The following is a 115,343-nucleotide window of genomic DNA, read 5'->3' on the forward strand; positions in this document are numbered from 1 at the left end:
GGGCCGGAGGTTCGAATCCTCTCGCCCCGACCAATTTCAACCTAAACCGCACTTTCATCCCATCGATTGCGCCTGTAGCTCAGTCGGATAGAGCAACTGCCTTCTAAGCAGTGGGCCGGGGGTTCGAATCCCTCCAGGCGCGCCATTTAAATCAAATGGTTACGAGATTTTTCGTAACCTTTTTTTTCTTTGAAATTTAATTGTTATACAAATTACCAGCCACCAGATATGTACCCGAACGAGATCTGGTTATCGATATCATATAATCAGGTCATATGAGGGGAGATTTTATCTGGCGGTCGTTATAGACCTGCTCTCCAGGATGCTGGTGTGGTGGTCGATGAAGCCACCCAAGGGAGCTGGCCCTTGACGCGCTTTTTATAGCAATTTTGCGTCAGTGTGGCAAAAACTCGGTGATCGTACACTCAGACAGGCTCTTAATACGGCAACGACGACAGGGTGAGGTCCTGCAGGAGTGCATGGCATGGTAACCAAGCATGAGCTACAGGGGCAACTGCTATGACAATGCCATGGCAGAGTCTTTCTTCAGCAGCTTGAACAAGGAACGCGTTGTGTAGGAATCTACCGACCAGGGAAGAGGTAAAAACCGACCTCTTCGACTACATAGACTTTTTTTACAATAGGACCCAGCGGCATAGCCACCTCGGGCATGTCAGCCCATATGATTCAAGATGGCTTCTTAAGGCAAAGAGTGGCTGTCTACAAAATCGGGTGAAATCCATGACCGGCTCCGCCCCGTTCCAAACCTACCTTTATTGTATCGTTATCGGTGTAGCAGCCGTGTTGTTGCCCTCGTTACTCTCGGGGTTGGTGTTAGTGGCGTCGGACACCGCACCTATGTAGTAGCTTCCGGGTGCGATTGTGGCAGGTATGGTCAGCGTAGTCGTAGCGCCGCTCGACGCGCCTCCTCCAAGGGCCCCTACCGACCTGTATCCAATATAGACGTCGGCCTTGGTTATGGTCGCGTCCGTGGAGATATAGAACCTCACGTAAGACTTGACCGAGGTTCCTGGTCCCTGGTTCGTTACTGTGCTGGACACCGACATGCCCGTCCCCCTCACGGCGCTCGACGGCCCGCTCAGGGCGCTCACCACAAAATCTATGCCGCTAGTTATTGTAATCGGCGTGGCGGCCGTGTTGTTAGCCTCGTTACTCTCGGGATTGGTGTTCGTGGCGTCGGCCACAGCGCCTATGTAGTAGCTACCGGGCGCTATGGTAGCAGGGATATTCAGGTTAGTTGTCGCGCCGTTCGTAACACCTCCTCCAAGGCCCCCTACCGACCTGTTGCCGATGTATACGTCAGAGGTCGCTATGGTAGCGTCCGTGGAGAGATAAAATCTCACGTATGACGTGTTCGATGTCCCGGAGCCCTGGTTTCTTACTGAACTGGACACCGACATGCCCCTTCCGGTCACGGCGCTCGACGGCCCGCTCAGGGCGCTAATGACCAGGTCTATGCCGCTCGTTATGGTTATGGGTGTGGCAGCCGTGTTGTTGTTCTCATCAGACTCCGGGTTCGTGTTCGTGGCGTCGGCCACAGCCCCTATGTAGTAGCTACCTGGCGCGATTGTGGCGGGTATGCTCAGCGTCGTCGTAGTCTCGCTCGAAGTACCTCCTCCAAGGCCACCTACCGACCTGTTGCCAATGTATACGTCAGAGGTCGTTATGGTCGCGTCCGTGGAGAGATAAAACCTAACATATGACGAGTTCGATGTCCCGGAGCCCTGGTTCGTCACGGTGCTGGACACAGACACGCCCGTCCCGATTGCGGCGCTCGACGGCCCGCCAAGGGCGCTCACTATGAGGTCTATGCCGCTCGTTACAGTTATCGGCGTAACGGCAATGTTATTGTTCTCATCAGACTCGGGGTTGGTGTTCGTGGCGTCGGCCACCGCACCTATGTAATAGCTGCCGGGCGTTACGGTAGCCGGGATATTCAGGGCAGTAGTCGCGCTGCCTGACGCGCCTCCTCCAAGGGCATCCACAGCCCTGTTCCCTATGTACAGGTCGGAGGTCGTTATGGTCGCGTCCGTGGAAAGATAGAACCTCACGTACGAGGAGGTCGAGGTCCCGGAGCCCTGGTTCGATACGGTCTCGGACACGGATATGCCGGTCCCGCCCGCCGCGCTCAACGGCCCGCCAAGGGCGCTCACTATAAGGTCTATGCCGCTCGTTATGGTTATGGGTGTGGCAGCCGTGTTGTTGTTCTCATCAGTTTCCGGATTGGTGTTAGTGGCGTCGGCTACAGCCCCTATGTAGTAGCTCCCTGGCACCACGGTCGCGGGTATGTTAAAGCTCGTAATCGCGCCGCTCGAAGCACCTCCTCCAAGGGCATCAACAGCCCTGTTCCCGATGTACAGGTCGGAGGTCGTTATGGTCGCGTCCGTGGAAAGATAGAACCTCACGTAGGATGTGGCAGAAACGTCGGCGCCCTGGTTCGTCACGATATCGGATACCGATATGCCAGTACCATTTGCCGCGCTAGCTGGCCCGCTAAGGGCGCTTACTATGAGATCAATGGCGGGTGAATATTGTATGCTGTCGGAAACAGTTGAGGACACATTCCCTGCCGCGTCCCTGAACTGCGCGTATACGGTCTTTGTCCCCTCTCCGGCAACAAGCGTCCATGACTTGCTCGTTGCATAGCTCTCCCACGAGGACCATGTTGTGCCGTTGTTGCTGAAACGCATCTGTGAACAGCCACTCACATCAGAGCAGGACAAAATCAGGCTGATATTGCTTGAACCGGTCGAGGCAGCACCGCCGTTGATTGTGACGGAAGCTGTAGGGGCGGTGGTGTCAGCAGATATTTCGGTAATAGCGTGTGAATGAGATGCAACACCAGCAGCAATAGACACCACGCTCGCAAGCCCGCCAACTTGCACAGGAAAAGTCCTGCCGGTGGTCGTCCCGTCACCTAGCTCACCAGAATAATTCCAACCCCATGTCCAGAGCGTACCATCCGATTTAAGGGCTATGGTATGATCGTATCCAGCGGCAATCGAGGCCCAATTGTTGTCCATACCGATTTGCACAGGCGCAGTCCTGTTCGTTGTTGTTTCATCTCCGAGCTGGCCAGTTCCATTGTTCCCCCATGCCCAGAGCGTACCGTCTGATTTAAGGGCTATTGTATGATAGTATCCCGCGGCAATCGAGGCCCAATTGTTGTCCATACCGATTTGCACAGGCGCAGTCCTGTTGGTTGTTGTTTCATCTCCGAGTTGGCCAGTTCCATTGTTTCCCCATGCCCAGAGCGTACCGTCTGATTTTAGCGCTATAGTATGATCGCCTCCTGCAGCAACATAGGCCCAATTATTATCCGTCCCGATTTGCACAGGGGCGGTCCTGTAAGTGGTCGTCCCGTCTCCGAGCTGGCCAAATCCACTGTTTCCCCATGCCCAGAGCGTGCCGTCGGATTTGAGAGCTATTGTATGAATGCCTCCAGCAGCAACAGAGATCCACTTGCTATCAGTCCCAACTTGTACAGGGGCGAGCCTGTTGGTGATTGTCCCATCTCCGAGCTGGCCCCACTCATTCCCACCCCACGCCCAGAGTGTGCCGTCTGATTTAAGAGCTATAGTATGATATACTCCCGCGGCAACCAAGGCCCACCTGTTATCCGTTCCGATCTGCACTGGAGAATACCTGTCGATTGTCGTCCCGTCCCCGAGCTGGCCCCATGCGTTCAAACCCGACGCCCAGAGTGTGCCGTCTGATTTAAGAGCTGTTGTATGGTCAGTCCCAGCGGCAACCGAGGTCCAATTGTCATCCGTTCCTATCCGCACTGGGGCGGTCTTGTTGGTGGTGGTTCCATCTCCAAGCTGGCCATATCTATTGAGTCCCCATGCCAATACGTCTCCGCCAGCGATCGTATAGTTCTGTATCTCAACCTCGCTCTCATTCCCTGCCCCGTCCACGGCAAAGTACTTGAGAGTCATGGAAGTACTGACCGGGATAGACATGCCCGCCAGTATGGATTTTGATGAGGTCGTCGGGGTCGAGCCGTCGGTCGTGTAGTATATGGTCGCGGCCTCGTCGGCAAAAATTGTTACGCTCTGGGCGGAGACATAGGTGCCGCCTGGGACAGAAGCCGTTGCAGTCGGCGGGGTGGTATCGCTGCCGGAGTTTATGGTTATTGAGAGGCTCTGGCTGGTAGTGAACGAAGCGGAGTCGGTCAAGTCAACAGTGAATCCGTAGCTCCCGGCGGCTGTCGGAGTGCCGGATATCTCACCCGTTGATGCGTTCAAGGCAAGTCCTGCCGGGAGGCCGCCGCCCGGGATGCTCCAGGCGTATGGTGCGCTCCCTCCGGTTGCAGTAAGCGTCTGGCCGTAGGACGAGCCGACCGTCCCGTCGGAAAGCGACCCGGTTGTTATGGCAAGGTCGCTTACGGCTGGGCCAGAGAGAGCGCCCGAAGAAGGCAGACTTACCGGGTTCAATCCGTCAGACGCCTCGAAGTAGTAATTGTGGGAGCCGACCGCAAGGCTCGCCGTATATACATACTGCTCGCCATTGGCGTAATTGCCGTCCTGAAGGGCTGCTTCCGCGCCTGTATCGAAGCTCATCTCATTGCATGAGCCGTCTATGCAGGCCCTTATGTATGAAGGCGCGTTATTGTCCGAATCGGAATAGACCACCTTGTAAGTGAAGGTTATCGAAGGCGAGCCAGCATTTGGGGCCAGGCCGTCCGTGCCGAAGCCTGCCTCATCTGAGTAAGACAGTGAAGGCGCGTTATTGACTCCTATCTGCACAGGTATATTTTTATCTATGCCTGTCCCATCCCCGAGCTGGCCAGATGAGTTACGCCCCCATGCCCAGAGCGTACCGTCGGATTTGAGGGCTATGCTATGTTGGGCTCCCGCGGCAACTGAGGCCCAGTTGTTGTCGGCACCTATTTGTACAGGGGCATATTTGTTGGTGGTCGTCCCGTCCCCGAGCTGACCATAGGCATTACGCCCCCATGCCCAAAGCGTGCCGTCTGATTTGAGAGCTATGGTATGAGCGCCTCCCGTGGCGACCGAGGCCCATTTATTGTCCGTCCCGATTTGCACAGGGGCATACCTGTATATCGTCGTTTCGTCTCCGTCTCCGAGCTGGCCGTAGTTATCGTCTCCCCATGCCCAGAGCGTGCCGTCTGATTTAAGCGCTATATTAGAATTGCCTCCAATAGCAACCAAAACCCAATTGTTGTCCGTCCCGATCTGCACTGGCGCGGTTTTATCAATGGTCGTCCCGTCCCCGAGCTGGCCAGCGAAATTCCGTCCCCATGCCCAGAGCGTGCCGTCTGATTTGAGGGCTATGGCATGCTCGTGCCCCGCGACAACCGAGGCCCAATCGTTGTCCGTCCCGATTTGCACAGGGGCATACTTATCGGTAGTCGTCCCGTCACCCAACTGGCCAGAATCATTACGCCCCCACGCCCAGAGCGTGCCGTCTGATTTAAGCGCAATGGCATGATAGTTTCCCACGGCAACCGAGGCCCAATCGTTGTCCGTCCCGATTTGCACAGGGGCATACTTATTTGTAGTCGTCCCGTCTCCGAGCTGGCCAAAATCATTACGCCCCCACGCCCAGAGCGTGCCGTCTGATTTGAGAGCTATGGTATGAGCGCCTCCCGCGGCGACCGAGGCCCATTTGTTGTCCGTCCCGATTTGCACAGGGGGATACTTATCGGTGGTCGTCCCATCCCCGAGCTGGCCGTAGTAATTCCTTCCCCACGCCCAGAGCGTGCCGTCTGCTTTAAGTGCGCTTGTATGGAAGTATCCCGCGGCAATTGAGGCCCACTCAGTGCCGATATTCGTAATCTCCACGGGGGCATTCCTTTGAGCAGTTGTCCCGTCTCCGAGCTGGCCGTAGTAATTGTATCCCCATGCCCAGAGCCTGCCGTCGGATTTGAGGGCTATGGTATGATTGTCTCCCGTGGCGACCGAGGCCCAGTTGTTGTCAGCGCCTATTTGCACAGGGGCATATTTGTTGGTGGTCGTCCCGTCACCGAGCTGGCCATAGAAATTACGTCCCCATGCCCAGAGCGTGCCGTCTGATTTAAGCGCGCTTGTATGGAAATGTCCTGCGGCGACCGAGGCCCAATTGTTGTCCGTCCCGATTTGCACATGCGCAGTCCTTTGGGTGTCTGTCCCGTCTCCGAGCAGGCCATATCCATTGTATCCCCACGCCCAGAGCGTGCCGTCTGATTTGAGCGCTATAGTATGGGTGTCTTCCGCCTCGACCGACGCCCAGTTGTTGTCCGTCCCGATTTGCACAGGCGAGGTTTTGTTGGTGGTCGTCCCGTCTCCGAGCTGGCCATTTCCATTGAGTCCCCATGCCCAGAGCGTGCCGTCTGATTTTAGGGCTATGGTATGACCGCTTCCCGCGGCAACCGAGGCCCAGTTGTTGCCAGCACCTATTTGTACAGGGGCATACTTATCGGTGGTCGTCCCGTCACCCAACTGACCGTAATAATTAAGCCCCCACGCCCAGAGTGTGCCGTCGGATTTGAGGGCTATGGTATGATTGTCTCCCGTGGCGACCGAGGCCCAATCGTTGTCCGTCCCGATCTGCACTGGCGAGGTTTTGTTGATGGTCGTCCCATCCCCGAGCTGGCCTTGTTCATTGTATCCCCACGCCCAGAGCGTGCCGTCGGACTTGATTGATACTGTGTGATATTGTCCTGCCGACATTACCGCCTTGGCCGCGTCGCCTCTTGCTGCGGCCAGAGAGGGGACGGCGAAGATAAGGCAGGCTAAAACAACCAGGGCCGCCTTAAGCCTCAGGATTACAGAATAGAATTTCACTTTTCCCATGTCATAACTCCTCTAGAATTTCTTTTATTCTTTGCGCGAGAGCGCGTTTATATGTAAACGAATTTCAACTGCAAATATGTCACGCCTTGGGCGGAGAGGTGTTTTTTTTGAGTTTGAGGTTTTCAATGTCTATTTTCAGGACCCCGAGCAGGCCTTCGATATCGTTGAAATTCCTCTTCTCGCCACCCTCTACCGACTCCACAAGCCCGGCTATCCCTTCCTTGTCGCGCCTGTATATGCGGACTATAAAGGTATCCATCTCCACCCCATTTTATTTTCATGAAAGGTAACACGGGGAAGACTACAGATTGTCTACGGATTGGGAATATTCCTAGTTACTTGATTTTTAAGAAGATTTTGCGAGCGATGCAGGCATGGCTTATGCTGGCGTGACTATATCCCATCCTTAAGCGCCTCGGTCCGCGCCGATGGGCTTATGCCGAGGTGCTTTTCCAGGTTCTCCCTGCACAGGTTGTAGACCTTTACGGCCTCGGCATGCCTGCCGAGGTTTTTATGGCAGGCCATTAGACGCTGATACAACTCCTCCATTAGGTTGTCTATCTTAAGCCCCTTTGCATAATACCGCGCGGCCGATTCCCAATCCCCCTGCGCTTCGCCACTTTTACCCATTCTTATTATCAGGCGTAAAAACCTGTCCCTCAGGCGCTCGCGGACGGAGATCGACCAGTCATTGCGATCCGCAGGCAGGAAATCGCCCCGGTAGAGCTCTGCCGCCTTTTCGAACAGGTGGCCCGGACAGCTCTCGTCCTTTGCAATACTCTCAAAGGCCCATATATCCGTCCAGCAATAGGCCGGGTCGAGCGTCACCAGCCCGTCCTGCAACCGAAGCGCCTTGTCAGTGCCGAGCAGGCGGCGAAGGCGAAGGAGAGTGACCCCGAAGGATTTATGCGCGGCGTCCCCGTCGGCATCGGGCCAGAGCGCGTCATTCAAAGTATCCTCGCTGACGTCCTTTCCACCTAAAGCGATTATCGCCTTGAGCATATCAAGCGGTTTTTTCTGCACCTTGCCCTGAGACTCGACAGGCTTTCCGTCGACGACAATCTCGAATCTGCCGAGCGTATAAACCCTTATGGAGTAAGGCCAGCCGTCAACGGGTCTTTCAGGCACTAGCCCGCGTTTTGCGATCAATTTCTTGACGTATTCAGTCTCTATCCCGAGTTCCAGCGCCTTTGCAGAGAGGCGGGACATCCTTTCATCTTTCCACCTCGGGATATTCCAAATGCCGCATTTGGCGGCAATGGCTAACCCCCGCTCCAGCAGGACAGCTCCTTCTTTATCTCTTCCGCGCTCGAATGCGAACCTGGCCCCGTTCAGACTTCCCCAGCATTCCAAAAGGGGCATTACGCCTCGGCAGAGGTCGAGCGACTTTGCAAGGGCGGCTTCCGCCTCTTCAAAAAGGCCGTCATCGTAATACGTCGATGCCAGGCTTAGCAAGGTGATTGACTGCACGAAAGGCCAGCCCATCTTTTCCGCGTTTACCGCCGACCACAGGGCATGGTCCGCCGATCTTTTGAGGTCGCCATCGTACCAGGCTATCGATGCGGCCTTGTAATGATAAAGCCCTTTATCCCCCCGCCGCGGGCTGTTGATGCGAGACATCCTCTCAAACCATGGATGCGCAAATGAAGGCTGTCCCAGAGAGAGGGCCCCGTAGATGCCGTTCGCTAGAATGAAGAGGTCGAAAAGGTGGACTCCGCTCTCATCAGCGTTCTTCAATCCTTCAATAACCGCGCGATGGCAAGAGGACCAGTCGGCCACAATCCACGAGTACATCGATTCCATGAGATACCAATACTGCTTGGATAACGGATCGCATTCTCTGGACTTCGCCAAAGGCCTCAATTTATCTATCAAGAACCCGCATCGCAGAGTGTTCCCGCCCCACATACAGGCATGAAAAAGCTGACTTCCGAGCGCCATCTTAAGTTGTACATTATCGGTCTCCAGCACGGCCCGTTCGACCCTCTCGGTCCAGACGGGCTTATCAGGATGTCCAGGTTGCCGGTTCATGATTGCAATCAGCATCCCTGCCGCCACGCGCACTTCGATCTCGGGCGAAGGCATCACAGGATAGGTTTTCAGCAGTTCTTCGAGAACGGCTATCCAGTGGTCGAGAGGGGCAAAATCCTCCCATTCGTAATTGAATGAATCGACAATGCTCGCCCAGGAGAGGAATATCCCGGCTGCGTCTTGGTCGTCCCTGAACTGCTCGAAAGCCTTTTCTAAAAAACCTCTGCTCTCGCCGGGAGCAAAGGCCATTTTGCAGATGCCCACCCAATATGTGAGCCAGGGGTCGCTCTCCCTTACCTCCGCGGGAAGGGCCTCTATCAAGCTGTTGACGGTCGCGCATCTTCCCTGTGACGCAAGGGCAGGCGCATGGGCCAGTATGAGTCGCACTGCGTCAGACCAGGCGCGCGCGTCAACATATAATCCGCAGGCCTCTTCCAGCTCCCCTCTTTCTTCCAGAAGACCGGCTGTCTGCGTTTGTATCGACGAGACCTCTTTGGCTGAAAATGTCTCGTTTGCGAGATTCAAAAGAAACTCCCTGAAAAGGGGATGGTACTGGTAGGCTTCGCCCTGCCTTTGCGTGAAGAAGTGCTCGCGGCTGAGTCTCTCTAATATTTTTCCGGCAGGCACATTGCTTGTCAGTCTTTCAGCCATATCCGGCGCGACCTTTTGCATGAATGACGTTCTGAGCAACAGGTCCCGGGTCGACCCTTCCGTTTTGTTGAAAACCTCACTGGCGAAATAATCGAACAGCTCGCCCTGCGTTTTCAATTCCCCGCCCGCATTGAACCCTCCGCGCCTCGCCTCTTCAATCATCAGAACGAGACCCGCCGCCCAACCGTCGGTCTTGGTTTGCAGCGACGATAATGCCTCGTCGCTCATGCCGCATGATTCTCCGGCAATCATCTCTTTTGTTTCTTCAACGGTAAACCGGATGTCGTCCCATCCGACAATACGCATCTTCCTGCCGGCCCTGATGCGCGAAAGCTGTGGCGGCGGTTCTGCCCGGCTGATGATGACTACGCTTATCCCTTCGGGGATTACCTCCAGGGCCTGCGACATCATCTCATGAAAGGCCTGGCCGGGTGCGTCCTGGTAGTTGTCGAAGACGATTACCCCCCCGGTTCCCTTCTTTGACGGGGAAGGACTTCGGGGCAGCAACCTGCCGTACAGGTTTTCAAAATAACGCCTTGTAAATGTCTGGATGCCGAGCAGGTATTCGGGGGTCAGGAGGGGAAGTGGTTTTTTATTCTTCGGGGCGGATTTTTTTCCGGCAAGCCCCATGTAGTAAAAGAAAGTGGCGAGGTCCCCGTCGCCTTCATCGACCTGATACCAGAGGCACGGGAGCTTTCTGGAATCCAACCAACTTGCCGCAAGCGAGGTCTTGCCGGAGCCGGCCGGGGCGCAAACCCATGTAACAGGCCCCGTCCGGGCCTCGTCAAGAGCGTGAAAAAGCCTTTTCCTTTGGAAAATATTCGAAATAGTCGGACGAGTGATTTTTGTCAGAGATGGGGATATGGGCATCATGAAGCTTCTTGTCAAATTTATAAAAATTCATTTTTTATACTATTTTAAGTGACAAATTGCAATCACATTTAATGCAGACTTTATTTAAATACATACAGAGAAAACGGCACTGCCTTAAAGATAAAGCCCATGAACGAAAGTCCATGGGCTTAAATACTGCTTTCTTCCAATTTTTCTTTTGTTTCCGGTTCAATACCCTTTGCCGAACCTCTTTCTCGCAAGGACCAGCCCGGCCTGAACCGAGGAGGAACAGAGTGCCGGGTTCGGAACCCGAGCCCCCTATGTTGCCAATATCAACTGCTCTCGCTTTATGGTTCTGCATAAACGGGAGGCAACACCTGATAATTTGTAGCTTACATGGGAACTATTGTGCAGAAGGTCTATGTGTACACAATCCAAACGGTCCATAAGTCCAGTCTTCTGCTCCCCAGCATAGCATTGCGGTCCCATCAGCGTAAGTTGTCACCTGACCTGAAACTGTTAAAAAACTTAAATTTCCTGAGTTTGAAAGTGTTCCGCTACCGGTTATTATTCCATGGTTTGGATTTGAAGGTGATAATGTGATATTACCTGTCCAGCTAAATAAAAAAACTACACTGTTAGTAATACTGTAGTACCCTGAATATACCCCTGATACAGAATCACCAGAAACCGTATCGCTCTCCGTGTATATCCAGCTTTCTCCTGATGGCGCAGTATTGGCTTCACCACCAGCATAGGTGCCTTCAAATGTGTTAGTTTTTTTTGACATTTCATTTGACTCGTTACTCTCAATGCCTGTTGAATCCAACGATGTCACAACGAAGTAATAAGTTGTTCCTCTACTAAGGCCCATTACAGTGTACGACGTGCCGGTTGCTTCCGCTGTACCCATGTAATTGGTTTTGCTTACGCCAGTGCTTGTAAGCCAGTAGACCTTGTATCCAGTCGCACCCTGGACCGGGTTCCAGTTTAAGGCAACCTGTTCTACTCCAGATGTAGCCTCCAACCCGGTAAGCGCACTTATCTTGGACAGGGTCGCCGACACTGTCGTTGAAACCTCCTCAATCCCATCATACAGAACGAAGGAGAACGGGACATCTTGATCGCTTGAAGGATCCTGCAGGAACTCAAACGTAAGCTCGATCTTGTCTCCAAGCGCCCTTGATGATCCCCTTATATTGCTGCTAGATATGCTTTGTATTGCATAATCCGCCGGATCGGCCACCTCGGTGAGAGTGTTTTCCGCATCCACCCCCATTATCTGGTCGACCCAGGCCTGAGGCAGCAAGGATATTACAGGAGTGATTACTGATTTCAAAGTCTCCACCGCGCTCTTTAACTGTGCATTCCGTATCGAATATGTCGACATGATCTGAAAGGTCATGGGAACGCCAGAATCAAACGACGGATTGGAGGTGGAAACACCGGCCGCAACTGTTTTCATGCTTACGAGGACAATACCTGGCCCTGTCGAAAGGTTTTTGGATTCCAATATATCATCGAAAAGTTTTCCAACACACTTGGTAAGCGCGTGCTCTTCATCTGCGAGAGTTTTCACAAGGCTGTCCAGCAATAAGCCGACAGCAATGCCCGCCGCGATTGCGCCGAGTATAGGCATTGTCTGACCTGCAATAATTGCGACTGCGGCAGCGCCTACCAATGCTTTGGTCCTCAGGACGCTCCCTACGAACTGAATGGTTCCATTGAGACAGTCCGACTCGCTGAATGCCTTTAAGGAGGCCGCGGTCATGGCATTGCCGGCCATAATATTCGCATTCAGGAAGTTCGCGAGCCATAATTTCTCTTCCTGACTCAACGAATCCATATTTGCTGATTGCGCCGCAAGATTGTCCCTGACCTCTATGAGCTTTGAAAGAATCTCTTCCGAACCGGCCACACCGGTCAGGCTGTTTATCTGTTCATCGAGAGAACCAGCAACGCTGGTTACAAGATCGTTAATATAGGCTTCAGGGTCTTCGATTGATGGAAGAGAGCCTACCGTTAACGGGAGGCTATATGCCTCGCCTTCAATATCGATATCAATGGTATGCGCGCCGGGGCTCAATTCAGGAAGGAGAAAGGCCAACGTATCCCCGGAAATTCGATAAATAGTGATTGGGTTCCCATCCAGAGTTCCCTGATAACTATCCGAAGAGAGCGTCAGGTTGGAAGATTTGACACTGGCGACCTGATACGGCACAAATGAGCTCCCTTCTTCAAAATAGAGGGGCTCGTTATTATTCGAGCTGCCTAAATTCCCTCCCCCGCCTCCTCCACAACCAGTAACAAAAATAAAAACGGCTAAGAACGCATAGATGAATACGGTTTTCAAGCGCTGCATGTTTTCTAACACCTCAATTTTAATAATTTTTCTAAAACTTATTAAGCATTTGCATTTTCGTGCTAGTCGCCTTTGGGGCGATAAAATCTCCCTTAAACCACCTGCGACAGCGTCCGGCTAAAAAGTGGCGTCTAATTCCACCCAATTTTTCTTTCAAGAAAAATAGCACGAGTTGAACTACAGATTGACTACAGATTGATTTTTTTCGAACCTGCTGAATTTTCAGGAGGATTTCGGAAAAGGCACAGACATGTTTTATACTGTGCTGGGCTATATCAGCCGCCTCGGCCCGATTCAGGTGAATTCGTCGATTAGGTTTGTTGAAGTCGGGGACTAATTTCGACCCGGGCATCGGGCATCTTCCCCCGCACGCGAGGGTCCCGGTATAGCAACATTATTCCGGATCTGCCTTAAGAGGCATTAAAGTCGGAAAGTACGGAATATACCAAATAGGTTTACGGCCTTGATAAAAAAAAGGCGCAGGTTGACAAACCGCGTTTTTGGATTATGGTCTTTTTACAAAAATAATGATGTCCGTTGACGGGCCACGCCCAGCATTATTTCGGGCCAGGCCGGGCCAAAAGCTCAATATGGAAAAGACTACCCTGCACGAGGGGTTTTGCATCTCGATCAATGCAATGAAGCCGCTCCGGCGGTATATGCACCGGACCTTCGAGAGGGCCGTCGAGCAAAACCTGGCCAATATCCTGGGCCTCATAGAGCGCGATCCAAATGCCGTTCTCCTTGACTGCGGCTGCGACGACGGGGCCCTCACCAGGAGATTTGCCGCGAAGGCTGAGACGACAAAGGTCCACGGCATAGAAATAAATCCGGCCGGAATCGCAGGCGCCGCCGGCAACGGCATTAATGCCGAGCCCGCTGACCTGAACGGCAGACTTCCTTTCGATGATGGCAGCTTCGATGTGGTCTCCGCAAACCAGATCATAGAGCACCTCCATAATACTGAGATGTTCCTTGACGAGATTTACAGGGTGCTAAAAAAAGGCGGATACGCGCTCATATCCACGGAAAACCTCGCGAGCTGGCACAACATCGCCGCCCTGTTAATGGGTTGGCAGCCTTTCTCATTGACGAACGTGAGCGCCAGATACCTCGGCATCGGGAACCCGCTCGCGCTCCACAGGGGTAAATCAATCTCGCATGAGGCGTGGCAGCACCTGAGGGTCTTTAGCTTTCGCGGGCTCAAGGAGCTTTTCGAGCTAAAGGGCTTCAGGGTGGAGAAACTACTGGGCGCGGGATACTTCCCGCTTCCGGGTTTTTTCGCCGCAGTCGATCCCAGGCATGCCGCTTTCCTTACGGCCAAGATAAGGAAGGCGTAATTGATCCCGGCCAGGTATGAAGACAGCACAGGCCAGCGCCTTACGGGCAGGCACAGGAAGAGCTTCCGTTTTATTAACGGAATCGAGGGCATCAGGGTGCTCGACGTCGGCTGCTCGTACGGCTGGTTCGAAAAATGGGCGCTCGACAACGGATGCAACCGGGTCATAGCCATAGAGCCCGATGCCGGGACATTGAGGGAGGCCAGGGCGCAGGCGCCGGGGGCAGCGTACTTGCGGGCGTCATCATTGAAGCTGCCTTTACGGAGCGCGTCGGTCGAGAAAGCTGTCCTCTGGGAGGTGCTGGAGCACCTGCCGAGGGGGAGCGAAATAGACGCACTCAGGGAGATAAACCGGGTACTTAAGAAAGGCGGATGCCTTTACCTCTCAACGCCCCATAAGACTTTCTGGGCCTGCGCGCTGGATCCGGCGTGGTGGCTGGTCTCGCACAGGCACTATTCCCTTGACGAGCTGAGGGAGGCTGCCCGCAGGGCCGGGTTCGAGGTGGCCGGGGTGGATTTCGGGGGCGGGGCCTGGGAGCTTTTTTCGATGATACTTCTATATGTATTCAAATGGTGCTTCAGGAGGGATGTCCCCTTCAAGGATATCCTTGAGTCCAGAAGAGACCGGGAGTTCGCTTCCCCCGGCGGCTGGACCAACGTCTTTTTGAAGATGAGAAAAATCGCATGTGCGGAATAGCCGGTTTTTATAGTCCCAGGGAGCAAGAGCCGGGAAAGGTGCTCGATAGGATGCTCGGCCGCGTCCTCCACCGGGGGCCGGACGAAAAAGGCGCGCTTCTGGATAACGGGGTCGCCCTGGGCATAAGAAGACTCTCGATAATCGATTTAAGCACCGGGCAGCAGCCTATCTCGAACGAGGACGGGAGCGTCACGGTCGTCTGTAACGGCGAGATATACAATTACAGGGTGTTGACTAACTGGCTCTCCAGGAAAGGGCACGCCTTCTCGACCCGCTCGGACGTGGAGAGCATAGTCCACGCCTACGAAGAGGAAGGGACGCAGTGCTTGAAGAGGCTCCGTGGCATGTTCTCCTTCTGCCTTTACGACAGAAGGCGGCGCCTTCTCTTCTGCGCGCGTGACCGGCTTGGGAAAAAGCCCTTTCATTATTACGAATCCGGGGGGCGATTCGCCTTCGCCTCGGAGATAAAGTCCCTTCTGGAGCTTCCGTTCATAACGAGGGAGCTAGACACCGGCTCTATCGCGAAATACCTCGTGTACGGCTTCGTGCCCGCGCCTCATAGCATATTCAAGGGCATAAAAAAACTCCTCCCCGGACATTACCTCCTTTACGACCTGGCGTCAGGGGCGTGCAGGACCGGGCAATACTGGGACTTCGATCATTCGAAAAAGCACGAACCCGGCCGCGGCGAGGCCGAGCTCGAAGACGCCCTCGTGGACGCCGTGAGGTCGAGGCTCGTAACGGACGCGCCCCTCGGTGCGTTCCTGAGCGGCGGCATCGACAGCAGCCTCATCGTCGGCATGATGGCCCGGCTCATGCCCGCGGGCCGAATAAAGACATTCAGCATCGGGTTTGACGAAAAGGCCTATGACGAATCGGAATACGCCGCGGCCGTTGCGGAGAGATACGGCACCGAGCATCGATTACAAATATTCCGGGGCGACGAATGCATGGCAGTCATCGGCGAGGCGCTCGGCCGCCTTGATGAGCCGCTCTCGGACCCGTCCCTCATTCCCACATATCTCCTCTCGAGGTTCGCAAGCGGCCACATAAAGGTCGCGTTGAGCGGCGACGGAGGGGACGAGGTGTTCGGCGGCTATCCCAAATACTGCATACACAGGTATGCGCGCCTTTACGACTCAATACCCGGATTCCTCAGGAAAAATATCGCACAGGGGCTTACGGCGCTCGTGCCGCTGCAAATTGAAAATACTGTCTTAAACAGCAAGGTCAGGAAGTTCCTGGAGTGCTCCGGTTACAGCCCCGAATACAAAAACCAGCTCTGGACCAGCAATTTTATGGCCCGCGAAGTCGAAAGCATATCGGGCCTGGCCGCGTCGCAGGACCTGGACTGCATGGAAGAGGTGGACTTCTGGGGGGGCTCATTCCGGGGCGACGACCTCATAGACAAGATGATGTACCTCGACGCAAAGCTCATGCTCGCCGACATGTACCTCGTCAAGGTGGACAGGGCCAGCATGATGAACTCGCTTGAGGTCCGCTCTCCCTTTCTCGACCAGGAGGTCGTGGCCCTCGCATGCAGGATGCCTTCCGGGGACAAGGTCCGCGGGCTTACAACAAAACGGGCGCTCAGGCGGCTTGCGCTCAAGTACCTGCCTGAGGAGCTAGTCTACAGGAAGAAGAAGGGGTTCGGTCTCCCAATCGCCAGATGGCTCAGGGAAGGACGGCTCAAGGAGGTCGAGGAGATGCTGGCCTCATCGGCCGCGCCGTTCATAAATAGAAAGGCCGCCCTGGGACTTCTGAACGAGCATAAAAGCGGCGGCGCGGACAATTCAGGGAAGATCTGGAACATCTACGTCCTGCTGCGCTGGTACGAGGGATATGGAAGGTAAGCTCGTCTCGATCATAATACCGACCTACAACAGGAAGAGACAGGTACTTGCCTGCATCGAGTCCCTGATGGACTCGGACTACCCTTCGTTCGAGGTCATCGTCGTGGATAACGCCTCCGAGGACGGCACTGCCGAGGCGGTCGAGACCTCATTCCCTTCGGTCAGGGTCGTAAGGCTCGGGCACAATACCGGCGCGGTTACCGGCAGGAACGAGGGCATAAGGCGCGCAAAAGGCAGTTATCTCTGTTTTGTGGACAGCGACAACCTTCTCCATAGGGACTTCCTCCGGGAGCTCGTAAGGGCTGCGGAACGCGACCCCGGAACAGGGTTCGTCGGCCCAAAGATGTATTTCCGCTCCGACCCCCGGAGGATATGGTACGCGGGAGTCGAAATAGACCACCGCACCAGCAGGACGAGTTACAGGGGGCTTAATGAGATCGACACCGGCAAATACGACAGGGAGGAGGAGGTGCACCATATCCCCAACGTATGGCTCGTGAAGCGGGAGGTCGTGGACGCGATAGGCGGCATGGACCCCGCTTATGTGATGACCTACGGCGAGGCGGAATGGGCGGCGCGGGCAAGGCTCGCGGGGTTCAAGGTGCTCTTCTGCCCGAGCGCGGTCGTATACCACGATATTCCGCTACCGGGGGAGAAAAAGGGGCTCAGGGCCAGGATAGGCTTCGACAGCCCCTACAGGATCTACTATGCGGCAAGGAACCGGGTGCTCTACATGAGGAAGTTCGCGAAAAGAGGCGACTACCTCGCGTTCCTTCTTTTCTACAATAACCTTTTCCTTCTCTGGTACTGCGGCCTGCTCGCGGCCTCAGGCCGGTTCGACCTTCTGAAGGCCTACATAAAGGGCTATTTAAGCGGGATCACAAACCGGAGCATGCTTCAGAAGCCCTCGGCCTGACGTCCGGGCCTCGGCAAGGGAGAAAATGGAAGCGCGGATACTTGTCTGCATACCGAGCTACAGGAACCCCGAAAGGCTCAAGGAATGCCTCGCGCGCGTCAGCTCTATCGACCGGCGCGGCCGGACGGTCGAGACACTCGTCGTCGACAGCGGAACCGACCCGGCTGAGCTTGAGAAGGTAGTCGGCCATTTCGAAAATGTCGAGCTTGTCACTATGGAGAACAGGGGATACGTGGGCTGCGTGAACGCGGGGCTCCGCCGCGCAATCGAGAACGGCTTCGAATACATGCTCGTCGTGACGGACGACGCCCGCGTGGAAAGCGGCATCCTGGACGGGCTTATGCCACCCCTCGCAGCGGACGAGCGGGCAGCCATAAGCGGGTGCAAGATAATTCATGTCTCAAAAGACCGTGAGGGCGGGGTGAAAAAGGTCGTCATGCCAGGCGGCTTTCTCGGGCACTGGGCCTTTCCCAGGAGCAGGAACATACCCGAGGACTCGACTGAGCTTGCCGAATGCGACTGGGTGAACGGGGCCGTCCTCGCCATGAAAGTGCGGGTCTTCCGTGAAATAGGCCTCCTCGACGAATCGTTTTTCATGTACTTCGACGAGCTCGACCTGGGGCTCAAGCTCAAGAGGGCGGGCTACCACGCGATCTACAATCCCCGGGTCAGGGTCGTCCACGAGTCGGGGAGCGGCTTTTACGGCATAACATCGGGCAAGGGCGGGGCATACGCGAGGTATTACCTTACGAGGAACGTGGCGCTCCTGTATTACAAGAAGTCCCTCGCGAGCTTCGTCTATTTCCTGCCGTATTATCTGGTCATCTCGGCCCTTCGCTCTGCCGTATTGACGCTCAGGGGCAGGCCGGACTGCGGCCTTGCAGTGCTCCGGGGCGTGAAGGACTTTTTCGCCTGGAACCTGGGTCGGGGGCCTTATTAGGCTGGCTTGAAAATGGGTGCTGTGAATTCAAAGAAAACGACCTTGCCTGTAGAGAGCTGTCCGCTTTGCGGCGAGAAGGAAACTTCCCGCGGCTTCATGAACTTCGACAGGCTCCACAGTCTGCCCGGCTCCTTTCCCGTTAGAGAGTGTTCCGGCTGCTCTTCCCTTTACCTCAAGGAAGCCCCACGCGACCCAGGAGCATACTATCCGGAGGGAGAATACTATTCCACCTACGAGAGCAACACGAGCGAGCTCAGGGCCAAAAGAAAGCTCATAGAGCTCTTCTACTCCGGCGGCAGAAACCGGGGTCTTCTTTACCTGCTCCTCTACCCGCTGAGGGGCAGGGTGCAGGGCGTACCCGATTACGTACCGGGCGGCAGGGTCCTCGATATCGGCTGCGGGTTCGGCCTTCTACTGGACCTCCTCAAGGAGGCCGGATGGGAGACCCACGGCATAGATATAAGCGCGAGGGCGATCGAGCTTGTCAAAAAAAAAGGGCACAACGGGGTCTCCGGTGAGCTCAAGGCCGGGCACTTCGATTCCGGGTACTTCGATGCGGTGATCATGAGCCATTCGATAGAGCACCTGAAATCTCCCAGGGAATATCTCTCGCTCGCGCACGAGATGCTCAGGCCCGGAGGCCAGATCATAGTCCTTGCCCCAAATGCCCGTTCGCTCGGGTTCAGGTTCTTCGGCAGGGCGTGGGCCCCCATCGAGACGCCGAGGCACCTTTTCGTACCATCACCAAAGGCCATGACGGGGCTTCTGAAGGACGCCGGTTTCAAAACCGAGTCCCTGAAATACACGGGCTCCAACTGGTCCCAGAGCCTGGACTATCTTCTTAACGGAAGATATAGGCCGGGGTCCTTTTTTTACAAGCCGTTCGTAAGCCTACCCCTTGAGGCGCTCGCGCAGGCGCTGAATCTCCTGCACCTCGGCGATTCTTTCCAGATAAAAGCGAGGAAGGGGCCTTCCGATGCTCGATAGGCGGGACTTGAAAAAAAGGCTCATCGCAGCGGCCTTCATCCTTGCGCTTCCCCTGCCCTCTTTATTCTGGCTACCGAAAGGGAGCGTGCTCGCGCACGGCCCTGTATATCCCTGGCCCGATGCCGCGGGGCTCTTTGATATTTCAACAGGACACCTTTTCGCATGGGTAGAGAGTAGCGGGTTCGGGGGTCCAAATACCGAGCCGGCGGGTTTTCTTTTTTATCTCTATGCCGGGGCGCTCTCATTTCTATTTGGAGACACGCACCTTGCCCAGTCGTTTTCCCTCTATTTAGGCTACGCGGGCTGCATGGCGGGTGCCTACTTCCTTTCGCGCACACTCGGCCTCGGAAGAACGCCGTCCCTTGCGGCCGCCGGGGTTTATATTCTGAACCCGATAATCTTTTCCGGAATGCCTACCGAGCCGCTTAATCCGCGCCTCCTTCCGTATCACGCCGGGGCGCCCGTGGTGCTTGCCATTGCGGTCCGCGTCATAAACGGAGAAGCCCTCCGGAAAAACATCGCGCTCTTCGCGATCGCGGCCCTCTTCCTCGGCTCCCCCGGATATTCAAGCCTCCAGTACTTCGTCCTGCAGCTCTTCTTGATAGCGATATATTCTGCATGCCGCCTTCTACGCGAAGAAGGCGGCGAATGGGCAGGCACGGCAATGCGTACGGCGCTCGTTCTGCTTGTCTTTTTCATGATTAATATGTACTGGCTCGGGCTTTTCCTTTTCGACCTGGGCGACGCGTACGCGAGCAGGCTCGAGCCTGGGTTCTCGGATGCCGACCTCCTGAGGGGGTTCGGCCTCGATTTCATAAACGGGCTCATGATGCTCCCGGTCCCGGAGCTTTCAAATTCCTTCCCGTGGGTCGCGGAGTATTACAGGACAGCCACGCTTGCGGCCCTCTTTTTTTTCGTATCGATAGCCGGGCTCAGCTTCCTTTCAAAGGAAGGCAGGGAGAAGGCTATTTTCCCTGGCATGGCCGCCGCGCTCTCTCTTTTTCTGGCCAAAGGCACCAAAGCCCCTTTCGACTCGCTAGGGGAGGCCATCTTTCTGTCGCACCCGTATATTACAAGGCTTTTCAGAAATCCCTCTTACTTCGAGCTGGTTACGGTCCTTGCGTTTTCGCTCCTCATGGGGATAGGGACGGGGTTAGTAATGAAGAAGGCGCGTGCGCACTCATTCAAGGCTGCAGCCGCAGCAATGGCAACGCTGGCGGCGTCGGGAATCATTTACGGAAGACCATTCTTCAGCGGAAGTGTCATTGAGAGCGGTGAAAAGGCGCTATCATCCCAGTTCAATTACGTGCCCGACTATTACCTTGAGCTGAGCAGCGCGTTGAGGAATGACGAAGAGACTTCAAGGATAATGGCCGTGCCCGCCTTTACCCGCCAGGACTGGTTTGTCGCGTACGGATGGGAAAGGAGTTTCCTGGGCGGGCAATTCCTGAACCTCTGGTCCGGAAAGCCGCTCATCCGATCCATCTATCCGGGTAGCGCCGGGGTAAACCCCCTTTTCGATTCAGCCATGAGCCCGGAGCTCGCATTCATCTCGCCCGAGGCCTGGCTGTGGCTAATGAGGGTCGGAGGCGTGAAATATGTGACCCTCCACGGCGACACGGATACGAAGCTCCTGCGTTCGTATGATAAAAGGCTCGGAGACACGGAGGGCATATACAGGTTCATAAGGAACTCGCCGCATATCGAAAAAACCGGCGACTTCGGGCCCATAGAGCTTTACGCTCTCAGGAGCGGACTAAGGCTTCCCAAGGTATATGCATCCGATGGGTTCGACCTGGTCGAGGAGATGCCTTTCGAGGAATCCCTTCCCCTGCTTTCATTTATAAGCTCCCGTGAAAGGCCTTTGATCGCGTTCTCGATGCAGCAGCCCCCGGGAGTCCTCGAAAAGATAAAGGCCTCAGGCCTGGTCAGAGGCGTGCTCGCCCCCTCGGATACCCTCTCGGTGAAATCCTATGCCTCTCCGTCGTCGCTTACGGAAAGCAAGTCGGCCGTCAGCTCTTTCGTAATCTCCGCTCCCGGCGGGTTTCAGAAGAGCCGCGTCTTTTACGACACCGATCCCGGCGAATACAAGAAAATATCCTTTCCGGGCGGCGAAGGACAGGCCAGGCTTTCAGTTGCCGTGATGCCAAAATACCGCGCATTCGCGTTCAATGAAGATTTTACGGCAGCAGCGCGAAATTTCGAAACCACCGGGAAACTGCTCTCGCTCTACGCGCCTGAAGACGATGGAACGGGCGCACAGTTTCCAGACGACCGCTTCAGGGCCGTAAGGAGCGGAGGGAAGATAAGCGTCATAAACCATTCGGCAAAAACGGCTGTTGCGGACCTAGGCCTCGCTCTAATGCCGCTTTCCGAAACTGAAGAGATAAGGGCGTACATAAACGGAAGAGAGTCCATTTCCGATAATGGCAACTCCCAAATAGGGGCGCTGGCACCGGTCGAGTTGGAAATTAAAGGGGTGCTCCTATTTCCGGGCAGTAACGAACTGAGGATATACCTGAAGGAACCGGGACCGCCGGATGAAAAGATGGCCCGCCCCATCTTCGGCCTCGGGAGGCTCCTTCGCATATCGGTCCTCGAAAAAGACCTCGAATTCCCGGAAGACGGCGTTATTGAAAGACCTCTATCGGCTTCGCCTGAGGGCATAGGTTTTCTCCCCGGCGCCCGGTGCGTGGACGGATATCTTGCGAGCTTTGCGAGGGACGTAGGCATGGCAGACCTTGAAAGGTTTCCTATCTTCTCGATGGAATATGCCCTAGAAGCGCATCCGGGGCAGGGTATCGAGGTCTCGTTCATGCTGGACACAAACGGAGACGGGAAGGCGGACGCCTCAATAAGCAAAGCGCTCCGGGCCAGGGCGTCAGGAAGGCCCGAAAGGTCCAGGACGGACGTTATGGGACTTCTTCGGACACATATGCCGGACCAGAAGAAGGCATACCTGACAACGGTAGGGTTCATGGCCCATTGCGATGATTCCGAACGGCCCGGCAATGCGGAGGCACCAGGGCCCGGCTTCAGGCTCCGTTCTATCGGTCTTTTTTCCAGACAATCGGAAAAAACAAAGGTGCCGCTCGATTGGGAACCGCCGGTAATTAAGGCGAACGGCGAGAGTGTCCCGATGGAATCACATGAAGGAGGACTGTTTTTTTCTGCAGATCTCCCATCCCCAAAAGGCATGCAAAACCTTGAGGTCTTTGAAACGGACGTGGCGGGGGTATACTCGATCTCGGTCGAGCCGGAACCCTTAATCGCTCCAGTTTCCGGCAGCGCCCAGAATGCGCCCGGCACGGAGGGCGGTGGGCCGCTACTCAGATTCGAGAGGATAAATCCCGCGAGGTACATGGTACATGTCAGAGGGGCCGACAAGGGCTTCGCGCTCGCATTCCTTGAGGCTTATCACCCGGGGTGGAGGGCCTATATCGGAGTGCCCGGCCGTGGCGACAGCGGCTCGATACTGGTAGAACGGCTTAGAAGCCGCGGAGCGCGGGAGCTCGATTCGCACTTCGTCGCCAACGGATATGCGAACGGCTGGCTTGTGCCGGATGAGACTGTCGGAGATGGCGAGTTTACGATAATCATGGAGTTCAGGCCGCAGATGTCGATGGAGGCGGGGCTTCTCTTAAGCGCGGCCGGCTTAATATCGGTGCTGGCCTTTTCGCTTGCTGGCAGAAAGGCAGGTAGATGAGCGCCCGGTTGCTTATAAAGAGACTTGCCGCCGAACTGGGCATTCTGGCCCTCTCCCTCTTCCTTGCCTATAATACCTATAAGGAAGTAATGAGGGCCTTGAGTCCCCTCTCAATGGAATTGAGAGGGGCGCTGAAGGATTCCTTTCCCGAGGCCCTGCTGATATTCGCCACCTGCTCCCTCCTTTCACGACCGCTCTTTTCAAAAAGGCGCCTCCTATTGCTTATCTACGGCGTGGCCGTGAACGCCTACTTTTATTTGAAAGGCGGCCACTACCTTTTCGTCCACAATATCGCGATCGCCTATTTTATTCTTCTTTCATGGACTTTTGCCGCTCTTCCGGGGCTTGCACCGGGCACGGATGCAGGAGAGAATCTTCCCGCATGGGCGCGCGAGGCAAGGAAACTGACCTCCGATCTGCCGGGCGTTTTTTTCTTCCTCTTTTTCATTTCTATCCCGCTCTGCGGCGCGCTGGCCGTTCTTCAGCATGATTCGGCTGCGAAGAGCCTGGCGGACGTCTCTTATTTTCTCCTCCTTTCGGGGCTCGCAAGCGAGCTCTTCAGTCCGAGACGGTGCAAAGAGAAATGAATACGCCTATGAGCCGCCTGGAGGCTATACGCATAGCGGCCTTTTTCCTCTTCTCGCTACTCCTGGCCATACTATATACATGGCCGGTGATAACGGACATATCCGGCATATTTTACGGGTTCCCCTGGGACTCGCTCGGCTCCATTCACAGCTTCTGGTGGTTCAAATTCGCGTATCAGAACGGCATCCCTTTCCGGGAGCACGCGTTCAGCTCGTATCCCGCCGGGGTCGACCTCTCGGGCGCGCCCTTTTTCTATACCTACTACCTCGCAGGCCTCGGACTAACGCTCCTTACGGACGAGGTGGCCGCGTACAACATCATCAGGATAACGAGCTTCCCTCTCCTGGCAGTTACCTCGTATCTCCTCATCACCTATTTGGTCCACGACCGGCGTGCGGGCATGTTCTCCGCCCTCGCGTTCTCCTTCTCGCCCTTCCATACCGTCCGCCTGATGTCGCACCAGCCCGATCTCTTCTGGGTGCCCCTGCTCACATACCTGTTCCTCCGCATGCTGAACGAGGGCGGCCTAAGGCTCCACGCGGCCTTCGGGTTCGTGCTCGGGCTTACACTCGTGGACAGCGCTTATTTCGCCTATTTCTTTGCGCTCCTTTCGCCGGCGCTTGCCGCGGCGAACCTGAAATGGCGCCTGCCCAAAAGGGCCTCTTTAAAACCGGCAGCCCTGAGCCTTGCGGCCTTTTCAGCGGCATTCGCTGCCGCCATCCTTCCCATGGCCTTTCCGGTTTTAATGAAACTCGGCGAAGCACAGGTGCACATAAAGACGCTCGATGTGGCGCGCCCGCTTTCAGACCTCTTCGTTTTCTCGGCAAAGCCGCTCGATTACCTGCTCCCTTCTAAACACAACTACTTCCTGGGCCGGCTCGTCCCTGACCTCGGCCTGGGCGCTCTCAAGGGGCACAGGTACATCGAGCACACGCTGTATATCGGCTGGACACTCATAGCCCTCGGCCTTTATGCCGTATACAGGGTCTCGGGCAAAAAGGACGGGCGCATTCACGGACATGGCGACCGAAAGAATGTTTACACCTTTCTCATACTGGCCGCTGCGGCCGCGCTCCTCTCAGGCCCGCCATTCATACCGCTCGGCGGATTTACCGTAGATGCAGCTACGAGAGAGGTCTCGGCGGAGAGCAAGATATATCTCCCGCAATACTACCTCTTTCACCTTTTTCCCTATTTCAGGAGTTATGCCCGGCTCGGCGCGTTCGTAGGGCTCGGGGTCTCCGTACTCGCGGCTTTCGGGATAAAGGAATTGCTGGCCCGTACCGGTTCTGCAAAAAAAAAGGCTGCCCTCGTCGGTTTTCTGGGCATAATCCTCGTTGTCGAGTTCGCGGAATTCCCAGGGTTCAGGGTGACTGAAGTCAATGTCCCGGACTACTATGCCTTTCTGGCAGGGCAGCAAGGGGACTTCGCGGTAATAGAGTACCCGATAGGCCCGCCCCATGACCCTTATACTTCATACGAGTACCTCTTTTACCAAAGAGTGCACGGGAAGAGGCTCGTAAACGGGACCCTGGCAGGCGGTCAGCTTAAAAATAGTCTTTCCGATATCTCGGACCCGCAGACGATTGACGCGCTGGCCGGTATAGGAGTAAAGTATATCCTTCTACACAGGCACAAGTACGAGAGGGGAAACGAGTATGCGGCAATGGACTGGGTAACAAGGCCCCCGAGGGACAAGCTCTTTCCGGAGGGCTACGATGACGGCAGGCCGCCCGACATCTCGAAGGTGCGGGAGCGGCTAAGTGAGGTGAAGGATTTCGGGCCCACTGTACTGTATGAGATAAGATTGAAGCCCTTGCAAGGCGGATATCTTTGACATCGGCTTACCCTTAATCTCACCAGACGACCTCAGAGTAGTCCGGCCACCAGGCGACCCTGCGCCTATTTGAAAATTATCATCGATTTATCCGGCTTTTACTGGACCAGTTTGGCGATTTGAAAAGATTAGGGGAAAACACTCGATATGTGCTATGGTATGCGGCTATCGGGAGCATGGATTTCCTCCAACCGCGCCATTGGATATCAGAAGCTGCCTCAATTTTTTCAGAATCGATACAGGCGTCATCCTGGAAGGTATTGCAAAGGGTTACCATGAAGATAACCACTATACAAGACCACATCGGGACCCGTGAAAACAATTATGATTTTCTCCGTTTCATGGCAGCCGTGCTGGTGGTCTTAAGTCACGCCTATATTCTTTCCCTGGGAAATTATTCTGGAGAGTTCTTAGTCGAAATCACAAATAAGCAAGCGTCACTGGGATTTGTCGGGGTCGGCGTCTTCTTCATCATAAGCGGATTTCTGATATCGCAGAGCTATTTCTCATCGAGGAATCCTGCGGCATTCATCAAGGCGCGGGTCTTGAGGATCTTCCCTGCCCTCGCTGTGGTAGTGCTCCTGACCACCTTCGTCTTGGGGCCGGTTTTATCTACAGTGCCGCTTGAGACGTATCTCAATGACCCCAGGACGGGCGATTACCTTAAAAACATCTTCCTTTTCCCGAAGACTTTCTATTACCTTCCGGGCACTTTCGAGGAAAACCCTTTCAAGGGAGCCGTGAACGGTTCGATATACACGCTCCGTTATGAAGCCGCATGCTATGTCATGGTCCTGGTACTGGGCCTTTTGAGGATACTAAGGATTAAAGAGGTCGTCCTTTTATCGTTCGCCGCCGGGCTGTATATTATTTTCATCTCCCCTGACCTGATACCAAAGAATATGCTCATGGGGATGGGCAAGAATTTCATTTTCTTCGTATTTTTCATGGCAGGGATGGTTTTTTATTCGTTCAGGAATTTTATCCCGCTCCATTGGAGCCTGTTTCTCGCCTCGGCGGGGTTCCTTGCTGCCGCTCTCTTCCTCGGGAATTTCCGGAACCTTTTCGTGATTTTCGGGGCTTACATGGTTTTCTACATCGCCTATAACTCGAAAATCAGGCTGCATCGTCTGTCGAAGTACGGCGACTTTTCCTACGGCATTTACATATACGCATTCCCCATCCAGCAGACCGTGACCTTATATAACGGCGGTCAAATGTCTCCCCTCCTGAATTTTCTGATCTCCTTACCGCTTTCCCTGATTTGCGCTTTCCTCTCCTGGCATCTTGTCGAGAAGCATAGCCTTAAGCTTAAAAAGCACGGCCTGATGCAGTCCGTCATCCATCCGCTCAGAAAGTATATTGCCGGACAGCATTAATCTAATGCCTGTCGGCGCTGATAGGGATTCATCGCTTCCCCGAAACGGCTTGAATCAGAGTCGTGCGGGAGTGGATGGGATGTATGGGGCGACAACGGAGGCCCGTGAAATCCTTAAACAGGAAGCAGGGCCCGAAAGGATCAGATCCGGGACCGGACGAGGTAATTCCCTTCTAGACCGTTCAGCCCTCAGTTCACGTTTCTTGAATTGAAGAACCCGGAGTATTGCTTATCAGTCTCGAGGATATGGTCAACCAGCCAGTTTTTGAGAAACGTCATGGTCTCAATTCCTACGCCAAGCCCCCCTTGCTGGTGCTTCTGGGCCAATTGGGCGACCTTTTCAGTAAACCAGTCATGCTCTTTCTTATGCTGCTGCAAACCCGGATAGCCCATAGAAACCATGAGCTTCTCCTCTTCAGCAAAGTGGTATTTGGTATAGGCGAGCAGCTCTTTCAGGATGCCGCCTATTACCTCTGCGGACTTGCGATTCGCCATGGCGTCGTGTAAGGAGCCTATTAGGTCAACGAGCCTCTTATGGTGATTATCGAAAGCACCCACTTTGACACTGAATTCCTCTTTCCATTCGAAAAGCGCCATTTTCCCTCCGGGATTTGATCTACGGAACCTCGATTTTGAGGCTTAGGCCTCTTATCGGATGCCGCACCCGGTTCTTTAATGGCTTGAATGGCAGCCCTGATGGACAGGCCCTTTACATGGAAATAAGGCATGTGTATAATGGCCTGCTGGCGAGCGTCAAGCCCGAAAGGCAGGCGGGGAAATCGCAGCGGACCGGCTAACAGGGCCAGGTGCCGGGATATTTAAATTCACCAGGGAGCTCAGCATGAATGGCGAGAAAGGTTCCGTCGAAGTCCTGATCCTCTTCGCGGTCGGCATTGCAGCAATGGCCGCGTATTCATACTATATAAATTAGGTCTGTTGGTCTACATAGGCCAGGGCTGTTTGAAATATTTCCGGGCTGCCGTCAAAGGCGATCCTCGAGCCCTCAATGCCTTCAGGGGCGCACTCGACCCACTCCACACCCCTTGCAATCGCCTTTATGGCCGTCTGTAGCGCCAGCCCGCCCGACCCCTTTTTTATAATTCCGCAGACCGGCCGGTTGAAAAGGCGCTGAAGCTCCTTTTCTCCTTCTCCGAAGACGAGGAGTATCCTTGCGCCTTCGGGAAAGCCCGCGGCGAGGATGCCAGCCAGGGTTTCCGGGTCGGCCAGAACGACATCCGGCCTGGCCTCGATGGCGGCTTCCGACGGGTTTTCGCCCTGCAAAACATGATACGCTTCTATCCCCCCGGCGATATCCAGCAGTCCCATTAAAACTTCGGAATAGGCTCTGTCTGCCAGCGACACCATGACGCGGATCATTTGCCGCTCCTTTCCTGGCGCTCTTGTCTGGCCGGCGCTCAGACTGCCGTGCTGTCCCGGTATTTTTTCCGAGGTCCTTTCTCCAAAAAAGGCCTGTTCCGGCTGCCGGCCCGGCCCTAAAGCAGGTCAGACGGGCAGCCCGCGTGCTCCTTCGCTATCGCCCTCAGCTTTATGAGCGCCTTCTCTTCTATCTGCCTTACGCGTTCCCTGGTGACCCCGAACCTCCGGCCTATGACCTCGAGCGTCTTGGGGGCGTAGTCGCCTATGCCGAATCTCAAGCTGATTATCTTCTTCTCGTTCTCGTCCAGCAGGCTCAGCCAGCCCGCTACCCTTTCGGCCCTCCTCGACTCCTCTATGAGCTCGACCGGGGCCGGTGCGCCCTCGTCCTCAAGGCTATCGAGCAGGTTGCAGTCCGATTCGTCCGGGCACTGGGACTCAAGCGATACCGTGCGTTTCTTTATCACCTCGAGCCTCTTCACATATCGCCCGGAAAGGCCGGTCTTGTCCGAGAGCTCGGACGCGCTCGGGTCCCTGTTCGAGCGGACCCTGAACTCCCTCGCCGCCCTCTCCATCTTCGAGATGTCGGTCACGATGTGTATGGGGAGCCTTATCATGCTGCCTTTGTTTGCGAGCGCCCTCTCGATAGTCTGCTTTATCCAGTAGGTCGCGTACGTCGAGAACCTGCAGCCTATGGATGCCTTGAAGCGCTCTGCCGCTTTTATAAGGCCTATGTTACCCTCGTCGATGAGGTCCTGGAGCTGAAGCCCCCTGTTTACGTATTTCTTTGCTATGTTGACCACGAGCCGGAGGTTCGCCTCTATCATCTTCCTCCTGGCCTCCGCGTCCCCCCTGGAAATCCTCCTCGCAAGCTCCCTCTCCTCCTCGGCCGATAGGAGCTTGAACCTCTTTATCTCCCTGAAGTAGATGTTTATGGAGTCGGCCGGGGCGTATCCGGCCCCGTTCCCCTCGCCTCCGGCCCCGGCCGCGCCTGCCCCTTTTTTGGACGGCTCTTCAGTAAAAGGCATGGGCCATGACTGGCCCGTTTCGCTATAAAAGGGCCTGGCCGCCCCGCCTGACCTCCTGGTCCTTACCGTCTGTCTCATCTCAACCCTCCTTCGTAACTGTACTGCCCCTCCAATACAAGTTCCACTATCGCAGAATCAGGCAGCGGCATCGTGAACAGGAGCCCGGATGAAAACCCGCCATTACCTTTCTTTCGGGACCAGACCACCTCTGCCTGCTTTACGAGATTCAGGCAGAAGCCCGTTAGGGCCAGTTCCATGGTCGAGCCGGGTTCGAGCATCTTCCCCGAATACCTTATCCGCATTCCCCGCCTGGATATGTCCTCCGAGAAGGCATTCATATTGAAGCCCTGTGCCGAGACCGAGAGGGCGCGTCCGTGCATCGTCTGCCTCGCATCCGTCCTGCCGCTTACGCGGGTGTTCGTAATGACGCGCTCCACGGAGGCGAGGAAGTCTTTCACCCTGAAAGGCTTCACTATGAAATTGGCGTTTGCGGCGCTTGCCGCCTCCAGCCCCTTCCTGTCGCCCCCGGTCATGAAAAGGAACCTCTGCCTTAAGCCGCCGTTCAGGCTGACTGCCCTGCGGAAAAAATCCATGCCGTGCAGGCCTGGCATGTCCATGTCAGTGAGGACGAGGTCGCAGTCCTCTCCCCTGCCCTCTCCAATGAGCCCTAGAGCCGCTTCTCCGCTCGGGGCCCGTTTGACTTCGAATCCCGCGGACTCGAGGATCTCCGAGCAGACCTCCAGCATCGTCTCCTCATCATCGACTACGAGCGCCTTCAAGAGAGCCTCCGCGTAAAGCCAGTCTGGCAGTTTTGCAGATTCAAGTGCATTGCGCACCGGTATAAAAAGCAACAAGCGTGCCAGAGGAAAAAAGTTAAGGAATCTAATGATATCCGGGCAGGTCTTCTTTTTGGATAAGGAAATGGAAGGAAATTTACCAGCAGAGCCGATAAATTATTTACCAGATGGTAAGTTTGTTACCATGTAGGTCTCAGCAGTTACTCCTTGCTAAACCCATACTTTTTGGCCTTTTCCCGAAGTGTGAACCTCGAGACCCCGAGCGTCCTTGATGCATGGGTGATGTTCCAACCGGTCCTTTCAAGGACGGTCCTGATGTGGGCCTTTTCGAGCTCTTCGAGGGTCATCTCGCTTGAATAGCCTTCCACAAGCGGCGGGTTTTCAGCATAGTGCGGGGCCGGGGCGCTTATATTAAGGTGCTCCGGGCCTATGTCATCCTGGCCTGCCAATATAAGGGCCCTTTCGATCACGTTCTTAAGCTCCCTTATGTTTCCGGGCCAGTCATACCCGAGGAGCAGGTCTGTCGCGCCGTCTTTAAGCCTCTTCTGCCTGTTGCCAGGACCGGCGCCGTTCTCTTTGAGGAAGTGCCTTACAATGGGAACAATGTCCTCTTTTCGCTCCCTCAGGGGAGGAAGGCTCACGGCCATCACGTTCAGCCTGTAAAAGAGGTCTTCCCTGAACCGCTTCTCCTTTACCATGTTGCCCAGGTTCAGGTTTGTGGCGGCTATGACTCGGACGTCAACCCTCTGGTCCTGCACGCCGCCGAGCTTCCTGAAAGTCCTGTTCTCAAGTACCTGGAGGAGCTTGGGCTGGAGCCTCAAGTCCATGTCTCCTATCTCGTCCAGGAAGATGGTGCCTCCGTCCGCCAGCTCGAAAAGCCCCTTCTTTGACTGGCGCGCGTCCGTGAAGGCCCCCTTCTCGTAGCCGAACATCTCGGCCTCCATGAGGGTGTCGGGTATGGCGCTGCAGTTGAGCTTTATGAAGGGCCCTTCGCGTCTGCTGCTCGAGTAATGTATGGCGTTCGCCACCAGCTCCTTCCCGGTGCCTGTCTCTCCGGTAATGAGGACCGAGGTGCTCGATGTCTTGGATATTATTGCTATAAGGGATTTGACTTCAGCGATGGCGGCGCTTTCGCTTACCATCTCGGGGCAGAGGCTTTGCGGAGGCGTATCTCCCTTTTTTCCGCTCCGTACGGCCCTTTCCGAAAGGCTCCTCTCGACAGCGTATATTATGGAGCGGGCCATGTTCCCTGGCTCGACCTGGCCTTTTATGAGATAGTCCTGCGCACCCTCCCTCACGGCCCTTGCCGCCAGGTTCTCATCCGATAAGCCGGTAAGGAGAACTACCGGGAGGGCCGGATATGCGCTCTGGAGCGCAAGGAAAGTAGAGAGCCCCGAGGAGTCCGGCAAGTTCAAATCCATCAGCGCCACGTCCGGCTGCCGTTCGGAGAGCCTTTCCATGGCCTCCGCGAGGCTTAAGGCCCTGGTGAGGATGAACCTCTCCCCTGAGCCCGAGTCCGCGAGCATCTCTTTAAGGAGACGCGCGTCCGGGTCGCTATCCTCTATAAGGAGTATCTCTATCTTCTGCATCTCTCACCCTTGCGGCAGTTTCACGATTGAAAACCAGAAGTCCTCGACGGCTTTTGCTATCGTTATGAACCGGTCCACATCCGCCGTCTTGGTTATGTATGCGTTCGTATGGAGCCCGTACGCGGCCGAGACGTCGTTATCGTCGGCCGAAGACGTGAGCACCACCACGGGTATGCGCCTTGTATCCGGGTCGGCTTTAATTTCGGAGAGCACCTCCATGCCGTTCATCTTCGGAAGGTTCAGGTCCAGCAGGATGAGATCCGGCCTCGGCGCGTTCCGGTGCTTTCCCTTCCTCCTCAGGAATTCGATAGCCTCCTCACCGTCCGCGGCCAGGTGCATTTTATTGGACACCTTCGCTTCCCTGAAGGCCTCTATCGTAAGCCGGATGTCATAGGGATTGTCCTCCACCATGAGTATTTCCATCGGCCTTCCAGGGAGGCCCTCATTCATCGGACGCCTCCATGAGAGGTATTGTGAAATGGAAGGTGGAGCCCTCCCCGGGTACGGATTCTACCCATATCCTGCCGCCGTGGTTCTCGATTACCTTCTTGCATATGGAAAGGCCGATGCCGCTCCCCTGGAACTCTGTCTTTCCGTGGAGCCTCTGGAAGAGCTCGAATATCCTCTCCGAATATTTCGGGTCTATGCCGATGCCGTTATCCCTGACGGAAAAGAGCCATTCCCGGCCGTTCTGCGCGGCCTTTACCGTTATGACGGGCGTATCCGCGCTCCTGTATTTCACCGCGTTGGATATGAGGTTCATGAAGAGCTGCTCTATCTGTGACGAGTCGGCCACTATGGTCGGAAGCCCCTCATGCCTCAAAGCGGCCCCGCTCTCGTCGAGGAGGGCCTTCAAGTTCGCGGCCGCGCTCCCGAGCGCCTCCTCGCAGTCGACGGGCTTCAGGGCCTTCAACCTCCCAACCCTGGAATAGGAAAGGAGGTCGTTTATGAGCCTCTGCATCCTCCCGACCCCGTCAACGGCATAGGAGATGAACTCGTCGGCCTCGGCGTCGAGCCTCCCCTTGTATCTCCTGGAGAGGAGCTGTACGTAGCCGGATATGACCCGGAGCGGCTCCTGCAGGTCGTGAGAGGCCGAGTATGTGAACGCCTCGAGCTCCTTATTCACCCTCTCGAGCTCGCGGGCCCTCTCCTCCAGGTCCTCGTTCATGCGGGTAACGGCCTCTTCCGCCTTTTTCCTTATTTCCACCTCGAAAGCGAGCCTCTGGTTTACTTCCTTGAGCTCGGCCGTCCGCTCATCCACAAGCTCCTTCAGGTGCTCGCGGTAGAGGCTCAGCTGCTCCTCGGTCCTCTTCCTGTCGGTTATGTCCTGCACCGTGCCGACAAGCCGCGCGGCCCTCCCCTTCCCGTCGAAGATGGTCTCGCCCTGTTCGTGGACGACCCTCATGCTCCCGTCGGGCAGGACTATCCTGTGCTCAATCGAATAGGCGGTCCCGTTCCTCACCAACTCGCCGATGCTCCTCCTAACAGCCTCTCTGTCCGCAGGGTGCGCAAAGCCCAAAAACGCGTCATAGGAGGGCTGAAGAGCCCCGGGTTGGGCCCCGAAGACCCTGCACATCTCGTCCGACCAGGACATCTCGCCACTTGTCATATCCCAGTCCCAGCTCCCTATATGCGCTATCATCTGCGCGGTCGCAAGGCTCGCCCTGCTTTTCCTCAGGTCCTCCTCGGTGAGCCGCTTTCCGGTTACGTCCCTGTCCACGCCCCTGTAGCCCGAGAACTCCCCGTTCGTAGAGAAGACCGGCGCCGCGCTCGTCTCGACCACAACGCGGGCCCCGTCCTTTCTGATGTTTACGTTCTCGAAGAGGCCCAACGGGCTCCTTGCCGCCGCCACCCTTGAGAACTCGGCCCTCACCCTTTCGGCCTCATCTGGTTCCATGAAATCCCAGGGGGTCTTGCCCAGCACCTCTTCTGCCTCGTATCCGAGCATGTCCCTGACCTTCGGGCTTACGTAAGTATAACGGAGGTCCTCGTCCGCCTCCCATACCAGGTCGCTCGACGTCTCGACCAGCCCCCTGAACTTCTCATCGCTCCTCCGTAGCTCCTCCTCGGCCGCCGACCTCTCCTCTATTTCGGCCCGGAGCATCTCATTGGCCACTTCAAGGCTCTTTCCCTTTATCCGGGCGGACTGGGCGAAATATACAAGGGAGGCAAGGAAGACTGATACGAGGGAGCCCATGCCGAGGACGACCGACGGTATGACGGAAATACTGGAAGAGACGACGTCCTCTCCGGGCCGCACCCTTACTGTCCAGGCGGCGTTCAGGATATTGAGGTCAAGGCTTTCAACCCATTCGCTCTCGATGTCCCCGCTGTCCGCGAAGAGTACCGTGGCGCCGTTCAAGACCGCGACGGAGTGGCCGGTGAGCTCGCCTCTTTTACCGGCCAATATCGCTCCGAACAGGTCCTGGGAATCGAAAACGGCCGAGAGCGCCCCGGCTGAAGCACCGTCGCCGCGTACAGGAATCGAGACTACGAAACCTTTCCTCCCATTCTCGAACTCGACCGGCCCGGACAGGGCCGGACCGCCTTCCCCGCTTACCCCTTCCGCATGGGCGCCCACGGCCTCGACTGCCTTCAGGCCGGCCTCCCCGGCCCTGAAGACCGGCTCCCCGCCGAAGCGGGTAAGGACCACCGCCTTGAGTCCCTGATTACGCTCCGCGCTCAGGAGCTCTTCCCATTCCTGCCATTTTATCTCGGCCCCGGCCCCTGCCTCCCATCTCCGGACAAGCTCGGTAAGGGCCTGCACCTTGAGGCCCATTTCGTCCCTTATTGTTTCTTTTACTGCCGTGGCTTTCAATGCGGTATGGTGGGCGAGGCCGGCCCTCTCGGAGACTGAAAGCTCGCGCCATACCAGGAAAGTCGCCGAGAGCGCTATAAGGAGCGCAAGGATGGGGATCCATCTCTTAAGGAGCATATCTGACCGGAATATTTGGCCGGAATATTTGGCCCGAGTGTTTGGGGTTCGTCCGGCATAGAGAGGGTACTATGTACCCTTAAGTTTTGTCAAGCGGAAGGGGCCGGGCGCCCGGCCTGCCTTTACAGGATTTATTCTTTTAATTCAAGCACTTGCAGAAGAGATGCCAAATCCTCCTTTTTTCCTAAAGGCGGTATCCAGGACATCCGATAAGGTCTTGAGGCCATTTTGGGCCGGCTCCATCTTCAACGCCAGATTCGGAAGGAGGCAGATATCATGATGGTCAGGTGGAAAGAGCAGCTATCTACGGGAGTCTGGTGGCAGGAGAAGCAGCACAGGGAGCTTTTCGCCAGGTTCGCCAAGCTTGTGGCGGCAATGGAACACGGGCGCGGGCGGGAAGAGGTCGATGAGCTTTACGAGTTCATGGAGAACTATCTCGGAAGGCACTTCCAGGCCGAGGAAGCCGCCATGGAGCGTATAGGCTACTCAGGCAAAAGGGCCCATGCGGCGGAACACAGAAAACTACTCGAGGAGATAACGGCATTGAGGGCCGAATTCGAGACCGGGGCCAGGCTCTCCCTCGTACTCAAGGTGCAAAGGCGAATAATCGACTGGTTCATGAACCACATAGGGAACATGGACAAATCGCTCGGCTCATACTTGAGGGCAGAGGAGCTTAAGCACCAGCAGGTGGTCGTGAACTGCTGAGAATATCAAGGACGACTCAAAAGGCGCTTCTGGGTCCAGAGGCGCCTTTTTTATTTTACCTCCATGAATTCCGCATGGGCCGGATAATAGAGCCCCTTTTTTATCTCTCTTTTCTCCCCGCCCTTGCGTAGCGCCCGCGCGTACCTTTCGAGCTGCGGCCTGTACCTTTCGCGCTCGTTATGGAAAAACTCCTCCAACGAGCCGCCCTCGTGCGATCCGGTCTTGTAGTCTATTACCCAGAGCGTGCCGTCTTCGTCCACGAATGTCCGGTCTATGACCATGTGCGCTATGCCGCCTTCAAGCACCGCGGTGACCGGGAGCTCGGTGCCTGCCCCGTCCCTTTTCGAGAGTATCCAGCGTCCCCTGGGGTCGGAAACCGCCTTTAGCAGGGTCCTTACGCCCTCCTTCGCGGCTTCCCCGGCCTCCCTGGCCCCGAGGCCGAGGGAGCGTAGCATGGCCTTAAGGCGCGGCTCCTCCCTTTCTATCCGCCCCCTCCCCCACTCAACTAGCCCTTCCCTGGCTATCCGGCAAAGGTACCTGTGAACGACCGTTCCCATGTGGCGTATGGCCTCCCCTGCCCAATAGAACTCTGGCTCGGTCTGTTCGATGAGCTTTTCCATGCTGTCAACCGGCACTGCGGGGGCGGTTTCAGGTAACTCCCACGAGAGGGGTAGCCTTTTCCTCACCCGCATTGGGGCGGCTCCGGGAGATGGGCCGTCCTCCTTCCTTTCGATAAACCTGCCTTCGCCGATCGCGTGGGATATCTTCGACAGGAAAGATTTAGGGACAGCAGTCATTTCCCCGTCCTCGCCCTCCTTGACGTGGCCTATGAGATGGAGCGAGTTGCGTGCCCTTGTGGCGGCAACGTAAAGGAGGCGCATCTCCTCCAGCTCGCGCTTCTCCTTCAGTATGCCGGATAAATACTCGTATATGCCTGACCCTTCCTTCCCCTTGCCTGGGGCCGGCGCAAGGAGGAGGTCTTTATCCTTTTCGAGCCATATGAGGAGCCCCCTGTCCTCGTTCCTCGGACCCTTCCCGAGCCCCGGGATTATGACATTGTCGAATTCGAGGCCCTTTGCCTTGTGCACGGTCATTATCTCCAAAGCGGCGTCCTGGCTTCCGCCGCCGGAATAGAGTGCTTCCACCTTCCTCTCGAGCTCGCTGATAGATACGCGGCCCGGCCCCTCGGCTGACCTTAAGAGCTTGAAAAACTCCCGGGCGTCGTTCATAGCGCCCTCATCCCCTGCAAAGCCCGGCCCGCCAAGGCTTATCCAGAGCCCGCGGAGCACCTCGGAAGGCGGCCTCCTGCCCCAGAGCGAAAGTGCCTTCCCCGTCCTTTCAACGAATCTCGTTAGCCTTTGCCTGCCGTCCTCCGAAAGGGAAATCAGCCTTTTTTCATCCGATGCAAGCTCCCGGACCGGCGAAAAGGCGTCTCCGACGCAAAGCGAGTGGAGGTCTGAAAGGGTAAGCCCGCACCAGGGGGCTCGGAGACTCGCAAGCCACGCCACCCTGTCGAAGGGGTGGTCGAGGGCCTTGAGGAGCGCCATCAAATCCCGTATAACCGGCCTTTCTGAGAGCGGGTCTATGTCCCTGCCCCTGAAAGGGACCCCGTTATCCTTTAGCGCCTCAACAATACTATCCACGTGGGTCCTCGACCTGCAGAGTATCGCGGCGGATTCATTCTCCGGGAGCTTCTTTACGATGGAAAGGACGTGTTCGGCCTCAAGCTCGTCGTCCCTTTCACGCAGGAGCGTTAGCTCTACAGTGCTCTCGGGAACGGCCCCCTTTGCCGCTTCGGACGGCGCGTATGTGACGGCGCCTGTAAAGAAGTCCTCTGCCTCCGGAAAAGCCGGGCCAAGCGTCCGGTTCACCCATTCGACTATGCGCTCGGACGATCTGAAGTTACTGGAAAGCGTCAGGGGGATGAGCTTTGCCGGGCCTATGCCTTCCTTCCTTGCTCTGAGGAAGAGGCCAACCTGGGCCTCCCTGAAAAGGTAGATGGACTGCATGGGGTCGCCGACCACGAAAAGGGTCCTGCCGTCACCTTCGGTCCATCCCCTCGTAAGGGCCTCTAGGAGCGATAGCTGCGTTTGCGAGGTGTCCTGGTATTCGTCTACGAGTATGTGCTGGACCTTCAAGTCCAGCGCGAGCATGAGGTCAGTCGGTTCGTCTTCAGAGCCGAGCGACTTTAGCGCCGAAAGCGCAACGGCCTGGAAGTCGGCCTTCCCGGCCTCGGCAAAGACCCTGTTGAGCTCCCTTTCCGCGACCGGGAGAAGGCGCATGAGCGCGAATAGCGTCTCCCTTTCCTCCTCCGGGAACCGGGGGTCCGGAAGGGCCCCTACCCTTCCGAGCGCCCTTTCAAGCATCCCGTTCCCCGAAAGGGACTCGAGAAGCTCCTGGAACTCCTTTTTCATGGCCGCTGAAGAATTGTCGCCGTTGGGGAAGCCGAGCTTCGCGTTCACGCCTGCCGGCTTTCTCCATTCGTTTTTCCCTGTAAGCAGGAGTTCCTGTATGCCCTTCCAGAGCGGGAGGTCTTCCGCTCCCGGACCGGGGAGCCTTTCGAGACCGGACAGGGCCGGGATAGCGCTCTTTTCATTTAAGATGTTCTTTGCCGCATGCCTCGCTGAGCGGAGAAGCGCGCCTTCGAGCTCTTCCGGGAACTCTGCCGCTATCTCCCGCAGCTCTTCCTCGACGAGCCTTTTGAGCGAGCCTTCGAGTAGCGCCCTCATCCCCTCGTAAGTAGCGTCCCGTTCGAGATGCCGGAGCCACTGGTCGCGCTTCCCGAGCATCAATACGAGCCTTATCGAAAGCGCCCTTACGGAGTTGTCCAGGTGGTCGAGCGCGCTCCTTACAGAGTCGCCCTCAGGCCCTTCGTCCTCGACAAGGGCTATCGTCCGCTCAGCGGCCGTGGAATATAGCTCTTCCGGCTCATCGGTTACGGAGTAGTCCCCGAGCCCGGAAAGGAGCGGCATCTGCCTGGCGACAGTCGACGAGAACGAGTCGATGGTCTGCACCTTGAGCCTCCCGGGGTTCAGAAGGAGGTCCCAGCCCAGTTCCCTGTCCCGCCGAAGCGCTGATGCCGCGAGCCCGAGCGTCTTCATTTCATGGGGCTTTTCGGACTCGCACCCTTCAGAGGCCTTCCTTATGGCCCCTATTATGCGCGAGTGCATCTCCCCGGCGGCCTTCCGTGTAAAGGTGAGGGCGAGTATCCGCTCAGGCTTATCCACCTGCGAGAGGAGCGCGAGGAACCGCTGCATGAGGAGCTCGGTCTTCCCGGACCCCGCAGGCGCCTGCACCGCGAAAGATGCGGATGTGTCGAGGGCACGTTCCCTTGCGAGCATATCGCTATTGGTCGTCGTTACGCTCATTTTCCCCTTCCTCGAGTACAACGGGCAGAAGCTCGGCTACCCTGCAGAAAGCAGGAAGCTCGCAGTAGAGGCACGCGCTCTCGTTCCCGGCAGTGCCGCCGTTCGGATCGATTTGGGCGGCCCCTGCCATGAAATCCCTTGCGAGCCCTTCGAGAGCGGCCTTCCAGAACTCAATGAGCCCTTCCCAGTCCTTTCCTGCCTTTTTTCTGAAAAAGGCGTCGGTCTCGTACGGCTTTATGCCCGGAAGCCCCTCGTATTTGGAAATACCTACGAACCTCAATTCGCCCGGGACGAGCCTTGCAAAGGAGACACCCGAGAAGTTCCCTTCGGCGCTATAGATAAGGAGCTGCGGTTCCTTCGGCCTTTCGGTCAGCCAGTCATAGCGGGAGACATTGCCGCTTTTATAGTCGATTACCAGCTCGCTTCCGTCTGAAAGCTCGTCTATCCTGTCAACCCTGCCCCGGAAGGTCAGGCCGCCTATCTCCATGGTCCTCTCGGCCTCGATTGCCTTTACCCTGAACCGGCCTTCACGCTTGAGCTCTACCTCAATCCATCCCCTGAGGAGCGATATTAGCCTTTTCCTCTCAAGCTCGAGGAAGCGGGTACTGAACGGGAGCTGGACGCTCGCCTCCTTCATGGCCTCGTCTGCTATGGCCTCGATATAGGCCTCGAGGCCGCCTTCCTCCTTAAGCTCCTTTAGGCGCTCCGAGCCCTCCACCTTTTCCCAGAAGAGCTTGAGCGCCGCGTGAATAACCCTTCCTCTTGCCTCAGGCTTAAGGCCCGGCTCCACCTCGGGCATCGCCTTTGCCCCGAGCCTGTGGATGGCAAAGGCCCTGAAAGGGCAGAGGGACTGGTTCTTCAATATCTGCGTGCCGCCCCGTATGAGCGCCTTCTCCTCTTCGGAGACCGGGAGAGGCTCGTAGGCGGGCGCGTCTTCGAGCCTTCCACAAAGCCCCCCTGCCACATGGTCTTCGAGCTTCGACGAACAATCCATCTTGAAATCCGTCAGCGGGAAGGAGCTGAAGAAAGGGCTCACCCTCCGCTCCTTTTCATCGGAAAAGATCGGATAGCTTACTTCGATGAAAGGAGCCGAGCGGACAAGCCTTTCAACCGCGGCCTTCGCAAACGACAGCTCCCTTTCGCTCGAAGAGCGCGGGAGCCGGTGTTCCCGCTGGACCCAGACCGGTATGAAGGGGTTTGGAGAAGGCTCCCCGGGCAGCACGTGCTCGTGGCAGCCCATTATCCAGGCCCTGTCAAAGGACATGCCCGAGGATTCGAGGAGGCCCAGCACCTGGATATTGCACTCCGGGGTCTCGGGCTGGTGTATCGTGTCCGCGGCAAGGGCAGCGAGCCTTTGGGCGGCTTCGGCCCTTGTGATTCGACCGAGTATGTCGTCGAGGCTTGAAAGTTTTTCGAGTACGGAGTTCCAGGCCTTGTGGGCCTGGAACTCGCGGCTTGAAAGCTTGATGCCAGATAGCCACCCGGTTTTCCTCAAGAGGTCGGTAAAAGACCTGGCCCAGCCTGATGGGAGGTCCTTACGACGCGAAGACTTAAGCCATTTTATCCACGCATCAGCCCTTTTTTCGAGATGGACGGCCCCGAAGCGCCTAGCCAATGCCTCAAGCTCTTCGATATTTACAGCGCCCCTGTTCTCGTTCCTCAGGGCATAGTCGAGCCTCGCGCACGCAACCGAGTCTCCGCCCGTGAAATAAGGAGACCTGAGCACCCCGCTTATGGAATCGAGCGCCGTTTCTTTCTCGCCTATAAGAAGAATGTCGAGGGCGGACCTTACGAGTAGTTCGCGGTCAAGCGGCTCGCCGAGCGAGATGTTGAAGGCCTCCCTTTCCCCTGCCCAGGGAAGGACGGACGCCGGCGAAAGCTCTGAGGAGAACTCCTTCAGAATAGCCTCCCTGTACCTTCCAAGCCCCGGCACTATGAAGCCCAGCCTCATGCCCGGCTTCAAGACCTCCCTGGCCCACCTGGCCGCCTGCTCGGCTTCCTCGTCCTCGCTCTCGTAAGCCCTTACCCTGACCTCCCCTGGCGCGGAGTCGTCCTCGCCCGGCCAGAAAGAAACCCTGGTCCCTACGGCCTTGAGGGCAAATACGAGCCCGGAATCCGCAGGGCTCATCTCGTCGAAACCGGCGATTATGACCTCGGCCGGGAGCGCGTGCCCGCCTTTCCTGATAAGACCCGCTACCCTTACGGGTATGGAGGACGGGTCGAGGAAGCCGAGTCTTTTAAGCTCATTTTCATATGCGGCGGCCCACCTTTTTAGGGCCTTCGCCTCCTCGGTAAGGTATATCTCCTCCGGGAGCGTTATTCCGTACTCGTTTACAAACCCGTATGCCTCATAGGACTTCCTGACGACCGCCGACCCGAGATTCCCGTTTCCTGGGCCGGAAGCGGAAATGGACCTCTCCCAGAGCGCAAGCGAGGCCGCGCTGCCCAAAACCGGCCCTTCCCCGCGCTCTTCCCAGAAAGAGGCTGTCCAGGATGAAAACGGCAGCACCTCCGGCGTGGGCCAGCAAAGGAGCCCCCTTTCGGCCATCTCGCGGTCGAAGGCGGCCCGGAGATGCCTCGAAAGCCTCGAGTTCGCCGTAAGCACTACCGCCCCCTTTTCCATGGAGGCTATGAGCCTTTTTACGCGCCCATATTTCACAGCGGACAATATACTATTAAAAAGCTCCAAATCAAAACCGAATCAGCCCGCGCAATATCCAGCATTTGTATTGACACCACCGGCCCCTTGTGTTAAAAATTTTAGATAACCTTCCTTTTATCAGCAGTATCCATGGTGGACGTGGCTCAACGGTTAGAGCACTGGACTGTGACTCCGGGGGTTGGGGGTTCGAATCCCCTCGTCCACCCCAGTTTTTTCCTGAAATTCCCTGTATTTTTCACTTGTTTTCCAGCCTGTCCAGCACGGAGCGCCCCCTCTTTTTTCTGGAAAAAAAGCCCCTTTCCGTGGTAAAATCAGGGTTTGAATTTCCGCCCTTGATTATACTCCCGGGCTTTAGACCGAATGTCGGAAGAAAGGAAGAGAGTCATTGAAAAAAGACCGGACCGACGAAATCGAAAACCCATCCCCGAACGCGGCATACGACGAGAAATCCATTAAGGTGCTCGGGGGGCTCGAGGCCGTAAGGAAGCGGCCCGCCATGTACATAGGCTCGACCGGCGCCATGGGCCTCCACCACCTCGTCTACGAGGTAGTGGACAACTCCGTCGACGAGGCGCTCGCCGGCCACTGCAAGAACATCGACGTGGTGATACACGAGGACTGCTCCGTAACGGTCATCGACGACGGAAGGGGCATACCCGTAAAGATGCACCCCGAGAAGAAGAAGCCCACAGTCGAGGTAGTCCTTACGGAGCTCCACGCGGGCGGAAAGTTCGAGAACAAGGCGTACAAGGTCTCGGGCGGCCTCCACGGCGTGGGCGTTACGGTCGTCAATTTCCTCTCCGAGTGGCTCGAGGTGGAGATAAAGAGGGACGGCCAGGTATTCACCCAGAGGTACGAGCGCGGAAAGCCCATAAAACCGCTTGCCGTCGAGGGGAAGACAAAGAAGACCGGCACCCAGATAACCTTCAAGCCCGACGCCCAGATATTCGAGACTACCGAGTTCAGCTTCGACACCCTCTCCCAGAGGCTCCGGGAGCTTTCGTTCCTCAACGCCGGCATAAGGATAACCATAAAGGACGAGAGGTCGGAGAAGTTCCACGAGTTCCAGTACAAGGGCGGCATCGTGAGCTTCGTCGAGCACCTCGCCAAGTCCAAGAACCCAATACACAACAAAGTCATCTACATGTCGGGCGAGAAGGAGTCCGTCCAGATGGAGATGGCCCTCCAGTGGACCGACTCCTACAACGAGACCATTTATTCCTACGCCAACAACATTAACACCACCGAGGGCGGCACGCACCTGGCGGGCTTCAAGTCCGCGCTCACCCGTACCATAAACAGCTACGCATCGGACCGCGGCCTCACCAAGGACATAAAGGAATCGCTCCAGGGCGAGGACGTGAGGGAAGGGCTCACCGCGGTAATAAGCGTCAAGCTCCCCAACCCCCAGTTCGAGGGGCAGACTAAGACCAAGCTCGGGAACTCCGAGGTCGAAGGCTATGTAAAGATGATAGTCAACGAGGTACTGGCCACGTTCCTGGAGGAGAACCCCACGGTCGGGAAAAAGATAATATGCAAGGCGGTCGAGGGCGCCAGGGCCAGGGAGGCGGCCAGGAGGGCAAAAGAGATAATAAGGCGGAAGGGCGCTCTCGATTCTACGAGCCTTCCCGGGAAGCTCGCAGACTGCCAGGAGACGAACCCCGCCCTCTCGGAGCTATTCATAGTCGAGGGCGACTCAGCGGGCGGCTCGGCCAAACAGGGCCGCGACAGGCGCTTCCAGGCAATACTCCCCCTTAAGGGCAAGATATTGAACGTCGAGAAGGCCCGCTTCGACAAGGTCCTCTCGAACGAAGAGATACGGACCATGGTCATGGCCCTGGGCTGCGGCATCGGCAACGACGACTTCAAGCCCGACAAGCTACGCTATCACCGCATAATCATCATGACCGACGCGGACGTGGACGGGAGCCACATAAGGACGCTCCTACTTACCTTCTTCTACCGCCAGATGAGGTCGCTTGCCGAAAACGGGCACCTCTACATAGCCGAGCCGCCCCTTTTCAAGGTGAAGCGCGGCAAGGAAGAGCGGTATTTGAAGGATGATTCCGCGCTCGAGGAGTTCATATTCGAGCAGGCCCAGGACGGGATATCCATCGTCCCCAAGGGCAGGAAGGCCCCGGTCCAGGGGAAAAACCTACTCGCGATGCTTAAGAGCATCTCCAGGTGGCGGAGGTCGCTTGCCCGCATCGAGAGGAGGGGCAGGGACTCCGAAATTATAGAGGCGCTCGTCCTTAACGACGGCATAGGACCGGATTCGCTCAAAAGCGAGGCTCAGGCCAAGAAGATAATAGAGGGCGTGAGCGCATATCTCAAATCCCTCTCGCTTGAGAACCTTCCCTCGTTCAAGCACGAGAAGGACCCTGAGCACGAATCGTACACGATAAGGTGCGTCTCCAGGCGTAACGGGGTCTCTACCGAGACCGTCATCGACAGGAACCTCTTCCACTCAGCCGAGATACAGGAGCTTAAGTCCCTTGCGAAGGCGCTCAAGGAAGCGGGGGAGCCGCCCTTCACTGTCACGAACGGCGAAGACGACACCGAGATCCTCACCTTCAGGGGCCTCGTTGAGCACGTGATAGAGCTCGGCAAGAAGGGCCTCTCAATACAGAGATACAAAGGACTTGGAGAGATGAACCCCGGACAACTCTGGGAGACCACCATGGACCCGGAAAAGAGGGCGCTCCTCCAGGTAAAGGTTGAGGACGCCGTAGAGGCGGACGCGATCTTCACCAAGCTCATGGGCGATATCGTCGAGCCCAGGAGGGAATTCATCGAGAAACACGCCTTAGAGGTCTCGAACCTGGACATTTAAGCTGAATCATAAAAGGCTGCTAAAAAGGACTCTCCCGTGAACAGCAAGAAGGCGCAAAGGATAGGGCTCTATATAGACGTCGCCAACATCACCCGTAACGGCGGCTACGGCATGCGGTTCGACGTGCTCCGTGACTTCGCGTGCAGGGACAACGGCGAGCCAATAAGGCTCAACGCCTATGTAGCCTATGACGAAGAGCGTGCAAGGACCGACTCCGACTACAGGGAACGGACCTTCAACTTTCATTCGACATTAAGAGACTACGGCTACAAGGTAATAGAGAAGACGGTAGCGTGGTACACGGACGAGGCCGGGAACCGCTTCGGCAAGGCCAACGCCGACCTCGACATGGCCGTTGACGCGCTCCTTCAATCCGAGAACCTCGACAAGGTCATGATGGCGACCGGCGACGGCGACTTCATCCAGGTCGTCCGTGCGCTGCAGAACAGGGGCTGCAGGGTGGAGGCGGTCGCCTTCCAGAACGTCTCATCCAACCTCCGGAGGGAGGTGGACCTTTTCATGTCGGGCTATCTAATCCCCAATTTGCTTCCCATACAGGACTCGGAAACCAGGAAAAACTGGGGCGACGTCGGCTCCCGGGTAAGGGGCATCTGTTACACCTACAACCGCTCCAAGAACTTCGGCTTCATGAGGTACTTATCCAAGATAGGCCCAGGCCTCTGGATAACGGACACCAGGAGGGCCGATTCGCCCTATGGCACCGCTTTCGCTCACGAGTCGGGCTTCGCCCCGGGGACCGAGATAAACCTCCTCCCGAGCAGGGACATGATCTTCGAATTCGACCTAGTGCAGGGCGAAAAGGGGATGCAGGCCTCTAATATCGTAAAGATACACCCTTCCGGCTACTGATTGCCCGAGGCCCCTGATCGAATCTGCAACACAATAAAAAAGCCCTTCGTCCGAAGGGCTTTTTTATTTGCTTGCGGGAGTTTTTTTTCACTCTCCTTCCGCACCATCCGGCTGAGCTTCTGCCTCCTTCTTTTTCCCGAAAAGCCATGCCACGATTATGCCGATGCCATAGAGGACCGCGAGAGGCCCTGCCATGAGCATCTGGTTGAATATGTCGGGGGTGGGGGTTATTACCGCCGAGGCGATCAATATGAGCACGAGCGCGTATCTCCACCAGCCCACGAGCTGGCGGGCAGAGACCAACCCGAGCCTTGAAAGTACTAGTATGGCGAGCGGGAGCTGGAATACGAGCCCGAATGCCACGAGGAGCCTCGTGGCTATCGAGAAGTACTGACCCATGGAGAGAAAGGGCTTCAGGCCCTCGGTAGAGTAGCTAAGGAGGTACTTGAACCCGAACGGGAAGACGACCCCGAAGGCGAAGGCCGCGCCCCCGGCAAAAAGGACGACCGAAAAGAAGACCGTGAAAATAAACCAGCGCCTCTCGCTCCTGTACAGCCCCGGCGCGATAAAGGCCCAGGTCTGATAAAGGACGACCGGGCTCGCGGTTATGATCCCTCCAAGGAGCGCGACTTTGAGATATATGAAGAACGGCTCCACTACCCCCGTAAAGACCATGAAGTCCTGCCCCTCGGGAAGGGCTCGGATAAGCGGCGAGGCCAGAAACCAGTAGAGCCTCTCGGAAAAGTAATAGCAGGCGAGGAAACCGGCCGCGACGGCCGCAACCGAATAGATGAGCCTGCGCCTGAGCTCCCCGAGGTGCTCGGTAAACGACATCCTCCCGTCTTCCGGCGTCATGCCTCTTCCTTATCCTTCCCCGGCACGGGCTTGATACCTGGCTCCGGGGCCTGTGCCTTTTCCGGCCCTTTTACGCGGGTTTCTGCGGCAGCCTCCCTGAAGCTCTTCTTGACCTCTTCACCGGCCTTCATGAACTCGGTATACGCCTTCCCGAGCGTCTTTGCCATGGCCGGGAGCTTTTCCGGGCCGAGGGCTATCAAGGCCGCGATGAGGACCAGTATCAGTTCGCCTATGCCTATCCCGAACATCCCATTACCTCGGCGGCGGCACCACGAGCACCGGGCACGGCGATTTCCTCATCACGCGCTCGGTGGTGCTCCCGAATATGACCCTGTCCACGCGCGCCTTGCCGAAGGTGCCCATGACCACGATGTCCGGGTCGACAGCCTTCACCTGCTTGAGTATTTCCTTGTAGGGCTCGCCTTCGAGGAGGTCGGTCTCGACGTCCGGGAACCCCTTGAACCTCGTCTCCACGAATTTCCTGAGCATGTCCCTGGCGCTCGCCCTCATTTCCTCGTCGAGCTTTTCGAATGGAAGGTGCGGGAGGTAGAAGCCCCTTGCCTCGCGGCTCGTCTCCATTACGTGGACCACCCGGAGCCTGGCTCTGTATTTCTCTGCGAGCGAAAGGGCGTATCCCGCGGCGTGTATCGAGGCCCCCGAGAAGTCTGTAGGGAAGAGTATCACCCGTATCCGGGGCTTTTTAGTTTTGGGCGGCATGGGGCTCCTTTCTCCGGAAATGCAACTCACCGCTGAAATCCCGTTCTTTTTCAGTATCTTATATTAAGAACACCGTGTTTTCAATAGCATTCGGGCAGAGATCAGAGGCTAAGTCCGTTTATCCGCTCAAGGACCCTCTCCCTTATCGCGGCAGGCTTCGGAAGCTCCTCCGTCACTTCCCCTTCCCTCAGAAACGGCTTAAGGAGCATCTCGAACTCGCCCCCGCACGCGCATTTTGCCTGCTCGCCAAGCGGGAATACCGCCCTCCTTCCGCATGCAATGCACCTCCCGACTTCCTTGGCGCCCGACCACTTGCCCCTTTTGGCGGCAGGCTCCCCGTCGATCTCCATTATGTCCATGGCGAAGTCCACCACAGGGGCATTGCTTATGGCGGTCCCGACCCCGAAGGCGTCGACGAGCGGCTTAAGATTTGAGACCTCATCCTCGTCCAATCCGCCCGAGACGAATATGCGGACGTCTTTAAAGCCGCGGAGGTCAAGTTCCCACCTCACCTCTTCGCAAATCCTCAAGAAATCGCCGCGCCTCGATGCGGGCGTATCCAGGCGGACGGCATGGAGGCGCCCGCCCATGCCCTCGGCACACCGGATAGACTCGAACTTCTCGTCGTTGAAGGTATCGACCAGCGCCACCCTCTTTACCTTCGGGTCCACAACCTCATCAAAGGCCTTAACTGCCTCGACCGTGTCCCCGAGGACGAGTATGAGCGAGTGCGGCATGGTGCCCATCGGGTCCATATCCAGGAGCTCGGCGCTCACGATGACGGCAACCCCGTCGCAGCCGCCGACGTAAGCGGCCCTCTCTATCATGGGCGCTACGGCCGGGTGCATCCTCCGGGCGCCGAAGCTCACGATGGTCCTCTCGCCCGCCGCTATCCTTATGCGAGCGGATTTCGTGGCCACTCCCGTAGCCTGGCAGATAAGCCCCAGGAGCGCGGTCTCGAAGACGCAGAACTCCTGGTATCTCCCCTCTATTTCCATTACAGGCTCCCAGGGGAGGAATACTTCTCCCTCCCGCATGCACCTCAGGTTCACTTTTTTCCCTTTCATGAGGTGCGCCACTTCCTCCACCCCGGCGAGCACGCCCCACCCGTACAGGTCCGGGAGCTTTTTCGCAAAGAACTCGGCCCTTACGCGCTTGTCGACGCCCTTCGCCTTCAGTATCTCAAGCGTCCTCGCGAAGTATATATCAGTTACCCTTCCGCTCCTTATGTCCTCCGGGTCGGAGATATGGAACATTCGGCCTCCTTACTGGTATCTGACCCGCCGGAACGCCTTGTACATGAGCGCTACAGCGGCCCCGGCAACGAAGCCGCCTATGTGTGCGAACCAGGCGACACCCGCCCCTGCGGACAGGCCCGAGCTCAATATTTGAAAAAGGAACCAGAAGCCCAGGAACGCCACGGCCGGGAGCCTAGCCATGCTTATGAAGAGCGGAAGGATTACGAGGGTCTGCACCTGCGCTCTCGGGAACAGCATGAAATAAGCGCCCAGGACCCCGGCTATGGCGCCGCTCGCGCCTACCATGGGCACGATCGACCCCGGCTCGATGAGGATGTGGACCATGCTCGCGGCAATGCCGGCCGAGAGATAGAAGAAAAGGAACCTGAAATGGCCGAACCTGTCCTCGACGTTGTCGCCGAATATCCAGAGGAATAGCATGTTCCCTCCGAGGTGGAGGAGCCCTCCGTGGACGAACATGGCCGTAAGAAGGGTTAGCTCTACCGGGAGGACGTCTACGGGCCTTACCTCGGCCATGCTCGTTAACTCGGCGGGTATGGCGGCGGTCGCGTATATGAAACGTTCGAGCCCGTTTACGTCGAGGGTAAGCTGGTAGATGAAGACCGCCACGTTCAGGATAAGGAGCGAGACGGTAACGTACGGGTAAGTCCTCGATGGTATGTCGTCCCTGATAGGTATCATGACGGGGGACCAGAACCGGGCTGGACCTGGAATTCATTTCCCCTGGCAAAGCCCATTAGAGCTATTTCGGCCTGGTATATTATCTCGAAGGCCGTATTCTTGTCCTTGAACACGAACCCTCTCTTAGCATTCACGGACATCCTTGTCAAGGTCGGGGTGAGCCTTTCAAGGGTAATATAAATGGTATGCACCCTCGTCGTTGCCGTTATCTCCGTCATGTTGTGTTTCCTTTCGCGCCTTATGACCTTGAGGGCCATCCATCTCGAGGCTTCGAGGGTTGCGCGCTCGACCTCCTCTATGGGGCTCGTTATAGTCCTGTAGGCGATGTTCGTGAGCGTGTACGAGATGCCGCCGCCCGCGCCGGCCAGGACCGCCGGGAGCGCGGCCGGCAGAAGCGGCGCAACGGGCACGGCCGCGCACCCGTTCATGAGCACGGCAAATGCCGCCGCCATCATCATGCATATCCCGGGAACCTTGCCCCTCATGGCCGCCCCTTTCCGCGCCCGGCTGGCGTTAAGCCCTGATTCATTATTATACCAGCGATACCAGCGGCAAGGGCAAAAAGCGCGTCTCTTCGGTTCGCCGCCGTCCGATTGACAGCCTTCCGTAATCTGATAACCTTTAGGTAGGCCCGCCAGGGCCATAAGGAGGGCAGGATGGATACGATACAGGCCATCAAGGAAAGGCGCTCCATCAACTTCTTCGACCCGTCAAAGGAACTTGCAGAGAGCACCGTCAGGGAACTCCTCAGCCTCTCTAACCTCGCGCCGTCCTCATTCGACCTACAGCCGTGGAGGGTGGTCGTGGTCACGGACCCGGAAAGGAAAAAGACCCTCAGGGCCTGCGCCATGAACCAGCAGAAGGTGGAAGAGGCCCCCGCCGTCTTGATAATCGTAGCGGACCCTTCCGGCGTAGAGGAGAACATGGACAGGGTCCTTGAAAGCTGGCAGGCGCTCGGGTACATGAGGGCCGAAATGCGGGGCGCGTACGCGGACATGATAAAGAGCCTGTACGGAGCCAGGGACAGCCTCACGCGAAAGTTATTCGCCGCAAAAAACGCATCCCTCTTCGCCATGACCCTGATGATAGCCGCAAAGGGCATGGGCCTTGAAAGCCATCCGATGGACGGCATCGACGAGGCCTGCATAAAAAGGGAATTCAAAATACCAGAGGACATGATAATCCCCATGCTCATAGCCGTAGGGACTCTCAAGCCCGGCGGGAGCCTACTTCCGCGGGCATTCAGGCGCGAGCTCGACGAGTTCGTATCCTTCCAAACATACCGAAAGTGAGGTAGCCATGGAAAGAGAAGCCAGGATAACGCTCTCAGGAAAGCCGGTTACGCTTATCGGCCCGGAGCTCAAGGCCGGTGACAAGGCCCCGGACTTCATACTCGTAAATAACGACATGAACGAGGTCACCCTCAACGACTTCCAGGGCAAGACAAAGCTCATAAGCGTAGCCATGTCGGTCGAAACAAGCGTATGCGACGCGCAGCTCAGGACCTTTAACGAAAAGGCGGCCTCGCTCGGGAAGGACATTGCCGTCCTCAACGTGACCATGGACCTGCCGTTCACCCTCAAGAAGTTCTGCGGGACCGCTGGCATAAAGAACGCCGTGGCGCTCTCAGACTACAGGTACTCCTCTTTCGGCAACAACTACGGCGTCCTCATGAAAGGCCTCCGGATACTCGGCCGCTCGGTCTTCATAGTCGATTCACGGGACAACATCGCTTACGTCGAGATCGTGCCCGAAGCCACCAGCAATGTCGATTTCGACAAGGCGCTCAAGGCCCTCTCCGGGCTCCCTGCCAGGGGCAAGGCGGCTTGAGTTCCATTCAATCCGCGCCATGATCGCGGTAAGGCACCCGGAAGATATCTACCAGGCCAGGGGAACCATCCAGGACGGCACCTTCACCGGACGCTGGCATTTCCCGTTCGGGGGATACCGCGACCCTGAAAACCCGGGCTTCGGCGCGCTCTGGGTCTTTAACGACGACACCCTCTCGCCCGGCGCAACCTGGCCCCTGCACCCACATCGCGAAATAGAGGTCGTAACATACTGCGCCGGAGGCGAGTTCCTCCACGCGGACGAGAGCGGCAAGGGCGGGGTCCTGAAAAAGGGCTGGGTGCAGCATACGACCGTCGGAAGCGGCATGCTGCACTCCGAGATAAACAACAGTCCCGACGAGCCCATGCGCTTTATCCAGATGTGGTTCCACCCCTCAAGAAAGGGACTCAAGCCCTCAGTCGAGCAGAAACCGGTCGAGAGGCGCGAGCGGACCAACAGGCTTCTTAAGCTCGTCTCACCCGACGATAGCGGTGCGCTACGCATAAGCTCCGACGCGAATGTCCTTGCCTCCTTCCTCGAAAAGGGAAAAAGCCTGACCTACGGCCTTGGCGCCGGAAGGGGCGGATACCTCTATGTCGTGGAAGGCGGGCCTGTAGCGGTAAACGGCAACGAGGTGGAAGCGCTCGGCGCGGCCAGGACAGAAGACGAAAAAGAGCTGCTCATAAAAGCCCTCGAAGATTCGGAACTCCTCCTCGTGGACGCGCTATTACCCTGAAAGGCCGCAGAGAGACTTGGGGGGAACTTTCTGTAGAAAGTTCCCCCCATACCCCCTTCAAAGACTTTTAGTTCCTGAGAGGACCCCTAATAGGGGTCCTCTCAGGAAGAATTAAAAATTTTTGGAGAGAGTTTGAGAGGACCTTTTTATAAAAAGGTCCTCTCAAGGTTTCTCAACGGGCCTATCAGGGCTTATAGTACATGAGCTGTCTTGCGTAGGGTTCGATCATCTGGGAGAAGCGGCGGGCTTCCTTTAGCTTCAAAGGCTGGAATGTGCTTGCGGCCTCGGCGTTCTCGGTGAGGTGGTCGGTATTATCGCAGCCGACGACGGCCGTTGAGATGGGCTGCGTGAGGGCGTAGCTCAAAAGGAGCCTCTTGGGGGCCTGGAAGAGGCCTTTCATGTAGACCTTCATCCCGGCTATGGCGGTGTCCTTTGCGCTCGCGATTGGCGCTATCTCATCCACGAAGCACTTATAGAACGGCTCAGCCGGGTTTACCGGGATAAGAACGGCGTCGAAATCGAACGCTTCGAGGCAGGACTTTATTACCGCAGGGTCCTGGTGGCCTGTTACGCCTATGTATTTCACGAGCCCCTTGTCCCTGGCCTCGATAAAGGCTTCGAGCGCGCCGCCGGGGGCGAGTATCCGGCTCACCTCGTCCGGGGTCCTTACATCGTGGATATACCAGAGGTCGAGGTAGTCGGTCTTCATGTTCCGGAGCGTCTCGCCGAGGTGATCGAGCGCGCCTTTCTTGTCTCTCGCGTGCGACTTGCTCGCCAGAAATACCTTGTCCCGCCGTTCCCGGAGCGAAAGGCCGAAGTAGGACTCGCTTCCCGAGTAGGCCCTGGCCGATTCCATGTAGTTTATGCCCAGGTCCAGGGCGGCGTTTATGAGCGCGTCCGCCTCCTTCTCCTTCCCGAAGGTCCTTAGGACCCCTTCTCCGCCGAGCCCGAGCACGGTGACCTCGGCCCCTGTCCTCCCGAACTTTCTTTTAGGTATCGGCCTTTCCATCTTTTAAGTATAGCACCGGTCCTTTCCCGTACTCCCCCTTTTGCCGGGGCCATGATGTTATATAATAAAGGTGGGCTGAGGTAAACCGGTTTTTTTTCTCCTTCAATCTGCATTTCTGATAAAATCCGCTCGGAGGTCTGGTGGAAAAGGAGATGAGGGACAAGGCTCCGCACCCTGTAGCCGCCATGCTCTTACGGAGGGGGTTCGACGTGCTCGTCTCGAACCCGACCGAATACCTCTTCTTCCCGCCGGACCTGGAGAAGCCTTTCGAGGACGAGCTCTACGGGATGCTCAAGAAGTATTCCTTCAGGCTTTTCGTGAGGGACGTCATAAAGAACAGGCGGTCTTTCAGGGCAGGCGACCTTTTGAAGTATTCGAGCCTCGAATGGGTCGAGAGGTATTTGAAGTTCCTCCTGGACAGGAGGGTGATCGAAGAGACCGGGGGCGGTGCGTACAGGTTGAAGGCCGAGGCGGTTTTCAGCTTCGGGGACACCCTCGAATGGTTCGTGGCAAACGCCTTCGAGAGGGAGTTCTCTTCCCCCGCGCTCTGGGGCGTGCGCCTGAAGGGCGGGGCGGCCGGAGGCGACTACGACGTGGTAGCCTCGGTCGAGGGGAGGCTCGTCTACGTGGAAGTAAAGTCTTCACCCCCGAAGAACATAGAAGAGCCCGAGGTGGCGGCCTTCATAAGGAGGGTGCTTGAGCTACGCCCCTCACTGGCGGTATTTTTGGAAGATACGCGTTTACGTATGAAGGACAAGATAATGCCTTTCTTTGAAGACCTTCTAAAGGGGAGGGCCATTGAGAGGGTCGAGGGCGAGACCTTCACGATCGAAGGCAGGATCTTCGTCACGAACAGCCACCCAGGGCTCGTGAATAACCTGGCCCTGTGCATCCGGGAGCATCTGAGGCCCAGGGCGTTCTGGACCGATTAAAGGCTGCTGAAAAAGCCAAATCTGCTGCGTCGTCTTCAAAATTCGTCACTGCAGCGTACAATAAAAGTACGCCTCATTCCTCATTTTTCGACTCCTTGCATCTTGAGCTTTTTGAGCAGCCTGTGAGATATTGAGTTAAGTCAAGTAGCCCTTACAATGAGGAAGGTATCCGATGGCCGACGTATCCATAACCAGATGCGCCTCCTACGAAAGAGCCGCTGTCATGAAGGCGGTCGCCGAGGCCGTCGGTCTCATTGGCGGCATTGAGCGGTTCGTAAAGAGAAGCGAGCGCATACTCGTGAAGCCCAACCTCCTGGCGGCAAAGCCTCGGGATGCCGCTGTCACGACCCACCCCGAGGTCGTAAGGGCAATGCTCGCGCTCATAAAAGAGGCAGGGGCAATGCCGGTAATCGGCGACAGCCCCGGTTTCGGGAGCGCCAGGGCGGTCGCGAAAAAATGCGGCGTTCTCGACATCGCGGAAGGAATGGGGGTGGAAATAATAGAGCTTGCAACTCTAGTCGTCGCCGAGAACCCCAATGGCCACACTTTCAGAAGGCTCGAGGTCGCAAAAGAGGCGATCGAGTGCGACGGCATCGTGAACCTCCCGAAGCTTAAGACCCACGTCCAGATGCACCTTACGATGGCCGTAAAGAACCTCTTCGGGTGCGTGCCAGGCAAACTCAAGCCCCAGTGGCACCTCTCGGCAGGGGTCGAGAGCCGGTACTTCGCCGACATGCTCCTCGACCTTTCCCTTTACCTCGCCCCAAGGCTCACGGTAATGGACGGGGTCGTGGCAATGCAGGGAAACGGCCCCGGTAGCGGAGAGCCCAGGGAGCTCGGCCTCGTATTCGCCGGCACGGACTGCGTAAAGATGGACTCAACCGCGGCCTCGATACTCGGCGCGTCATGGAGGGACGTTCCCATACTCAAGGCCGCGTCGAAACGGGGGCTTGAATGCAGGCCTGAAAAGGTGACGGTTGCGGGCGAGGACCCGGCAAGGCTCCGAATAAGGGACTTCGTCTTCCCCCCGCAGTCGAACGTGAATTTCGCCGCCAATTTCCCCGGCTTTCTTGACAGGTCGTTAAGAAAGGCCCTGACCTCGAGGCCGCATGTGGACGATAAAGACTGCACGCTCTGCGGCATATGCGTGGGCGTATGCCCGGCAGGCGTAATGGAGAAAACGTCCCGGATCGAGATAGAGTATGACCGGTGCATAAGGTGCTACTGCTGCCAGGAGCTATGCCCCGAGGGGGCCATCTCGCCGAGGGACGGCTGGCTCAAAAGGCTTATCCCCGGGTTCTGAGGCGTTCCGGATTGGCTCTTGCAGGCCGGGAATTTCTAATATATACTCAGAGCTTGTAGCGCCGTAACTACCCGAATAAACGGCAAAAGTACCGCGCGGTCCACTTTTCGCGCATAAAGGAATTTGCAATGAAAATAGGTTTACTTAAGCGGACCCATTCCAGAGCACTTCCATCGGCACGGGCCCTGAAAGCTTCATTCGCGGCGCTCCTGGGCGCTTCCCTCCTCTTCGGCCACGCTCTTGCCGGAGGCGGCATCGAAGTTCCTATAAAGCCGTCTCCGCAGGGGCCGCCAGAGGGCTGGCAGGTGAAAGAGTGGAAGGGCAAGGCCGATTTCAAAGTCGTCAAGGAGGATTTCGGCCCTGCGATACATCTGAAGAGCGAGAGGACCTCTTCGGCGCTTTACAAGGACGTGGAATTCGAGCTCAAGGACTACCCCTATCTAAGCTGGAAATGGAAGGTTACTGCACTCCCTCAGGGCGCGGACGTCCGGGAAAAATCGAAGGACGACCAGGCAGCCCAGGTCTATGTGATATTCCCGAAGTGGCCTGCCATGGTCAACAGCAAGGTGGTGGGCTATATATGGGACACCTCGGCCCCTGCAGGCAGCTCGGTCAGGAGCACGAAAACAGGGAATACGAGGTATATGGTCCTCAAGAGCGGCCCGGACGGGCTCGGCGCATGGCATAGCGAAACGCGTAACGTCTACGAGGACTATAAGAAGCTTTTCAATGAAGAGCCTCCGCGGATCGGGAAGGTCTCGGTCATGATAGACTCTGATGATACAAGGAGCTCGGCGGAATCCTTTATAGGGGATATCCGCTTCTCAAACGCCCCCCCTTCCGGGAAGCCAAACCCTTAAACCATCAACTTAGCCTGGAAGTCTTTAAGGCACCTTCTCTCGAAAGGCGCTGTCTTGGAAGACCAGACCCGAAAAAAAAGGCGCATACTCCCCTGGCTCGTAATCGGCTCATCCGTACTGACGCTTTCGGTACTGGTCTTTCTCCTTTTCATGCCGCTCGACCTTACCAGGTTCACGCCCAGGATAGAGTCCATAATAGAGTCGCGCGTTGACGGAGAGGTGCAACTCGGGAGGATCGTCCTCAAGGTGCTCCCGAGCCCCGATCTCGAGGTCTCCGGGGCAGAGGTGCTTCACGAGGGCGAAATGCTTTTTACCGTGGACCGCGCCCATGCGAGACTCTCTCTCCTGCCGCTCCTTCTGGGGAATGCCGTTTTCCAGAAGCTTGAGCTTGCAAACCCGGACCTTGTGCTTAAGAGGTACGATGACGGGACCCTGAATGTATCGAGGTTTTTAGGGATCGAAAGGCAGCCCGAGGAAGACCGCGAACGGGAGATGTCCGTAAAGACACTGGACTTGAGGAACGGGCGGGTGGTTTTTATCGACGAGCTTCCGGACAAGGCGGCTAGGTTCGAGGTCTCGGGGATAAACGCGATGGCGGAAAGGACCGGGGACGTATATACCTTCGGCGCAGACGGGACTCTCCTGCCATCCACGCCGCTCGCCCTCTCGGGAAAAATGGACGAGAAAGGGGCCGTAAACGGGCAAGGGTCGGTCGAGGGGCTTGCGCTCTCGGCCTTCAACCCCTACATACGGGAGAGGGTCCCGGGCGCTTCGGTCGAAGGCAGGGTGGATCTCGACCTCTCCTATGTCATAAACGACGAGGACATGCTGAGAGCGGACATCTCGTACAGGGGGCTCGAAGCCGCGCTCCCTTCCCTTTTCAAGGATCCGCTCGTATCGCCCTCCGGCTCGGGGACCATGAGGCTAACCCGGAGCGAGGAGGCGGAAGAGAGCGGCCTCGCCTTTGAGGAGATAGATATAGAGCTGGCCGGGTTCAGGGTGAAAGGCCGGTTCGAGGTAAGCGGCCCGGGCGGCGAAAGGACCTTCTCACTCGAGGCCTTTACAAGCCCGGTCCCGATCGAAAAGCTCCTCGAATTCCTGCCTGTAAGGGCCATGCCCGCGAGTGCCGCCGAAAGGATCGCTACGGTAAAACCGCTCGGCGGGACAGTGACGCTTGACGAACTCAAGATGGAAGGCCGCCTGGATTGGCTTGGATTAAAGCCCATCCTTGAGGGAAAGGTAAGCGCGTCCGCTTCCGCGTCCATCGACGACGCCGCATTCAAGTACAAGGGGCTCGAAAAACCCTTTCAGGGCATCTCCGGGAAGGTCTCCTTCAAGGACGCGGTCCTGACCGTCTCCGGCTTTTCCGGGCAATACGGCAAAGAAATGATAAGACGCCTAAGCGGCACGGCAAGGGAACTTTCAGGCAATGCCCCGTTCGACGCCTCGTTCGAGGCCTCAATGGACATAGAAGAGACCGCTGGCCTCATACAGAGCTTCGCCAGGGAGGAGATCAAAAAAAGGCTCTCAAAAGCTGAAGCTGAAGGGAGCATGCTTTTAAACGCCAGCCTTTCAGGGGCGCTACGGAAAAGGATTCCGCTTGAATACTCCGGGGACGCCGTAATAAGAGACGGCGCACTCTCCTACGAGGGCATCCCGGCAAAAATAAGCTCCCTTGACGCAAACGCCTCGTTCGACAAAGACACGCTCCGCGTCCATGAATCGAAAGCGGTCGTCGAGGGCTCGAATATCTCCCTTTCAGGCGTGGTCGAAGGCTACAGGAGGCCAGGCCCCCGCTTTAGCCTTGCCGCAAGCGGGGGCCTTGATGCCGAGACGCTCAAGGCGTTTCTGAAAAAAAGGGGAAACGACATCATGGTCGCCGGGGCCGTGCCATTCTCCCTGACGGCTGAGGGCAGCCCCGAGGACTGGAGCGCAAGGGCTGAGGTCGACGCAACAGGCTCCCGGGTATCCTTCGGAAGGTTAGTCGAGAAGGCCGAAGGTTTCCCGCTCCGTGCTGTCGCCGTGGGAGGGCGAAGGGGCGGGGAGACGATTATCGAAGAAGCCCGCGTGAATATAGGAGGGTCGGCTGTAAGCGGAAGCGGCACGTTCAGGGGCGCGGGCGACTACGCCCTCTCCGTCGCGTCAAAGGAGCTTCTCATATCCGACCTTGACGAGGTATCCCCGCTCTTGAAGAGGGACTTCCCCTCCTCAGGCCTCGTCTCTTTTTCCGTAAGGACTGAAAAAGCTTCTGGAGAAAGGCCCGTATATGAAGGTGCGGTCGGCATAACGGAGGGGCGGTTCGAGACCGAGCTGTTTAAAAATCCGATAGAGAACGTGGAGGCAAGAGCCGAGTTTGAGGGGAACAGCGCCTCGCTCGTAATCGGGAACATCGCCACGGGCTCAACGCGGATGAACGGAAGGATAGACCTCGTCGATATCACGGAAAAAATCGTGGGCTTCTCAATCGACTTCCCCGGTTTCCATATCACTGACGTCCTCCCGAGGAAGAGAGAGGAAAGGGAGGACGGCCCGGAGGGGTTCCGGGAAAGGCTCCGGAGGGAAGTGGTGAAATTGAGCGGCGCTGGCTCGATAAGCGCGGCGGAAGGGACCCTCTGGGGCCACCGGTTCGAGTCCTTTTCGGCAAACGTCGAGCTCGGGAGGAAGATCGCCATTTTCAACCCGGCATCCATCAACATGCACGAGGGCACGATTTCAGGGAGCGCGATATACTTCATCGACAAGGACGAGCCCCTCGTCTTCACAGCTGACCTCAACCTCGCCAATATCCAGACGAGAAGCATGATCGAGGCCTTCGGCGTGAAAAGGAGGGTACTCTCCGGCGGCCTCGGCGGGAGCATACTCCTTTCGGGCACGAGGGGGGCCGAGCCCTTCCGGCAGGGCCTTAACGGCTACGCGGCGCTCTCCATGGAAAACGGCAGGCTCTGGCGTTTCGGCTTCATATCCGACATCTTCGCCATAGTGAACATACTCACGATAGACGAGTTGCTGCGCGGCTCGGGCCTGCCGCACAGGGGCATAGAGGGGCACTTCATGCTGACCGACGGCGTTATCTCGACAGACGACCTCTTCCTCGACAGCAACGTCATGCGCATGTCCGCCGTAGGCGAGATAAACACCCCGGCGCTGGCCATAGACGCGACAATCGCGCTTCATCCGTTCGTCACGCTCGACAGGCTCATATCCAACATACCGCTTGCGGGCTGGGTGATAACAGGGGACAATGACAGCACCGTGAGCCTCTATTTCGAGATGGAAGGCGACTTGAGGAAGCCGTCGGTCACGCCGATGCCCGTAAAATCCATAAGGCGGAACGTTTTCGGCATCATCGAGAGGCTCCTGAGGGCCCCGTTCAAGTTATTCGAATGACCTCCCCGCCGGAAGCTCCGGGGCATCTTTAAACTTTCCCTCCCCATTGCTTAATCAGGCGGGAGGGGCTTAATGGGAGGATGATATTTCTTCACCCCCTCCCTGCCTATCCCTAAGGGGAGGAGTCAAATACAAGCGCAGCGAGCTGCGTGGAATTCGACCCGAACATGATTAAGTGGAGGCTGGTTTGTATGCAGGGTTTCTGGAACAGGCTCAAGGCACGGTGGTACAGGAGGGGGCTCGATCATACCGATTTCCCCGAAAAGGCGCTCTCGGTGATACTCCCGAGGGCCGATGACGCGAAGACGTTCCTCGACATAGGCGCGGGATGCGGGACGCTGTCCATGCCGCTTGCCAAAGCCGGGAAAACAGTGACGGCGCTCGACTCGTCGGCCGCCATGCTTGAGATACTCAGGGAGGACATGGCAAGGGAAAAGATAAAGGGCATACGCCCTGTCCACGCGGAATGGGGGAAAGCGGAGCTAAAGCGCCACGACGCTGTCATTTGCGCGAACGTCCCGGCACTCCTTTCCTATCCCGAGGAGAACCTGAAGGAGATGGACCGCCTCGCGAGGAAGGCGGTTTTCGTTATAGAGAACGCGGACCCCATGGCGGACAAGTTCTACTACAGGGAGTTGTATCCCCTCCTTTTCAACAAGCCATTCGGCGAGAGGGCCGACTACTTCAAAACCTACTCGGCACTCCATTCTCTCGGCATATTCGCCAACGTGGAGATAATCGAATACGATTTCGACCAGCCTTTTGATGATATCGGCGAGGCAATCGAGTTCTGGAAGGAGTACATAGGCATCGTGACCGAGGAGCACGACCGTAAGCTCAGGGATTACCTGGAAGGCAAGCTCGTAAGAAAGAAGGGCGTGCTACTTGCGAAGTTCCACAAGAGGTCGGCTGTCATGTGGTGGAGGAAGGGAAAGACAAAATAGGCGTTAAAGGCCGTTTTCCGTTTTCCGCGCTCAGAAGCTGTGGCTGCTCTTCATGAGGAGCGATACTCCAAGATAGGTGAAAAGGACGACGAAGAAGCCGAGGACCGTCGCGATCGAGAGCCCCACGCCGCGCCATTCCCTCACGTACCACGCGTGCATGGCCCCGGCGTAGTAGAACCAGACTATGAACGACCAGATGACCTTGGGCTCCCAGAGCCAGTAGGTGCCCCAGGCGAGATACGCCCACACGGCCCCGGCGAACATGGAGGCCGAGAAGAAGAAAAAGCCCCATAGTATGCTCTTTGCGGCTATCTCCTGGAACTTCTTTATGTCCTCCGCCTGAATCCCCTTCCATTTCTTCCAGAGATAGATGACCGCCCCGGAAAAGGCGAGCGTAAATAGCGCGTAGGCCGCGAACGAGGATATGACATGCGTCTCGAACCAGACGGTCCGGAGGACCAGCGTAAGCGGCCCGCCCGGCTTCTCGTTCATGAGGGCGAATACGAGGGCGAGGACGGCTACAGGCAGGGTTATGACCTCGGTCTCCCGCTCGTCGTACCTGAATATCACGATTGCGCTCACGAGGACGGTCGTCCAGCTGAAAAAGACGAGCGTTTCGTACATGGAGGCCATCGGTGCGTGGCCCGTTGATATGATGCGCTCGATTAGCCCCCCGGAATGGACGAGGAGGCCCAGAACGAGGAGCCATCTGGAGATGCTCCCGAGCTTTTTCGAGCCGGACGCGTGGTGGATTAATACGGTGGCTGCGCTCAGGATATAGAGCGCGACCGAGGCTATTATAAAAGGCTTCATGGCGAGGCCGGGGTTCTCCTTATTCCATGTTTCCAGGAGGGATTTTACAGGCTGGAGCCGGGAAAGTAAAGCCTTACCTGCCCCGCTCTTCCGGCCATATGTAGGAATGGAGCTGCAGCTGGAGCCGCACCCGCAACCCGTCCCTGAGTATCCAGGCGGCGAGGTCCCTGGGACTCAAGTCGGGCTTTACCGGCGCAAAGAGCACCTTCTCGGTCCGCCCCCGGAGCACTTCCTCGATAAACTCCTTTGCCCAGTCGTAGTCGCCCCTGTCCGCGATCACGAGCTTTATCTCGTCCTCAGGAGTTATATGGGAGAGGTTCTCGAGGAGAAAGGAGCCCGCGTGCCCGCTCGAAGGGCACTTCACATCGACTATCTTTACGACCCTCTCGTCGAGGCCGGAGACCGGAACGGAACCGTTGGTCTCTATGAGCACCGTTCGGCCCTTATCCAGGAGCCTCCGGGCGAGCTCTTTCGTCTCTTCCTGGAGGAGCGGCTCGCCGCCGGTTATCTCGACGAGTCCGCAGTCCCCGTAGCGAGTAACCTCTCTCAGGACCTCTTCGATTAAGAACTCCGTAGCCTCGTCAGGGACCCTGGCGTAAGGGGTGTCGCACCATCTGCACCCGAGGTTACAGCCGGCAAGCCTTATGAAAACGCAGGGGAGCCCGGCATAGCTCGACTCCCCCTGTATACTCTTGAATATCTCACAGACCAGCATCTCTTCTCTCTCTCCCTGACCTCATACCCTGCGGCTTGCATTGAGGGGCAATCCCTCCGCCTCGACGAGGGATGGTCTCATTTTCCGCCCTTCCCGTCCGTTCCCTTTGCGGCCTCTCCCATTTCGCCGCCGGGCAGTTCCTTTTTGGCCGGGGGCCTTCCGAACTCCTTGAAACTCCTTGCAAGCGCCTCCAACCTCGCCTCAACAAGCCGGTTCACACTTCCTTCAGGGAAGCCGCCCTTTTCGTCCCTTTCGCCGACCGCCATGCCGGTCAATATTCCGAGCCCCTCATCAACGTGCTCTATGGGGAATATGGCGAACTTCCCGTCCCTTACCGCCTCTACTACCTCCCTCTTGAGCATCAGGTTCTTTACGTTCCTCCTGGGTATGATGACTCCCTGGCCGCCGGTGAGCCCCTTGGCCTTGCATATCTCGAAGAAGCCCTCTATCTTCTCGTTCACGCCGCCTATGGGCTGCACCTCGCCCCTCTGGTTCATGGAGCCGGTTACGGCTATGCCCTGGTCGAGCGGAATGCCCGAAAGGCTCGAATATAGCGCGTATATCTCCGTGCAGGTTGCGCTGTCGCCCTCTATATCTTCATAAAGCTGCTCGAAGGTTATGGACGCCGAAAGGGTAAGCGGGAACTTCTGCGCGAACCTCTCGCCCAGAAAGCTCGTGAATATCATCAGGGCCTTGTTGTGAATGCGGCCGCTCATCTTCACTTCACGCTCTATATTCACTACTCCCGCGTCCCCCATGAAGACCCGGGCCGTGACCCTCGAAGGCTTTCCAAAGGCGTAGTCGCCCGGGTCGAGGATGGCGAGGCCGTTCACCTGGCCGACCACCTTCCCGACGGTCGCGACCATAATGGTGTCTTCCTTTATATAGTCCCGGAGCTTGTCCGATATTTTCGAGTTCCTGTATATCCTTTCCGCGTCGGCCTTTTCTACGTGCGAGGCCGAGACGGTCCTGGCCCCCTCGATCCCGGCCCAGTAGCTCGCCTCTACGATGACGTTCGTCACCTCGTTGAACCTGGCCGAGAGCTTCTCCCTGTCGCCCGCAAGCCGCGCACCGAACTCCACCACCTTTCCAACCCCGGTCCTGTCAAAGGGGAGTAGCCCTTCCTCCCTGCACCTGGTGGCTATGAAGTACGCGTACTTCTCGATATTGGCGTCGGTCCTCGGCATGACGGTATCGAAGTCGGCCTTGACCTTGAAAAGCTTCCGGTATTCGGTATCGAGGTTATAGAGGAGGTAATAGATGAACGGCTCGCCTATGATGACGAGCTTTATGTTGACCGGGATGGGCGCTGGCTTGAGAGTCGTGGCGGATACGATCCTGTACTGTTCCCACGGGTCCTCTATGCGCGCCTCCCTGTTCTTTATCATCCTCTTTAGCGAATCGTAGACGAATATGTTCCGGAGTATGTCGAGGGCGTTGACGATAAGATAGCCGCCGTTGGCCTTGTGCACGCTCCCGGGCTTTACCATCGTGAAGTCGGTAGTAGCGCCCCCGAGCTGCACCTTGTACTCGATCCTCCCGAAAAGATTGGTGTATGTGGGGTTGGACTCGTAGATGACAGGCGCGCCCTCGGACTCCCTGTTGCCTACGAAGAGGTTCACCTTGTAGCGCTCGAACGATGGCTCGGGCTTCTGGAGCCTGAGGCCCCCTATGGCGAGCGGGACCTCCTCCTTGGGCCTGAAGTCGTCGATATTGTTAAGGATATTCTCCTTCACCTTATATAGATAATCCACCACCCCCTTGAACTCCTTGAACTTATCGAGGAGCTCGTTTATCGCGGGGTTCACCACGTATTGGACGACTTCCCTGTCCAGGGCGTTTATCCGCTCCTTGGTCTCCTTCTCTATGTTCCGGGCCTCCCTTATGGCGTCGGAGAGCTTGTCCTGCATGACTGCAAGGTCCTGCTCGATCATCGCCCTCCGCTCGGGAGGGAGGGACTCGAACTCCTCCTGGCTCATGGGCTTGCCGTTCTTGGCAGGCACGACCGCAAGGCCGCTCACGGTCTTTTTAAGGACGAGCCCCCTTTCCATGGCCCTCTGCTCCAGCCTGAAAAAGAGCGCCCTGGTGCGTTCCTGCTGCCCTTCAATTATCTCGTCCCTGTGCTTCTCATAGTCCTTGGACTCGAAGACCTTCGGGATGTCGCGCAAGAGCATCTCGACGAGCTCGTCCATGTCTGCGGCGAACTCGGCCCCCCTGCCTGGAGGCAGGCTTATGGCTGTCGGCGTGTCCACGTCCTCGAAGTTGAAGACATAGCACCAGTCCTCGGGAACAGGCTCGCCCTTGGCCTTGGCCTCTATTATGCCTTTTATCGAGGTGGACTTTCCGACTCCGGTGTCGCCCAGGACGAAAATATTATAGTTGTGGTTGGTGATGCCGAGGCCGAACTGGATGGAGCTCAAGGCCCTGTCCTGGCCTATTATCTCCTGGAGGGAAGGGAGCTCGTTTGTAGTGGCGAAAGAGAACCTCTCGGGGCTGCACCTCCAGGCGAGATCTTCAACCCCCAACCGCTTCTCTTGTGGCATGGCACCCCCCTGGGCTGGAATTGGGCTGGAAACATAATGCCTGCATTCAATTATACCACATCCGGCAATCTCGAAGAATCAGAGGTTTTTCACGAAATCAAGGAAGGCCGGGAATAAAAAGCGGAGCATATAATGCAAATATGTGAGCATTTTATTCCTGTAACTACCCAGAGTCCGGGAGAAAGATCAAATTCTTGAGGTTGCCGGATGTCAATGCAGGTGTCCGCGCCCCCTATGGGCTATTTTCCGGAATATGTCATTGGGCTCGCATCCGGAGCATTCGGCCTGCAGGGTGGTGTAGAATATGTGGTGGTCGTGCGCGAGCCTCTCGTTAATCTCGCTGAATATCTCCCCCATCCTCCACCTCTGTGTCGGGACTACGTCGATGTGCGCGCTCAGGGCGTAGACGTTGTGGCATATGGACCAGATGTGGAGGCTGTGCACTCCGGATACGCCCTCGGGCGAGAGTATGTCGTCCCTGACCCTGTTGAAATCTATATCCCTCGGCACACCTTCAAGGAGTATGTGCGAGGATTCCCTTATGATCTTTACCGCCCCGTTTATGATAAGCGCGCAGATGGCCATGCTTATGAGCGGGTCGATGGGATACCATCCCGTGTAATATATTACGGCCGCCGAGACTATGACTCCCACCGAGGCAGCCGCGTCGCCCACGACGTGTATAAAGGCGCTCCTGACGTTCAGGTCGGCCTTTGCGTGGCCGTGCAGCCATTTCGCGACGACAAGGTTCACGACAAGGCCTATGGAGCCCACGATTAGCACCCCCGCGCTCTCGACGGGCTCGGGGTTGAAGAACCGGATGAAGCCCTTGTAGAAAATGAAGCCGGTTATGAGGACGAGGACGAAGCTGTTGATGAACGATACGAAGACCTCGACCCTGTGGAACCCGTAGGTCCGTTTTTCGGTCGGCGGAAGCTCGGCTATGTATATGGCGAAAAGGGAAAGGGAGAGGGCGAAAACGTCCATAAAGACGTGCGCCGCATCGGTCATGAGGGCAAGCGAATTCGTAAGGAACCCGCCTATGAGCTCGGCAAGGAAGATGACGCTCGTGAGCGTTATGGATACGATTAGGCGCTTCTTGAGGCCCGAGTCGGCGTCAACTCCTTCATGCCCGTGCGGGTCGTGTTTATGTGCGTCCATCAGGACCCCTTTTAACTCATGAAAACCTTATTATCGGATTACCCAAATATTTTCCTTCTTTAATGATACCTTGATGCATTGGCCCGCCGCAAGTCCAAGTTTTCTAAGCACAAAATTGGGCAGCTCCGCCTTAAGCGGGGTACTGCCCTCACCTGCCTCAAGGTAGAGTATGTGGGTCGAGCCTCTGCCGACAGTGCCGGTTATCCTGCACTCGAGTATGTTGTCCTGGACCTTCCCGAGCACCCTGTCTGGCCTTATTACGAGTATCTCTTCAGGGCGTATGCAGAAAGAGACGTCCATCCCGGGGCTCAAGGCCGGACCGGGCGGCAAAGGGGCCTTAACCATGCCTATGTCCGGGTTGTCGATAATCACATGGATCCCGTCCAGGGCGGCTATTTTGCCTGAAAAGATGTTCCGCACACCCATGAACCGGGCGACGTTCCTTGTAAGGGGCCTGTAAAAGACGTCCTCTTGTGTGCCGGCCTGCTCGATGGAGCCGTTATTTATTACGGCTATCCTCTTACCCAGCATGAATGCCTCCTCGAGGTCGTGAGTGACGAGGACGGTGGTAATCGGATACATGCGGTGGATATTGAGGAGGTCTGCCCTGAGCTTTTCCCTGACCTGATAGTCGAGGGCAGAGAAGGGCTCGTCAAGGAGGAGCACCCTGGGCCCTGCGGCGAGTGTCCTCGCGAGGGCCGTCCTCTGCTTCTGCCCGCCCGAGAGCTCGTGCGGAAACCTCTTTTCAAGCCCCGAAAGCCTCATTACGGAAAGGAGCTCCCCTACCTTCTGCCGGACCTCGTCCTTGTTTCCGCCCCCTATGCCGTAGGCTATGTTCTCCGAAACGGTCATGTGCGGGAAAAGGGCGTAGTCCTGGAAGAGGTGCCCTATCTTCCTCGTCCTCATGGGCAGGTTTACGCCGGCACCCGAATCGAAGAGTGTCTCGCCCTCAACCGCCACCCGGCCCTCGTCAGGCGCCACGATGCCGGATATCATCTTAAGTACCAGGCTTTTCCCGGCGCCGGACGGGCCGAAGAGCACAAGGAGCTCCTCGTCAAGCTTTAGGTCCACCTCCACTCTGAAGCCGGGGAGCCTCTTTCTCAAGGATATCTCAAGCATCTCAGAACCTCACCCGGCTGAACCTCCCGGCAATGAAGAGGACAGTGAAGGAAAAAAGCGTTATTATGCCGACGAGCAGGTTGGCGGTCGCGTAATCCCCTGCCTGCACGGCGTCGTAAATGGCTATGGGTAGCGTCTGGGTAAGGCCAGGGATGTTGCCTGCTATCATGAGCGTTGCGCCGAACTCGCCGGTTGCGCGCGCAAAGGCCATGACCGCCCCGGCAAAGAGCCCCCGCCACGCGAGCGGCAGCGTTATGGTCGTTATGACCTGCAGCTCGGTCTTCCCGAGGAGCCTTGCCGCGTCCTCGAGCTCCGAGCCCACGCCTTCGAGCGCGGCCCTCGCGGGCTTGACGAAAAGCGGAAGCGACGAGATGAAGGCGGCTATCACGGCCCCCTTCCAGGTGAAGACGAGCTCGATGCCGAGCGTATCAGAGAGGAAGTTTCCGAGCCGGCCCGACCTTCCGAACGCGGTAAGCAGATAATATCCGAGGACCGTCGGCGGTATGACGAGCGGCTGCATTATGACGACGTCGACTAGACTTTTCCCCCAAAAGTCCCGCTTTGCCATGATCCAGGCCAGGACGACTCCGACGGCGACGGTTATGACGGTCGCGGTGAGCGAGACCTTTACGGTTATGTAAAGCGGGAAGAGGTCCATTTATTTAGGGCCTTCCGGCAGCATGAAGCCGTATTTTTTCATTATCAAGGCGCCCTTGGGCCCTTTCACGAACTTTATGAAATCCCTTGCCGCTTTAGCCTCTTTCGACGTGCTTACCACGGCGGCGGCCTGCTCTATTGGGTCGTGCAATTCCTCCTGCACGAGAATGTAATCTATCTCCGGCACGCCTGCTATGGAGAGGGAGACGAACCCGACCGGGGCGTTCCCTGACTGGACGAACTGGAGGGCCTGCCTGATGTTTTCGCCGTAAACGAGCCTGGGTTTCACTTTGTCCCAGATCCCTGCGGATTTCATCGCCTCCATCGCCGCCTTTCCGTAAGGCGCGTGGTCCGGGTTGGCGATAGCTATCCTGTAGCCGCCGGCGACGAGGTCTTCAAGTCCGTTCGCGGTTATCCCCGAGCCCTTCCGGACTGCCAGCACTATCCTTCCCCTGGCATAAGGCTCCATCGTCTCCGGAATCACCTTCCCCTTCTCCGCAAGGCCCTCCATGTGGGCAATGTCCGCGGCGAAAAAGACGTCGAAGGGCGCGCCGTGCTCTATCTGCTTGGCGAGCATCCCTGTCGAGCCCATTGAAAGCACCACCTTATACCCGGTCTCCTTCTCGAACTCCGCCGCAATGTCCTTGAACGCGAACGAAAGGGTGGCGGCCCCGGCGACCGTAAGCTGCCGGTCTCCCGCGAACGCAATGGGCTCGGACAGTGATAAAAAGAATATGGCCGGTAACAGGGCCGCGAGGAATGCCTTGAACATGCTTCTCATAAGAATATCCTCCATTCATATTATTAGATTGCGACAGAGCGTGTAAAGCACTAAAAGCTTGCTGAAAAACTCCGCTTTTATTCAGGCTCTCAAAAAGCTCCAGATGCGAGCGACGAAGAGAACGACCCACATGTACTTTTCAGCAGCTGCTAAAAGACCAGTATCGCCTGCAAGAGGAAGAGGTCCCCGATATTACGCCCGGTCGCGTTCGTCTCCTGCGCGGTGACTATGGGGTTTGCCCCGGCATCCCTGAAAAGGTAGTTCGCAGTTATCCTGTTCTTCCCGCTGATATGATATGTCGCCCCTACTGTGGTGGTCTTGAGACGGCTGTCCGCAGTACCCGCGTCCTTCTCGAAATCCTCGTACCTGCCGAGGAGCTCGATCCTTTCCTCAAAGGGGAGCGTGAACGAGCCCTGCGCGTACCATCCCCTCGGCTTCTGGGACTGCCCTGCCGAAGGCGCACCTGAGGCAACGCTCCAGTTCTCCCATTCCGCCGCCACGTATTCGGCCCGGAGGCTGAAGCCGTTTCCGGCGTAATCGGCCTCGAACCCGTATGCCGACTCGTTGACCTCCAGGAGGGCGCCCTCATCCCCTCCCTGGCCCCGATAGCCTGAAACGCCGACGGTCAATCCGTTTACAGGCGTAATAGTGACCCTGCCGACGACGTCCTTGTCGCCGTTATTGTCCCCGGTATTCAGGCCGCTGCCGTTTATTACGGAAACGCCGTATTTGAGGCCGTAAAGATCCTTGATTGTCCCGCTCACCCTCGCGCCGATGTCCCTCAGGCTGCCGCCCACGGTCCCGAGTTTCCCCGCTATCTCGTTTATGACCTCGGCCCGGAGGACAGGAAGCCTGGAGGTCGTGCCCTCGACCCCTTCGAGCGTGAAGTCGTACTTGAACTGGCCGAAGGTCAGGGACGCGTATTCGGAGACCGCGTATGTCGCATAGGCGTCGAAGAGCTTGACCGTCGAGGGAGAAGCGCCGGGGCCGGGCCCGTCGAGGCTGGCGGTGAGCCTGTAGCCGAGCTTCTCGTTCACCGAGCCGGAGGCCCCGAGGCGCGCCCGCCTCACCCTGAACTCGCTATCGACCTTTTTAGCCGCAGTCGTCTGCGAGGATAGGTCGCTCGCATCCGACCTGAACCAGCCCTCGACATAACCGCTCAACCGCGGCGGCTTTATCTCAACTTCACCGGCCTTGGACTGCGCTGGGAGAACTATCACAAAACATAATGAGGCCGCCAGAACACCTTTTAACCACATTGCATCACCCTCCCTCATTTATAATTTCGCTATTCCCTAAAGGGAATAGCGCATGCCAAAAAAAATCTATTCTCTCAGGAGCGAAATCATCTCCTCCCTGAACGACCTGAACTTATCGTCAATCTCCCTGAACGCCTTAATCGCCTTTTCCCCTTCGGCCGTAAGGGCCGCTCCGCCGCCGCCCTTGCCGCCGGTAGATGCCGTCACGAGCGGCCTGGCCGCCTGCCTGTTCATCGATTCAACGAGTTCCCACGCCTTCCTGTAAGACATGTCTATGGCCCTGGCAGCACCGGTTATGGAGCCGTATTCTCGTATCATCTCAAGCAGTATTACCCTTCCGATGCCTAGATAGGTGCCCTCTGGCCCCTCTACCCAGATATGCCCCTTCACGGTATAAGCCCCGGCGGGCTTTTCGTCTTTTTTAAAATCGCGCTTCATGCGATGCGTAATATACTGCGGGGAATAACCCTTGTCAATAAAAACCGGTCTGTCAGACCGGTTTTTCAAAAAAATCCTGTAGTGACTAGATCTTCATATTTGCAGGTTCAAAAGGGATCGTAAAGCCGAAGGTAACGCCCCTTTCTTTTCCGGCCTCGACCCAGACCTTTCCGCCGTGGGCCTCGACAAAGCTCTTCACGATGCTCAGGCCCAGGCCGGCACCGCCGGTCTTAATCCCTTCGGCGGTCTGGTAGAAGGCGTCGAATATCCTTTCAGCCTCCTCGTGGGAAATGCCCTTTCCGTCGTTCCAGACCGTAAACCTGAGGCCATCCGAATCCAACCCGGCCGAGATGTCAACGGTCTCGGAGGCGTGCTTGAAGGCATTGCTCAGGAGGTTGTATATGATCCTCCTCAACTTGTCCTCGTCCGCGTGGACCTCGATGTCGATTGTCCCCTCCGAAAAAAGCGCGCCGTTCAGGAGGAGCCTCTTTCCCGAGCCCTCGAAAGGAAGGGCCGCGTCCCTGACAGTGTCCGAGAGCCTTACGGCCTCCCTCCTTACGGCCAGCTTCCCGTTCTCGGCCCTGCTGAAGTCGAGTATGTCAGAGGTCATGGACTCTATCCTCTGGGCGGAGGAAAGGATCACGTCCAATTTCTTCCTGGCCTTTTCCGAAAACTCCTGGCCCATGAGGAGCAGCTCGGAATTTATGGATATCGAAGTAAGCGGGCCCCTTATGTCATGGACGATATGGTCGATATACATCTTCCGGAGCTTCTCGAGCTTTTTCTCCCTCGTCATGTTGAAGGCAATGCCGAGGAAGTTCCTTATCTCCCCGTGCTCGTCCTTTATCGCGTTTATCGAAAGGAGCACCGGCACCTCCGAACCATCCCGCGCTATATTTATTATCTCCCCCCTCCAGAAGCCTTTCGATGGGTCGAGTATGTCCTGCCACATCCTCTCGTAGAGGTCCCCGGTCGAGTGGTGGGACTTAAGGATGCGCGGGTTCCGTCCCAGGACCTCGTGTCTCTGGTATCCATAGGTATCGAGAAAGGCCGGGTTTACGTCTATTATGGAGCCGTCCCGGTCGGTTATGGCGACACCGTCATTGGAGAACTTGAAGATGCGCCTGAACTCCTCGGTAAGATAGGCCGGGAGCCCCGTTTTTTTCATCGAGAGCGTAAGGAGGACAGAATAGAGCGCGCCCGTGCGGTCCCGTAGCGGGTGTATAGAAAGGTAAAGCTCTGAAACTCTCCCGTCCTTCCGGAGCATGCCGGTTTTCCCGGAGGCGGGGCGGGCCTCCTCCTCGGAGCCGTCGAGAAATGCCTCCACAGGGGATTCCGCGCCGGGCGGGACGAGCATCGAGAACTCTTTCCCCATTGCCTCATCTGATGTGTAGCCGAGCATGTCCTCGAGGCTGTGGCTGAACCTTATTATGCGCCCCTGCCTGTCAAGGCTGAGGCTGCCTTCCTTCAACATCGTCGTTTACCTTTGGATGTAAAAGCCTTTAATGGAATACAGAAAAAGGGGCCCGTAATCAAAGCCCGGGGTGGAAACGCACCCCGACCTGCCTGCTCCCGCCGTTCTCTTTTACCCAGACCACATCCGCATCGAGGACCCTCTGCGGACAGCTGTCAGGGCTGAAACCCAGGGTCAGCAGGTCTCCGGGGCCAAGCTCCTCTGCGGTATTGAACATAAGCCCCCCCGAGCTTATGTTCTCGATTATCGAACTGAAAGAAACCGCATGGCCGGTTTTTCTGAAATCCAGCGGAAGCCCGGAGGCGAACCTCGGAGACGACCTCTTGTTTACTGAGAAGCCTGCCCCCAGATTTGCCAATGTGCTTACGGCCAGCGGGCTCGGCCTCGACCTGCCCTTTTCCCACCTGTTCACAGTCGAGAAGCTGACTCCGAGCTCTCGCGCCAGCCTCTCCTGCGACCACCCGAATAAATATCTTAGACGCTTGATATCGTCAGGACCCATCATCCTACCATCCCCCTTAGGCCCAAGCATACGCTATAGCGAGTCACATAGCTTAGTACCTTGCGATAAAAAAATCAAGGGTATTTCATGAGAAACGGGATGATTGTGTCTGCCGGTTCAAAAACATAACAGAAACAGCTACTTGAGGATATTTCCGAGGAAGGAGCTGCCGTTCAGGGGGGCTCTTACCCCGAGCGCGGAGGCGATCGTCGCGCCCAGGTCTGAGAAAGTCTCCCTCGTGCCGAGGTCCATTCCGGGCTTGACTGCGTTTCCATAGACCAGGAGAGGCACATGTTCTCTTGAATGGTCGGTCGAAGGGGTCGTTGGGTCGCAGCCGTGGTCGCCGGTAATGAAGAGGATATCCCGCGGGCCGAGCCTTTCCATTATCTCCGGGAGGCGCGCATCCATGCGGCTCAAGGCCTCCGCGAACCCGCGAGGGTCGTTCCTGTGGCCGTAGAAGGTATCGAAGTCGACAAGGTTCGTAAAGACGAGCCCTCGCGATTTCCTCTCCATCGCCTCGATTGTCCTGTCCATGCCGTCGTCGTTGCTCGAAGTATGTACTTCTTTTGATATGCCTTTATGGACGAATATGTCGCCGATCTTCCCGATGCCGGTCACATCGAGCCCTGCTTCGGTTATGTGCTCAAGGAGGGTCGGGCAGGGCGGCGGGACCGAAAAGTCTTTCCTTGCCGGAAGCCTCCTGAACGCCCCTGGCATTCCGGTGAACGGGCGGGCTATGACGCGCCCGATATTATAGGCGTCCGCAAGAAGCCTCGTCTTCTCGCATACCCTATAGAGATCCTCTACCGGCAGAACGCTTTCGTGCGCGGCTATCTGGAAGACGCTGTCCGCCGAGGTGTAGATTATGAGCTTCCGGGTCTTCAGGTGCTCCTCGCCGAAGCGCTCGATAATATCGGTCCCGGAGGCGGTCTTTCCCCATAGCCAGCCCCAGCCGGTCTCGTTCGTAAACGATTCCATGACCTCGGGCGGGAAGCCCTGGGGGAATACCGGGAATGGCTTATCCAAAACGACCCCCGCCATCTCCCAATGGCCGGTCGCCGTGTCCTTCCCTGGCGAGGCCTCGCGCATCCGTCCAAAAGAGCCGAGGGGCCTATCCACTCGGGGTATCTCGCTCACCCCCTCGATATGCCCAAGGCCGAGGGAGGCGAGGTTAGGCGCCTTGAGCCCGTTGACCGCGCGGGAGGTGTTGTCGAGCGTGTGGGAGCCTTCGTCGCCGTACGCCCTCGCGTCAGGGAGCTCGCCTACGCCAAGGCCGTCGAAAACGATGAGGATTGCCCGGTCAAAAGACGGCATCAGCCCTCGGCTCCTCCCTGAAGCCTGTAGCCCCTCGGCGTTACCATCCTCCCCAGGGCGAGGAAGGTGGATGAGTTCCCTATTATGAGGATGGTAAGCATGTCTATCCTGTCGTAAAGGGCGCTGACGTTATCGAGGGTAGTCAATACGGCGTCCTCGTCGGCGCGCGACGCGTTACGGACTATGCCGACCGGGGTCGAGCCCTTCCTGTGGCGGCCTATTATGGAAAGGGCCTTGCCCAGGCCCTCGATCCTCTTCGAGCTCTTCGGATTGTAGAGAACAAGTACGAAGTCCGCCCTTGCGGCCGCATCGAGCCGTTCCTCTATTACCTTCCAGTCCGTAAGGAGGTCGGAAAGCGATATCGAGGCGAAGTCGTGCATGAGGGGAGCGCCTAAAAGGGCCGATGCCGCGACAAAGGCCGGGACGCCTGGCACGACCTCGACTTCCATCTCCTCGCCTCCCGAGGCGGCAAGTAGCTCGAAGACAAGCCCCGCCATCCCGTAGATGCCGGCGTCCCCCGAGGAGACGACCGCCACCTTCTTCCCTTCCCTGGCGAACTCAATGGCCTGGGCGCAGCGCTCGACCTCATGGGTCATGCCCGTTGAGAAGACCTTCTTCCCCTCTGTAAGGTGCTTTATGAGCCCGACGTATCTCGTATAGCCCACGACGCAGTCGGCGGCATTGAGCATCTCAAGGGCCCTTTCCGTAAGGTGCCCGGCCCCTCCCGGCCCGATGCCTATGATGTAAACGGCGCCCTTGCCAGCGCCACGGTCACCCTGCCGCGTTTTATCTTCCTTAAGCATAGCTCCCTTACCCCTGATGAGATGAGGGCGGCCGGTTCCGCCACCCCCCATGTGCCTGCGATTTCTTTCACGAAAACGGAGCGCGGCGAAGGGATTCTGACCCTTGCGAGCCGCTTGCTCCCGAAATACTCCACACTTACCCGCATCTCTTTAGCGAGCGCCGTTATCCCCTTTTCGCCCCTCTTAAGCTCTATAGTAGCGAGGCCCCGTATCGAAAGGGGAGATATACCGGCTTTCCTGAGAGCGGCCCGGAGCGCCTTTTTAATCTCCTCTTTCGGCACCCCCTTGCCGCAGCCTATTCCGGCGACGACCTCCCTGGGCCTTAAGACAAGTGTCCGTTCCGTTTCCGGACCGGAGTTTTTTTGGACCCCGCTCGTTACGTGTATTACTGCCTCGCCCTCCTTCAGCTGCCGGGGCGCGCTCTTCGTGAATTTGAAACCGCCCTTCCCGAACCGCGCCTTAAGGGCCTTGAGCCTGGCTGAGCTGCTATCGGCTATATGCACTGTCCTTCCGTCCAGTATGGACGAGTTTACGGCCTTAATGCTGCCGGGGTTTTCGACCGAGAGGGAGAAGGCTTCCGCGATATCCTCTGCCGAGGGCAGGCCCCAGAGCTCAGTCGCAGTCGTTATGACCGGGGCCGCCTTTAAGGCAGCGGCTATTTCCGCTGCGAGCCGGTTGGCGCCTCCGAGGTGGCCGGAAAGGAGGCTTATCGAGAAGCGCGCCCTCTCGTCAACGACCACGACCGCCGGGTCCAGGTGCTTCGCTTTCATGAGCGGCGCTATGGCCCTTACCGCTATGCCCGTGGCGGAGATGAAAACGAGCGCCCCGTAGCGCTTGAAGGCGGAAGCGGCCTTTCTCTTAAGCCCGCCGTCCTTGAGCTCTTCCGGGGAGAAGACCTTAACGCCCTTAAGCGCGGACTCAAGCCTCTTCGAGACCTGAAGCCCCCTACGGGTCACCGCGAATACCGCTATCCCGGCCCTTACGTCAGCGCGCCCGCTCAACTGCCCGTATCACCTCTTCGAGTCTTGCGGTCATGAGCCTGAAGAGCCTTTCGCCCTTTTCCTTGGACGCCTTTGCCGGGTTTCCCCAGACCGCGCCGGGCCAGTATTTGAGCTTGTCCTTTACGATAAGCGGCCTGGGAAATGCAGGGTACTCTTCTTTTGCCCTGCCGTTTACGAGCCCGGGCGCGAGGTGGAGCATGAGAGACGTCTCCATCTCGCCGGCGTGGGAGTCGTTCCTTGTCTCGGCTATTTCGCCGGCTTCCTTTCCGAGGACCTCGTATATAGAAAAGGCTGCAAGCCGTAAACCTGGAAGCTCCTTTACGAGCCCCTCTGAAGCCTCCTTCATGGCCGACACATGGAGCCCGCCGCCGTGGCCCGAGGCGAGTATTATCTTCCTGAACCCCTGCTCATAGGCGCTACGGACCATATCCGTTACGAACGACCTCAGGGTCGGCGGGCTTATCCCGATTGTGCCCGGGTGCTCTGCTGTCGAGGTGCATACGCCGTATTGCAGAGGCGGGGCCATTATGACGTTCTTTTTTTCGGAAGAGACCTTTCGCACCGCCTCGCGTATTATGAGCGTATCGGTGTTCAAAGGGAGGTGAGTGCCGTGGGCCTCGATCGTGCCGAAGGGCACGACAAGGGTCGCTTTGGGCACAAGCCTTTTGAATTCCTTCATCGTCAACTCGCCAAGGAGCATGGCGTCACCTCCTTCGAATACAGCTTCCGCGAATCAAGGGGCTAACTTTATCACCTTCGGGCCTCAGGGCTCGTATGGGAGACTTTCTTAATAGGCCTTGCAACGCGGTACGCTATCGAGCCGAAGGCCGCGCCCATGCCGTTCGCGACCGCGTCATAGATATCAGCCGTGCGGGTATCGGTCAGGGCGGACTGGAGGAACTCTATAAACGCCCCGAAAACGGAGGCCGCTAAAAAGGCTGCCAGGACAGCAGAAGCCTTCCAGCCCGGCATAGAGGCGGAGAGCGCCCTCATGAGGAGCCAAGCCAGGCCTGCATAGGCGAGCGCGTGGTAGACCTTGTCCACGCCGATGATGTGCTCCTCTGCCTCGGATGACGGCAGAAGCGAGAGCACCATTATGAGGAGGGCATACGGCAGTACCGGCCCCCAGCCCCGGAAAGCGCTCATTTCCTGAACCCGTGGCTGAAGCCCTGGTCGTAAAGCCTCGAGTGCTCGACCGGGTCGTCGCCTATGGCCTTTCCGACTATTATCATGGCCTGCCTTTTGATGCCGGACTCCTCGACCTTCTCCCTTATGTCCGCGAGAGTGCTTTTTACCACCAGCTCGTCCTCCCACGAGGCCCTGTATACGACCGCAACAGGCGTATCCGGCGGATAGCCGCATTGAAGCTCCCTTACGACCTCGTCCATCATGGAAACGCTCAGGAATATGCAGATGGTCGCGCCGTGCGCGGCAAGCGAGTTGAGGCGTTCCTTTTCCGGGACCGGGGTCCTGCCCTCTAGCCTGGTGAATATGACCGTCTGCGTCACACCCGGAAGCGTTAGCTCCCTTTTGAGGGCCGCCGCCGAGGCGAAAGCGGATGAGACGCCCGGCACGATGCTGTAGGGGATACCCGCCTTTTCCAGGGCCTCGGCCTGCTCCCTCAGCGCTCCGTAGAGAGAAGGATCGCCGGTATGGAGCCTCACTACCTTCCTGCCCTTTCTGGATGCATCTATCATGAGAGAGACTATCGCTTCGAGGTCCATGGAGGCGCTATTGTGCACCTCAGGCCCCTTTTCGCACCACTCCAATACCTTCTCCCTCACGAGCGACCCGGCGTAAATGACTACGTCGGCGTCCTTAAGGAGCTTCATCCCCTTAACGGTTATGAGCTCGGGGTCGCCGGGGCCGGAGCCCACGAACCATACCGTAGAAGGCTCTTTATTATTCTCAGGCATTCTTTCTCACTATTATCATTGAAAAATAATCGGGCCTGCCGCCCTTGAGGGCCCTCAGGTCCGTAACCAGCTTTTCCTCGGGCCAGCCTGCCCTTGAGACGAAAAAAGACCTCTCCAGAAGCCCGGCTTCTGTCAAGAGGTCGATTACTCCGTCAACGGCCCTGTTCACCTTCATCAATACTATGGTCTCGGCAGAGCCGAGCGCCTCTCTCACCTTATCGAGCTCGTAGGCCGCAGGTATAATTATAACCCTCTCGGCGGTTTCCGCAAGGGAGGCAGGGAGCGCGGCGGCGGAGGCCGAAAAGGAGGCGACGCCAGGCACCACCCTTATCTCCGAGCCCGGCGAAAGCTCCTTTACGAAAGGCATAAGATAGCTGAAGGTCGAATATATGAGCGGGTCTCCCAATGTCACGAAGGCGGCATCGACTCCCTCCCTGAGCCTGTCTGATATAAGCCGGGCAGCGCTCTTCCGCGACTCTCTGAGGGCCTCGGGATCCCTTGTCATTGGAAAGGGAAGCTCAAGAATCTTTTTGCCGCCGAGGTCCACGGCCTTCCTGACTATCGAGAGGGCGAGGCTTTCGTCCCCTCCCTCGGATTTCGGCACAGCGAGCACGCCGGCCGCCCCTATGACCCTCACAGCCTTGATGGTCATAAGCTCCGGGTCGCCCGGCCCGACACCTACTCCGTAGAATACGCCCGGCTTAATCAAGGTTTTTTCCCGCTTATTATGAATACCGGGTTGTAGGCAGCGAGCATGTTCAAGTCCCCTGCGGGCCTTGCCTTTGAAATCGACATCTGGATAAGCTCCTTCTCCCAGCCCTTTTTTCCGAAAAATTCGAACGCGGCAGAGGCGGTCTCAATCGTTACGGCGTTCACAACTACCCTGCCTCCGGGCTTAAGCCTGCCTGCAGTGTAGGACAGTATCATCTTTATGCCTTTGCCGCCGCCGCCGACGAAGACCGCGTCTGGCGCGGGAAGGCCTTTTAGCGCCCCCGGCGCCTCGCCCTCTATTACGTCGAGGTTACCGCAGCCGAACCTATTTTTGTTCTCCCGTATGTCTGAGACGCGTTTTCTGTCGCGCTCTATGGCGAATACTTTCCCACCGGTAAGCCTCGCGGCCTCTATCGCGACTGAACCGGAGCAGGCGCCTATGTCCCAGACCACGTTGCCTTCCGTCAATCCGAGCCTGGAGAGGGAAACGACCCTGAACTCCTCCTTGGTTATCATGCCGCCCGAGTGGGAGAAGAGCCTGTCCGGGATGCCGAAACCGGTTTCCCGGATAATGGATTCCCTATCCCGCATGAGTATCAGTATATTGAGCGGGGCGAAGGACCTCCTTTTCGATATCGATTCGAGCGTACCTTCGGTTATCCTTTCATCCTCTCCGAGTGACTCGCAGACAAAGGCCCTCCCGCCGATACCGCGCTCTTTAAGTTCCCTGCATATCCGGGCGGGAGTATTTACCCCGTCGGTAAAAAGGGCGAGCTTCGCGTTGGAGGCCGCCTCTTTCGAGAGCAGCGCATAGTCCGCCTCCCTGCCGTGGACGCTCAGGATCTTTACCCCGTTCATGTCCTCTTTTATGCGCGAAAAAGCCTCCTGTATCGCGCTCACGTTCGGGAGCACCCGGACGCGCCTCTTCCCGAACCTCCTTATGATGAACGAGCCTATGCCGAATATGAGCGGGTCGCCGGTTGCGAGTACCGCGACCGGCCGCCTCTCTTTCCTCGCGAGGTATTTCTCTATTGCGGACGCAGCCTCCTCAAGGCCTCCGAGCTGGACCTTTGCGGCCGGAAGCTCAAGGAATTCCGAAAGGTGCCTTTTCCCGCCGACCAGGAGGCCCGCCTTTTCTATTGCGCCGAGCGCCTCGGGAAGGAGGCTCTCCCTGCCCTGTATTCCTATACCTATTATGTGTATCATCTTATTGAAGGCAACCTCTAAAAATCAGAGATTTTCCCCGCAATCCAGGAAGGCCTGGAATAAAAAGCGGAGGATATAATGCGAATATGTGAGCATTTTTATTCCAGTAACTACCCAGAGTCCGGGGAAAAGATCAATTTTCAGAGATTGCCTGAAGCTATTTCTCCGTCATACCCGATGAGGACCGCTGTCACGGACTTCCCCTTTCCGAGTATCCTTCCGGCATTCTTTTTAACCAGATAGCAGACCTCGTCCAGCGCCTTCTCAAAACCGTTTTCCTTGAGCATGAAAAACGCATGCCTTGCGGTATTTGCATTCTTTATCCGCCCGGCCAGCTCCTTCCCAGCGCCGAGCCTTTCGCAAAGCCCGGCCAGGAATTCAAGCTCTATAGGGGCGTCATCGCAGTGCGTTTCGAAATGCCCTGACGCGAGCTTGGTGAATTTGCCGAACTGGCCCGCCACCACGACCTTTTTTATCTCCGGCCTCGAAGCCGCGTCCTTGAGCGCATAGCCCATGTGGTCGCCCGTAAGGACGCAGGCCGCCTCCGGAACCTTGAGCCTCTTCTCGACGGCTTTCTCGCTCGACCGCCCGGTCGAGAAGACCACCTCTTCAAGGCCGCTTGCCACGGCCACGCTCACCCCGCAGGAGATGGAATGGGTGTACGCGGCAAGAGACATGGGCTCGACTATGCCGGTTGTGCCTAAAATGGAGATGCCGCCGGTGATGCCGAGCCTGGGGTTCATGGTCTTGGCGGCAAGCTCGGCTCCGAGCGGCACTGATATCGTCACAAGGAAGGACGCTTTCTTATGATAGAGGGCTGCCGCTTCCATGACCGCCCTCCTTATCATCGAAAGCGGCACCGGGTTTATGGCGGGCCTTCCTGGCCTGACCTTGAGCCCGGGTTTCGTAACGACTCCTACGCCAGGGCCGCCCTTTACCCTGACGGACGCGCGCTTCGCGTTCTCGCCGAGCAGCTCGACCTCGGCCACGAACTCAGCCTTGTCCGTCACATCCGGGTCGTCCCCCGCGTCCTTCACTATAACGGCCCTGGCAGAACCCTTCGTGCCGGTAACCGATTTAATCGGGACCCTCAAGGTCCCGCCGCGAGGGAGCGTCACATCGACGTGTCCAGGCCTCAGGCCGCCCAGAAGCAAGAGCGCCGCTGCCTTTGCCCCGGCAGCGGCGCAAGTCCCTGTCGTATACCCTTTCCTGAGCTTACGCCCGGGCATTCCCTGCCGCCGCCCTCTCCTCTCTCTTAAGGAGAAGGCCCAGTATGGCCCCAAGCGCCAGGGCCAGCAGGAACCCCTGCACCGTCTCCGGCTTTACGAGATGATATCTCTCGGGTTCCATCATGGAGAGGAAGTCCCCTGCAAGGCGAAGGAGGACCCAGAGGGCCGCCGAGATGAAGATCGCCCTGAAGACAGTCTTCCTGAACGGCAGGAACCTTCCCACCACAACCAGGAGGCCGCCCGTCACTATCCCGAAGACGGCTCCCCCGAAGGAGAAGGTGACGAAGTCCTGTGCGAAGCTCCCCTCGAAGGGGAAGACGCCGCTTACGAAATTCGCGAGATAGCAGAGCCATCCCCAGAGGACCCCGGCTATAGCGCCGGCCTTGAGGCTCTCTTTTAGCGGAATCATTGTCCCTCCGGTCAGTGGCACGGCATCCCGAGAACGTGCCTGAAGTCATGGAGTGCGTCGTGCACGCCGGGCGCGACCGACTCCATCCCGAACGCTATCACGACCATTGCGAAAGCGAGGGCCACGAGTACCGCGCCGGGGATTAGCGCGCCCATTCCGCCCTTTTCAAGTGTCCTTTCCATATACAGAGCCTCCTTTTGTGGTTAAATGTGTTTTCTCAGCCGCTACGCTATATAAACTTCGGGACTTAAGCCCCTAATCGTGCTCGTCGTGAGTGGAAAACGGCCCGTGGCTGTGCCTGTGTACTATCTCCCCGTGCCTGTGCTCGTGCTCGTGTATGATGTTCGCAGCAAGGAGCAGGTCCTTGTCCTTCAATATCTCGCCTGTCGGCCCTTCCGCCGCCACGGTGTGCGATTCTCCGAGCACCAGGACCCTTTCGGAGAGGTCGCCCGCGAGGCTCAGGTCATGCGTTGCGATTATAACCGTTTTCCCGAAGCCTCTCAAGGAGAGAAGGAGCTCGTAAAGCCAGACCTGGCTCCTCGGGTCGAGCCCGTTCGTTGGCTCATCCAGGAGGAGCACCCCGGGGTTTATTGCCAGGACCGAGGCTATCGCGACCTTTTTCTTCTCTCCGCCGCTCAAGGCATAGGGCGGCCTGTCCCTGAGCGCCTCTATCCCTAGCATACGGAGGAGCTCCCCCGCCCTTTTCACCGCCTCCTTTGCCCCTAGCCCGAGCTGGAGCGGGCCGAACGAGAGCTCATCGAAAACAGTAGGGCAGAAGAGCTGCACGTCCGGCTCGGGGAAGAGGAAGCCCACGCTGGATCTCAAGCGGACGAGAAACTCGCCTTTCAATCCATCTTCCGTGACCGGCTTTCCCTCGAAATAAACGCATCCGGCGGACGGGAAGATGAGGCCGTCCAGGAGCTTAAGTAACGTCGACTTTCCGCTCCCGTTCGCCCCGAGTATGGCCAGGCATTCGCCCCTGCCGACGCTCAGGCTTACATCGGAAAGGGCCGGGGCCTGCCCGTACGAGAAGCTTACCCCTTCGGCCCGCAAGACCTCTTCCGCTACGCGGCTCACGCGGCGAAGGAGAGGAAGAGGACGAAGCTCGCGAACCCGAGCCAGAAATAGTCCCTTCCCCGGAGCGCCCGGGCCGGAGCGGTCTTGAGCTTCCCGTCAAAGCCCCTTGATACCATGGCCATGCCCACCTCTTCGGCAACGCCGTACGCCTTTTTAAGGAGGAGCGCAGCCCTTCCCGCAAACCACATCCGGGATTCAACTGCGCGGGCTCCGGTTATGGTCCTCGCCTTCCGGGCGAAGGCCGAGTCCTCGGCGATCTTTATGAGCACGAACGAATACCTGAAGGTCAAAAAAAGCGCGGTAGCGAAAAACGCCGGAACGAACCTGCCGAGCCCCCGGAAAAAATCCGTCTCCCTGGTCGTAAGCGAAAGAAGCATCGTAATCGAGACCATTGCAGTGACCCTCAGGAGAAAGAACCCGGCGTTATGTAGCCCCTCGCCAGTGACCGACGCCCCGAAAACATCCAGGACTTCTTTTCCGGGCGTAACCGCGCCGAAAGCAAGGGGTAGGACTATTATGAGTGTAAATATAAAAGCCGGAAGCGTCCTCTTCACGAGCGGGCCCGGCCCGACCCGTGATATGAACGAAAGGGCAACTGCCAGGACGAGCACTCCCGAAAGAAAAATCGCGCTGTGCGCAAGCGAGGCGGCTATTATGATGAAGAAAAGACCCGCAAGCTTCGCCCTGGGCTCGATGGCCTGGAGCGCGCCTTTCCTTGAAGAATAGTCTCCTGAAGTATAGACCCTTTTCATCGCCGAAGCGAAGTTAGCGAGGCTCCTTTTGAGAAAACCGGCGCTACCGGCATTTAGGAAGGCGGGCGCCTCTGCCCGGCCCTTGAGCCACTCCGGTAGAATCACCTCCGCCATAGCCTGCCCCACGCGTATACGGCCGCAACCAGGAGCGCGCTCCCAAGGAGGGCCGAGAGCATATAGACAAAGGGCTCAGGCAAGCCGCTCATCCGCGGAAGGCTATAATCCGGGACAAACCCCTTCCATATCTCTCCGTACTTCTCCATCCCGGCGGGCACATAGCCTATGAGATTTATAAGCTCATCCTTGCCCCATTCGCCCCAGGGCGTGCCCGACGCGATGAGCCCTACGGGCGTAAGCACGGCCAGAACGGCCATCGCGATCCATAAGGGCTTAAGCGACCCCTTCCTTCCCGCATGGAGGAGGCCCCTTTCCATCCCGTGCACATAATTCACGACAAGTGCCGTCCCTATAGCCTCGATGGGGCCGAAAAAGACGAGGTGAGGTAGCATCATCGCCGGGACCGCGATGGAGAGCGGGTACGGCGCGTAAAGGGGCCTGCCGTCAGGCCCGGTGGCCAAGGCAGGCTGTATGCCAAGCTCCACTGCCGCCGCGAGGGCTGCCAGGTTGACCGCGACATACGCCGCGATTGCCGCCGCGAAAAATCTCCTCTTGGAGCCAGGCTCCCCGAAGGCGAGCGCCCTGTAAATGACGTACCCTGAAAGGCTCATCACAACTGCCATGTTAAAGCAGTTGGCCGCAAGCGTAAGAAGGCCGCCGTCGCCGAAGAGGAATGCCTGGATTGCGAGCGCGAGGCTCATGGCAATGATCCCGGCCCAAGGGCCGAGAGCTATGGCCACTACCGCCCCGCCCACCATGTGCCCCGAAGAGCCGCCAGGGAGCGGGATGTTGAACATCATTATGACGAATACGAAGGCCGCGCCGAGCGCAAAGATGGGCATCTCTCTAAGCTTGAGCGCCTTTTCCGCCCTCTTCGAGGCGAAATACCAGACCGGGGCCATCGCCGCGTAAAAAACGCCGCATGTCGCCGGGCTCAGGTATCCGTCAGGTATGTGCATTCTCGCTCCCATTGAGATCAAAACAGGCAGAAGCCTGATTCAAGGCAACCTCTAAAAATTAGAATTTTTCCCGCTTTTCCCGGAAGGGCGGGAATAAAAAGCGGAGCATATATGTGAACATGTAAGCATTTTTATTCCCTAACTACGCAGAGTCCGGGGAAAATAGCAAATTTAGAGGTTGCCTCGATTCTATGCCGGACTACCTGGCCCTGCCTTGAGCGAGTTCGGAGGCGAGTATCGCAAGGGCGTTCACTATGGCCACGGCGACCGTGCTCCCGCCCTTACGCCCTCTTGTGAGTATATGAGGAACGCCGCTTTTCGCGAGCGCCTCCTTTGACTCGACCGCGCCAACGAAGCCCACAGGCACGCCAACGATAAGGGCGGGCTTCGGCCCGCCTTCCTTCACAATCCTTAAAAGCTCAACGAGGGCGGTGGGCGCGTTTCCTATGGCGACTATCGCGCCGTCCATCCATTTCGAGGCCTTTCTCATGGAGGCCGCCGTCTTGGTAAGCCCCTCCCTTTCAGCCAGCAAGGCGACGTCCCTGTCCGAGGAGAAGCAACGGACGGCCGAGCCGAAGTGAGTAAGCCTTGCCTTCGATATCCCGGCCTCTATCATCCTTACATCGGTAATTATATCCCGTCCGGCCCTCAAAGTCCCGATGCCGGCCTCCACTGCGCCGGGGCTAAAGCTCAGAATGTCTTTGTACTCGAAATCGGCTGTCGAGTGGATGACCCGCTTTATTACGGGCAGCTCAACTGCTGAAAAAACGCTCTCGTCCATCTCGGCAGAGAGGATGCTGAAGCTCTCCTTCTCTATCGGGTGCTGGCAGGGAACGCCAGCGGCCCGGGGGGCCCCGGCCTCTATCCGCTCTATGGTTATGTCAACGAGCTTCTCATGGAACCCCAGGTTGTCCTTGACCGTAATCCTGAGCCCCTTGTGCTTCTCCTTGGCCCGCTCTATCTCCTCAGGCAGGTCCTTGGTCACATGGAGGCCCATGTAGAGGAAATACGGCATGACCGTTATGTCAGTAAACCCCTTCCCGACCATTATATCCACGGCATCCTGGAAATCCGGCCTCTCCATCTGAAGAAACGCGGGCTGGACCATGCCGTACCCGCCCCTTTCCTCCACTGCCCGCGCAACCCTTCTAAGCGTCTCGTTAGCCTCGTCGGCCTTGCTCCCGTGGCCGAGAAGCAATACAGCCTTTGACCCTCTCGCATCAGACATCACAAAATGCTCCGTTTCAGATGTACGCCCCGGAATCCAGGCGCTCTCAAAAAATCACCGCTACCCCGTCGAATATAAAAATAAAAAAAAACCCTCTCTTCTTACGAAGGGAGGGTCTGCGGAGACTCGAAAAACCAGTGCGACCGCCCTCACCTTCTTTACCGTCGAAGATCCGTGAGGCATATCCGGGCAGGTCTCCTGACTCGCGGATTAATAACCTAATCCCCGCGCCTTCCCGGCTCTTAGGGCCAGTGGCTAATGCGGGTTTCGTATCCGCTCACAGTGGCGGGTCCGTTCCCGATTTTCCGCCCATGGCGGATCACGGGATTCCCTTGACAGGCTGGTGAGGACTTTTCGGGGAATTTTATTTTCCCCAAAAGTTTTCAGCCGGCCTGCCAAGCCCTTGCGGGCTTACCAGGATATGTCTTTATGAATTCCAGGCTGATGATTGCATTTTTCGGAGCCGATTGTCAAGCGGCAAGGGTCAAATGGCTGATTCTGTTCTGTTTATGTGCTTGGCGAGCGGCTTTTCGAGCTCGAGGAGGACCTTGCCTTTCCTGAATATCCGGACTATGCCGGTCGAACCGGAGATGGTTATGGCCGCGGCGCCGGTCACGTCGGTTATGCCGGCTGCCGCCATGTGCCTGCAGCCTAGCCCGGGCATGAGACCCTCTTCTTTCAGGGCCGCGTCAAGGTGGATCCCGGCGGCCATGACGACACCGTCCTCCCTTACGACGAACGCGCCGTCAAGGAGGGAGTACTCCTTTATGGTCTCGTGGATGGCCTCGTCGAGTATGTTCCGGGCCTCCTCGGGGTAGCCCTTGAAGGGGTTCATTATGAGGGGGCGTGATAGCTCCATGACCTTGTCGTTGTCGCCTATGACGAAGGTAGTGCCGACGGTCCTCCCCTCGCGGCCCTCGCTCGAGAGCTCGAGCGCGATGTTCAAGACCGCTTCGAGCACCTCGGGCTTGACCTTCCTGAGGAGGTCCATTGAAATGCCCATGGCGCTGAAGACCTCGGCCTCGCGCTCGAGGTCTATTATCATGAGGGTGTCGAGGACGCCGTGGACCGGCAGGCCCGTAACGCAGACGACCTTGTCCGAGCTTTTTATGATACCCTCGGTTACTCCCATGATAAGGGAGAGCTTTACCTGTCCTACCCGGGTTAGCCTTACTACAGGGAGCTTGAGGACCGCCTTCACCTCTTTTTTGAAGCATTCGAGGATGGTCGCGGTATCCGCGTCCTGGGTTACGAGGATAAACTTCTTCTTGGCCCTGGATCTGCGCCAGAAGGTCTTATCCTCCACCGCGTCCACGAAAAGGAGGAGCGCCTCGGCCCTCGCATCCTTCAGGGCCGCGGACGCGCTCTCGAGCATCTTCCTGTTAAGCTCCTGCCCCTGCATGCCTTTTTTCTCCGTCCTCCTCAGGGTTTATCGTTCGCGCCTCTATCTGCGTGAACACTCCCCTGAGCATGTTGACCTCTTTTTGCATGAGGCCGGTCCTGCCGAAAAGGCGCCTGAAGCTTCGCATCATGGCCTCAAGCAGGTACTCCCCGCCCTTATCGCCGTAGCCTATGCCCCGGAGCGTCCTCTCCATGTGCTCGTACATCTGCTCGAGCTCCTCCCTTGGCGCGACCTTTATGGTGGGAGCCTTTGGACAAGCGGCCGTGTACAGGTGATGGCAGACCGTAAAGACCGCGTGAGAAAGGTTTATGGACGGGTAATCGTCGGACGTTGGTATCTCCACGAGCATGTCGCAGAGCGGTATCTCTTCGTTAAGGAGCCCCTTGTCCTCCCTGCCGAAGAGTATGGCTACCCTGTTTGAAGAGGCTAGCCGGAGGATCTCCGGGACAGCCTCGGAAAGGGTTAGGACCGGGTACCTGTGCCTGCCTATTCTCCGAGTTGTCCCGACGAGGACGCGCGGCTCAGGGATGTACGTTTCAAGGTCCGTGAAGACCCGGGCCTCTGCCAGCACGCCGTCGGCCTTGCAGGCCATGGAATAGGACTCGTTATTCCTGTAGTCGCAAGGGTTTATGAGCACCAGGTCGGAAAAGCCGGTATTCCTCATGGCCCTCGCCACACTGCCGACATTCCCGGAACTCTGCGGTTCGACCAGCACTATGGATATATTCCGGCTGACTGCCGGGGGCGCCGCCTTGGGCCTGGACCTGCTCTTCCGTCTCATTGATACGGACTCTCCTTTAATCGAAACGACGATTAAGAGTATAACAAAAAGGAGGTATCTTTGAAATGGCTGACGGGGGCGGGATGGTAGTAAAACGTGAAAGAAAGTGGGTGGTCAGAAGCGTTGTTAAACTATAAGGTCTATCTGCTGGACTGTGCCTGGCGTCAGGTTTTCGGCCAGGAAGAGGCCGGTACGCCTCACCTGTCCGAGGGCGTTATTGCCCTGGTCCCTGACATCGAAGTCGCCTTCGGCATAGCCAAGGTAAACGGCCCCGATACCGAGCTCGCTAAGGCTTAAGAAGGTGTCGTTACCCGGCGCGTCCTTGGTCCAGACGCGGAGGTCCTTGAATACAGGATCGGCCTCGTCTATCCAGTTATTCCCGTCGAAGTCGTATTTTGAAAGCTCTTTAAAGCCGTGGCCGGTCATAGGGCCGAAGAGCTCGCTTCCGTCGTTTACGATACCGTCGTCGTTCTTGTCCAGGGCCAGAAAGCCCGAGCCCGGCCCCGCGAAGGGGATAAGCTCCTGGTTGCCGTCGGCGTCGAGGTCGAATGAGAAGCGCATGGATGTAAGGTCCGCGGCCTTACCGCCATAGTTTATGACAAGAGGGTCAACCGCGTTACCGGCCCTTATGGAGGTGTCGGTCATGGTTATGGAGGCCCTTGCCATGACAAGCTCGAGCGAGAAGCCTATCTCGTCCCCCTCAGCGGTCTTTATAGTGCCTGAGGCGCTGAAGGTCACGGCCTCGAAGCTCGCGGATACCGTGCTTGATTCGTAGGACATGCCCCATTCGCCGCCCCTGCCGGCTTGGCCGGTTTGCGGGTCTTCCGCCTCGGTGTTTTCAGGCGCTTTCGGGACCAGGTCCTTAATCTTTATCTTTGCGCCGGTGAGCGCCTCTATGAGGAGCTTCCTTATGAAGGTCTCGTGGTCCACGCCCCCGGAAATATCTATTTTCCTTTCCAGGCCCCTGTAGAGGGCCTTGGACTTCTTCTTGATAGCATCGAACCTGGTCCTGGCCTCGTCGGAGATATTGAGGACGTCGCGCGCCGGAAGCGGGCGGGCCTCTCCCCTTCCGCCTTCAGGGGGCCTGGGGCCAAGCCAGACCTTGAGCTCGTTCTTTGTCTCCCTGTGTTCCGCCTGGGAGCGGGCAGCGCCCATCTGTATGTCAGAACCCGCGATTATCATACGGTACTTATATCGGAAATAATGGGGCCGGTCTTTAGGTAAAAGACCCCTGCGGCAAAAAAAATGCCGAATCCGGCTTTTGCCTTCGCCCTGACCGATTCCCGATTCGGGCCGGACAATATTCAAGGCGCACATAACGATTCGGTTGCATTTCATTTCAGGAAATGCAACACTGCACGAACTTACGACATCCGGCCTGCCTTTGGCTTTGCTAATGTTTTAGAAGCGTTTTTTCAAGAGAACATGACACAGCATCTGCGCCTACTTGCTTTTTCAGCAATCGCCCTGGCTGGTCTCTTGCCGGTCTTGTTTTATTCGTTTTTCGCCCAACCGATAGACAGCAGATTCCATGAGGCATTCAAGACGGCCTTATTGGCCGTCCCGGCATTCGCAGTCCTGGCCTGCTACAGATCAGACAATTTCTCCCGGAACAAGAGGGCCGTTTTTTTCCTGCTGATACTGCTGACCCTGATGCTTGTCGATATCCACTACATGGATATAGACACAACGAGCAGTTACTTCGGGAATACCACGAACCATTCATGGCAGGTCCGTGGTCATGAAAAAATACTGCTGCTGGCCCCCGATTTCATACCGCATTCATACCGCTTCCTGCCCAATTCGATGATCCGCCTGATCGAATTCCTTACAGGCGACTTCAGCTATGCTCGCTCGCTCTACAGGCATACCTTCATGTTCCTACTGCTGTATTCTATATATTATTACGCGAGGATGTACTGCAGTCAGCCGGCAGCCCTGGTTTCCGTACTGTTCTATGCCGCTATCTATCCCGTAAGCATACGGTTCTATGCAGGGCAATTGACGGACCCCATGTCCCATCTTCTTTTTGTATGGAGCTTTATCTTGATGAAGCAGGACAACTTCGCCGGCTTTTCCCTGACGGTGCTCGTCGGGATCCTTGCGAAGGAATCCATTATCATAATGCCGGCTTACTATCTCCTGTCAAAGATAGCGGCAAAAGAACCGGCTTCGAAGCAGGTCCTCTTGGTTTTGGCCTCAGCCGCATTAGTCTTCCTGGTCCGGCTGCTGATAATTCCGGATCTGGGATACTCCCGCATAAGCGGCGTAAGTTTCTCCCATATATCGGGCAACCTGGCCCAATATCAGATCTGGCCGCGGCAGCTGGCATATACTGTCGGAGTTTTTCTACCGTTTTTCATCCTGTCGTGGAAAACAAGTCCACGCGAGTTGAGAAATCTTGTTCTTTTTATTCTTCCGCCGCTTGTAGTTTCGAACATGATGTTCAGTTGGCTTCATGAAAGCAGGAATCTGATCCCGGCAGTAATACCCATGGCAATAATCACTTCCGAGTACCTGCTTGCCTTGAAAAAACCGCACAGTGATAAATGACACTCGCAAATTTCTGCCCGATCCGCTAGCGGCCCCCCATAGCGGGCACATTCGAGGGCATATCCCGCAAATCTTTCTTCAAAAGTAAATAGCCTTCCCAAAATCAATTAGGCGTCCTTCCTGCCTTGAGACCGGAAAAACAAGGGCAGGTTGCGCAATACTGTTGACAAGAACGTCAACGAGGAGCCCTGGTTTCAAGAAGGAACGGGTTGTACAGGCCTCGCTCAATGGATTCCGTGAGAATATGATGTGCCCTTTCCTTATCCTGACAGAGGAGCGTATCGGCTCCCATCGTCCACAAAGTGATGCTGTTCCTGAACAGGGCGTTTATGGTCTGGATTTTCCCGAGCCCGATGATATTGGCGTTGATATTGAACATAAGAGACCCGGCCAGTACCGCCGGAAAGAACACCTTCGCCAGTATCCTCCTGCCCTGCAGATGCTCAAAAAACGCCATGTACAAAAGTATCGGGAATAACGCCGAGAATATTCTATATCTCGACGAAAGCGCCTGCTCGACACCGAAGCCGGAACGGGTCACGGCAGCTACGGCCGCTGTCAGGAAGACCAAGACAAGCCCGCAGTATACGGCCGGGTTCTTCCTGTAGTAACCCTTGAAAGTAAGGAAGACGAAGAGAAAAATGATTATCAGTCCCGCAAAGAAAGGGAACGGGAAGGACGCGCCGGTGAATGTGACGAAATATTCGAGGGCAATGTCCGGGACCTCCAGGACAGTTTTCATTACGCTCGGATGATGCGCAGGCCTCTCGTAAGACCAGAAATATGAGGCCAGCACGGCGAAAGAGAGAGCGCACCAGACGGCGAGCCCCCTGAAATCCCTCTTAAGGGCAAGCAGCAGTGCGCAGGCGGCAAAGGAAAATATCCCGCTCCCCTGAGTAACGGACGAGAGTGCGGCCAGCAAAAAGGCGGCGGCAAAAAAAAGCCGACCTCCCCTTTGCAGCAATAGAAGCGAGGCAAACGAGAATGGGAGCACATAAAAATTTGAGACCGAAGCCATAGCCCACAGCATGTTATCGCAAAACTGCGGCTGGAAAAGAAAAAGGACCACGGGCATGAAATAAAGCGGCTTCCACTCGGCTGGACGGAACATCCGGTAAAAGACCAGGACGAGGCCCAACAGGGCGGCATTTCCGAAAAAGACCATCGCCCGGAAGTCAACCATGCCCGTGAGCTTGTACATGGCTACCGTAGCAAGGTTCCCGAACGCTATCCTGTGCTCGTTATTCTGGGCGAAAAGCAGCAAGACCCTCTGGAGCGCTCCGTCAGCGTCCTGGTACCTTATCAGAAAATCGAGTATTGCGGAGTAATCGTCCCAGTAGGGGACGTTTACGGCATACTTGTAGATTATGGAATAGAAATAAACCGGGGGCGCCGCGAGCGCGGCAATAATGAGCAACTTGAATGCAACAGCCCTTGTTCTATATATCTTGTACGGCCATCCTCTTTTCCAGCCCTCGTTAGCCGTAACGGCATCAGCATTGCGAATCACACCTTTACTCCCCCGCAAAGTCGCTCACAGAAACACTATAAAGCAATTTAATCAATTTTGGCTTCCATTCGCAACACAGGACTTCAGCTTGAAAGAGATACTGGATTAAATCACGAGTCATAACGTCCGGCGTGCTCACCTGAAATCCGGCTTGTAAATGCCCCGCTCGATGGACTCAAGGAGTATCCGGTTCGCCGTCTCCTGGTCAGGGTACTTGAGCGAGGGCGCCCCGGTCACCCACCATTTCATGCCTTCGGTCAGCAGGTGATAGAGGTTCCGGGCCTTGTGCGTCTCCATCACATTCGCATGGATATTGAACACCAGCGCCCCTGCCATGACCGCCGGAAAGAATATCCGTTTCCAGGGCGTCTTCTCTTTATTGTGCTCAAAAAAAGCCATATACATGAGAATGGGCAAAAGGACAGAGACTATCTTGTACCTCGACGAAAGCGCCCCTTCTATTCCGAAACCTGAGCGCGCAAGCGCCGTTACTGCAAAGGTAAGAAAGACGTATACGAGGCCGCAGTAAAGGGCGGGGTTTTTCCGGTAATAGCCTTTCAAGGTAAGAAAAATGAAAAGGATGGCGAATACGAGGCCAGCTAAAAACGGTAACGGGAAGGACGCGCCGGCCAGCGTAAAGAAATATCGGATGGTATTGACCGGCTCTTCAAAAATAGCCTGCATCACGCTCGGATGCCCGGGGGGCTTCTCGTAAAATCCGAAATACAGGGCCAGCACCACCGCTGAGAGCGCGCCCCATGCAGACAGCCCCCTGAGCTCTTTTTTCAGTGCAAGGAGCAGCGCGCAGGCGGCCAGGGCGAATATGCCGCTCCCCTGCGTGACTGAGGCGAGCGCGGCCAGAAGAAAGGCCGCAGTGAAGAAGGGCCGCCCCCCTCTCTCCAACAAGAGCAGAGCGGCGAAAGTAAAAAGGAGCACATAAAAATTCGAAACCGACGCCATGGCCCAGAATATCGTATTCCCGAACTGGAACTGGAAGAGGAAAAAGACCACGGGGATGAAGTAGAGGGGCTTTCTCCCGTCAGCATGGAACATGCGGTAAAAGACCAGGACAAGGCCCAGCAGGGCGGCGTTCCCGAAAAAGATCATCGCCCGGAAGTCGGCCATTCCCGTGAGCTTGTACATAACGACGGTAGCAAGGTTCCCGAACGCTATCCTGTGCTCATTATGCTGGGCGAAGAGCAAGCCGAGCCTCTGGAGCGCGCCGTCAGCGTCCTGATACCTTATAAGAAAATCGAGAATTGCGGAGTAGTCGTCCCAGTAGGGGACGTTTGCGGCGTATTTATAGATTATCGAAAAGAAATAAACCGGGGGCGCCGCGAGCGCGGCGAAAACGAGTGCCCTCCCGGCGATGTCCCCGACGCCTTTACCCATCCGGCCCTGCTCACGCCTTCCCCGGCCTTTTCGGAAAGGCCGCGTTCCTGAATGCGAAGAAGTACCAGTGCAGGTATCTCGGGAGCCATTTCATGAGCATGAACCTGGACTCGCCCTCCACCCTGTCCCTCCAGATGGAAGGCACCTCCGTCACGCCGTAACCCATGAAATGGGCCTTGAGGACGATCTCCATCCCGAGCTCGAAGCCGCCGGTGCTCTCTATTTCGATGTTACGGAGGAGCTCCTTCGAATACATCTTGAAGCTGTTGGTCGCGTCGTGGGTGGGGATGCGGGCGATGAGATGGAGCGTAAGACCGGCTGTCCTTGAAAGGGCCTTCTTAAGGAAGGGGCCGCCTATCTGTTTTCCGCCTTTCATGTAGCGCGAGCCGCAGACTACCCCGTAGCCGGCCTTGAGCTTCGCGTACATCCCGTCGACCACCGCGAGGTCGTCGGAGAGGTCTGCCATTACTACCAGGACCGCCTCCCTCTCGGCGCTCTCGAACCCGGTCTTTATGGCGTTCAAGACGCCCCTGCCGTACTTATTCCTGACGAGAGTAAGCCCCGATACCTCGCCCCTGGCCGCCATCTCCCGGACCACCGGGAGGGTGTCGTCCTCCTCGAAATCGTAGGCTATGAGGATGTTGTGCGGGGTCCTGACCTTGGCCTTTATTTCGTTCAGGGCCGCCCTGATATTACCGCCCTCGTTGTAAACGGGGATGACAATCGATATCCCGCCCTGCCTCTTACGGCTCATCAAAAGACACCCTGTTAAATTCTTTCCGGAAGCGGAAATTTAGGAGATAATAAAAACAAAAGCCTTCTAAGCTGCAAATAGCTCTGGATACTATGTAGGCAACCTTAAAAATTAGATATTTTTCCCGCAATCAAGGAAGGCCGGGAATAAAAAGCGGAGCATATATGAACAATATGTGAGCATTTTTATTCACGGCCTGACGCAGAGTCCGGGGAAAAGATCAATTTTTAGGGCTGCCTATATTCCGCCCACGGCTATCTGCTTCTCTATCCACGGTATTATCTCATCGAGGGCCTCGGAGAGCGAGGTCTTCGCCTTGAAGCCCAATACCTTTTCCGCCTTTTCTACCGACGGCACCCTTTTCCTTATGTCGTACCTGAAAGGCGGGTCCGAGGTGTACCTGAACGGGACCTCTCCCTTTATCTTCTTCCAGATGAGCTCGGCAAGCTCGAGTACGCTCGTCGATACAGGTGTCGAGAGGTTGAAATCGTCGTTTACGGCCTTCTCGCTCTCTATGCAGAGCCGTATGCCTTCCGCGAGGTCTCCTCCATAGGTATAATGGCGGACCTGTCTTCCGTCGCCGAGTATATGGAGCGGGTCCTGCCCCTTCAGTATCTTCTGCGCGAGGTCGGGGACGACATGGCTCATGGCCATGCTCACGTTCCCGGACATTATCTCCCTGTCCGAGAGGGCCCTCTTCTCGCCGATTCCTACGCAGTTGAAGGGCCTTATGATGGTGTACGGCAGGCCGTACTGCTCGTTCGCTCCCCTTGCGAAGTATTCGCAGGCGAGCTTCTGGAAACCGTAGGTCGAAAGAGGCGGCGGGCATCTCAATTGCTCGCCCTCGGGGGTGGGGAATGTATCCGAGTTCTCGAAGACCATCGACGACGAAAGGACGTTTATCTTCTTCAATTTCCGGTGCTTGTGCGCCCATATGGCGGCATCGAATGTGGAGGCTGCTATCCTCTCGTTCTCGGCAAGGAGGTCGTAGGCGAACTCGTGGAAATAGGATATGCCGCCTATCATGGCGGCGCCTGCCAGGACCTGGTCGCAGTCGGATATGAGCTCCTTCATGAGGGCCGTGTCCTTTGCGTCGCCCTCCCGGAAGGCGTACCTCGGATGGCTGTCGTAGCTCTTCTCCACCTTGCCGTATTTCGAGTAGTTGTCTATTCCCACGACCTCGTGGCCGTTATTAAGAAGCTCCTCAACCACGTAGCCCGCTATGAACCCGGCCGCGCCGGTAACGAGTATCCTCATCAAAAAAGCCCTCCCCTTCCGAAAAAGTTCCAGATGTCCACGAGCATCCTGCCCGATATTTCGAGCCCCTTGTACTCGCTGTGCGGCGTGCCGAGTATCACTATGTCGGACCTCCTCAAAAGCTCGTCAACGGAGACGAACCCGTCCTCCTTTATGTACACGTCGGAACAGACGACCTCCTTCGCCTCGACCTCGAGTATTTTCTTGAGCTTGTACGAGAGGGACTCGCGCTTATCGTCGTTATTGGCCTTGAACGCCATGCCGAGCACCCCGACCGTCTTGTCCTTAAGGCCGTGCCTCTCCTTTATCCTCTGCACGATGAAGTTAGGGAGGCCCTCGTTTATGAGCATGGCCGCGTGGCCCATGAAGAAGTTGTTGTTGTTGAACGCGGCGAGCTGCATGGTGTCCTTGAAGAGGCATGGCCCGGCAGCGAACCCGGCCGACGGGAAGCTCTTGGCGCGCGGGTATTTGTACGTTATCGCGTCGTATATCCTGTAAAAATCGAGGCCGTACTGGGTCGCCACCTGGTAGAACTGGTTGGAGATGGCGAACTGCATGTACCTCCAGACGTTCGTAAATAGCTTCGCAAGCTCCGCTTCTGGCGGTGAAAGGCGAATTATCTCGGCGGCTATATCGCCGAAGAGCGCGCCTGCCTCGGCCCGGGCCTCTTCATCGAACGACGAGACTATCTGCGGAAGGGTCTTGAGCTCCTCGAGGGCGTTACCCTGTGCTATCCGCTCCGGGCAGTAGGAAACCCTGACCTTCTTCCCCGCTTCCCGGAGGAGCTTCTCAACGAGCTCGGTCGTGCCCGGGTAAACTGTGCTCCTGAGGATTATATGCTGGCCGTCCCTAACGTTCAGGGCTATCTCGTCGAAGAATTTCTTGAATATGGTGAACTTGGGGTTAAGGTGCTCATCGACCGGGGTGCCGATGACTATTATGACGAAGCGGCTGTCGGAGATCGACCCTTTGTCGTTGGACACGAATAAAGTCTTACCGAGTACGGGCTTTAGCGCCTCCTCGCCGCCCGCCTCCTTGAAAGGGAGCTTTCCGCCGAGCACCAGCTCGGTCGCCCTCTTGTCTATGTCATAGAGAACGACCTTCCGGCCGGCCCTGGCAAAGGCAATGCCGAGCGGCAGGCCTACGTGCCCGAGCCCGCCGACTATGCATATGTCATGACCGCTTTCTTTTCTTTCCATTCAGGACTCCTCGAATGCCGTAATCAAAAGCGCTGGACGGCCGGTTTCATGCGCCGTCCGGTCCCGACATATAATAAACCTTGCAGCGCTCATATTCCACAATCTTTTTATACCGGTCCAGGCCCAGCCCGGACAGCGTTTCCTTCTGGAAAGACGTGTCGTCCCTGGTCTTTGCACAGAAGAGGACCGCGCCCGTCCTGTATCCGGACAGGTTCTGCGATATATACCTGAAGCCAAGGCCGGGGTTTCTCCTTCTCATCCACTCTGCCATCATGAGGCCGCGCCGCTCGAGGTAGAACGGGGCCTCCGACGACCAGTCGGCGCCGAACGCGATAATCACGTCGTCGGCACGCGTGTAAGCGCCGAAATCCGCCTTCATGTCCGAATAGCTGTAGCCGGTCCCCTGGACGGGCCAGTATTTGGCGGCATAGTGGTATACGGAAGAGACGTATATCATGGAGAAGAGGACGGCGCCGGATATCAATTTCAAGCGGCCACCTGACTCCATGAGCCCGGCGCACGCAACGCCAATGGCGGCCAGGAGGAAGATGCCGTTTGCGTAAGAGTAATAATCGTGCACGAAATAAAGGTTCGTAAATATGAAGAACGGAAGGGCGAAGAGGACCAGGAGCATAAGCACCGCCTTCCGCCTTTCCCGCCCGCAGAAAAGGCCCGCAAGAACGGCTGGCACGATCAGCAGGTAAGAGCCCATGATATTGGTCAAGTCCCTCACGCAGAACGTCCCGTAAGTCCCGACCGACAGCCTCTGCTTCAGGGTCCCGAAGTTCCAGGCCTTGAGCGCGGAAGAGGTCAGGTGCGACCCGAAGGGGTTTAGCGCCTTGTTCCAGTCGGCGTATGAGGTCCAGATGTATACTGCTATGACCGGGACCACGGCACCGAATAGAAGGAGGCGCCAGTTCCTGAGAAAAGCATGACCGTCTCTTAAGTCGCTCAGGATGCGGATTCCGAGTACCATGAGCGCCGCAGCCCAGAAAGCTCCGAAGGTGGTCACCTTGACCATCCCGGCAAGCGCACCGAATGCCGCTGAGAGGATCAGGAGCGCCCATTTGCCTGAAGACGAAGCCCGCCCTTCCGAATAGAGCATAACGAACCAGATATAATAAAGCGCGAGGGCCAGGACAGTAGACTCTATCATGAGGGTGCGTGACCAGAAGAGGTATTGCGGGCTTACGCAATAGAGGGAGAGGACTGCCAGGGCCTGATCTTTACCGAGCTTGAGAAGCCTCAGTATCCCGTAGAGGGGGACGAGGGACGAAAGGAAAAAGAGTATGCTTACTAATCTCCCGGACTGGACGAGCGGGAAAAGGCCTGCCTTGGCCGCCAGCGCTACCGCCCATTGGTAAAGGGGAAACTCGAAGGGTATCGACCAGGGCGGCCCCAGGACCGGGGTCTCATAGGCGAGCCACGGCCCGCCTTTGAGGATGTAGCTTGCGGATATGGCGGTCTGGGCCTGCCGGAAGCCGTGCATCTCGCTTACCGGCCCGTAAAAGCCCTTTGCGCCCGCGAAGACTACAAAGATGAGGCTCAATGCGAAGAGCGCCTTTACGGCCAGTCCCCGCGGACTCGTTTGTCGGGTTACACAAGACACGTCTCGTCAACCCCGGAAGACGCAATGTATTCAGGATTCCGGAATGCTAACACCATCCTGTCAGGGTTGTCAAACAGCTATTGACCGCTCCTTCGGACCGGCGGGGGGAGGCAGTTGTTTTTCAGGCAGGGTTTTAAAACGGTCCGGCCCCTTTTACGGGGCCGTCCGGCCGGGACCGCTATTTCATGAACCTTACGCCGTATCCGTTAACGCCTCCGGCCTCGTTTACCCTTACGACCTTGGCCATTATCTCGAGGCCTGAGGCTTCGTTGTCCGTAAGGACCGAAAGGACCGTTTCCTTGCTGACCGGGTTCTTTATTATTATGTAAGCGCCGTCAGGGCTTACGTTCTCGAAATAAGTCTGCTCAGTGAACTCCTTGCCGGTCTCGTCCTTGCCTTTTACCGAGACCGGGAGCTTGAAGTTGAGCCTGTCCACGCGGCGCCTCTCGGTATGGTTTTCGTTTCCCTCGAATTTCTTTATCTCCTCCATGTTCTTGAGGAAACGCTTTATTATGAGCTGGACAAGGTAGATGCCGAACTTCGGGTTCTGGTAATAGAGCTGCAGGACGGTATTTTCCGGAATGGTGAGAAAGACGGTATCAGCGTCGCATACGACCGTAGCCGTCCTTTTTCTGTTCGGCGAGAAGAGCCCTATCTCGCCGATAAGCTGCCCGTCGGTTATGAACGAGCCTATCTCCTGGAGCCGCACGAGCCCTTTCTGCAGGTAATAGAGCTTGTCCGCAGGGTCTCCCCTCCTGAAGACTATGTCTCCCTTTTTATAGCTCTCTCTTGTCATGAACGGCACAAGGAAGTCTATCGAAAAGTCGCTCGTGGAGGCCTCCTTGACCTTCTTTATGAGCCTCATCATCTGTACCATTCGCGTTATGTTCAGAGGGAAAAGCAGCCCATGGAGTATCAGGAGCGGATAAACATGAGCTATGCTGGCGTAGATGATAAAGACTACGTTTGCCGAGGCGCCCACCGCCCTCAGGGGTATCATCTTTTTCATATAAAAAGAGAGAAATACCAGAGAAGCCGCGAGATAGCCGATGAGGTCGGTCCATTGCATAAGGAAACTCCTTCGGTTTTATCGATCCGCATACATCCGGTACGCGGAGCTCTGCGCCAAACTTCTGACGCCAGAGGGCCTAATATATAAGGAATGCTTTATAATTTCAAATAAATTATTTAGGAAGCCATAGGCATCCCCACGCCCCCGCGTACGCCGGAGAGGGCTCTATTAGTCCTTTTCCTGGCCAGACACGATAAAATAATCTATTGAATAAAATAATCAAATGATGATAAATATTTTGTAAGCACCCCATCATTCTATTCAGGCAAGAGTTTTGATTATGAAAAAGTTCATGGCCTTTCTCGTCCTTGCGTTCCTGTTACCATCCGCCATTCCGTATGCCGAGACAGTCCAGGTGGAAAGCCTTGTGATTGAGCGCTACAGGAAAGCCCTGGAGTCTGACCCGGGGAACGCTGAAGTGCGCCTTCAGCTTTCGATAGCGTACCTCAAGGAGAAATTCTATGACAGGGCGCTCGACCACCTTCTAGTGCTCCGGAAGAGCATGGCCGACGACCCGGACATAAACTATTACCTGGGTATCGCCCACGCCGGGAACGGCGAGCCCGACGAGGCCTTCGCGGCATACAGCGCGGTCGAGAGGCTCTCGCCCCAGCGGGCCGTACCGTTCTACGAGCTCGATAAGGTCTTCTACAACCTGGGGATATCGTACCAGAGAGACGGGGTGCTGGAAGCGGCGCTCGCGGCCTACTCGAAATCCGTCCAGTTGAACGGCCGCACGGCCCTCCCGTACTGCAGGATGGGGGAGGTCTACTTCGAGCTCAAGGACTACGACCAGGCCCTTGAGAACCTGAGCGCCTGCGAACAGAAGTCCCCCGGCGAAAGCAGGGTCAGAAGACACATCGCGTCCGCCCGCCTTGCGCGGGGCTTAAGCCTCACCGGCGAAGGCAGGTACGAGGAGGCGCTCGTGGATTTCAGGAAGGCGTCCGAGCTAGACCCGGAGAACGAGAGCGCGGTCTACTTCACGGGCTACGTCCATTTCAAGCTGCTGGATTTCAGGCAGGCTCAGGCCGTGCTCGAGAAGCTCGACAAGCCCGAGTCGCCGGAAATAATCGAAAACCTCCCGGCTCTCCTCCAGAACATCGGGATCGAACTGCAGAAACGTGGCGACTGGGAAAAGGCCGAAAAGGCGCTCGGACAGGCGGTTACGCTCAGGAGAAAATCGCCCGACTTGCATTACCTGCTCGGCGTAAACCACGAGAACACTGGCGACTATGCCGGGGCCGCCTCCTACCTAAAGGAGGCGCTCGTGCTGGCCCCTGAGCACCAGAAGGCAAAGGTGGCCCTCGCGGTAGTGACCGAGAAGCTTATCGAGGGCCATATAAGGCGCGGCGACGAGGCGCTTGCGGCACGGGATTACGAAAGAGCGCTCCATTCCTTTGACCTCGCCCTTCAGATGGATCCCGTAAACATGAGGGCGGCCAATGGAGCCAAGGAGGCGGAGTCCCACCTGAAGGCCACCAAGCACGAGGTCCTCAAGAAACGGGCCGAGGAGGTGGCCTCGAAGCTCGGCACGGCCAATAAATACCTCAGGCAGGAGAAATACATAGAGGCCATAGCCGCATACCGCTACATACTCGCGTTCGACCCGGCTAACGAGGCCGCCGCGGAGGGGCTCGAGTCCGCGGACCGGCTCGCCAAGGAAAAGACGGAAAGGCACAGGCTCGCCGGGGACCGGTACGCGAAGGAAGGGAACCTGCAAATGGCCCTTCTCGAATACCGGAAGGCGTTCGGCTACGACCCGGGGAACCCGGCCGTGCAGGCCGGGATAAAGGCCGCCGAGGAAGAGCTGCGGGCCCGCGTAAAGGCGCTGATGGACAAGGGGGTCCAGTACGAGAGCAGAAATAACCACGCCGAGGCCGTAAGGGCGTACAATGAGGCCCTGAAGCTCATGCCCGAAAGCAGCGAGGCACTCGAGGCCAGGACCAGGGCCGCCGCCTCGGTCAGAAAGGTCGAGGCCGCAAAGGCGCCGAAGCCCGCCAAGGCCGACTTCGAAAAGCTCTATTTCGAAGGCATCGAGCTCTATACCGAAGGCAAGTACGTGGAGGCCATAAAGAGATGGGAGCGCGTCATAGAGCACGATCCCGGCCACGAAAGGGCCCGCCAGAACATAGATAGGGCCAAGAAGAAACTCGAGGGGGTCATGAATGTCAAATAGGCTCGCGCCGTTCATATTCAGCATAAGGACCAAGTTCCTCCTCATGGTCCTCTGCTTCACCGCCGCGCTCATGCTTACGGTCCTTAACCTGATAAACTACAGCGTGGGAGACATAGTGCTCGAGGAGAGCCTTGAGAAGGGGCTCGCGGTGGCGGCGGGCGTCGCGGCCACGAGCGCGGACCCGCTACTTACCCAGGACGACCTCACTCTCTTTACGAACGTCAAGGACGTCACCAGGAACAAGGGCATCCTGTACGGGATGATAATAGACGGCGGGGGGCGCGTTATGGCGCACAGCGACATCGCCCTCCGAGGGAAGGAACACCTCGATCCGCCCGGCGCGACAGTATTCAGGGAGGGGCAGGGGTACTCCGTCAGGACCTATGATGGGGAGGACGGGCTGGTCTACGACATATCCGTCCCGATAAAGAGCCTGCGCCTGGCGGACAGCATCGGATACGTCCGCATCGGCATGTCGAGGGGGTTCATCGACAGCGCACTTGAGCGCGTAAAGAAGCACGTAAAATACCTCACCTACCTGGGGCTCTTCTTCGGAGGGGTCGGGGCGGTGCTCCTTACGACCGTGGTCGTGAGGCCCGTAAAGGACCTCGTAAAGAGCGCGAAAGCCATCGGCTCCGGCGACCTCGACTACAGGATAGAGGTGAAGCGCAGGGACGAGGTCGGGGTCCTCATGAACGCCTTCAACGAAATGGCCGGCGAGCTCAAGCAGAAGCAGTTCATAAAGGAGTCATTCGGACGCTATGTGGCCCCCGAGGTCCTCGACATGATACTCTCCAACAGGGAGACGTGGTTCAAGGGCAGGAAGACCGAGGTTACCGTGCTCTTCGCGGACATAAGGGGCTTCACCTCCTTTTCCGAAAAGACCGACCCCGAAACGCTCATAAACATACTGAACGACTACTTCACCCTTATGACCGGGGTAATACACAGGAACAGGGGCTATGTAGACAAGTTTATCGGGGACGCCATAATGGTCGTCTTCGGCTCGCCCGTACATTACGATGGTCATGCCTTCCAGGCGGCACGCTGCGCCTGCGAGATGCAGGAAAAGCTCAAGGGATTCAACCGCGAACGGCTCCAGGGAAACCATATCGAGATAGGCATCGGGATAAACAGCGGAGAGGTGGTGGCCGGGAACCTGGGCTCCATCCAGAAGATGGAGTACGCCGTAATCGGCGACAACGTCAACATATCCTCGCGGCTCTGCAGCGCGGCGAAGAGGGGCGAGATAATCATATCGAAGAGCACCTACGAAAACATAAAGGCGAACGAGTTCAAATACTTGCGGCTTGACCCCATATCGGTAAAGGGCAAGTCCGAGCCGCTGGAGATCTTCAGCCTCATCCCCAGGAGGAGCCCGGACAGGCCCGTGGAAGGTGGCCCGTCCATGCGGAGGCAGTACTCAAGCCCCGAATCAGCAGCAAAGGTCTAGGCTGCTTAAGGCGCGCAGAGTGCCTTAAGCCAGTTGTCGGCCGACTTTACCGTCCTCGTCATGTCGCCTCTCGCCTCGCCAACGGCCAGCGCCATGTCTTCCTGGTTTATGCCCCTCTTAACGAAGATCTTCGATTCCGGGACTATGACGTCAGGGCTCTTGATGCGGGAGGCGTTATACCTGTAGAGTATGGGCCAAAGATAGGGGTTCCCATATACGTTTTCCCTTGAGGCTATGCCCCAGAGCGTATCTCCTCTCCTTACGACGTATTCCTCGAACGAGCCGTCCGCAGGCCCGGGAGGCATCCAGCCCCTGCCGCGGTCAGGAACGGCCGTTCCGTAGATGTCCGCCAGGGTCTTCATGTACTCTATCTTGCTCCCGAGCGAGCCGAGGTCAGCCCCTTTTATGGATGCAACCTTCACAAAGGGGTCCTCTTCCTTAATGCGCGCGTCTCCGGGCTCCCTCTCAAGCGCCCGGAGGCGCGCCTCTGAATACATTTTGTCGAGCTTCTGGGAGATGCTGGAAGTCTCGACCTCTATCATCTCGGTCTCGGCGGCCATGGTGTCCTTCATGCTCCGCCTCAGGGCCTCTATGTCGGAACGGAGCCTTGAAATGCTTGCGGTGCCGGCTTCTTCCAGCCCGTCAGGCCGCCCCCCGGCTGTAAGAGAGGCCTCCATGCTCCTGGCTGCGTCCTCCATGTTCACAAGGGCCTGCATGGCCTCGGACCATTTATTGTCGACCATACTCTTTTTCCTCGAAAGCGAGGAAAGCCGGACCTCCAGCTCCGTGAGCTCGTCGCGGAAGCCGCGCGCGCTCGCATCCCTCATGCTTTCCTGCATCTTCTCGAAAGAGAGCATGAACTCCTCGTTCTCGCTCTCCGTTTTGCGCTCTTTCCGGACCAGCTCCTCGTTAAGCTCGCCGAGTTTAGTCTCGGCGGTCCGGAGCCTGCTCTCAAGGGCGTCCCTCTCGGATGCGAGTACGGTCCTTTCGCTCTCTTTATCCTTCAGGGCCTGCTCGATTTCCTTGATGGCGCTTGCGAGCCGCTTTTTTTCAGCCTCGTAGCTGAGGTTCAGCTCCTCTATCCTGAGGTCCCTTGCCTCGATCTCTTCCATGAGCTTCACCGACTCGGCGTTGCTCCTTGAAAGCGCCTTCTCGACCGTGCCTTTTTGCGTGTCACTGATGAACCAGGTGACCGCCAGTATGAGCGATAAAGCAACTATAGCCATTTATCCGTCCGGAATTTAATAAATTCGTACACTGTCCGGCGCCATATTGAAATACGCCGGCCCCTCGCGCGCGAACCGCGCAAAGAAAATCAACGCAAGCGCCCCGAGATACCCGCACGGATAATCTCGCATGGAGGGCTTTTCAGCATTAAAAAAATTGGATTGGAAAGCGCAGGTGTTTAAAATTCTACATACAAAGGAGCCGCCGTGTCAAGTAATAGTTGCATCTCGTTTAAGATGACGGATTAAGGTCAATTTTTGATGTAACATGTTCCGGCGTCAGGAATTCCGCACAGAAACGAGCCGAAGGCCGCAACAACCCCACGCAAGCCGGTTACAGTTGCCATCCCGCTCCATTTTGTGATAAAAAAAAAGAATTGAATCCTGAAGGAGTCTTTGATGGCCGACGTCATAATAGACATAACCTGCCCGGTCTGCGAGAACGTCTTCAAGAAAAAGGCGCGCGAGCTGAAGGACGGCGCAGTCATAAAATGCCCGAAGTGCGGAGAGCAGACCACGATAAGAGGGAACATGTTCACGGACATGGTAAAGAACCTCGAAAAAGGCGGGAACGCCTGAGCTTTCCTTCCCGGGTACTGCCTTAACCTCGAGCGCGCGGCGAGCCTTCAGAGGCCCGGCCCCGCCATCCTTTCGCATTTCAGAGCGCCTTCCCGGCTTCTTGACAAACACCGTTCTTGCCATAGAATCCAATAAGGGTAACCGAGCCGGGTCTTGACCGGCAGCCAGCCCAGGAGCACTGCGTCCCGGTCCAGCGCCATACGGGACGCAATCCTTAACCCCCCACAGAGAAGAAGATGACCGGCCCTGCCTGGTCCCGAAAGGCGAAAGGGGCCCATGGAAAAAACGGGCCCGGTGCCTGGAAAAAGAGGAGGCCGGGATGGTACGATTTCTTATGCTGGCCGTCATCGCTGGTCCTGTCCTGAAGGCGCGCCCTGTCAATGGGTAAGACAGGGGTGTTCTTCATAGGCGTCTCTGGCTATATAGCGACGGCCGTCATCGCCGGTGCCCTGGCCCTTAAAAAGGGACTTTCCGACAGGACCGGCATGGTGACGGAGCTTCCGCACTTCGGCGGGCTCGCGCTCGCAGAGCCCGAGGAGATGGCCTTTGGCGGATGGGACATAAGGACCGGCTCTCCTCTCGAGAGCGCCATCTCCCTTTTCAAGTCAGCCGGACTCCCCTCCGAGCTACTCTCCGCCATCGAAGGCGGGCTCATCGAGGTCTCGCCTAACATCTGCCACGGCATAACCACGAACTGCGGGAAGACGATAGAGCTCCTTTCGGCCGATGCCGCAACAGAGCGGGCCATGACCCTCGAAGCGCAGGCACGTAAGCTCAGGAAGGACATAGCCGGGTTCAGGGAAAAGAACTCGCTCGACTGCGTGGTCGTCGTGAACCTCGCCTCGACCGAGCCGCCCCTCGAGGCGAAGCCCTCGCACCAGACGCCGGACGGTTTCGAGGAATGCATCGAGGAGGACCGTTCGGACGAGGTCCGCGCTTCCGCCATCTACGCCTATGCGTCCATTCTCGAGGGCTGCCCGTACATAAACTTCACTCCCTCGAACGCCCTCCTGCCGGCGCTCGTAGAGCTTGCCGGGAAAAAAGGCGTGCCGGTCATGGGGAACGACGGAAAGACCGGGGAGACTCTCGTCAAGTCCGCACTCGCGCCTATGTTCCTGTACAGGAACCTCGTAGTCCTGAGCTGGGAGGGGGTGAACCTCCTGGGAAACATGGACGGAAGGGTCCTGAGCGACCCGGAGAACAGGGAATCGAAAATAATCAGCAAGGACGGGATACTCCACAAGGTCCTGGGCTATACCCCCCACTCAAGGGTCCGCATCGATTTCGTCCCCTCGCTCGACGACATGAAGACCGCGTGGAATTTCATCCACTTCAGGGGCTTCCTGGGCTCCCGCATGACCATGCAGTTCATCTGGCAGGGATACGATTCACTGCTCGCGGCCCCCCTAATACTCGATCTCGTAAGGCTTTCGGAGCTTGCGAAGCGCAGGGGCGAGGGCGGCCCCATGACCCACCTCGCCTCTTTTTTCAAGGCGCCGGTCGGCGTGGACGAGCACCGTTACTACAAGCAGGCCGAGATGCTATTCAGGTACGCGGAAAAAGCAAAAGAGAGCGGGGTGCATACATGAGGTTCTCATTCAGCACTAACGCGTTCACGGATTACTCCGTATTCGAGGCCGTGGAAAAGATAGCCGCGGCAGGGTACGAGGGGGTCGAGATCCTCGCCGACATCCCCCATCTCTACGTGCACACCCTGAAGGAGCCGGAGCTTAAGAGGCTCAAGGCGGTCCTCGCCCGGACCGGCATCCAGGTCTCGAATATAAACGCGAATACCGTCCGGGGATACTACGAATCCGGGGCCAACGAGCCGCTCTTCGAGCCGTGCCTCGCGGACCCCGACCCCGGCGTAAGGGCATGGCGTGTGGACTATACCAGGAAGTGCATAGACCTCGCGAAGGCGCTGGGCTCCTCAAATGTAAGCGTGACCTCCGGGCCGATACAGCCCGAGACGACTCCGGAGGAGGGTATCGAGTTCCTGAAGGGCTCGCTTAAGAGCATCATGCGGTACGCCGAGGAGAAGAGGGTGTTCATAGGCCTTGAGTACGAGCCGGGTCTCCTCATAGAGTCCGGCTCCGAGCTATCGTGCCTCATAAGCGAGATAGGCTCGCGCTTCCTGGGCGCCAACCTGGACCTGGGGCACAGCCACGCGCTCGGAGAGGAGCCGGAGTCAACAATAAACCTCCTTGACGGCAGGATATTCCACGTCCATCTCGAGGACCTGAAGGGCAGAAAGCGCCTGCATCTCATGCCTGATACGGCTGAAATAGACCTCAAGGGACTTCTTTCGCTATTCGAAAGGCGCTCTTACCGCGGCTTCATAACCGTTGACCTCTACGACCCCAGGAGGCCCGAGGAGGCCGCGAGGAGGACAATAGAGTTCCTGCGTGCCTTGAAGCTCTGTAACGGCAGCATGCTTAAAAAGACGTCGCATTGAGAAGCAGGCGCGCGCTATTTAGAGCAACATCTGAAAATTTGAGAGTTTTTCCCTTTTCCCCGGAAAGCCGGGAATAAAAAGCGGAGCATATATCTTATATGTGAGCATTTTTATTCACGCCATGACGCCGAGTCCGTGGAAAAGATCAATTTTCAGAAGTTGCCTTTAAGGCCCAACATCCCCTTGAGCCTCAATGCATCCGCTGCCGCGTACCCGGCCTCGTCGTTATCGAAGTAGCAGTACACGGCCTTGACCTTGCCCTTCCATTTCCTTATGAACCCGGCCCAATCCAGGAGCGTTTCATCCGAATACCGCCCCCTGTATTTGCCTGCCGGGCCGTGGAGGCGCATGTAGATGAAATCCGCGGTGACCTCCCTGGGCGAGAGGAGGAAGTCGAAATCGAAGATGCAAAAGGCGCAGTTATGCTCCTTCAAGAGCCTGTAGACCTCGGGATTGAACCAGCTCGGGTCCCTGCATTCGAATGCGAACCTGAAATCCCGCGGAAGGGCTTCGAGGAAGATCGCGAGCCTTTCGGTATTAAGGTTCCACCTGGGAGGCAGCTGAAACAGGATGGGCCCGAGCTTTTCTTCGAGCACCACGGCGCGGTCCATGAAGTTCCTGACCGGCTCTATCGGGTCCTTGAGCCTTTTCACATGGGTTATGAAGCGGCTCGCCTTGAGGGCGAAAATGAACTTTTCGGGGCTTTTTTCCTTCCAGTGGGCGAAGGTGGTCTTCTCGGGGAGCCTGTAAAAGGAGTTATTTACCTCGACGGTATCAAATCGGGTGGAGTAGAATTCAAAGAGCTTCGATTTTGAGATATCCTCCGGATAGAACGGCCCGATCCAGTGGCCGTACTGCCATCCGGAAGTCGCTATATAGACGCCTTTCTCTTCCATGCAGGCCTCCTGTCCCTGCGGCCCGTACGAAACGCGACCGGAACCGGCTTGGGCTTTTTCGGCAGCCTGAAAAAAAACGGCGGATGTTCCGGGGGTCTCCCCCCTTCCGATCCGCCGTTTTCGGTAGAGACCAGGGCGGCTTGAGGCCGCCGGTCGGGTTTAGTTCTGGGCCGGAGCCTGCTGCTCAGCCGGAGGAGCGGTCTGGTCGGCAGGAGGCTGCTGGTCAGCCGGAGGAGCGGGCTGCTGGTCGGCCGGAGGAGCGGGCTGCTCAGCTGCCGGCGGGGCCGGCTGTTCCTGGGCCGGTTCCTGCCTCTGGCAGGCGGTCACGAGTGTCGAGAGGCCGAAGAGTGCTACTACGAGAGCGAATCCGAGCTTTTTCATTTTCTTCTCCTTTGAAAGTTTTTTGCTTCTGGTTTAACTGACCCTGGCAAAATCCTGATGCAACGGTTTTTCAAACCCCCCTGAAAGGATTCACCCGCCTCCTTCCCAAGGGGCCTACTTCACCTCGCAAAACCCGTAGGCACATATATTCTCCCTTATATAAAAAATCCTTTGCCGGACTGCTCCGAAAAAGGATTTAATTTAAAACCAGGCAAGATGCCGGAACTATCGGAATAATGGGCACGAGGATAACCTGAATCATGTCCGGTGTAAATAGAAAAAAAGCGGTTTCCGCCCTGTAAATGATTTTTTTATGCGCGCTCCCCTGGACCCTCCTCATTCGACCCTGATCCTTATCTCTTCGGAAAAAAGTATCCTGCCCGAAGGCCTCTGGAAGAATCCCGCCTTATCCGTATTTTCCGTTCCGTAGAGGAAAGCGGCGGCCAGCGTGTAGACGCCGGGCGAAAGCGGCGCCTTTAGCCTGTAAGTGACGGTGCCGCCCGGGAGGCTGTCTCTTTCCAGGTCGAAGCTCTGCCCCTCTATGGCCACATAGTTGAGGTTCGTTGGCAAGCCCTCGGACCTTTTCTCAAACCAGCTCCTCTGGGGCTTGCCGTCCTGCCCCCTGACCTCTGGTTCGCCCATCACCTGCCATCCCGCGGATGAGACCGGCCTGGACTGGAACCTCAGGGCCCTGTCCACGAGCATGATGCCGATTACCGGGCCGTTTCCTCCCCTCGCCTTGACCTCGACAATCATCTCGGCCCCGGCCTTTACGCTTTCCGGGGCCGAAATAGTCACAGACGACCGGGAATCTATGAGCCTCGCGACCCTTATGACCTCCTCTTTCTCCTCATCCGTAAGCTCTATATAAGGAGAGGGCGGCAGTTTGGCGCGCACAAGGCCATAGTGCTTGGCAAGAGGCCCCTCGATCTTCGCTAAATCAGGAGGTACCTCCGGCATGTACTCGGCCTTCATTGCGGAATGGCACGATGCGCAAAACGGGCCGGTATCTGTCAGGTACATGGGTGTGCCGTTCGGGTATGCGAACGCTGCCGACGGGGCGGCAACGGCGAAAAGCAAAAAAAATACGGCCTTTCTCATAATACCGCTCTCCTTCTTTATTTTAGGGGGGATTAAAATGCATTATGTTGAATCTACACCGATATTCAGGCCTGTCAAGCTTGACGAAAGCCAAGAAATACAGAATATTTAGTTCATGCCTTCCGCCTTCCCTCCCGGGGGCGGATTAACATACAGGCCGCGCGTAAATCTTCCGATTACGCCGAAGAGGGATAAACAGCCGGGAAGGACCTCGACCCCCATCGGTAACCAAGGATATTTATCCAGGAAAAGGAAAATGGAAGAGAAGACCTCACGCCAGGGCAGGCCAGAGCAGAAGACGGAAGCCCGGACCTACTCGCCGATGAAGATAATATTGATTCTTGTCCTGTCGGTCTTCTTCGTCGAGATCCTGATAATGCTGCTCCTCTATTTCTACAGGGACTTTCTGGAGCCCGTCCATGCCATCTTCATAGACGCCCCGCTCCTTGTACTTATCCTCTCCCCCATCCTTTATTACTTCATATTCAGGCCGCTCATTGCGCTCGTAGAAAAGCGCGCGGAGGCCGAGAGGGCGGCTTCGAGGGAAAGGGACCGGTTCCAGAAGTACCTCGAAGTCGCAGGGGTGATGGTGGTCGTACTTGACCGGGACGGGAAGGTGCGCCTAATAAACAGGAACGCCTGCCAGGCGCTCGGGTACAGGGAGGAAGAGGTACTCGGCAGGGACTGGGTGGAGAATTTCATACCGGCAAGGCTCAGAAAAGAGGTCCGGTTCGAGTTCGACGGGCTTATCTCGGCCGGCAGGGAGGCCGAGGGGTATTTCGAGAACCCTGTAATGACGAGAAGCGGCGAGGAAAGGGACGTCCTGTGGCATAACGCCGTCCTGATGGAAGACGGGGTTGTAGCGGGCACCTTGAGCTCCGGCGAGGACATAACCGAGAGGAAAAAGACCGAGCTGGCCTTGAAGGAGAGCGAGACAAGGTACCGCCTTGTCCACAATACCGCCTTCGACGGCATTATCATAGCCGACGCGAAGGACAGGATAATAGACTGCAACGAGAGCGCGGCCCGGATATTCGGATATCCCAGGGAAGGGCTCATCGGGCAGGACGTCTCCGTGATCGTTCCAGACAAGTACAAGAAGGCCCATAAAGAGGGGCTTGAAAGGTTTCTCAAGACCGGTGAGAGCACCGTACAGGGCATGATACTCGAATACGAGGGCGTGAGGAAAAACGGCGAGATATTCCCCCTGGAGCTCGCCCTCAATAATTTCACTCTCGGCGGGGTGCTCCACTTCACGGCCATGGTCCGGGACATAACCGACCGGAAGCGCGCCGAGCGCGAAAGGGAGCTAATACAGGCGCGCCTCAGCCAGTCGCAGAAGATGGAGGCCATCGGAAGGTTCGCAGGCGGGATATCACATGACTTCAATAATATCCTCACCGCGATAAGGGGGAACGCCGAGCTGGCACTGGAGGAAATGAAAAAGACCGACCCGGCATACCCCCGCGTGGACGGAATAATCAATTCCGTGATGCTCGCCTCAAAGCTCACCCGGCAGCTCCTTCTTTTCAGCCGCGGCCAGCCCTTTGAGCTCGTGCCGCTCAACATCAACAAGCTCGTCGAGGAGCTCCTGGTGATGATAAGCCATATAATCGGGGAGGACATAACCATCTCGACCGACCTGGCCCCGGACCTCTGGACCATTGAGGCCGACGAGAGCAATATCGAGCAGGTCATAATGAACCTCGCCCTGAACGCGAAGGACGCCATGCCGGAAGGGGGCACGCTCTCGATAAAAACGGAAAACGTCGTAATCGACGAGCGCCGGGCCAAGGCCGTTCCGGATGCGCGACAAGGAGAGGCGGTCTGCCTTACCGTGGCCGATACCGGCGTGGGAATAGAAAGGGAGTTCCTCCCCAGGATATTCGAGCCGTTCTTCACGACCAAGGAGGCAGGCAAGGGGACCGGGTTCGGGCTTTCCATAGTCTACAGCATAGTAAAGCAGCACCGGGGCTGGCTATCGGTCAAGAGCGAGCCCGGCAAGGGCACCATGTTCAGGATCTATTTCCCGGCCGTCCTCAGGCGCCGCGAAAGAGAAGAGGCGCGCGAGGGGAAGCACCTGAAAGGCAGAGGTGAAAAGGTGCTGCTGGTAGAGGACGACCTGCCGGTAAGGGAGTTCACGAAGGCCGCGCTTGCGAATAACGGGTTCAGGGTCGTCGAGGCCGGGAATGCGAAAGAGGCGATTGAGGCGTTCGAGAGGGAACCGGATCTTAAGCTCCTCTTCTCGGACCTCGTCCTGAAAGACAAGAGCGGCTTCAACCTCGCCGAGGAGGTCCTTACCAGGAAGCCTGACATGGCGGTTGTGATAACGAGCGGATACGCCGAGGAGACCACCAGGCCGCTCCTTAAAGAGAAGGGCTATAGCTTCCTCCCGAAACCCTATTCGGTTTCAAGCCTCATGAGAGCGGTCTCAGAGGCGCTCGAGCGATCGAAGAGGTCGGATTGAACAAGCGTAGACTCTTATTAAGGGCACCATGCTTAAGGAAACCAAAAAATCAGAGTTTTTCCCCTTAATCAAGGAAGGCCGGGAATAAAAGCGGAGCATATATGTCAATATGTGAGCATTTTTATTCACGTCGTGACTCTTACGAAGGCTGCTCAAAAAGCTCAAGATGCAAGGAGTCGAAAAATGGGGAATGAGCGTAAATTTTTGTACGCTGCAATGACGAATTTTGAAGACGACGCAGCAGATTGGGATTTTTCAGCAGCCTTTTAAGGCGACCTCAGGGGCTTGCGGCGATGCAGTTGAACGGAAGCCCCATGGACCAGCCGTTCTCCCTGGCGCTCCAGTGCCTGTCACTGCCGATTATCAGGTGGTCAAGCACCAGTATGTCGACGGCGGCGGCGGCCCTGTCCAGGACCCTTGTAAGCTGCCTGTCCTGGCTCGACGGCGTGGGGTCGCCGCTCGGGTGGTTATGGACGAAGATGACTGACCGGGCGTTGTGCCTGAAGGCCATCTCTATTGCCTTCCTCGGATATACGACGGTCTGGTTTATCGTGCCTTCGTGCAGGACGTCTATCGAGATGATCTCTTTCCTGAACCCCATGTAGACCGCCAGGAACTTCTCTACCCTCTCGCCGGAGAGCGTAAGGCAAAGATAGTCAAGGAGGTCCGCCATGCCTGCCTCAGTATCCTGCCCGATTGTCCGCTCCTTGAGATAGGCGCCCGCCATCTCCTTGAATAGCTTAACGAGGACTATGCCGTCTTCCCCGAGAGAGCCTTCCGTCCTCAGCTCTTCCGGAGAGGCGTCGAACACTCCCCTTATGCCCCTGAACCTCTTCAAGAGCCTCTCCGAGACGGCCCGCGGGTCTTTCCGGGGCGCGGCGTACGATACTATAAGCTCCAGAAGACGCTCCCTGCAGAACTCCGCAAGCCCATGCGGGCCGAGGAGCGCGCTGAAAGCGGACTTACGGCACCTCCTGTAATCAGCGTCCATACAAACTCCTTTCAGGATGCCTGTACGCCTCAAGTACCGGGTTTTGCCCTGCCTTCCCTCACACCGGAACGGCGGCATTATACAACATTTACCCGCCCCGGTCCCACTGGACTTTGGTACAGGGGTCCCGGAATTAAACTTTTTATTTTACAACTACGCCGCGTAAAAGTGAACTGACATACCTGCCAGTTACATGGCCCTGCCACTCCCTGCTAAAAAGGGGGCATGGAACTGATATTCGAAGATAGCGGCTTCATCGTAAAACCCGTATCGGCGCCCGAGGAGGTCCAGGCGGCAATGGAGCTCCGCCACCAGGTATTCAGGGATGAGCTCCGCTGGGTTCCTGTCTCCCCTGACGGGTCTGACAGGGACGACTATGACGGCTTTGCTGAAGGCATAGGCGTCTTTACCGGAAGAGGCGAACTCATCGGCTACGTGCGTCTCATACCCGCGCCCCGGCCCTACATGATCGAGAAGGAATTCGCGTGCCTTCTGCCTGAAGGCGGTTTCAGGAAAACGCTAGAGATGGCGGAATCGACGAGGATCTGCGTAAGGAAGGACATGCGGAAGGAGATGGTCGGCGGCTTAAGCCTCGCCCATCTCCTCTACAAGGCCATATACAACTGGTGCCTCGTGAACGACAGGAGGCACCTGGTGACGATAATAGAGGAGCGGTACTACATCTATCTCAAGAGGTATTTCCCGTTCGTGCCGCTCGCGCCTTTCAAGCCCCTCGGAGAAGGCGTAATGTCCGGCATAGTGGTGCTCGACTGGCGGGAATTCGAGGAGAGGGCCGGAAGGAGGCGCCCGGAGTTCCTCGGCTGGATGTCTACTCCAGTCGTCCATGCTCCATCAGTATTGCAACAGCATGCGCTTTATTGACCGCGTCGAGCTTCCTTTCTATGTTCTGCACGTGGAACTTGACCGTCCTCTCGCTTATATTGAGGATGACCGATATCTCCCAGTTCGTCTTCCCGGCCTTGACCCACCTTATTATCTCCCTCTCTGAGAGCGTGTCCACGCGGGGGTCCCTGCTGAGGGTCTTGCATACCCGGAGGAGCGCCTGGTGGAGGTGCGGGGAGAGCACATCGAGGATCTCCTTCTGGTGCTTCTGGAACCACTTGCCTTTTCCCGAAAAAGAGAAGAGCGTCGTAGTCTTCGACTCGGGCGCGTACATCCCGCCGCTCACGCCGTGCGATATGCCGAAGTCCCTCGAGGACATGAAAAGATCGGTAAGCTTGCCGCCGAATAGCGAATACGTCTCGTCCCATATCTGGGAGCCCGGGGTCTGCAGGTTCCGGAGCACTATGGGGTCCTGGAAATAGAGCTGGTTCGAGCCGTATATCTGCAGCCATTCCATGGGGTAATTCAGGTTTACTATGTGCGGCGGCGCGAAGAGCCCCTTCTGGTCACCCTTTCCCATGCCGCAGATGCCGTAGTCGCCGGAGACCAGCCCCCTTATCCTGTCCAGCAGGCCCCGGAGGTCCTCCTCGGCCCTGCACGCCAGCGCCGAGTCGATGACGTCCAGGATGTTTGTGAGCTCTTTTTTCGAGAATTTCCGGTAGTCAACCATCCAGCCCCTCCTTTAGCTCACGCTCAGGTCCTAAAGACTCGCTTATGTCGATCGCAGGCGAAGGGCTTATCGCCCTTACCAGCGCCCCGTGCAGATGGGCGGCAAGTATGTCTCCGAGCTTCTTATGGCGGTCCTTGAAGACGTCCCTGGAATCGGAGAAGCTGAAAACCGCTATTTTGTCGATGTCCGGCACGTAGACCGAGGCGGTCACACCGTGCTTTATGCGGTAATCGCTTGCGTTCTTGAGAAGCTCCCTGGACTTCGGGTCGTTGTAGCGCTTAAAGACGTCTGACCAGAGCTGGGTGACGGCGAAATTCGAGTGGAACCGGACGACCGGGTCGTCGCCCTGGTAATTGCAGGACATGTAACGGCTTACCCATTCTTCAGGGTAGTTCCCGTTCACGAAACCGGTTATGACGGGCCTGCCGGGCTCAAGCAGGCCGCACACGGCGAATTCGGCCCCGAAGAGGTCCCTTGAGTCGAGGATCAGCTTCTTCAGGTCCTCAGGCCCGAAACATTTCTGGGAAAGCTCGATGAGCTCGAGTATCCTTACCAGCTCTCTTTTTGAGAGATTACCGTACGGCACCTGAGCCCTCCTTCAGGGCGGCCTCTTATCGGGCCGCCTCCCTTGGGACGGAATGGCATTTGAAGCAGTTCCTGGTCGGAAAGGCCACCTTGTCATGGCATACGCCGCAGAACCTGCCTTTCCAAATGCCGGTCATGGTGATGCGGCTCGCCCCGGCCTTCTCCGCGAATATGCGTGGGTGACAGGTGGAGCACTTGAGCCAGTCGTTGTGGGCCGAATGGGGGAAGAGCACATCCGGCATGAATTCCTTTTTGGACCTGATGAGGATATCCCCGTCGAACCTTTCCCTGTCTGCCGGAGCCAGCCTGGGCGGGGAGCCGTCGATAGAACCCTTCGGCGCGATGATCCCGGATGAGATGGCCTCGGCCCAGTCGACAAAATCGTATCTGTCCTTGGGAAGATGCGTAAGGGAGATTACGTCAGGGGTGGGGTCCGGTAGCCCGTACTTGTCCTTCTTTATCTCGCCCGGCTTTCTCTTCTGTTCGAGAAACGGCCTGTCTGCCGGGGCCGGCTCCATTGAAAAGGGATCTCCGCTTGCGGAGCCCGGAAAGAAGGCAAGGAAGAGCGCTATGGTCAGTGAGGATCTCAGCATCTCGCGGCAGCAGATTCGGAATCAGTAGCATTAAATACAAGGGGGTACCTCAGGGAAGGCCCCGCCTGAACGCGCCTCACGTTTGGATTGCGGAATAATATCACAAGTGGAACTTTTCCGCAAACCAAAAAGGCCTGCTCCCATAGGAAACCAGTATAACGGAGTGGACGCGGGGAGAAAGGCTCTGACCGTGGCCAGACCTTCTCAGGACTTAAAGAGGGGCGGCGAACTCGTGCGCGCACCAGGGGCACGCTACCCAGCCCTCTTCCCGCTTTTTGCCTCACGAGGGGCATAAGGCGGCCTTTTCGTCCGACTCGCATTCGAGGCATTTATCCGTCCCGGCCGGGACGGTCTTGAGGCAGGCCGGGCAGACCGCTTCCTTGCCCATGTATATGACCCTTGCGAGTTCCTCAAGCGTCGTTATGCCTGAAGCGACCTTCTTAAGCCCGTCCATGTGCATCGGAGTCATGCCTTCTTCCAGGGCGGCCGCAACGACCTCGCGCTCCGGCGCTTCAGCGGCTATGAGGTTCTTTATCGTGCTGTTTACGGATATTATCTCGAATATCCCGGTCCTCCCCGAGTAGCCGGTATCGGCGCAGAGGTTGCAGCCCGCGCCCCTGTAGAGCTTCTTCCCGGACCACTTGAGCCCAGCCTTCCGTATCTCCTGCCCGGTCGGCGTGTACTCCTCCCTGCACCCTTTGCATATCACCCTCACGAGCCTCTGGGCCACTATGCCGTTCAGGGCCGATGCCGCCATGTACGACGGCACGCCGAGATTACGGAGCCTCGTTATAGAGGAGACCGCGTCGTTCGTGTGGAGAGTCGAGAAGACCAGGTGTCCCGTAAGGGAGGCCTGGTGGGCGATCGTAGCCGTTTCCGCGTCCCTCATCTCGCCGACAAGGATCACGTCCGGGTCCTGCCGGAGGACCGACCTCAGCGTGTACGAGAAGGTCAGGCCGGTCTTGTCGTTCACGGCGACCTGGTTTACGTCCTTGAGCTCGTACTCTATGGGGTCCTCTATGGTTATAATGTTTATCTCTTCCTTTTTTATGCGGGCCAGCATGGCGTAAAGGGTCGAGGTCTTGCCCGAGCCGGTGGGGCCGGTCACGAGCACCACACCCTGGGGGCGCTCTATGATGTCGAGCACCCTTTCGAGCTCTTTCTTCCCTATACCTATGCCTTCTATGTCTATCATGGCGGCCTTGGGGTCGAGGAGCCGCATGACTATGGTCTCTCCGTACTGGGTCGGGAGAGACGAGACCCTGACGTCCATGCTCTTTTCCCCGATCCGCACCTTGAACCTGCCGTCCTGGGCCGTCCTCCTCTCGGCTATGTCCATCCTCGCCATTATCTTTATCCTCGAAACGACCGGCCCCTGCACCCATTTGGGGAGCTGCTTTGTTTCGCGCATGAGCCCGTCGACCCGTATCCGGAGCTTCACGCCCTTCTCCTGCGGCTCGATATGGATGTCGCTCGCCCTGTTGTCGAAGCCGTGTATCAGTATGGAATCGACCATCTTGATGATGGGCGGCGCGGCGGA

The 115,343-nt window shown here is 57.0% G+C and carries 94 protein-coding genes, 3 tRNA genes and 1 riboswitch (2 of these 98 only partly in view); of the genes, 32 read left to right on the top strand and 65 right to left on the bottom strand.

The genetic code is table 11. The annotated features are described in order from the left end of the window. Both K8I01_03785 and K8I01_03790 read left to right on the top strand, forming a co-directional pair. Positions 1-33 (top strand) — tRNA-Pro (locus tag K8I01_03785); it begins 44 nt to the left of the window's first position. Positions 34-68: 35 nt separating this feature from the next. Then, a tRNA-Arg gene (locus K8I01_03790) sits at positions 69-145 on the top strand. 628 nt (positions 146-773) lie between these two features. On the opposite strand, the gene K8I01_03795 is transcribed toward K8I01_03790, so the two are convergent. The 4 genes from K8I01_03795 to K8I01_03810 form a co-directional block, all read right to left on the bottom strand. Further along, complete coding sequence (locus K8I01_03795; GenBank protein MBZ0219539.1) at positions 774-6,818, bottom strand: chitobiase/beta-hexosaminidase C-terminal domain-containing protein; 6,045 nt, start codon at positions 6,816-6,818, stop codon at positions 774-776. A gap of 79 nt (positions 6,819-6,897) precedes the next feature. Next, positions 6,898-7,077 carry a hypothetical protein gene (locus K8I01_03800; GenBank protein ID MBZ0219540.1) on the bottom strand — a complete coding sequence of 60 codons (180 nt, stop codon included), beginning with the start codon at positions 7,075-7,077 and terminating at the stop codon, positions 6,898-6,900. Between the two features lie 134 nt (positions 7,078-7,211). Further along, entirely contained in the window at positions 7,212-10,208 is a 2,997-nt protein-coding gene (locus tag K8I01_03805) for an AAA family ATPase (GenBank protein MBZ0219541.1), read from the bottom strand. A 529-nt stretch (positions 10,209-10,737) separates the two neighbouring features. Beyond that, a complete protein-coding gene (locus K8I01_03810) occupies positions 10,738-12,687 on the bottom strand; it encodes a fibronectin type III domain-containing protein (GenBank protein ID MBZ0219542.1) in 1,950 nt (649 codons plus the stop codon). A 599-nt stretch (positions 12,688-13,286) separates the two neighbouring features. Between K8I01_03810 and K8I01_03815 the strand changes: the two genes are divergently transcribed. The 10 genes from K8I01_03815 (at position 13,287) to K8I01_03860 (ending at position 26,938) form a co-directional block, all read left to right on the top strand. Beyond that, positions 13,287-14,036 carry a class I SAM-dependent methyltransferase gene (locus tag K8I01_03815; GenBank protein MBZ0219543.1) on the top strand — a complete coding sequence of 250 codons (750 nt, stop codon included), beginning with the start codon at positions 13,287-13,289 and terminating at the stop codon, positions 14,034-14,036. Further along, a complete protein-coding gene (locus K8I01_03820; protein MBZ0219544.1) occupies positions 14,037-14,732 on the top strand; it encodes a class I SAM-dependent methyltransferase in 696 nt (231 codons plus the stop codon). Continuing rightward, positions 14,720-16,585, top strand: coding sequence for an asparagine synthase (glutamine-hydrolyzing) (gene asnB / locus K8I01_03825; protein MBZ0219545.1), 1,866 nt, complete (start codon positions 14,720-14,722; stop codon positions 16,583-16,585). Before K8I01_03820 ends, asnB begins: the two co-directional genes overlap by 13 nt. Next, on the top strand, positions 16,575-17,501 hold the full coding sequence (locus tag K8I01_03830; GenBank protein MBZ0219546.1) for a glycosyltransferase family 2 protein: 927 nt from the start codon (positions 16,575-16,577) through the stop codon (positions 17,499-17,501). Before asnB ends, K8I01_03830 begins: the two co-directional genes overlap by 11 nt. A 25-nt stretch (positions 17,502-17,526) precedes the next feature. After that, the gene (locus K8I01_03835) at positions 17,527-18,441 is read left to right on the top strand and encodes a glycosyltransferase family 2 protein (GenBank protein MBZ0219547.1); all 915 of its coding nucleotides are present in this window, start codon (positions 17,527-17,529) and stop codon (positions 18,439-18,441) included. A 96-nt stretch (positions 18,442-18,537) separates the two neighbouring features. Then, positions 18,538-19,428, top strand: coding sequence for a class I SAM-dependent methyltransferase (locus K8I01_03840; protein MBZ0219548.1), 891 nt, complete (start codon positions 18,538-18,540; stop codon positions 19,426-19,428). After that, a complete protein-coding gene (locus K8I01_03845) occupies positions 19,418-23,134 on the top strand; it encodes a hypothetical protein (GenBank protein ID MBZ0219549.1) in 3,717 nt (1,238 codons plus the stop codon). The genes K8I01_03840 and K8I01_03845 overlap by 11 nt, the downstream gene beginning before the upstream one ends. Then, positions 23,131-23,721 carry a hypothetical protein gene (locus tag K8I01_03850; protein MBZ0219550.1) on the top strand — a complete coding sequence of 197 codons (591 nt, stop codon included), beginning with the start codon at positions 23,131-23,133 and terminating at the stop codon, positions 23,719-23,721. Before K8I01_03845 ends, K8I01_03850 begins: the two co-directional genes overlap by 4 nt. 8 nt (positions 23,722-23,729) lie before the next feature. After that, entirely contained in the window at positions 23,730-25,559 is a 1,830-nt protein-coding gene (locus K8I01_03855; protein ID MBZ0219551.1) for a hypothetical protein, read from the top strand. A gap of 275 nt (positions 25,560-25,834) precedes the next feature. Continuing rightward, a complete protein-coding gene (locus tag K8I01_03860) occupies positions 25,835-26,938 on the top strand; it encodes an acyltransferase (protein ID MBZ0219552.1) in 1,104 nt (367 codons plus the stop codon). 188 nt (positions 26,939-27,126) lie between these two features. Here K8I01_03860 and K8I01_03865 read toward each other — a convergent pair whose 3' ends face one another. The 7 genes from K8I01_03865 to K8I01_03895 all read right to left on the bottom strand — a co-directional run bounded on the left by K8I01_03865 (position 27,127) and on the right by K8I01_03895 (position 34,660). Further along, positions 27,127-27,534: a bacteriohemerythrin gene (locus K8I01_03865; GenBank protein ID MBZ0219553.1), complete on the bottom strand. Its 408-nt coding sequence runs from the start codon at positions 27,532-27,534 to the stop codon at positions 27,127-27,129. A gap of 330 nt (positions 27,535-27,864) precedes the next feature. Next, on the bottom strand, positions 27,865-28,263 hold the full coding sequence (locus tag K8I01_03870; GenBank protein MBZ0219554.1) for a hypothetical protein: 399 nt from the start codon (positions 28,261-28,263) through the stop codon (positions 27,865-27,867). A 167-nt stretch (positions 28,264-28,430) separates the two neighbouring features. Beyond that, on the bottom strand, positions 28,431-29,417 hold the full coding sequence (locus K8I01_03875; GenBank protein MBZ0219555.1) for an RNA polymerase sigma factor RpoD/SigA: 987 nt from the start codon (positions 29,415-29,417) through the stop codon (positions 28,431-28,433). After that, on the bottom strand, positions 29,414-30,118 hold the full coding sequence (locus tag K8I01_03880) for a response regulator (protein ID MBZ0219556.1): 705 nt from the start codon (positions 30,116-30,118) through the stop codon (positions 29,414-29,416). The genes K8I01_03875 and K8I01_03880 overlap by 4 nt, the downstream gene beginning before the upstream one ends. 218 nt (positions 30,119-30,336) lie before the next feature. After that, on the bottom strand, positions 30,337-31,725 hold the full coding sequence (locus K8I01_03885) for a sigma-54 dependent transcriptional regulator (protein ID MBZ0219557.1): 1,389 nt from the start codon (positions 31,723-31,725) through the stop codon (positions 30,337-30,339). 3 nt (positions 31,726-31,728) lie between these two features. After that, on the bottom strand, positions 31,729-32,175 hold the full coding sequence (locus tag K8I01_03890; protein MBZ0219558.1) for a response regulator: 447 nt from the start codon (positions 32,173-32,175) through the stop codon (positions 31,729-31,731). Then, positions 32,168-34,660, bottom strand: a complete 2,493-nt coding sequence (locus tag K8I01_03895; GenBank protein ID MBZ0219559.1) for a PAS domain S-box protein — start codon at positions 34,658-34,660, stop codon at positions 32,168-32,170. Before K8I01_03895 ends, K8I01_03890 begins: the two co-directional genes overlap by 8 nt. A gap of 276 nt (positions 34,661-34,936) precedes the next feature. On the opposite strand from K8I01_03895, the gene K8I01_03900 reads away from it, so the two are divergent. Beyond that, the gene (locus K8I01_03900; protein MBZ0219560.1) at positions 34,937-35,368 is read left to right on the top strand and encodes a bacteriohemerythrin; all 432 of its coding nucleotides are present in this window, start codon (positions 34,937-34,939) and stop codon (positions 35,366-35,368) included. 50 nt (positions 35,369-35,418) lie between these two features. Here the strand turns inward: K8I01_03900 and K8I01_03905 are convergent, their stop codons facing one another. Together K8I01_03905 and K8I01_03910 are read right to left on the bottom strand one after the other, a co-directional pair. Next, entirely contained in the window at positions 35,419-38,736 is a 3,318-nt protein-coding gene (locus K8I01_03905) for a UvrD-helicase domain-containing protein (GenBank protein MBZ0219561.1), read from the bottom strand. Further along, complete coding sequence (locus K8I01_03910; GenBank protein MBZ0219562.1) at positions 38,714-41,404, bottom strand: PD-(D/E)XK nuclease family protein; 2,691 nt, start codon at positions 41,402-41,404, stop codon at positions 38,714-38,716. Before K8I01_03910 ends, K8I01_03905 begins: the two co-directional genes overlap by 23 nt. A gap of 126 nt (positions 41,405-41,530) precedes the next feature. On the opposite strand from K8I01_03910, the gene K8I01_03915 reads away from it, so the two are divergent. From K8I01_03915 to K8I01_03925, 3 genes are all read left to right on the top strand, one after another. Continuing rightward, positions 41,531-41,606: transfer RNA gene (locus K8I01_03915), tRNA-His, on the top strand. A gap of 201 nt (positions 41,607-41,807) precedes the next feature. After that, positions 41,808-44,231: a DNA topoisomerase (ATP-hydrolyzing) subunit B gene (gene gyrB / locus K8I01_03920; protein ID MBZ0219563.1), complete on the top strand. Its 2,424-nt coding sequence runs from the start codon at positions 41,808-41,810 to the stop codon at positions 44,229-44,231. Positions 44,232-44,267: 36 nt separating this feature from the next. Continuing rightward, on the top strand, positions 44,268-45,101 hold the full coding sequence (locus K8I01_03925) for an NYN domain-containing protein (GenBank protein ID MBZ0219564.1): 834 nt from the start codon (positions 44,268-44,270) through the stop codon (positions 45,099-45,101). A gap of 87 nt (positions 45,102-45,188) precedes the next feature. Here K8I01_03925 and tatC read toward each other — a convergent pair whose 3' ends face one another. The 6 genes from tatC to K8I01_03955 all read right to left on the bottom strand — a co-directional run bounded on the left by tatC (position 45,189) and on the right by K8I01_03955 (position 49,098). Further along, on the bottom strand, positions 45,189-45,956 hold the full coding sequence (gene tatC, locus K8I01_03930) for a twin-arginine translocase subunit TatC (GenBank protein ID MBZ0219565.1): 768 nt from the start codon (positions 45,954-45,956) through the stop codon (positions 45,189-45,191). Further along, complete coding sequence (locus tag K8I01_03935) at positions 45,953-46,204, bottom strand: twin-arginine translocase TatA/TatE family subunit (GenBank protein MBZ0219566.1); 252 nt, start codon at positions 46,202-46,204, stop codon at positions 45,953-45,955. Before K8I01_03935 ends, tatC begins: the two co-directional genes overlap by 4 nt. Before the next feature lie 4 nt (positions 46,205-46,208). Then, entirely contained in the window at positions 46,209-46,673 is a 465-nt protein-coding gene (locus tag K8I01_03940; protein MBZ0219567.1) for a universal stress protein, read from the bottom strand. A 101-nt stretch (positions 46,674-46,774) separates the two neighbouring features. Then, complete coding sequence (locus K8I01_03945) at positions 46,775-47,929, bottom strand: nicotinate phosphoribosyltransferase (protein MBZ0219568.1); 1,155 nt, start codon at positions 47,927-47,929, stop codon at positions 46,775-46,777. 9 nt (positions 47,930-47,938) lie between these two features. Then, a complete protein-coding gene (locus tag K8I01_03950) occupies positions 47,939-48,613 on the bottom strand; it encodes a rhomboid family intramembrane serine protease (protein ID MBZ0219569.1) in 675 nt (224 codons plus the stop codon). After that, entirely contained in the window at positions 48,610-49,098 is a 489-nt protein-coding gene (locus K8I01_03955) for a DUF3568 domain-containing protein (protein MBZ0219570.1), read from the bottom strand. Before K8I01_03955 ends, K8I01_03950 begins: the two co-directional genes overlap by 4 nt. A 171-nt stretch (positions 49,099-49,269) precedes the next feature. Between K8I01_03955 and K8I01_03960 the strand changes: the two genes are divergently transcribed. Genes K8I01_03960 through K8I01_03970 form a run of 3 tightly spaced genes read left to right on the top strand, consistent with a single transcriptional unit; the run spans position 49,270 to position 51,179 of the window. Then, on the top strand, positions 49,270-49,905 hold the full coding sequence (locus tag K8I01_03960) for a nitroreductase family protein (protein MBZ0219571.1): 636 nt from the start codon (positions 49,270-49,272) through the stop codon (positions 49,903-49,905). 7 nt (positions 49,906-49,912) lie between these two features. Further along, positions 49,913-50,443, top strand: coding sequence for a thiol peroxidase (tpx, locus tag K8I01_03965; GenBank protein ID MBZ0219572.1), 531 nt, complete (start codon positions 49,913-49,915; stop codon positions 50,441-50,443). Between the two features lie 19 nt (positions 50,444-50,462). Beyond that, complete coding sequence (locus K8I01_03970) at positions 50,463-51,179, top strand: pirin family protein (GenBank protein ID MBZ0219573.1); 717 nt, start codon at positions 50,463-50,465, stop codon at positions 51,177-51,179. A gap of 184 nt (positions 51,180-51,363) precedes the next feature. Here the strand turns inward: K8I01_03970 and K8I01_03975 are convergent, their stop codons facing one another. Next, positions 51,364-52,188: an aldo/keto reductase gene (locus K8I01_03975; GenBank protein MBZ0219574.1), complete on the bottom strand. Its 825-nt coding sequence runs from the start codon at positions 52,186-52,188 to the stop codon at positions 51,364-51,366. 140 nt (positions 52,189-52,328) lie between these two features. Between K8I01_03975 and K8I01_03980 the strand changes: the two genes are divergently transcribed. From K8I01_03980 to K8I01_04000, 5 genes are all read left to right on the top strand, one after another. Further along, complete coding sequence (locus K8I01_03980) at positions 52,329-53,120, top strand: hypothetical protein (GenBank protein ID MBZ0219575.1); 792 nt, start codon at positions 52,329-52,331, stop codon at positions 53,118-53,120. Positions 53,121-53,292: 172 nt separating this feature from the next. Next, positions 53,293-54,423 (top strand): DUF362 domain-containing protein, encoded by a 1,131-nt coding sequence (locus tag K8I01_03985; GenBank protein ID MBZ0219576.1) that lies wholly within the window; start codon positions 53,293-53,295, stop codon positions 54,421-54,423. A gap of 128 nt (positions 54,424-54,551) precedes the next feature. Further along, the gene (locus K8I01_03990; protein ID MBZ0219577.1) at positions 54,552-55,283 is read left to right on the top strand and encodes a DUF3047 domain-containing protein; all 732 of its coding nucleotides are present in this window, start codon (positions 54,552-54,554) and stop codon (positions 55,281-55,283) included. Between the two features lie 54 nt (positions 55,284-55,337). Beyond that, on the top strand, positions 55,338-58,670 hold the full coding sequence (locus K8I01_03995; GenBank protein ID MBZ0219578.1) for an AsmA-like C-terminal domain-containing protein: 3,333 nt from the start codon (positions 55,338-55,340) through the stop codon (positions 58,668-58,670). Positions 58,671-58,861: 191 nt separating this feature from the next. Then, a complete protein-coding gene (locus tag K8I01_04000) occupies positions 58,862-59,614 on the top strand; it encodes a class I SAM-dependent methyltransferase (GenBank protein MBZ0219579.1) in 753 nt (250 codons plus the stop codon). Between the two features lie 30 nt (positions 59,615-59,644). On the opposite strand, the gene ccsA is transcribed toward K8I01_04000, so the two are convergent. The 29 genes from ccsA to K8I01_04145 form a co-directional block, all read right to left on the bottom strand. Then, entirely contained in the window at positions 59,645-60,427 is a 783-nt protein-coding gene (gene ccsA, locus K8I01_04005; protein MBZ0219580.1) for a cytochrome c biogenesis protein CcsA, read from the bottom strand. A gap of 73 nt (positions 60,428-60,500) precedes the next feature. Further along, positions 60,501-61,142, bottom strand: a complete 642-nt coding sequence (locus tag K8I01_04010) for a radical SAM protein (protein MBZ0219581.1) — start codon at positions 61,140-61,142, stop codon at positions 60,501-60,503. A gap of 77 nt (positions 61,143-61,219) precedes the next feature. Next, positions 61,220-63,685 (bottom strand): AAA family ATPase, encoded by a 2,466-nt coding sequence (locus K8I01_04015; protein MBZ0219582.1) that lies wholly within the window; start codon positions 63,683-63,685, stop codon positions 61,220-61,222. Between the two features lie 210 nt (positions 63,686-63,895). Continuing rightward, positions 63,896-64,846, bottom strand: coding sequence for a cation diffusion facilitator family transporter (locus K8I01_04020; protein MBZ0219583.1), 951 nt, complete (start codon positions 64,844-64,846; stop codon positions 63,896-63,898). Between the two features lie 30 nt (positions 64,847-64,876). Continuing rightward, entirely contained in the window at positions 64,877-65,965 is a 1,089-nt protein-coding gene (locus K8I01_04025; protein ID MBZ0219584.1) for an ABC transporter ATP-binding protein, read from the bottom strand. A 1-nt stretch (position 65,966) separates the two neighbouring features. Beyond that, positions 65,967-66,623 carry a molybdate ABC transporter permease subunit gene (gene modB / locus K8I01_04030; protein MBZ0219585.1) on the bottom strand — a complete coding sequence of 219 codons (657 nt, stop codon included), beginning with the start codon at positions 66,621-66,623 and terminating at the stop codon, positions 65,967-65,969. Next, positions 66,624-67,403, bottom strand: a complete 780-nt coding sequence (gene modA / locus K8I01_04035; protein ID MBZ0219586.1) for a molybdate ABC transporter substrate-binding protein — start codon at positions 67,401-67,403, stop codon at positions 66,624-66,626. Between the two features lie 149 nt (positions 67,404-67,552). Beyond that, positions 67,553-68,623, bottom strand: a complete 1,071-nt coding sequence (locus tag K8I01_04040) for an OprO/OprP family phosphate-selective porin (GenBank protein MBZ0219587.1) — start codon at positions 68,621-68,623, stop codon at positions 67,553-67,555. A 105-nt stretch (positions 68,624-68,728) separates the two neighbouring features. Then, on the bottom strand, positions 68,729-69,100 hold the full coding sequence (locus K8I01_04045) for a LysR family transcriptional regulator (protein ID MBZ0219588.1): 372 nt from the start codon (positions 69,098-69,100) through the stop codon (positions 68,729-68,731). Between the two features lie 85 nt (positions 69,101-69,185). Beyond that, positions 69,186-70,574 carry a PAS domain-containing sensor histidine kinase gene (locus tag K8I01_04050; protein ID MBZ0219589.1) on the bottom strand — a complete coding sequence of 463 codons (1,389 nt, stop codon included), beginning with the start codon at positions 70,572-70,574 and terminating at the stop codon, positions 69,186-69,188. 58 nt (positions 70,575-70,632) lie between these two features. Further along, the gene (locus tag K8I01_04055; protein MBZ0219590.1) at positions 70,633-71,079 is read right to left on the bottom strand and encodes a PilZ domain-containing protein; all 447 of its coding nucleotides are present in this window, start codon (positions 71,077-71,079) and stop codon (positions 70,633-70,635) included. Positions 71,080-71,214: 135 nt separating this feature from the next. Next, a complete protein-coding gene (locus K8I01_04060; protein ID MBZ0219591.1) occupies positions 71,215-72,390 on the bottom strand; it encodes a phosphopentomutase in 1,176 nt (391 codons plus the stop codon). Then, complete coding sequence (gene cobJ, locus K8I01_04065; protein MBZ0219592.1) at positions 72,390-73,193, bottom strand: precorrin-3B C(17)-methyltransferase; 804 nt, start codon at positions 73,191-73,193, stop codon at positions 72,390-72,392. The genes K8I01_04060 and cobJ overlap by 1 nt, the downstream gene beginning before the upstream one ends. After that, positions 73,127-74,194 (bottom strand): cobalamin biosynthesis protein, encoded by a 1,068-nt coding sequence (locus tag K8I01_04070; protein ID MBZ0219593.1) that lies wholly within the window; start codon positions 74,192-74,194, stop codon positions 73,127-73,129. The genes cobJ and K8I01_04070 overlap by 67 nt, the downstream gene beginning before the upstream one ends. Continuing rightward, on the bottom strand, positions 74,178-74,894 hold the full coding sequence (locus K8I01_04075) for a creatininase family protein (GenBank protein MBZ0219594.1): 717 nt from the start codon (positions 74,892-74,894) through the stop codon (positions 74,178-74,180). Before K8I01_04075 ends, K8I01_04070 begins: the two co-directional genes overlap by 17 nt. Before the next feature lie 50 nt (positions 74,895-74,944). Further along, positions 74,945-75,340: a VanZ family protein gene (locus K8I01_04080; GenBank protein MBZ0219595.1), complete on the bottom strand. Its 396-nt coding sequence runs from the start codon at positions 75,338-75,340 to the stop codon at positions 74,945-74,947. Then, positions 75,337-76,110 carry a precorrin-4 C(11)-methyltransferase gene (gene cobM / locus K8I01_04085; protein MBZ0219596.1) on the bottom strand — a complete coding sequence of 258 codons (774 nt, stop codon included), beginning with the start codon at positions 76,108-76,110 and terminating at the stop codon, positions 75,337-75,339. Before cobM ends, K8I01_04080 begins: the two co-directional genes overlap by 4 nt. Further along, a complete protein-coding gene (gene cobI / locus K8I01_04090; GenBank protein ID MBZ0219597.1) occupies positions 76,103-76,819 on the bottom strand; it encodes a precorrin-2 C(20)-methyltransferase in 717 nt (238 codons plus the stop codon). The genes cobM and cobI overlap by 8 nt, the downstream gene beginning before the upstream one ends. Further along, positions 76,816-78,027, bottom strand: a complete 1,212-nt coding sequence (gene cbiE / locus K8I01_04095) for a precorrin-6y C5,15-methyltransferase (decarboxylating) subunit CbiE (protein MBZ0219598.1) — start codon at positions 78,025-78,027, stop codon at positions 76,816-76,818. Before cbiE ends, cobI begins: the two co-directional genes overlap by 4 nt. Before the next feature lie 140 nt (positions 78,028-78,167). Next, on the bottom strand, positions 78,168-79,256 hold the full coding sequence (gene cbiD / locus K8I01_04100) for a cobalt-precorrin-5B (C(1))-methyltransferase CbiD (protein MBZ0219599.1): 1,089 nt from the start codon (positions 79,254-79,256) through the stop codon (positions 78,168-78,170). Then, positions 79,243-79,665 (bottom strand): hypothetical protein, encoded by a 423-nt coding sequence (locus K8I01_04105; GenBank protein MBZ0219600.1) that lies wholly within the window; start codon positions 79,663-79,665, stop codon positions 79,243-79,245. The genes cbiD and K8I01_04105 overlap by 14 nt, the downstream gene beginning before the upstream one ends. 11 nt (positions 79,666-79,676) lie before the next feature. Next, the gene (locus K8I01_04110) at positions 79,677-79,847 is read right to left on the bottom strand and encodes a CbtB-domain containing protein (protein MBZ0219601.1); all 171 of its coding nucleotides are present in this window, start codon (positions 79,845-79,847) and stop codon (positions 79,677-79,679) included. Between the two features lie 73 nt (positions 79,848-79,920). Next, positions 79,921-80,718, bottom strand: coding sequence for an energy-coupling factor ABC transporter ATP-binding protein (locus K8I01_04115; GenBank protein ID MBZ0219602.1), 798 nt, complete (start codon positions 80,716-80,718; stop codon positions 79,921-79,923). A gap of 20 nt (positions 80,719-80,738) precedes the next feature. Next, on the bottom strand, positions 80,739-81,608 hold the full coding sequence (gene cbiQ / locus K8I01_04120; protein ID MBZ0219603.1) for a cobalt ECF transporter T component CbiQ: 870 nt from the start codon (positions 81,606-81,608) through the stop codon (positions 80,739-80,741). Next, on the bottom strand, positions 81,596-82,570 hold the full coding sequence (cbiM, locus tag K8I01_04125) for a cobalt transporter CbiM (GenBank protein MBZ0219604.1): 975 nt from the start codon (positions 82,568-82,570) through the stop codon (positions 81,596-81,598). Before cbiM ends, cbiQ begins: the two co-directional genes overlap by 13 nt. Before the next feature lie 199 nt (positions 82,571-82,769). Further along, positions 82,770-83,798, bottom strand: coding sequence for a precorrin-8X methylmutase (locus K8I01_04130; GenBank protein ID MBZ0219605.1), 1,029 nt, complete (start codon positions 83,796-83,798; stop codon positions 82,770-82,772). Positions 83,799-83,968: 170 nt separating this feature from the next. Next, positions 83,969-84,168: riboswitch (cobalamin riboswitch) on the bottom strand. 114 nt (positions 84,169-84,282) lie between these two features. Beyond that, a complete protein-coding gene (locus tag K8I01_04135; protein MBZ0219606.1) occupies positions 84,283-85,200 on the bottom strand; it encodes a diadenylate cyclase in 918 nt (305 codons plus the stop codon). After that, the gene (locus K8I01_04140; GenBank protein ID MBZ0219607.1) at positions 85,181-85,981 is read right to left on the bottom strand and encodes an RNA methyltransferase; all 801 of its coding nucleotides are present in this window, start codon (positions 85,979-85,981) and stop codon (positions 85,181-85,183) included. The genes K8I01_04135 and K8I01_04140 overlap by 20 nt, the downstream gene beginning before the upstream one ends. Before the next feature lie 126 nt (positions 85,982-86,107). Next, a complete protein-coding gene (locus K8I01_04145; GenBank protein ID MBZ0219608.1) occupies positions 86,108-87,163 on the bottom strand; it encodes a hypothetical protein in 1,056 nt (351 codons plus the stop codon). Positions 87,164-87,226: 63 nt separating this feature from the next. Between K8I01_04145 and K8I01_04150 the strand changes: the two genes are divergently transcribed. Continuing rightward, positions 87,227-88,534 carry a hypothetical protein gene (locus K8I01_04150; protein MBZ0219609.1) on the top strand — a complete coding sequence of 436 codons (1,308 nt, stop codon included), beginning with the start codon at positions 87,227-87,229 and terminating at the stop codon, positions 88,532-88,534. 175 nt (positions 88,535-88,709) lie between these two features. Here the strand turns inward: K8I01_04150 and K8I01_04155 are convergent, their stop codons facing one another. The 7 genes from K8I01_04155 to K8I01_04185 form a co-directional block, all read right to left on the bottom strand. Then, positions 88,710-90,044, bottom strand: a complete 1,335-nt coding sequence (locus tag K8I01_04155) for a hypothetical protein (protein MBZ0219610.1) — start codon at positions 90,042-90,044, stop codon at positions 88,710-88,712. A gap of 135 nt (positions 90,045-90,179) precedes the next feature. Further along, complete coding sequence (locus tag K8I01_04160) at positions 90,180-91,436, bottom strand: hypothetical protein (GenBank protein MBZ0219611.1); 1,257 nt, start codon at positions 91,434-91,436, stop codon at positions 90,180-90,182. Between the two features lie 10 nt (positions 91,437-91,446). Continuing rightward, a complete protein-coding gene (locus K8I01_04165) occupies positions 91,447-92,190 on the bottom strand; it encodes a glycosyltransferase family 2 protein (GenBank protein MBZ0219612.1) in 744 nt (247 codons plus the stop codon). 237 nt (positions 92,191-92,427) lie between these two features. Next, entirely contained in the window at positions 92,428-93,447 is a 1,020-nt protein-coding gene (locus tag K8I01_04170) for an NAD-dependent epimerase/dehydratase family protein (GenBank protein ID MBZ0219613.1), read from the bottom strand. Further along, positions 93,447-94,646 (bottom strand): nucleotide sugar dehydrogenase, encoded by a 1,200-nt coding sequence (locus K8I01_04175; protein MBZ0219614.1) that lies wholly within the window; start codon positions 94,644-94,646, stop codon positions 93,447-93,449. Before K8I01_04175 ends, K8I01_04170 begins: the two co-directional genes overlap by 1 nt. Positions 94,647-94,692: 46 nt before the next feature. Then, positions 94,693-96,195 (bottom strand): glycosyltransferase family 39 protein, encoded by a 1,503-nt coding sequence (locus K8I01_04180; GenBank protein ID MBZ0219615.1) that lies wholly within the window; start codon positions 96,193-96,195, stop codon positions 94,693-94,695. Positions 96,196-96,433: 238 nt separating this feature from the next. Beyond that, complete coding sequence (locus tag K8I01_04185) at positions 96,434-97,324, bottom strand: cyclic nucleotide-binding domain-containing protein (protein ID MBZ0219616.1); 891 nt, start codon at positions 97,322-97,324, stop codon at positions 96,434-96,436. A 283-nt stretch (positions 97,325-97,607) separates the two neighbouring features. On the opposite strand from K8I01_04185, the gene K8I01_04190 reads away from it, so the two are divergent. Together K8I01_04190 and K8I01_04195 are read left to right on the top strand one after the other, a co-directional pair. After that, positions 97,608-99,503 carry a tetratricopeptide repeat protein gene (locus K8I01_04190; protein ID MBZ0219617.1) on the top strand — a complete coding sequence of 632 codons (1,896 nt, stop codon included), beginning with the start codon at positions 97,608-97,610 and terminating at the stop codon, positions 99,501-99,503. Continuing rightward, a complete protein-coding gene (locus K8I01_04195) occupies positions 99,493-100,956 on the top strand; it encodes a HAMP domain-containing protein (GenBank protein MBZ0219618.1) in 1,464 nt (487 codons plus the stop codon). The genes K8I01_04190 and K8I01_04195 overlap by 11 nt, the downstream gene beginning before the upstream one ends. Before the next feature lie 5 nt (positions 100,957-100,961). Here the strand turns inward: K8I01_04195 and K8I01_04200 are convergent, their stop codons facing one another. Continuing rightward, positions 100,962-102,182 (bottom strand): LysM peptidoglycan-binding domain-containing protein, encoded by a 1,221-nt coding sequence (locus K8I01_04200; protein MBZ0219619.1) that lies wholly within the window; start codon positions 102,180-102,182, stop codon positions 100,962-100,964. Positions 102,183-102,581: 399 nt separating this feature from the next. On the opposite strand from K8I01_04200, the gene K8I01_04205 reads away from it, so the two are divergent. From K8I01_04205 to K8I01_04215, 3 genes are all read left to right on the top strand, one after another. Continuing rightward, positions 102,582-102,761 carry a DUF2225 domain-containing protein gene (locus tag K8I01_04205; GenBank protein MBZ0219620.1) on the top strand — a complete coding sequence of 60 codons (180 nt, stop codon included), beginning with the start codon at positions 102,582-102,584 and terminating at the stop codon, positions 102,759-102,761. 380 nt (positions 102,762-103,141) lie between these two features. Continuing rightward, positions 103,142-104,350, top strand: a complete 1,209-nt coding sequence (locus K8I01_04210; protein ID MBZ0219621.1) for an inositol-3-phosphate synthase — start codon at positions 103,142-103,144, stop codon at positions 104,348-104,350. Continuing rightward, positions 104,347-105,216, top strand: coding sequence for a sugar phosphate isomerase/epimerase (locus K8I01_04215; GenBank protein ID MBZ0219622.1), 870 nt, complete (start codon positions 104,347-104,349; stop codon positions 105,214-105,216). The genes K8I01_04210 and K8I01_04215 overlap by 4 nt, the downstream gene beginning before the upstream one ends. Before the next feature lie 152 nt (positions 105,217-105,368). Here the strand turns inward: K8I01_04215 and K8I01_04220 are convergent, their stop codons facing one another. From K8I01_04220 to K8I01_04230, 3 genes are all read right to left on the bottom strand, one after another. Next, positions 105,369-106,112, bottom strand: coding sequence for a DUF72 domain-containing protein (locus K8I01_04220; GenBank protein ID MBZ0219623.1), 744 nt, complete (start codon positions 106,110-106,112; stop codon positions 105,369-105,371). Between the two features lie 159 nt (positions 106,113-106,271). Beyond that, positions 106,272-106,493: a hypothetical protein gene (locus tag K8I01_04225; protein ID MBZ0219624.1), complete on the bottom strand. Its 222-nt coding sequence runs from the start codon at positions 106,491-106,493 to the stop codon at positions 106,272-106,274. A 336-nt stretch (positions 106,494-106,829) separates the two neighbouring features. Continuing rightward, positions 106,830-107,594, bottom strand: coding sequence for a hypothetical protein (locus K8I01_04230; GenBank protein MBZ0219625.1), 765 nt, complete (start codon positions 107,592-107,594; stop codon positions 106,830-106,832). A 256-nt stretch (positions 107,595-107,850) separates the two neighbouring features. Here K8I01_04230 and K8I01_04235 point away from each other — a divergent pair, with 256 nt between their 5' ends. Next, positions 107,851-110,061 (top strand): PAS domain S-box protein, encoded by a 2,211-nt coding sequence (locus K8I01_04235; GenBank protein MBZ0219626.1) that lies wholly within the window; start codon positions 107,851-107,853, stop codon positions 110,059-110,061. Between the two features lie 277 nt (positions 110,062-110,338). Here the strand turns inward: K8I01_04235 and K8I01_04240 are convergent, their stop codons facing one another. Next, positions 110,339-111,052, bottom strand: coding sequence for a hypothetical protein (locus K8I01_04240; GenBank protein ID MBZ0219627.1), 714 nt, complete (start codon positions 111,050-111,052; stop codon positions 110,339-110,341). Positions 111,053-111,277: 225 nt separating this feature from the next. Here K8I01_04240 and K8I01_04245 point away from each other — a divergent pair, with 225 nt between their 5' ends. Continuing rightward, positions 111,278-111,934, top strand: a complete 657-nt coding sequence (locus K8I01_04245) for a GNAT family N-acetyltransferase (GenBank protein MBZ0219628.1) — start codon at positions 111,278-111,280, stop codon at positions 111,932-111,934. Here K8I01_04245 and K8I01_04250 read toward each other — a convergent pair. The 4 genes from K8I01_04250 to tadA form a co-directional block, all read right to left on the bottom strand. Next, positions 111,882-112,625 carry a LuxR C-terminal-related transcriptional regulator gene (locus tag K8I01_04250; protein ID MBZ0219629.1) on the bottom strand — a complete coding sequence of 248 codons (744 nt, stop codon included), beginning with the start codon at positions 112,623-112,625 and terminating at the stop codon, positions 111,882-111,884. The two genes, K8I01_04245 and K8I01_04250, sit on opposite strands and share 53 nt — an antisense overlap. Continuing rightward, entirely contained in the window at positions 112,618-113,211 is a 594-nt protein-coding gene (locus K8I01_04255) for an autoinducer binding domain-containing protein (GenBank protein ID MBZ0219630.1), read from the bottom strand. The genes K8I01_04250 and K8I01_04255 overlap by 8 nt, the downstream gene beginning before the upstream one ends. A gap of 25 nt (positions 113,212-113,236) precedes the next feature. Next, complete coding sequence (locus K8I01_04260) at positions 113,237-113,803, bottom strand: hypothetical protein (GenBank protein MBZ0219631.1); 567 nt, start codon at positions 113,801-113,803, stop codon at positions 113,237-113,239. A gap of 280 nt (positions 113,804-114,083) precedes the next feature. Beyond that, positions 114,084-115,343: the 3' portion of a Flp pilus assembly complex ATPase component TadA gene (tadA, locus tag K8I01_04265; GenBank protein MBZ0219632.1), read on the bottom strand. It continues 537 nt past the right edge of the window; 1,260 of the gene's 1,797 nt are visible here — the last part of the coding sequence; its start codon lies off the right edge, out of view; it ends in the stop codon at positions 114,084-114,086.

The sequence above is a fragment of the Deltaproteobacteria bacterium genome, from assembly GCA_019912665.1.
Taxonomy (GTDB): Bacteria; Desulfobacterota; GWC2-55-46; order GWC2-55-46; family GWC2-55-46; genus UBA5799.

Excerpts from the sequence above, each read along its gene's own strand:
- K8I01_03795 (MBZ0219539.1), bottom strand. The coding sequence starts at position 6,818 with ATGGGAAAAGTGAAATTCTATTCTGTAATCCTGAGGCTTAAGGCGGCC.
- K8I01_03800 (MBZ0219540.1), bottom strand. The coding sequence starts at position 7,077 with ATGGATACCTTTATAGTCCGCATATACAGGCGCGACAAGGAAGGGATA.
- K8I01_03815 (MBZ0219543.1), top strand. The coding sequence starts at position 13,287 with ATGGAAAAGACTACCCTGCACGAGGGGTTTTGCATCTCGATCAATGCA.
- asnB (MBZ0219545.1), top strand. The coding sequence starts at position 14,720 with ATGTGCGGAATAGCCGGTTTTTATAGTCCCAGGGAGCAAGAGCCGGGA.
- K8I01_03830 (MBZ0219546.1), top strand. The coding sequence starts at position 16,575 with ATGGAAGGTAAGCTCGTCTCGATCATAATACCGACCTACAACAGGAAG.
- K8I01_03835 (MBZ0219547.1), top strand. The coding sequence starts at position 17,527 with ATGGAAGCGCGGATACTTGTCTGCATACCGAGCTACAGGAACCCCGAA.
- K8I01_03840 (MBZ0219548.1), top strand. The coding sequence starts at position 18,538 with ATGAACTTCGACAGGCTCCACAGTCTGCCCGGCTCCTTTCCCGTTAGA.
- K8I01_03845 (MBZ0219549.1), top strand. The coding sequence starts at position 19,418 with ATGCTCGATAGGCGGGACTTGAAAAAAAGGCTCATCGCAGCGGCCTTC.
- K8I01_03850 (MBZ0219550.1), top strand. The coding sequence starts at position 23,131 with ATGAGCGCCCGGTTGCTTATAAAGAGACTTGCCGCCGAACTGGGCATT.
- K8I01_03855 (MBZ0219551.1), top strand. The coding sequence starts at position 23,730 with ATGAGCCGCCTGGAGGCTATACGCATAGCGGCCTTTTTCCTCTTCTCG.
- K8I01_03860 (MBZ0219552.1), top strand. The coding sequence starts at position 25,835 with ATGAAGATAACCACTATACAAGACCACATCGGGACCCGTGAAAACAAT.
- K8I01_03865 (MBZ0219553.1), bottom strand. The coding sequence starts at position 27,534 with ATGGCGCTTTTCGAATGGAAAGAGGAATTCAGTGTCAAAGTGGGTGCT.
- K8I01_03870 (MBZ0219554.1), bottom strand. The coding sequence starts at position 28,263 with ATGGGACTGCTGGATATCGCCGGGGGGATAGAAGCGTATCATGTTTTG.
- K8I01_03875 (MBZ0219555.1), bottom strand. The coding sequence starts at position 29,417 with ATGAGACAGACGGTAAGGACCAGGAGGTCAGGCGGGGCGGCCAGGCCC.
- K8I01_03885 (MBZ0219557.1), bottom strand. The coding sequence starts at position 31,725 with ATGCAGAAGATAGAGATACTCCTTATAGAGGATAGCGACCCGGACGCG.
- K8I01_03890 (MBZ0219558.1), bottom strand. The coding sequence starts at position 32,175 with ATGAATGAGGGCCTCCCTGGAAGGCCGATGGAAATACTCATGGTGGAG.
- K8I01_03895 (MBZ0219559.1), bottom strand. The coding sequence starts at position 34,660 with ATGCTCCTTAAGAGATGGATCCCCATCCTTGCGCTCCTTATAGCGCTC.
- K8I01_03900 (MBZ0219560.1), top strand. The coding sequence starts at position 34,937 with ATGATGGTCAGGTGGAAAGAGCAGCTATCTACGGGAGTCTGGTGGCAG.
- K8I01_03905 (MBZ0219561.1), bottom strand. The coding sequence starts at position 38,736 with ATGAGCGTAACGACGACCAATAGCGATATGCTCGCAAGGGAACGTGCC.
- tatC (MBZ0219565.1), bottom strand. The coding sequence starts at position 45,956 with ATGACGCCGGAAGACGGGAGGATGTCGTTTACCGAGCACCTCGGGGAG.
- K8I01_03935 (MBZ0219566.1), bottom strand. The coding sequence starts at position 46,204 with ATGTTCGGGATAGGCATAGGCGAACTGATACTGGTCCTCATCGCGGCC.
- K8I01_03940 (MBZ0219567.1), bottom strand. The coding sequence starts at position 46,673 with ATGCCGCCCAAAACTAAAAAGCCCCGGATACGGGTGATACTCTTCCCT.
- K8I01_03945 (MBZ0219568.1), bottom strand. The coding sequence starts at position 47,929 with ATGTTCCATATCTCCGACCCGGAGGACATAAGGAGCGGAAGGGTAACT.
- K8I01_03950 (MBZ0219569.1), bottom strand. The coding sequence starts at position 48,613 with ATGATACCTATCAGGGACGACATACCATCGAGGACTTACCCGTACGTT.
- K8I01_03955 (MBZ0219570.1), bottom strand. The coding sequence starts at position 49,098 with ATGAGGGGCAAGGTTCCCGGGATATGCATGATGATGGCGGCGGCATTT.
- K8I01_03960 (MBZ0219571.1), top strand. The coding sequence starts at position 49,270 with ATGGATACGATACAGGCCATCAAGGAAAGGCGCTCCATCAACTTCTTC.
- tpx (MBZ0219572.1), top strand. The coding sequence starts at position 49,913 with ATGGAAAGAGAAGCCAGGATAACGCTCTCAGGAAAGCCGGTTACGCTT.
- K8I01_03970 (MBZ0219573.1), top strand. The coding sequence starts at position 50,463 with ATGATCGCGGTAAGGCACCCGGAAGATATCTACCAGGCCAGGGGAACC.
- K8I01_03975 (MBZ0219574.1), bottom strand. The coding sequence starts at position 52,188 with ATGGAAAGGCCGATACCTAAAAGAAAGTTCGGGAGGACAGGGGCCGAG.
- K8I01_03985 (MBZ0219576.1), top strand. The coding sequence starts at position 53,293 with ATGGCCGACGTATCCATAACCAGATGCGCCTCCTACGAAAGAGCCGCT.
- K8I01_03990 (MBZ0219577.1), top strand. The coding sequence starts at position 54,552 with ATGAAAATAGGTTTACTTAAGCGGACCCATTCCAGAGCACTTCCATCG.
- K8I01_04000 (MBZ0219579.1), top strand. The coding sequence starts at position 58,862 with ATGCAGGGTTTCTGGAACAGGCTCAAGGCACGGTGGTACAGGAGGGGG.
- ccsA (MBZ0219580.1), bottom strand. The coding sequence starts at position 60,427 with ATGAAGCCTTTTATAATAGCCTCGGTCGCGCTCTATATCCTGAGCGCA.
- K8I01_04010 (MBZ0219581.1), bottom strand. The coding sequence starts at position 61,142 with ATGCTGGTCTGTGAGATATTCAAGAGTATACAGGGGGAGTCGAGCTAT.
- K8I01_04015 (MBZ0219582.1), bottom strand. The coding sequence starts at position 63,685 with ATGCCACAAGAGAAGCGGTTGGGGGTTGAAGATCTCGCCTGGAGGTGC.
- K8I01_04020 (MBZ0219583.1), bottom strand. The coding sequence starts at position 64,846 with ATGGACGCACATAAACACGACCCGCACGGGCATGAAGGAGTTGACGCC.
- K8I01_04025 (MBZ0219584.1), bottom strand. The coding sequence starts at position 65,965 with ATGCTTGAGATATCCTTGAGAAAGAGGCTCCCCGGCTTCAGAGTGGAG.
- modB (MBZ0219585.1), bottom strand. The coding sequence starts at position 66,623 with ATGGACCTCTTCCCGCTTTACATAACCGTAAAGGTCTCGCTCACCGCG.
- modA (MBZ0219586.1), bottom strand. The coding sequence starts at position 67,403 with ATGAGAAGCATGTTCAAGGCATTCCTCGCGGCCCTGTTACCGGCCATA.
- K8I01_04045 (MBZ0219588.1), bottom strand. The coding sequence starts at position 69,100 with ATGAAGCGCGATTTTAAAAAAGACGAAAAGCCCGCCGGGGCTTATACC.
- K8I01_04050 (MBZ0219589.1), bottom strand. The coding sequence starts at position 70,574 with ATGTTGAAGGAAGGCAGCCTCAGCCTTGACAGGCAGGGGCGCATAATA.
- K8I01_04055 (MBZ0219590.1), bottom strand. The coding sequence starts at position 71,079 with ATGATGGGTCCTGACGATATCAAGCGTCTAAGATATTTATTCGGGTGG.
- K8I01_04060 (MBZ0219591.1), bottom strand. The coding sequence starts at position 72,390 with ATGCCGTCTTTTGACCGGGCAATCCTCATCGTTTTCGACGGCCTTGGC.
- cobJ (MBZ0219592.1), bottom strand. The coding sequence starts at position 73,193 with ATGCTTAAGGAAGATAAAACGCGGCAGGGTGACCGTGGCGCTGGCAAG.
- K8I01_04075 (MBZ0219594.1), bottom strand. The coding sequence starts at position 74,894 with ATGCTCCTTGGCGAGTTGACGATGAAGGAATTCAAAAGGCTTGTGCCC.
- K8I01_04080 (MBZ0219595.1), bottom strand. The coding sequence starts at position 75,340 with ATGAGCGCTTTCCGGGGCTGGGGGCCGGTACTGCCGTATGCCCTCCTC.
- cobM (MBZ0219596.1), bottom strand. The coding sequence starts at position 76,110 with ATGCCTGAGAATAATAAAGAGCCTTCTACGGTATGGTTCGTGGGCTCC.
- cbiE (MBZ0219598.1), bottom strand. The coding sequence starts at position 78,027 with ATGATACACATAATAGGTATAGGAATACAGGGCAGGGAGAGCCTCCTT.
- cbiD (MBZ0219599.1), bottom strand. The coding sequence starts at position 79,256 with ATGCCCGGGCGTAAGCTCAGGAAAGGGTATACGACAGGGACTTGCGCC.
- K8I01_04105 (MBZ0219600.1), bottom strand. The coding sequence starts at position 79,665 with ATGATTCCGCTAAAAGAGAGCCTCAAGGCCGGCGCTATAGCCGGGGTC.
- K8I01_04110 (MBZ0219601.1), bottom strand. The coding sequence starts at position 79,847 with ATGGAAAGGACACTTGAAAAGGGCGGAATGGGCGCGCTAATCCCCGGC.
- cbiQ (MBZ0219603.1), bottom strand. The coding sequence starts at position 81,608 with ATGGCGGAGGTGATTCTACCGGAGTGGCTCAAGGGCCGGGCAGAGGCG.
- cbiM (MBZ0219604.1), bottom strand. The coding sequence starts at position 82,570 with ATGCACATACCTGACGGATACCTGAGCCCGGCGACATGCGGCGTTTTT.
- K8I01_04130 (MBZ0219605.1), bottom strand. The coding sequence starts at position 83,798 with ATGTCTGATGCGAGAGGGTCAAAGGCTGTATTGCTTCTCGGCCACGGG.
- K8I01_04135 (MBZ0219606.1), bottom strand. The coding sequence starts at position 85,200 with ATGCAGGGGCAGGAGCTTAACAGGAAGATGCTCGAGAGCGCGTCCGCG.
- K8I01_04140 (MBZ0219607.1), bottom strand. The coding sequence starts at position 85,981 with ATGAGACGGAAGAGCAGGTCCAGGCCCAAGGCGGCGCCCCCGGCAGTC.
- K8I01_04145 (MBZ0219608.1), bottom strand. The coding sequence starts at position 87,163 with ATGATAATCGCGGGTTCTGACATACAGATGGGCGCTGCCCGCTCCCAG.
- K8I01_04150 (MBZ0219609.1), top strand. The coding sequence starts at position 87,227 with ATGCCGAATCCGGCTTTTGCCTTCGCCCTGACCGATTCCCGATTCGGG.
- K8I01_04160 (MBZ0219611.1), bottom strand. The coding sequence starts at position 91,436 with ATGGGTAAAGGCGTCGGGGACATCGCCGGGAGGGCACTCGTTTTCGCC.
- K8I01_04165 (MBZ0219612.1), bottom strand. The coding sequence starts at position 92,190 with ATGAGCCGTAAGAGGCAGGGCGGGATATCGATTGTCATCCCCGTTTAC.
- K8I01_04170 (MBZ0219613.1), bottom strand. The coding sequence starts at position 93,447 with ATGAGGATACTCGTTACCGGCGCGGCCGGGTTCATAGCGGGCTACGTG.
- K8I01_04175 (MBZ0219614.1), bottom strand. The coding sequence starts at position 94,646 with ATGGAAAGAAAAGAAAGCGGTCATGACATATGCATAGTCGGCGGGCTC.
- K8I01_04185 (MBZ0219616.1), bottom strand. The coding sequence starts at position 97,324 with ATGCAATGGACCGACCTCATCGGCTATCTCGCGGCTTCTCTGGTATTT.
- K8I01_04190 (MBZ0219617.1), top strand. The coding sequence starts at position 97,608 with ATGAAAAAGTTCATGGCCTTTCTCGTCCTTGCGTTCCTGTTACCATCC.
- K8I01_04195 (MBZ0219618.1), top strand. The coding sequence starts at position 99,493 with ATGTCAAATAGGCTCGCGCCGTTCATATTCAGCATAAGGACCAAGTTC.
- K8I01_04200 (MBZ0219619.1), bottom strand. The coding sequence starts at position 102,182 with ATGGCTATAGTTGCTTTATCGCTCATACTGGCGGTCACCTGGTTCATC.
- K8I01_04205 (MBZ0219620.1), top strand. The coding sequence starts at position 102,582 with ATGGCCGACGTCATAATAGACATAACCTGCCCGGTCTGCGAGAACGTC.
- K8I01_04210 (MBZ0219621.1), top strand. The coding sequence starts at position 103,142 with ATGGGTAAGACAGGGGTGTTCTTCATAGGCGTCTCTGGCTATATAGCG.
- K8I01_04215 (MBZ0219622.1), top strand. The coding sequence starts at position 104,347 with ATGAGGTTCTCATTCAGCACTAACGCGTTCACGGATTACTCCGTATTC.
- K8I01_04220 (MBZ0219623.1), bottom strand. The coding sequence starts at position 106,112 with ATGGAAGAGAAAGGCGTCTATATAGCGACTTCCGGATGGCAGTACGGC.
- K8I01_04225 (MBZ0219624.1), bottom strand. The coding sequence starts at position 106,493 with ATGAAAAAGCTCGGATTCGCTCTCGTAGTAGCACTCTTCGGCCTCTCG.
- K8I01_04230 (MBZ0219625.1), bottom strand. The coding sequence starts at position 107,594 with ATGAGAAAGGCCGTATTTTTTTTGCTTTTCGCCGTTGCCGCCCCGTCG.
- K8I01_04235 (MBZ0219626.1), top strand. The coding sequence starts at position 107,851 with ATGGAAGAGAAGACCTCACGCCAGGGCAGGCCAGAGCAGAAGACGGAA.
- K8I01_04240 (MBZ0219627.1), bottom strand. The coding sequence starts at position 111,052 with ATGGACGCTGATTACAGGAGGTGCCGTAAGTCCGCTTTCAGCGCGCTC.
- K8I01_04245 (MBZ0219628.1), top strand. The coding sequence starts at position 111,278 with ATGGAACTGATATTCGAAGATAGCGGCTTCATCGTAAAACCCGTATCG.
- K8I01_04250 (MBZ0219629.1), bottom strand. The coding sequence starts at position 112,625 with ATGGTTGACTACCGGAAATTCTCGAAAAAAGAGCTCACAAACATCCTG.
- K8I01_04260 (MBZ0219631.1), bottom strand. The coding sequence starts at position 113,803 with ATGCTGAGATCCTCACTGACCATAGCGCTCTTCCTTGCCTTCTTTCCG.